The organism is Dyella sp. Tek66A03 (genome assembly GCF_052567735.1).
On the sequence record NZ_CP199584.1, the window covers coordinates 4,921,132 to 5,009,275 of the forward strand.

At 64.7% G+C, this 88,144-nt stretch carries 75 protein-coding genes, 2 pseudogenes and 1 riboswitch; of the genes and pseudogenes, 30 read left to right on the plus strand and 47 right to left on the minus strand.

The window, feature by feature from the left end; genetic code table 11:
* The first annotated feature begins 33 nt into the window (after positions 1 to 33).
* Positions 34 to 489, plus strand: a complete 456-nt coding sequence (gene dtd, locus ACT01B_RS21800; RefSeq protein ID WP_445145288.1) for a D-aminoacyl-tRNA deacylase — start codon at positions 34 to 36, stop codon at positions 487 to 489.
* A gap of 163 nt (positions 490 to 652) precedes the next feature.
* Positions 653 to 2,506 carry an RNA polymerase sigma factor RpoD gene (gene rpoD, locus ACT01B_RS21805; RefSeq protein WP_445145289.1) on the plus strand — a complete coding sequence of 618 codons (1,854 nt, stop codon included), beginning with the start codon at positions 653 to 655 and terminating at the stop codon, positions 2,504 to 2,506.
* 181 nt (positions 2,507 to 2,687) lie between these two features.
* Here the strand turns inward: rpoD and ACT01B_RS21810 are convergent, their stop codons facing one another.
* The 4 genes from ACT01B_RS21810 to ftrA all read right to left on the minus strand — a co-directional run bounded on the left by ACT01B_RS21810 (position 2,688) and on the right by ftrA (position 6,777).
* On the minus strand, positions 2,688 to 3,059 hold the full coding sequence (locus tag ACT01B_RS21810; RefSeq protein WP_445145290.1) for a SnoaL-like domain-containing protein: 372 nt from the start codon (positions 3,057 to 3,059) through the stop codon (positions 2,688 to 2,690).
* Positions 3,060 to 3,160: 101 nt separating this feature from the next.
* Entirely contained in the window at positions 3,161 to 4,765 is a 1,605-nt protein-coding gene (locus ACT01B_RS21815) for a S10 family peptidase (RefSeq protein WP_445145291.1), read from the minus strand.
* A gap of 133 nt (positions 4,766 to 4,898) precedes the next feature.
* Positions 4,899 to 5,750, minus strand: coding sequence for an EamA/RhaT family transporter (locus ACT01B_RS21820; RefSeq protein ID WP_445145292.1), 852 nt, complete (start codon positions 5,748 to 5,750; stop codon positions 4,899 to 4,901).
* 40 nt (positions 5,751 to 5,790) lie between these two features.
* A complete protein-coding gene (gene ftrA / locus ACT01B_RS21825; RefSeq protein WP_445145293.1) occupies positions 5,791 to 6,777 on the minus strand; it encodes a transcriptional regulator FtrA in 987 nt (328 codons plus the stop codon).
* 78 nt (positions 6,778 to 6,855) lie between these two features.
* Here ftrA and ACT01B_RS21830 point away from each other — a divergent pair, with 78 nt between their 5' ends.
* Positions 6,856 to 7,254 (plus strand): rhodanese-like domain-containing protein, encoded by a 399-nt coding sequence (locus ACT01B_RS21830; protein WP_445145294.1) that lies wholly within the window; start codon positions 6,856 to 6,858, stop codon positions 7,252 to 7,254.
* A 115-nt stretch (positions 7,255 to 7,369) separates the two neighbouring features.
* A complete protein-coding gene (locus ACT01B_RS21835) occupies positions 7,370 to 7,675 on the plus strand; it encodes a DUF1272 domain-containing protein (RefSeq protein WP_445145295.1) in 306 nt (101 codons plus the stop codon).
* A 128-nt stretch (positions 7,676 to 7,803) separates the two neighbouring features.
* On the opposite strand, the gene ACT01B_RS21840 is transcribed toward ACT01B_RS21835, so the two are convergent.
* The 4 genes from ACT01B_RS21840 to zwf all read right to left on the minus strand — a co-directional run bounded on the left by ACT01B_RS21840 (position 7,804) and on the right by zwf (position 12,708).
* Positions 7,804 to 8,451 (minus strand): bifunctional 4-hydroxy-2-oxoglutarate aldolase/2-dehydro-3-deoxy-phosphogluconate aldolase, encoded by a 648-nt coding sequence (locus ACT01B_RS21840; RefSeq protein ID WP_445145296.1) that lies wholly within the window; start codon positions 8,449 to 8,451, stop codon positions 7,804 to 7,806.
* A gap of 53 nt (positions 8,452 to 8,504) precedes the next feature.
* Positions 8,505 to 10,322 (minus strand): phosphogluconate dehydratase, encoded by a 1,818-nt coding sequence (gene edd, locus ACT01B_RS21845; protein ID WP_445145297.1) that lies wholly within the window; start codon positions 10,320 to 10,322, stop codon positions 8,505 to 8,507.
* A 70-nt stretch (positions 10,323 to 10,392) separates the two neighbouring features.
* A complete protein-coding gene (pgl, locus tag ACT01B_RS21850) occupies positions 10,393 to 11,106 on the minus strand; it encodes a 6-phosphogluconolactonase (RefSeq protein ID WP_445145298.1) in 714 nt (237 codons plus the stop codon).
* 135 nt (positions 11,107 to 11,241) lie between these two features.
* A complete protein-coding gene (gene zwf, locus ACT01B_RS21855; protein ID WP_445145299.1) occupies positions 11,242 to 12,708 on the minus strand; it encodes a glucose-6-phosphate dehydrogenase in 1,467 nt (488 codons plus the stop codon).
* 218 nt (positions 12,709 to 12,926) lie between these two features.
* Between zwf and ACT01B_RS21860 the strand changes: the two genes are divergently transcribed.
* The 4 genes from ACT01B_RS21860 (at position 12,927) to ACT01B_RS21875 (ending at position 22,859) form a co-directional block, all read left to right on the plus strand.
* Positions 12,927 to 13,679 (plus strand): GntR family transcriptional regulator, encoded by a 753-nt coding sequence (locus ACT01B_RS21860; RefSeq protein WP_266180157.1) that lies wholly within the window; start codon positions 12,927 to 12,929, stop codon positions 13,677 to 13,679.
* Positions 13,680 to 13,714: 35 nt separating this feature from the next.
* A riboswitch (cobalamin riboswitch) is annotated at positions 13,715 to 13,946 on the plus strand.
* Between the two features lie 128 nt (positions 13,947 to 14,074).
* Entirely contained in the window at positions 14,075 to 15,973 is a 1,899-nt protein-coding gene (gene btuB, locus ACT01B_RS21865) for a TonB-dependent vitamin B12 receptor (RefSeq protein ID WP_445145300.1), read from the plus strand.
* A 234-nt stretch (positions 15,974 to 16,207) separates the two neighbouring features.
* On the plus strand, positions 16,208 to 19,402 hold the full coding sequence (locus tag ACT01B_RS21870; protein ID WP_445145301.1) for an efflux RND transporter permease subunit: 3,195 nt from the start codon (positions 16,208 to 16,210) through the stop codon (positions 19,400 to 19,402).
* A 301-nt stretch (positions 19,403 to 19,703) separates the two neighbouring features.
* Positions 19,704 to 22,859, plus strand: coding sequence for an efflux RND transporter permease subunit (locus ACT01B_RS21875; RefSeq protein ID WP_445145302.1), 3,156 nt, complete (start codon positions 19,704 to 19,706; stop codon positions 22,857 to 22,859).
* Positions 22,860 to 22,941: 82 nt separating this feature from the next.
* On the opposite strand, the gene ACT01B_RS21880 is transcribed toward ACT01B_RS21875, so the two are convergent.
* From ACT01B_RS21880 to ACT01B_RS21905, 6 genes are all read right to left on the minus strand, one after another.
* On the minus strand, positions 22,942 to 23,415 hold the full coding sequence (locus tag ACT01B_RS21880) for a DUF3617 domain-containing protein (RefSeq protein WP_445145303.1): 474 nt from the start codon (positions 23,413 to 23,415) through the stop codon (positions 22,942 to 22,944).
* A 69-nt stretch (positions 23,416 to 23,484) separates the two neighbouring features.
* Entirely contained in the window at positions 23,485 to 25,527 is a 2,043-nt protein-coding gene (locus ACT01B_RS21885) for an alkaline phosphatase family protein (RefSeq protein ID WP_445145304.1), read from the minus strand.
* A gap of 222 nt (positions 25,528 to 25,749) precedes the next feature.
* The gene (locus ACT01B_RS21890) at positions 25,750 to 27,408 is read right to left on the minus strand and encodes a multicopper oxidase family protein (protein ID WP_445145305.1); all 1,659 of its coding nucleotides are present in this window, start codon (positions 27,406 to 27,408) and stop codon (positions 25,750 to 25,752) included.
* A gap of 107 nt (positions 27,409 to 27,515) precedes the next feature.
* On the minus strand, positions 27,516 to 28,805 hold the full coding sequence (locus tag ACT01B_RS21895; RefSeq protein ID WP_445145306.1) for an MFS transporter: 1,290 nt from the start codon (positions 28,803 to 28,805) through the stop codon (positions 27,516 to 27,518).
* A gap of 81 nt (positions 28,806 to 28,886) precedes the next feature.
* On the minus strand, positions 28,887 to 30,350 hold the full coding sequence (locus ACT01B_RS21900; RefSeq protein WP_445145307.1) for an MATE family efflux transporter: 1,464 nt from the start codon (positions 30,348 to 30,350) through the stop codon (positions 28,887 to 28,889).
* A 45-nt stretch (positions 30,351 to 30,395) separates the two neighbouring features.
* On the minus strand, positions 30,396 to 30,992 hold the full coding sequence (locus ACT01B_RS21905; RefSeq protein ID WP_445145308.1) for a DUF2239 family protein: 597 nt from the start codon (positions 30,990 to 30,992) through the stop codon (positions 30,396 to 30,398).
* A gap of 181 nt (positions 30,993 to 31,173) precedes the next feature.
* Here ACT01B_RS21905 and ACT01B_RS21910 point away from each other — a divergent pair, with 181 nt between their 5' ends.
* Positions 31,174 to 32,058 carry a bestrophin family protein gene (locus ACT01B_RS21910; RefSeq protein WP_445145309.1) on the plus strand — a complete coding sequence of 295 codons (885 nt, stop codon included), beginning with the start codon at positions 31,174 to 31,176 and terminating at the stop codon, positions 32,056 to 32,058.
* 72 nt (positions 32,059 to 32,130) lie between these two features.
* On the opposite strand, the gene ACT01B_RS21915 is transcribed toward ACT01B_RS21910, so the two are convergent.
* The 5 genes from ACT01B_RS21915 to ACT01B_RS21935 all read right to left on the minus strand — a co-directional run bounded on the left by ACT01B_RS21915 (position 32,131) and on the right by ACT01B_RS21935 (position 37,225).
* Complete coding sequence (locus ACT01B_RS21915; protein WP_445145310.1) at positions 32,131 to 33,654, minus strand: DHA2 family efflux MFS transporter permease subunit; 1,524 nt, start codon at positions 33,652 to 33,654, stop codon at positions 32,131 to 32,133.
* Positions 33,655 to 33,713: 59 nt separating this feature from the next.
* A complete protein-coding gene (locus tag ACT01B_RS21920; RefSeq protein ID WP_445145311.1) occupies positions 33,714 to 34,916 on the minus strand; it encodes an HlyD family secretion protein in 1,203 nt (400 codons plus the stop codon).
* Positions 34,917 to 34,928: 12 nt separating this feature from the next.
* Positions 34,929 to 36,398 (minus strand): efflux transporter outer membrane subunit, encoded by a 1,470-nt coding sequence (locus tag ACT01B_RS21925; RefSeq protein WP_445145312.1) that lies wholly within the window; start codon positions 36,396 to 36,398, stop codon positions 34,929 to 34,931.
* Between the two features lie 31 nt (positions 36,399 to 36,429).
* On the minus strand, positions 36,430 to 36,888 hold the full coding sequence (locus ACT01B_RS21930) for a MarR family winged helix-turn-helix transcriptional regulator (RefSeq protein WP_445145313.1): 459 nt from the start codon (positions 36,886 to 36,888) through the stop codon (positions 36,430 to 36,432).
* 88 nt (positions 36,889 to 36,976) lie between these two features.
* Positions 36,977 to 37,225 carry a hypothetical protein gene (locus ACT01B_RS21935; protein ID WP_445145314.1) on the minus strand — a complete coding sequence of 83 codons (249 nt, stop codon included), beginning with the start codon at positions 37,223 to 37,225 and terminating at the stop codon, positions 36,977 to 36,979.
* Between the two features lie 238 nt (positions 37,226 to 37,463).
* Here ACT01B_RS21935 and ACT01B_RS21940 point away from each other — a divergent pair, with 238 nt between their 5' ends.
* Positions 37,464 to 38,282, plus strand: coding sequence for an AraC family transcriptional regulator (locus ACT01B_RS21940; RefSeq protein WP_445145315.1), 819 nt, complete (start codon positions 37,464 to 37,466; stop codon positions 38,280 to 38,282).
* Between the two features lie 155 nt (positions 38,283 to 38,437).
* On the opposite strand, the gene ACT01B_RS21945 is transcribed toward ACT01B_RS21940, so the two are convergent.
* Complete coding sequence (locus tag ACT01B_RS21945; RefSeq protein WP_445145316.1) at positions 38,438 to 40,882, minus strand: prolyl oligopeptidase family serine peptidase; 2,445 nt, start codon at positions 40,880 to 40,882, stop codon at positions 38,438 to 38,440.
* A 220-nt stretch (positions 40,883 to 41,102) separates the two neighbouring features.
* On the opposite strand from ACT01B_RS21945, the gene ACT01B_RS21950 reads away from it, so the two are divergent.
* The 4 genes from ACT01B_RS21950 to hemC all read left to right on the plus strand — a co-directional run bounded on the left by ACT01B_RS21950 (position 41,103) and on the right by hemC (position 44,846).
* A complete protein-coding gene (locus ACT01B_RS21950) occupies positions 41,103 to 41,768 on the plus strand; it encodes an alpha/beta hydrolase (RefSeq protein ID WP_445145317.1) in 666 nt (221 codons plus the stop codon).
* A gap of 189 nt (positions 41,769 to 41,957) precedes the next feature.
* Positions 41,958 to 43,004 carry a sensor histidine kinase gene (locus tag ACT01B_RS21955; protein ID WP_445145318.1) on the plus strand — a complete coding sequence of 349 codons (1,047 nt, stop codon included), beginning with the start codon at positions 41,958 to 41,960 and terminating at the stop codon, positions 43,002 to 43,004.
* Between the two features lie 11 nt (positions 43,005 to 43,015).
* The gene (locus ACT01B_RS21960; RefSeq protein ID WP_445145319.1) at positions 43,016 to 43,720 is read left to right on the plus strand and encodes a LytR/AlgR family response regulator transcription factor; all 705 of its coding nucleotides are present in this window, start codon (positions 43,016 to 43,018) and stop codon (positions 43,718 to 43,720) included.
* Between the two features lie 208 nt (positions 43,721 to 43,928).
* Complete coding sequence (gene hemC, locus ACT01B_RS21965) at positions 43,929 to 44,846, plus strand: hydroxymethylbilane synthase (protein WP_445145320.1); 918 nt, start codon at positions 43,929 to 43,931, stop codon at positions 44,844 to 44,846.
* A gap of 187 nt (positions 44,847 to 45,033) precedes the next feature.
* Here the strand turns inward: hemC and ACT01B_RS21970 are convergent, their stop codons facing one another.
* Both ACT01B_RS21970 and ACT01B_RS21975 read right to left on the minus strand, forming a co-directional pair.
* On the minus strand, positions 45,034 to 45,861 hold the full coding sequence (locus tag ACT01B_RS21970) for a DUF481 domain-containing protein (protein ID WP_445145321.1): 828 nt from the start codon (positions 45,859 to 45,861) through the stop codon (positions 45,034 to 45,036).
* Positions 45,862 to 45,975: 114 nt separating this feature from the next.
* Positions 45,976 to 46,875, minus strand: a complete 900-nt coding sequence (locus tag ACT01B_RS21975) for a hypothetical protein (RefSeq protein WP_445145322.1) — start codon at positions 46,873 to 46,875, stop codon at positions 45,976 to 45,978.
* Between the two features lie 144 nt (positions 46,876 to 47,019).
* On the opposite strand from ACT01B_RS21975, the gene ACT01B_RS21980 reads away from it, so the two are divergent.
* Positions 47,020 to 48,003 carry a helix-turn-helix transcriptional regulator gene (locus tag ACT01B_RS21980; RefSeq protein WP_445145323.1) on the plus strand — a complete coding sequence of 328 codons (984 nt, stop codon included), beginning with the start codon at positions 47,020 to 47,022 and terminating at the stop codon, positions 48,001 to 48,003.
* An 85-nt stretch (positions 48,004 to 48,088) separates the two neighbouring features.
* Positions 48,089 to 49,048 (plus strand): patatin-like phospholipase family protein, encoded by a 960-nt coding sequence (locus ACT01B_RS21985; RefSeq protein ID WP_445145324.1) that lies wholly within the window; start codon positions 48,089 to 48,091, stop codon positions 49,046 to 49,048.
* Here ACT01B_RS21985 and ACT01B_RS21990 read toward each other — a convergent pair.
* The 10 genes from ACT01B_RS21990 to ACT01B_RS22035 form a co-directional block, all read right to left on the minus strand.
* Complete coding sequence (locus ACT01B_RS21990; RefSeq protein ID WP_445145325.1) at positions 49,026 to 49,394, minus strand: DUF488 domain-containing protein; 369 nt, start codon at positions 49,392 to 49,394, stop codon at positions 49,026 to 49,028. The two genes, ACT01B_RS21985 and ACT01B_RS21990, sit on opposite strands and share 23 nt — an antisense overlap.
* Before the next feature lie 172 nt (positions 49,395 to 49,566).
* Entirely contained in the window at positions 49,567 to 50,283 is a 717-nt protein-coding gene (locus tag ACT01B_RS21995) for a glycosyltransferase (protein ID WP_445145326.1), read from the minus strand.
* 163 nt (positions 50,284 to 50,446) lie between these two features.
* Positions 50,447 to 51,316, minus strand: coding sequence for a ParB/RepB/Spo0J family partition protein (locus ACT01B_RS22000; protein ID WP_445145327.1), 870 nt, complete (start codon positions 51,314 to 51,316; stop codon positions 50,447 to 50,449).
* A 2-nt stretch (positions 51,317 to 51,318) separates the two neighbouring features.
* Positions 51,319 to 52,188 carry a ParA family protein gene (locus ACT01B_RS22005; protein WP_445145328.1) on the minus strand — a complete coding sequence of 290 codons (870 nt, stop codon included), beginning with the start codon at positions 52,186 to 52,188 and terminating at the stop codon, positions 51,319 to 51,321.
* Between the two features lie 40 nt (positions 52,189 to 52,228).
* Entirely contained in the window at positions 52,229 to 52,864 is a 636-nt protein-coding gene (gene rsmG, locus ACT01B_RS22010; protein WP_445145329.1) for a 16S rRNA (guanine(527)-N(7))-methyltransferase RsmG, read from the minus strand.
* Between the two features lie 204 nt (positions 52,865 to 53,068).
* Positions 53,069 to 53,527, minus strand: a complete 459-nt coding sequence (locus ACT01B_RS22015; protein WP_445145330.1) for an SPFH domain-containing protein — start codon at positions 53,525 to 53,527, stop codon at positions 53,069 to 53,071.
* 380 nt (positions 53,528 to 53,907) lie between these two features.
* Positions 53,908 to 54,741 (minus strand): pirin family protein, encoded by an 834-nt coding sequence (locus ACT01B_RS22020; protein WP_445145331.1) that lies wholly within the window; start codon positions 54,739 to 54,741, stop codon positions 53,908 to 53,910.
* Positions 54,742 to 54,857: 116 nt separating this feature from the next.
* Positions 54,858 to 55,535, minus strand: coding sequence for a YecA/YgfB family protein (locus ACT01B_RS22025; RefSeq protein WP_445145332.1), 678 nt, complete (start codon positions 55,533 to 55,535; stop codon positions 54,858 to 54,860).
* A gap of 42 nt (positions 55,536 to 55,577) precedes the next feature.
* A complete protein-coding gene (xth, locus tag ACT01B_RS22030; protein WP_445145333.1) occupies positions 55,578 to 56,357 on the minus strand; it encodes an exodeoxyribonuclease III in 780 nt (259 codons plus the stop codon).
* 34 nt (positions 56,358 to 56,391) lie between these two features.
* A complete protein-coding gene (locus tag ACT01B_RS22035) occupies positions 56,392 to 58,434 on the minus strand; it encodes a M3 family metallopeptidase (RefSeq protein WP_445145334.1) in 2,043 nt (680 codons plus the stop codon).
* Positions 58,435 to 58,586: 152 nt separating this feature from the next.
* On the opposite strand from ACT01B_RS22035, the gene ACT01B_RS22040 reads away from it, so the two are divergent.
* Positions 58,587 to 60,314 carry a patatin-like phospholipase family protein gene (locus ACT01B_RS22040; RefSeq protein ID WP_445145335.1) on the plus strand — a complete coding sequence of 576 codons (1,728 nt, stop codon included), beginning with the start codon at positions 58,587 to 58,589 and terminating at the stop codon, positions 60,312 to 60,314.
* Positions 60,315 to 60,414: 100 nt separating this feature from the next.
* Positions 60,415 to 60,951 carry a gamma carbonic anhydrase family protein gene (locus ACT01B_RS22045; protein ID WP_445145336.1) on the plus strand — a complete coding sequence of 179 codons (537 nt, stop codon included), beginning with the start codon at positions 60,415 to 60,417 and terminating at the stop codon, positions 60,949 to 60,951.
* A gap of 106 nt (positions 60,952 to 61,057) precedes the next feature.
* Here ACT01B_RS22045 and ACT01B_RS22050 read toward each other — a convergent pair whose 3' ends face one another.
* The 4 genes from ACT01B_RS22050 to aroE all read right to left on the minus strand — a co-directional run bounded on the left by ACT01B_RS22050 (position 61,058) and on the right by aroE (position 65,770).
* Positions 61,058 to 61,597, minus strand: coding sequence for a hypothetical protein (locus tag ACT01B_RS22050; protein ID WP_445145337.1), 540 nt, complete (start codon positions 61,595 to 61,597; stop codon positions 61,058 to 61,060).
* Between the two features lie 202 nt (positions 61,598 to 61,799).
* Positions 61,800 to 62,831, minus strand: a complete 1,032-nt coding sequence (locus ACT01B_RS22055; protein WP_445145338.1) for an energy transducer TonB — start codon at positions 62,829 to 62,831, stop codon at positions 61,800 to 61,802.
* A 174-nt stretch (positions 62,832 to 63,005) separates the two neighbouring features.
* Positions 63,006 to 64,778, minus strand: coding sequence for a peptide-N4-asparagine amidase (locus ACT01B_RS22060; protein ID WP_445145339.1), 1,773 nt, complete (start codon positions 64,776 to 64,778; stop codon positions 63,006 to 63,008).
* A gap of 161 nt (positions 64,779 to 64,939) precedes the next feature.
* Positions 64,940 to 65,770 (minus strand): shikimate dehydrogenase, encoded by an 831-nt coding sequence (gene aroE / locus ACT01B_RS22065; protein WP_445145340.1) that lies wholly within the window; start codon positions 65,768 to 65,770, stop codon positions 64,940 to 64,942.
* 188 nt (positions 65,771 to 65,958) lie between these two features.
* Between aroE and ACT01B_RS22070 the strand changes: the two genes are divergently transcribed.
* The gene (locus tag ACT01B_RS22070) at positions 65,959 to 66,213 is read left to right on the plus strand and encodes a hypothetical protein (RefSeq protein ID WP_445145341.1); all 255 of its coding nucleotides are present in this window, start codon (positions 65,959 to 65,961) and stop codon (positions 66,211 to 66,213) included.
* A gap of 107 nt (positions 66,214 to 66,320) precedes the next feature.
* Here ACT01B_RS22070 and ACT01B_RS22075 read toward each other — a convergent pair whose 3' ends face one another.
* Positions 66,321 to 67,805 (minus strand): RimK family protein, encoded by a 1,485-nt coding sequence (locus ACT01B_RS22075; protein WP_445145342.1) that lies wholly within the window; start codon positions 67,803 to 67,805, stop codon positions 66,321 to 66,323.
* Positions 67,806 to 68,045: 240 nt separating this feature from the next.
* Here ACT01B_RS22075 and ACT01B_RS22080 point away from each other — a divergent pair, with 240 nt between their 5' ends.
* Complete coding sequence (locus ACT01B_RS22080; protein WP_445145343.1) at positions 68,046 to 68,519, plus strand: GNAT family N-acetyltransferase; 474 nt, start codon at positions 68,046 to 68,048, stop codon at positions 68,517 to 68,519.
* Positions 68,520 to 68,688: 169 nt separating this feature from the next.
* Here the strand turns inward: ACT01B_RS22080 and ACT01B_RS22085 are convergent, their stop codons facing one another.
* The gene (locus tag ACT01B_RS22085) at positions 68,689 to 69,372 is read right to left on the minus strand and encodes a hypothetical protein (protein WP_445145344.1); all 684 of its coding nucleotides are present in this window, start codon (positions 69,370 to 69,372) and stop codon (positions 68,689 to 68,691) included.
* Positions 69,373 to 69,524: 152 nt separating this feature from the next.
* Here ACT01B_RS22085 and lptM point away from each other — a divergent pair, with 152 nt between their 5' ends.
* The 7 genes from lptM (at position 69,525) to ACT01B_RS22120 (ending at position 75,238) form a co-directional block, all read left to right on the plus strand.
* Positions 69,525 to 69,896, plus strand: coding sequence for an LPS translocon maturation chaperone LptM (gene lptM / locus ACT01B_RS22090; protein ID WP_445145345.1), 372 nt, complete (start codon positions 69,525 to 69,527; stop codon positions 69,894 to 69,896).
* 22 nt (positions 69,897 to 69,918) lie between these two features.
* On the plus strand, positions 69,919 to 70,752 hold the full coding sequence (dapF, locus tag ACT01B_RS22095) for a diaminopimelate epimerase (protein ID WP_445145346.1): 834 nt from the start codon (positions 69,919 to 69,921) through the stop codon (positions 70,750 to 70,752).
* 91 nt (positions 70,753 to 70,843) lie between these two features.
* Positions 70,844 to 71,527 (plus strand): DUF484 family protein, encoded by a 684-nt coding sequence (locus ACT01B_RS22100; protein WP_445145347.1) that lies wholly within the window; start codon positions 70,844 to 70,846, stop codon positions 71,525 to 71,527.
* Between the two features lie 7 nt (positions 71,528 to 71,534).
* Positions 71,535 to 72,419 carry a tyrosine recombinase XerC gene (xerC, locus tag ACT01B_RS22105; RefSeq protein WP_445145348.1) on the plus strand — a complete coding sequence of 295 codons (885 nt, stop codon included), beginning with the start codon at positions 71,535 to 71,537 and terminating at the stop codon, positions 72,417 to 72,419.
* Positions 72,420 to 72,632: 213 nt separating this feature from the next.
* A complete protein-coding gene (gene hslV, locus ACT01B_RS22110) occupies positions 72,633 to 73,166 on the plus strand; it encodes an ATP-dependent protease subunit HslV (RefSeq protein WP_445145349.1) in 534 nt (177 codons plus the stop codon).
* 80 nt (positions 73,167 to 73,246) lie between these two features.
* Positions 73,247 to 74,587 carry an ATP-dependent protease ATPase subunit HslU gene (hslU, locus tag ACT01B_RS22115; RefSeq protein WP_445145350.1) on the plus strand — a complete coding sequence of 447 codons (1,341 nt, stop codon included), beginning with the start codon at positions 73,247 to 73,249 and terminating at the stop codon, positions 74,585 to 74,587.
* 36 nt (positions 74,588 to 74,623) lie between these two features.
* On the plus strand, positions 74,624 to 75,238 hold the full coding sequence (locus ACT01B_RS22120; RefSeq protein WP_445145351.1) for a hypothetical protein: 615 nt from the start codon (positions 74,624 to 74,626) through the stop codon (positions 75,236 to 75,238).
* Positions 75,239 to 75,339: 101 nt separating this feature from the next.
* Here ACT01B_RS22120 and ACT01B_RS22125 read toward each other — a convergent pair whose 3' ends face one another.
* The gene (locus ACT01B_RS22125) at positions 75,340 to 75,549 is read right to left on the minus strand and encodes a hypothetical protein (protein ID WP_445145352.1); all 210 of its coding nucleotides are present in this window, start codon (positions 75,547 to 75,549) and stop codon (positions 75,340 to 75,342) included.
* A gap of 109 nt (positions 75,550 to 75,658) precedes the next feature.
* Between ACT01B_RS22125 and ACT01B_RS22130 the strand changes: the two genes are divergently transcribed.
* Positions 75,659 to 76,579, plus strand: a complete 921-nt coding sequence (locus ACT01B_RS22130) for a LysR substrate-binding domain-containing protein (RefSeq protein ID WP_445145353.1) — start codon at positions 75,659 to 75,661, stop codon at positions 76,577 to 76,579.
* Between the two features lie 49 nt (positions 76,580 to 76,628).
* Here ACT01B_RS22130 and ACT01B_RS22135 read toward each other — a convergent pair whose 3' ends face one another.
* Together ACT01B_RS22135 and ACT01B_RS22140 are read right to left on the minus strand one after the other, a co-directional pair.
* Positions 76,629 to 78,893: an alpha/beta fold hydrolase gene (locus tag ACT01B_RS22135; protein WP_445145354.1), complete on the minus strand. Its 2,265-nt coding sequence runs from the start codon at positions 78,891 to 78,893 to the stop codon at positions 76,629 to 76,631.
* Between the two features lie 125 nt (positions 78,894 to 79,018).
* Positions 79,019 to 79,717: a glutathione binding-like protein gene (locus ACT01B_RS22140; RefSeq protein ID WP_445145355.1), complete on the minus strand. Its 699-nt coding sequence runs from the start codon at positions 79,715 to 79,717 to the stop codon at positions 79,019 to 79,021.
* A 145-nt stretch (positions 79,718 to 79,862) separates the two neighbouring features.
* On the opposite strand from ACT01B_RS22140, the gene ACT01B_RS22145 reads away from it, so the two are divergent.
* Positions 79,863 to 80,306, plus strand: a complete 444-nt coding sequence (locus ACT01B_RS22145; RefSeq protein WP_445145356.1) for a hypothetical protein — start codon at positions 79,863 to 79,865, stop codon at positions 80,304 to 80,306.
* Between the two features lie 146 nt (positions 80,307 to 80,452).
* Complete coding sequence (gene rbsK, locus ACT01B_RS22150; protein WP_445145357.1) at positions 80,453 to 81,346, plus strand: ribokinase; 894 nt, start codon at positions 80,453 to 80,455, stop codon at positions 81,344 to 81,346.
* A gap of 6 nt (positions 81,347 to 81,352) precedes the next feature.
* Here the strand turns inward: rbsK and ACT01B_RS22155 are convergent.
* From ACT01B_RS22155 to rpmH, 6 genes and pseudogenes are all read right to left on the minus strand, one after another.
* Positions 81,353 to 83,047 (minus strand): annotated as a pseudogene (locus ACT01B_RS22155) (DNA translocase FtsK); the annotation flags it as partial.
* A gap of 564 nt (positions 83,048 to 83,611) precedes the next feature.
* Positions 83,612 to 83,908: pseudogene (locus ACT01B_RS22160) on the minus strand (DNA translocase FtsK); the annotation flags it as partial.
* A gap of 124 nt (positions 83,909 to 84,032) precedes the next feature.
* Positions 84,033 to 85,382: a tRNA uridine-5-carboxymethylaminomethyl(34) synthesis GTPase MnmE gene (gene mnmE, locus ACT01B_RS22165; protein ID WP_445147547.1), complete on the minus strand. Its 1,350-nt coding sequence runs from the start codon at positions 85,380 to 85,382 to the stop codon at positions 84,033 to 84,035.
* A gap of 215 nt (positions 85,383 to 85,597) precedes the next feature.
* On the minus strand, positions 85,598 to 87,307 hold the full coding sequence (gene yidC, locus ACT01B_RS22170) for a membrane protein insertase YidC (RefSeq protein ID WP_445145358.1): 1,710 nt from the start codon (positions 87,305 to 87,307) through the stop codon (positions 85,598 to 85,600).
* Between the two features lie 61 nt (positions 87,308 to 87,368).
* Positions 87,369 to 87,767: a ribonuclease P protein component gene (gene rnpA, locus ACT01B_RS22175; protein WP_445145359.1), complete on the minus strand. Its 399-nt coding sequence runs from the start codon at positions 87,765 to 87,767 to the stop codon at positions 87,369 to 87,371.
* Between the two features lie 14 nt (positions 87,768 to 87,781).
* Positions 87,782 to 87,919 (minus strand): 50S ribosomal protein L34, encoded by a 138-nt coding sequence (gene rpmH, locus ACT01B_RS22180; protein WP_019464789.1) that lies wholly within the window; start codon positions 87,917 to 87,919, stop codon positions 87,782 to 87,784.
* Positions 87,920 to 88,144: the final 225 nt, after the last annotated feature.

Sequence of the window (88,144 nt, forward strand, 5' to 3'; positions counted from 1 at the left end):
TAGACTGATGCCATCGCCATCTGCTGACTCCACATGATCGCCCTGATCCAGCGCGTCCAGTCCGCCCGCGTCGATGTCGCCCATGCCGATGGAGAATTGGAAACCGTAGGAGCCATCGGGGCAGGCCTGCTCGCACTGGTGGCCGTGCAACCCGGCGACGACGAACCGCGCACCCGACGCATGCTGGAACGGCTGCTCGGCTATCGCGTGTTCGCCGACGAACTGGGCCGCATGAACCGCTCCCTGACCGACACCGACGGCGAATTGCTGCTGGTCAGCCAGTTCACCTTGGCCGCCGACACCCGTTCGGGCATGCGTCCCAGCTTCACCACGGCGGCCACGCCGGAGGATGGCCGGCGCTGGTTCGACCGTCTGGTGGCGATGGCGCAAGCGGCACACCCGAGGGTGGAAATCGGCCGTTTTGGCGCCCATATGGTGGTTCACCTGGTCAACGACGGGCCGGTGACGTTCTGGCTGGAGACGCCATGAGCAGCATCAGCGCGGCACACACCGCAACTTCGACAAAATCGCCGGAATATGCCTATTTGGCGCGATTTTTGCGTGTCGGTGTTCGCATGTTTTTTACTTGAAAACTGGTCAAAAAAGCATCACATGGGTATACTGATCGGTTCCTGCATACGCGGCGGTAGGTATGAATAGCAAAGCTCCCGAGCAACAATCGGAAATCAAGGCGCTCATTTCCAAGGGTTTGGAGCAGGGCTACCTGACCTACGCCGAGATTAACGATCACCTGCCCGACGACATCGTCGATCCGGAGCAGATCGAAGACATCATGGCGGTGCTGAAGGGCGTCGGCATTGAAGTGCACGATGCTGCACCGGATGCCGATCCGCTCTCGGACACCGCGCCGGGCACCGGTACCGACGACGAAGCCGCCGCCGAAGAAGCGGTCGCGCTGCTGTCGGCGGTGGACTCCGAAGTCGGCCGCACTACCGACCCCGTCCGCATGTATATGCGTGAGATGGGCACGGTCGAGCTGCTGACCCGCGAGGGCGAAATCGCCATCGCCAAGCGCATCGAGGAAGGCCTGGGCCAGGTGCAAACCGCGCTTGCCAGCTTCCCGCTGACCATCCAGCTGCTGCTGGAAGAGTACGACCAGCATCTGGACGGCAAGCGTCGCCTGAGCGAAATCCTGGCCGGCTTCGCCGACCTGGAAGAGGCTGCCGACGCGGCCCAGGCTGCCGCGGCCGAAGCGGAAGTCGACACCGACGTCGAAGCCGACGAGGAAGAAGACGAGAACGCCGAGGAAGAGGAAGCCGGCCCGACCGGTCCGGATCCGGAAGAGGTCAAGCGCCGCATGGAACTGCTGCGCGACTACTACGGCAAGTTCCAGAAGGCGGCCCCCAAGGCCACCGACATCACCGACAAGAAGATCGTCAAGCTGCGCGACCAGATGGCTGAGGAGTTCCTCAAGCTCAAGCTGCCGTCCGCGCTGATCGACGGCTTCGTGCGCAAGCTGCGCGAAGTGGTGAACGACATCCGTCACCACGAGCGCGTGCTGATGGACATCTTCGTCAAGCACGTGAAGATGCCCAAGGCCGAGTTTCTCAAGACCTTCCCGAGCAACGAGGGCAACCTCGAGTGGGCGGCCGAACTGGGTCGCAAGCGCCAGAAGTGGTCGCCGAACATCAAGGGCTTCAAGGATACGATCGACGCCGAGCAGGAAAAGCTCGCCTCGATCGAGCGCCAGCTGTTCCTGCCGCTGACCGACATCAAGGAAATCAACCGCACGATGTCGATCGGTGAGGCCAAGGCCCGCCGCGCGAAGAAGGAAATGGTCGAGGCCAACCTGCGCCTGGTCATCTCCATCGCCAAGAAGTACACCAACCGCGGCCTGCAGTTCCTCGACCTGATCCAGGAAGGCAATATCGGCCTGATGAAGGCGGTGGACAAGTTCGAATACCGTCGCGGCTACAAGTTCTCGACCTACGCCACGTGGTGGATCCGCCAGGCCATCACGCGCTCGATCGCCGACCAGGCACGCACCATCCGTATCCCGGTGCACATGATCGAGACGATCAACAAGTTGAATCGCATTTCCCGCCAGATGCTGCAGCAGTTCGGCCGTGAGCCGACGCCGGAAGAGCTGGCCAAGGAAATGGAGATGCCCGAGGACAAGATCCGCAAGGTGCTCAAGATCGCGAAGGAACCGATCTCGATGGAAACCCCGATCGGCGACGACGAGGATTCGCATCTGGGTGACTTCATCGAGGACACCAACGCCAGCTCGCCAGTCGAGTCGGCGACGGAAACGGGCCTGATGGAAACCGTGCGCGACGTGCTCGCCGGCCTGACCCCGCGCGAGGCCAAGGTGCTGCGCATGCGCTTCGGCATCGACATGAACACCGACCACACCCTCGAGGAAGTCGGCAAGCAGTTCGATGTCACCCGCGAGCGTATCCGCCAGATCGAGGCGAAGGCGCTGCGCAAGCTGCGTCATCCGAGCCGCTCGGAACAGCTGCGTTCGTTCCTGGATATCGACTGATCATTGTCGACTCGTGCAAGACAAGAGCCCCGCGGAAGCGGGGCTTTTTGCATCTATCGATCCGCCGCGCCCTTTTGTTGTGTAGGAGCGCACCCTGTGCGCGATCGCAGAGTCTCGGCGCCAGCGCTCCGTAGGGTATCGCGCACAGGGTGCGCTCCTACGTGGAAGGGGGCGACGTGGGTCAGCCCTGATCGAAGAAGAACTGCTCGTGCACGATCTTTTCGTCCTTGACGTGATACACGCAGATCTCGCTCATGCTGATGCGGCCATATTCCTTCATGGTGGCGTCCAGGGTCATGACGATGCTGAACCAGTTGCCGGCCACCAGGGGATCACTGACCTCGACGCCGTGCATCTCCGTCACGGCCTCCTGGAACCGTTTCCCTTTTTCCAGGATTGCGTCGAGGCCCTTGACGTTGCCCAGCGAGCCTTGCGCCGACGCCTCGGGCTCGATGCTCACCGCATCCTTCGCGTAAAGCTCGTGCTGCGCCTCTTCGAATCGGCCATGACGACAGAGTGCAATCAGCCGCTTGGCAACGGTTTCAGTGCTCATGCGTACATCTCCGGCGGGGGGAGCGCAGAGCGTAGCGCCGGCTTGTTCAGCCCCATGTGAAGGTGCGGCGGCGGCCCTGCTGCCGCCGCGCCTTCGGGGCGTCAATGCTTGCTGACGTTATCGGTTTCATCGATAAAGCGGGCCACATTGTCATGTAGCTGCTTCAGCGAATCCTCGTGTGCGTAGACCATGTGGCCGGACGGATACCAGGCGTACGAGATGTTTTTCTGCAGGTTCGCCGGAATCGGCATGTGATGCATTTCGTAGTCGGCCGCGAAGTAGGGCGTGGCCAGATCGTAGTAGCCGCCATTCAAGGACACGCGCAGGTTCGGGTTGGTCTTCATCGCCGTGGCCAGGTCGGGCATCACATTGGTCGACTGCTGCAGCGATTCCGTGCTGCCCGGCGCCTTGTGGGCGAACTCCCAGTGATCGACATCGGCGAACAGGCGGTAGGTCTGGCCGTCGCCGAACTTCAGCTGGCGGCGCACATAGTCGTTGAACGCCGCCACGTAGGCGGAACTGATGGCCGAGGACTGCGGGTCATACTCGGACGACTTGCTCAGCGGGTCGAGCGAGGGGCCGGAGAAGCGGGTATCGAGACGGCCGGTGGTGACATCGCCATCGCCCTGCAGCTCGTGCTCGAACATGCCGCCGTCGACACGCAGGTTGGCCTTCAGCAGATAGGCGACGGGCAGGCCCGTGTACTGGTGCAGCTTCTCGGCGACCGCCTGCTTGCGCGCGCCGTCCAGGCGCGTGCCGGCCATCAGCGCAGACGCGTAGTCGGTCAACGCGTACTGCTCCACCTCGTGCAGGAACGGCTCCAGCGCTGCCGGTTGCTGCGGCAGCTTGTGATGGTAGAACGCGGTGGCGGCGTAGGTAGGCAGACCCACCACATACGGCAGGTCCACGCCCGGATTGTTGGCGGCGCCGTCGATGTCGGTGTCGAAGCTGAGGATCTGCGAGAGCAGGACCACGCCGTTGAGATCGACGCTGTGCTCGTTTTCCAGGATGTTCGCCACGACCGCCGAACGGGTGGTGCCGTAGCTTTCGCCGAACAGGTACTTGGGCGAGTTCCAGCGGTTGTACTTGGACAGGAACTGGGTGATGAACTGGGCGAAGGCATGACCGTCGCCGTCGACGCCGTAGACCTGTTTCTTACGTTCTTTCATCAACTCTTCGCGCTTGCCCTTGTCCGCCTCGTCGGCGATCAGGCGGCTGAAACCCGCGCCCGGCGCGTCGATGAAGACCAGGTCGGAGGCATCGAGCAGGCTGTAGTCGTTGTTGACCAGGCCATACGGTGCCGCCGGGGTGTGCGAATCGTCGCTGGTCTTCACGCGCTTGGGACCGAACGCACCCATGTGCAACCACACCGTGGCCGAACCCGGACCGCCGTTGTAGATGAAGGTGATTGGCCGCTTGCCCGGCTCGGCGCCTTTCTTGAAGTACGCCGTGTAGAACATGCTGACCTGGGCCTCGGCTTCCTTGTCGCCGTTGCCGTGCAGCACCAGGGTGCCGGCCACCGCCTTGTAGTCGATGTTCTTGCCCTCGACCTTCACCGAACCGGAGGTTTCCGAGGTTTGCGGCTTGAGCAGCGCGGCGTCGGGCTTGTCCTCGGGTTTCTTGTCATTGTCGTTCTTGTCGGCCGCGTAGACACCCGAGCTGAGCATCAGCGCGGCGAGGGCGGCGGCGAGGGGGAGCTTGCGCATGTGTGAAACCCTTGGGAGGCGCGAGGCGCGCGAAAGCGCCCAGCTTAGGCACCGGTCGGCTCAACTTTCATACCCCAGAAGTCACCCCAGGCCCTCCTGTCCGGCTAGGGGCTGGGAAGGATCGTGCAGATGCTCAGGTCCGGGTGATCAAGCCGATGGCCAGCAAGGCCAAGATCAGGCCGAGGAAGTTCAGCCGGCTCAGGCGTTCCCGGAAGGCCAGCAAGCCCACCAGTGCGCCCAGCGCTACGACGCCGAGGTTCATGCTGGCAAAGACCAGGGCGGGGTGGTCGGACAAGGCCTGGTGGGCACGCACATAAAAAACGATGTTGCCGAAGTTGGCCAATCCCAGCAGGAAGCCGGCGATGGCGTCGCGCAAGGTAAGACGAACGCGCTCGTACCACCGGCGCCATAGCTGCAGGCCGAACGCCACTACCAGGGCCAACGCGAACATGGCCTGCAACGATGCGGCGAATGGCGTGCCGGCCTTCGCCACCAGCTTGAAGAGAATGTCGATGGCGCCAAAACCGGCAAACACCACCAGCGGCCACAGCCAGCCGCTGCCTTCGCCATCCCGACGCTCGGTACGCCAGACCATGCAGGCCAGTGCGAGCAGGCCGAGCGCGACGCCCGCGCCCCTGGACGCGCTCAGTGTTTCGCCAAAGAGCAGGAAGGCGGCCAGCAGCGAGATCATCAAGGACAGCCGTTGCGCGGCGTCCGTGCGCACGATGCCTGCGCTATTCACGGAGGCGGCCAGCGCCAGGAAGATCAATGGCAGCAGCAGTCCCAGCCCCACGAAGCCCAGCCACGGCGCCTGCGGGCTGAGCAGCACATCCAGCGAGGGGCGGAACACCAACGCGGTAAGCGCACTGGTCGTCAGGTAGTTACATGCGATGGCCTGACCGACATCGATCTGCAGGCGACGCGCCAGCTTGAGCAGCACGGATACCAGCACGCTGCAGATCACGCTCAGTAGCACGTAGATCATGGGTTGCCTTGGGAGAATGGGGAGGCCGATCCAGCGGGCGTCATTGGTGAGCGAAGCGCTCGCGGTAACGCGCCGGACTGAGCTTCAAGCTGCGCCGGAAGTGATGGCGTAGGGTATCTGCACTGCCGAATCCGCACACGTCGGCGACGCGTTCCACCGCCATGTTGCTGCCCTCCAGCAGTTCGCGTGCACGGCTCAGCCGCTCGTGGGTCAGCCACTGCTTGGGCGAGCACCCGGTGGCTTCCTCGAATCGCCGCAACAAGGTGCGCTCGCTCATGCGCGCCCGTTCGGCAAGCAAGGACAGCGGCAGCGGTTGCTCCAGATGGCGACGCATCCATTCCAGCAGCTTGCCCAAGGTCGCGCCTTGTTCTGGCAGCGGCGACTGGATGAACTGCGCCTGCCCGCCGTCCCGGTGCGCCGGCACCACGGCGCGGCGCGCCACCGCGTTGGCCATTTCGGGCCCGAAGTCCCGGCGAATCAGGTGCAGGGAGAGATCCAGCGCGGCCGCGCTGCCGGCGGAGGTGAGCAGGTCGCCTTCATCGACGTACAGCACTTCCGGTTCGATCTGGATGCGCGGGAAGCGTTCGGCCAGCGCTTGCACATAGCGCCAGTGCGTGGTGGCCCGGCGACCATCCAGCAGGCCGCTAGCGGCCAAGACGAAGACACCGGAACAGAACGACATCAGCCGCGCCCCGCGAGCATGCGCCTTGCGCAACGCGTCGAGCAGGGCGGCCGGTGGCGGCGCATCGACGCCGCGCCAGCCTGGGACGATCACCGTACCCGCTCGGGCGATGCCATCGAGACCACCTTCGGCCAGCACGTGCATACCGCCAGCGGCGCGCATCGGACCATCGTCTACCGCACAAAGACCGAAGCGATACCAATCGTCGAACTCCGGTCGCGGCAAGCCGAACATTTCCACCGCGATGCCGAACTCAAACGTGCACAGGCCGTCGTACACCAGCACGGCCACGTCCCGATTGGCGGGCCCGTTAGGGCGTCGGGGGCGCTTTGGCGGTTTCTTCATGATGAGTGGCATTCTTGCCAATGTCGGTCGCCGACACCAGTGCCGATACTGGCGCCGTCTTGCCACACGGAGCCCACCATGAGCAGTGTTGTACAACGTTTCCCCGCCGCCGCCAGCATCGATGCGCTGGCACACTTCCAGGCCCGCCTAGGTTACGAAACCGACTGCGCCGACGTGTTCTACGCGAGCAACCACGAGACCAAGGACTTTGTGTTGCTGGATGTGCGCACGCCCACGCTCTACGCCGCCGGCCATGTACCCGGCGCGATCAACCTGCCCACCCGCATGCTGAGCGAGCAGCGCCTGGCCGAATATCCTGCCGACACCTTGTTCGTGGTTTATTGCGCCGGGCCGCACTGCAATGGGGCCAACAAGGCCGCCGTCAAACTGGCACAGCTGGGACGTCCGGTGAAAGAGATGATCGGCGGGCTGACCGGCTGGCTCGATGAAGGGTTCGGGCTTGCCCGCGGGACCTGACATGCGCGGCGAGGTCGTGGTGCATGGCGCCTATGAGCCAGGTGGATAAGCGCATGAACCCTCTGGCCTTGGCAACCGGTGCCATCATGGCGTCACCTTCGAGCGGGGAAGTCTCATGCTGGAACTGCGCCCGACCTGCGAGCAGTGCAATCGAGCCCTGCCCCCTGCATCGACGGATGCCATGATTTGCTCGTTCGAATGCACGTTCTGTCGCGACTGCGTCGACCTGTTGCACAACGTTTGCCCGAACTGCGGCGGCGGCTTTACGGCGCGTCCGATCCGTCCCGCTCAAGACTGGCGTAATGGCAACACGCTGGATAAATATCCCGCGACCGGCAAGGTCACTTACAAACCGGTCGACCTTGCCGAACATGCAGTCTTGGCGAGGCGACTGGAAAACCTGCCGCCCGAACGCCGCTAATTAAAGTCTGGATAAATCGTCATCCCAGCGAAAGCTGGGATCCAGCGTCTTTGCGAGGTACCGAAGGCGCTGGATTCCAGCTTTCGCTGGAATGACGAGCAAAGATCTATTCAGACCTTCCTAGATGATTACGTGCCGCGCAGCGCCGCGGCCTCGCGCGCCAGCAGTTCGATACCGGCCCAATCGCCGCTGTCCAGCTTGTCTGCCGGAGTCAGCCACGAGCCGCCCACGCACAACACGTTCGGCAGCGCGAGGAAGTCCGGGGCGTTGGTCAGGCTGATACCGCCGGTCGGGCAGAAACGGATCTGCGGCAGCGGGCTGGCCCAGGCGCCCAGCAGCTTGTGACCACCGGCCGGCACGGCCGGGAAGAACTTCAGGTGGTAGTAGCCCCGCTCCAGCAAGGTCATCGCCTCGCCCGCCGTGGCGACGCCGGGCAGCAGCGGCAGGTCGCTATCGTCGGCGGCGTCGAGCAGGCCCGGCGACACGCCCGGCGACACCGCGAAGCGGGCGCCGGCCTTATGCGCCGCACGCAGGTCCTTCGCGCTCAATACCGTACCGACGCCGACGATCGCGCCTTCCACCTCTTCGGCAATCGCCCGGATCGCGTCCAGCGCGGCGGGCGTGCGCAGGGTCACCTCGATGGCGGGGACGCCACCGGCGACCAGCGCGCGTGCCATCGACACGGCGGCGCGGGCGTCATGGATGATGACCACCGGTACCACCGGCGCCAAGCGCAGGGTGGCTTCGATCTGCTTTTGCTTTTGTTCGATGCTCATGGCGTTCCGTGATGTCGAAGGACGTGTTCGATAGGCGGTTGAGGGGCTGGGCGTTACAGCACGCCGGCGCCGAGATCAGCCGTGGTGGCGGCCTGACGGAAGATGCCGAACAGCTCGCGCCCCATGCCGAATTCGTGGGCCGATAGATCGGCCGTCGCCGGCATGCGCGAAGCGAACTCGGCCGCTTCCACCAGCACATCCAGGCGCCCGTGCAGCGCGTCGAGGCGCACCATATCCCCGTCGCGAATACGCGCGATCGCGCCATCGGCCTTCGCCTCCGGCGTCACGTGGATGGCGGCCGGCACGCGGCCCGAAGCACCCGACATGCGGCCGTCCGTGAGTAGGGCAATGCGATGTCCGCGGTCCTGCAGCACGGCCAACGTGGGCGTCAGCTTGTGCAACTCCGGCATGCCGTTCGCCTGCGGTCCCTGGAAGCGCACCACGGCGATGAAATCGCGATTCAGCTCGCCGCGCTCGAACGCCTTGCGCACATCGTCCTGGTCGTGGAACACGATGGCGGGCGCCTCGATCACCAGGCGATCGTCAGGCACCGACGACACCTTGATCACCGCGCGTCCCAGGTTGCCGCTCAACATGCGCAGGCCGCCATCGGCGCGGAACGGTTCGGCGACACCGCGCAATACACCGCGATTGCCGCTCTCCTTGGAGACCGGCTTCCACGCCAGCCCGCCCTCGGCATCCAGCTGCGGCACTTGCGTATAGCCGTCCAGACCGGTGCCGAACACCGTGCGCACATCGCCGTGCAGCAAGCCTTGGCTTAATAGCTGGTCGATCAGGAAGGCCATGCCGCCCGCTTCGTGGAACTGGTTCACGTCGGCGTAGCCGTTCGGATACACGCGCGCCAGCAACGGAATCACCGACGACAGCCCATCGAAATCGTCCCAGCGCAGCTCGATCCCGGCGGCGCGTGCAATCGCCACCAGGTGCAGCAGGTGGTTGGTAGAACCGCCCGTCGCGTGCAGCCCGATCACGCCGTTGATGATGGCGCGCTCGTCGATGATATGACCCAAGGGAAGATGCGAAGAACCCGGCTCGCTGAGCTCGGCCACACGGTGCACGGCCTCGCGCGTCAGCGCATCGCGCAGCGGTGTATCCGGCGCCACAAAGCTGGCGCCCGGCAGGTGCAGGCCCATGATCTCCATCAGCATCTGGTTGGAGTTGGCCGTACCGTAGAACGTGCAGGTGCCCGCCGCGTGGTAGGCGGCGGCTTCCGCTTCGAGCAATTCCGCACGCGTCGCCTTGCCCTCGGCATAGGCCTGGCGCACTTTCGATTTCTCTTCATTGCTGATGCCGCTGGGCATCGGGCCGCTGGGAATGAACACGCCTGGCAGGTGGCCAAAGCTCAGCGCGCCGATCAGCAGGCCAGGCACGATCTTGTCGCAGATGCCAAGGTAGAGCACGGCATCGAACATGTCGTGCGACAGCGAGACGGCAGTCGCCATGGCAATCAGGTCGCGCGAGAACAGAGACAACTCCATGCCGGCGCGTCCCTGGGTAACGCCATCGCACATCGCAGGCACGCCGCCCGCCATCTGCGCGGTGATGCCGGCCTCGCGCGCGACCTGGCGGATCAGCTCCGGGTAGCGCTCGTACGGCTGATGGGCGGACAACATGTCGTTGTAGGAGTTGATAATGGCGAGATTGGGCGTGTGGCCTTCGCGCAAGCGTGCCTTGTCCGATCCCTCGCAGGCGGCGAAGCCATGCGCGAGATTGCCGCAGGAAAGCCGCTCGCGATGCGTACCGGAACCTTGTGCCGCATCGATGCGACGCAGGTAGGCGGCACGCGAGTCACGGCTGCGCTCGCGCAAACGCTCGGTGACTTCGGCAACAACGGGGTGAAGCACGTTCATGATCAAACTCCGGATAAGTCATGCGGCGCGCGCCATGGCGCGCCTGGTACTGATTGGTTCGGCCGATGCCTCAGGGGCACCAATACACGGCCACGGGTACGCGCTCCTGGGTCAGCACGGCGCGCACCGGAAAATTCGCGGCGGCGCCCAGGCCCAGGCGTGCATCGGCCAGCAACTGCTGCTTGGCCTCGCCCTCGATATGCAAGTAAAGCGCACGCGTGTCGAGCAGGGCCGATAGCGTGAACGTGATCCGCGGCTCGCCCGCGCCAGCCGCGCGCATGGGCAGCACATGCACGGGATTGTTCACATCCAGGGCTTCGGGAAGTCGGTCACCGCCGGGAAAGAACGAGGCGGTGTGCCCATCGTTGCCCATGCCGAGCACCACCACGTCGAACGGCAGCGACAAGCTGGCCATCCGCGCACGCACTGTGGCGAGGCCGGCTTCCGGCGTGGGCGCATCGGTATACAAGGGAACGAACTGCGCGGCAGAGGCGGCATGTTGCAGCAGCGTCGCCTTCAGCATGCCCGCGTTGGAGCGTTCGTCGCTCTCGGGCACCCAGCGCTCGTCGACGAGGGTGATCTGGACCTTCGCCCAGTCCAGCGACTCGCGCGACAGGCGCTCGAAGAAATGACGAGGCGTGCTGCCGCCGGATACCGCGAGCAGGGCGCTACCGCGCTCGGCGATACCTTCGCGCAGACGCTCGGCGACGCGTTCGGCCAGCGCAACGGCCAGGGCCTGGCAGTCGGTGAAACTATGCGTGGTGACATTCAGCATGGGAGGCATGACGTAGACCGGGGGGGGCTTCGCGGTGAACTCACGCCTGCGCCGCAATTCAAGCATGGCGGAGAGTCTAGGCAGGACCCCGCGACGCTCAGGTGAAACACGTTCGCGTCACGGTGGCTTTTATCGGTGAGTGGTTTACTCACTTTCCTCGTTCCAGGTGCGGCCATCGCGCTCGATCAGCGCCACCGCGGCGCTGGGCCCCCAGGTGCCGGATTGGTACGGACGTGGCGTCTCGCCGCTGTCCGCCCACGCGGCAAGAATGGGATCGGCCCACTGCCATGCCGCTTCCACTTCGTCGCGACGCATGAACAAGGTGGGGTTACCGCGCACCACGTCGAGCAACAAGCGCTCATACGCGTCGGGCTGCTGCACGCCGAACGCTTCGGCAAAACTCATGTCCAGCGGCACGTGACGCAGGCGCAAGCCACCTGGCCCCGGGTGCTTGATGGTGAGCCATAGCTTGATGTCTTCGTCCGGCTGCAGGCGCAGCACCAGGCGATTCTGCGCGAGCGCGCCGGCCGACGGATCGAAGATGGAATGCGGCACCGCCTTGAACACCACCGCGATTTCCGACACACGCTCGGGCAGGCGCTTGCCGGTGCGCAGGTAGAACGGCACGCCGGCCCAACGCCAGTTGGCGATCTCGGCCTTCAGCGCCACGAACGTCTCGGTATTGGATTTGCCACTGGCGAGCTCGTCGAGGTAACCCGGCACGCTCTGGCCTTCCGCCGCACCGGCGCGGTATTGGCCGCGTACGGTGAGCTGAGCGGCATTGCTCTCGTCGATCGGCTTGAGCGAACGCAGCACCTTGAGCTTTTCGTCGCGCACCGCATCCGGTTGCAGCGAGGAGGGCGGCTCCATCGCCACCATGCACAGCAGCTGCAGGATATGGTTCTGCACCATGTCACGCAGCGCACCGGCGCGATCGTAATACGCGCTGCGCTGGCCGACGCCCAAGGTCTCGGCCACGGTAATCTGCACGTGGTCGATGTGCTCGGCATTCCACAGCGGCTCGAACAGCGCATTGCCAAAGCGCAACGCGAGCAGGTTCTGCACCGTTTCCTTGCCGAGGTAATGATCGATGCGAAAGGTCTGCGATTCCTCGAACACGCGACCGACGGCGTCGTTGATCTGGTTGGCGCTGGCCAGGTCGCGGCCGATCGGCTTTTCCATCACCACCCGGGCGCGACCCTTGTTGAGGCCATAGGAACCGAGGCGGTTGCACAGATCGACGAACAATTCCGGCGAGGTGGAGAGATAGAACACGCGGATGTGTTCGGGCTGCTCGCCGATCAGCGCGGCGAATGCATCCCAACCGTCGTCCTTGCGCGCATCCAGCGAGCGGTAGGCCACCCGGGTCAGGAAGGCGTCGATCTTGGCCGCGTCGCCACCACCTTCCAGCAGCGCCTTGCGCAGCGAAGCACGGTAGCCATCATCGTCCAGGCCTTCGCGGGCAATGCCGACGATGCGGCTGGAGGCGGGGATCTGGCCATCGACGAAGCGGTGGTACAGGGCGGGCAGCAGCTTGCGTACGGCGAGGTCGCCGGTTCCGCCAAAAATCACCAGGTCGAACGGCTCGACCGGCAGGGGAGAAGCAGTCACTTCAGTCACCTCAAAGGCGATGCGGGGAGCGGGCACAGGGCGCTTGGCCCGTGCGGTGCCCCGGGATCGTACCAGTGACATACCAGGTAACACCAGTTCTCCGTGATGCCGTGTGAGCCCGCCTGGCGTAACGGTTCTTGTCGAAAATTGGTAACCCCGGAAAGTCCCGTCAAATCACCCGATTGCCAGACTGGTATGGTCATTGGTATCGTTCTCGCATGGAAACCGCCCTAGTCAATGAATACCGCCGCCTGAGCCGAGACCCGGCCACCAGCCAGCCGCTCGCCTACCTGCGCCTGCGCCGGGCGATCCGCAACGTGGTGGAACACCGCGATATCGAACCGGGCCAGGCCCTGCCCAGCGAACGCGACCTGTCGCGCTTGCTGGAGCTGTCGCGCGTCACGATCCGCAAGGCCATCGCCGGCCTGGTCGAGGAGGGCCTGCTGAACCAGCGCCACGGCGCCGGCACCTTCGTGGCCGAACGCATCATCAAGCCGATGTCACGGCTCACCAGCTTTACCGAAGACTTGCGTGCACGCGGCCTCAATCCGCGTTCGGAGTTCTTCGAGCGGGGCGTGGGCGAGGTGACGCCGGAAGAGTCGATGGCGCTGAACCTGTCGCCCGGCGTCCTGGTCGCGCGCCTGCACCGCGTGCGCTATGCCAAGGACGAACCACTGGCGATCGAACGCAGCGTGGTGCCCGCCAGTATCCTGCCCGACCCGATGGTGGTGCACGACTCGCTCTACCAGGTGCTGGAAACCCTGGGTTGCCGCCCGCGTCGCGCGCTGCAGCGGCTGCGCGCCGTCTCGCTCGGCGCCCAGCAGGCCCGCCTGCTGCACGTGCCGGTGGGTAGCGCTGGCTTGAACATCGAGCGACGCAGCTTTCTCGACGACGGCCGCGTGGTGGAATTCACCACCTCGTGGTACCGCGGCGATATCTACGACTTCGTGGCCGAGCTGCAGACGGACTGATCGCGGCCTTGGTTGCCGGAAGCGGGCCGTGACCCTAAAATTCCGTTTGTTCGGGTGTCCCGCGGCACGTTTTCGCGGGATGAAACGGGAAGCCGGTGCACGCTGCCAACGCAGCCATTCCGGCGCTGCCCCCGCAACGGTAAGCGAGTGATACGAACCTGAAGGCGACACGCCACTGTGCTCTGGCACGGGAAGGCGCCCGAAGGTGCATGCACCGATAGCATGCCACTCGCGAGCCCGGAGACCGGCCCGACACGTAACGGATGGCTCGCGGTGGGCGAGGCCGGACGTCGTGTCATGGCGCGTCTCGCCTGTCCGCCGTTCTGCTTTCCCCTGCGTGGCTGCCCGACCTTTCGTCGTCAGTGTCGCGCGGGTGCGCGGCCGCTAGGAACACCATGAAGAAGACCCTGCTGGCAGCTGCGCTGCTGTCGAGCACGATGGCCGCCCAGGCCGCCGATACGAACTCGCCTCAGTCGCTGTCCACCGTCATCGTCACGGCCACGCGCACGTCGATTACGACGGACGAGGCGCTGTCCTCGGTCACCGTGATCACCCGGGCGGATATCGAGCGCCTGCAGCCGGCCTCGGTGCATGACTTGCTGGTGGGCCTGCCCGGTGTGACCTTCAGCCAGGCCGGTGGCCTGGGCCAACAGAGTTCGCTGTTCCTGCGTGGCACCAATTCCACCCATGTGCTGGTGCTGATCGATGGCGTGCGCATCGGCGCGGTGGGTGCCGGCTTGCCGGCGTTCGAGCAGATTCCGGTCGACCAGATCGAGCGTATCGAGATCGTGCGCGGTCCGCGTTCGAGCCTGTACGGCGCCGATGCGATCGGTGGCGTGATCCAGATCTTCACCCGTCATGGCCAGAAGGACGGCCAGCTCGCGCCGTCGCTGAGCGTGTCGGCCGGCAGCCATAGCTACACGGACGGCCATGCCGGCCTCTCCGGCGGTGACTCGCACGCCTGGTTCAACTTAGGCCTCGGCGGCCAGTACACCAGCGGCATCCCGGCCTGCCGCGCCGGCGCGGCCGAGGCAGGCGCCGGCTGCTTTGTGGACCAGCCGGGCGACGATGCCTTCCGTAACTGGAACGGCATGGCCAACGGCGGTTATCGCTGGGACAACGGCACCGAACTCTCGGCGACCTGGCTGCGTAGCAAGAGCTTTGTCGAATACGCCGGCAGCCCCTTCAGCGGCAACCAGGCGGTCAACCAGCAGATCGTGTCCGGCGCGCGCCTGAGCTTCACGCCGCTCGATGCGTGGAAGGTCACGCTCAATGCCGGCCAGAGCAGGGATGATTCGTCGACCTTCTTCCAGGGTACTTACAACGACATCTTCGCGGGTACGCAGACGTATTCTCCGCGCACGCCCAGCGGCTATGCCGACTCGCGCCGCAACCAGGCGTCGTGGCAGAACGACATCACGCTGGATACCAACCAGCTGCTGACTGCCGGCGTGGACTACCAGCAGGAGCACATCGAGAGCGACACCGGCTACCTCGACAGCAGGCGCGAGGACACCGGCGTCTATGCGCAGTACATGGGCAGCTTCGGCCGCAACGAAGTGCAGTTGTCGGCGCGCCACGATCACAACAATCAGTTCGGCAATCACAACACCGGTGCGGTGGCCTGGGGCTACAGCTTCGATCATGACGTGCGCTTGTCGGCGAGCTATGGCACGGCTTTCCACGCACCGACTTTCAACGACATCTACTACCCCTACAACCTGGGCAATCCCAACCTCAAGCCGGAAAAGTCGCGCTCGGGCGAACTGGGCCTGAGCCAGAAGCAGGAAGTCTGGAACTGGGCGGTGAACGTCTACCAGACCACCATCACGGACCTGATCGCACTGGACAGCAACTTCGTGCCGCAGAACATCAGCCAGGCGCGCATCCGCGGCATCGAAGGCCAGCTGGGCGCGAACCTCGACGGTTGGCAGGTGCAGAGCTACCTCACCCTGCAACAGCCCAAGAGCACGGCGAGCCCGTATGACGGCAACCTGCTGCCGCGCCGCCCGGAACAGACGGCGCGCGTGGATGTGGATCGCCGTTTCGATGCGTTCGGCATCGGCGCCACCTTCTTTGCCTCGGGCAAGGCTTATGACGACCTGGCCAACCAGCATCGCCTCGGCGGCTACAGCACCACCGACCTGCGCGCGAGCTACACGTTCCTGCCCGACTGGCGCATCGAGGCCAAGCTGGCCAACGTGTTCGATCGCCATTACGAGACGGCTTATTACTTCAACCAGCCGGGCCGGACGTGGTTCCTGACGTTGCGGTATAGCCCGTCGACGCGTTGATCTGCTTTGCAGGCGCCTCACGGGGCGTCCGCTACTAGAACGACCGTCATCCCAGCGGCTCTCGACAGCCGACGGGCTGGTCAAGCTGGGATGACGATTTCTTTTCCCATCCCTTACGGCACATTCGCCGTCACACGATTGCGTGCATAAAGGCGACAGAGATCGCGCCATCGCCAAGCGCGTCCCGCAGGTCGGCGCGACAGGGGCGCGCCATCGTCAACGGACTGGATGCCCGTGAACCTTTTCGCGCCATTGATACGTCGCCCGATCGGCACTTCGCTGCTGGCGCTTGGCCTCGCCCTGGCGGGTCTGTGGGCCTACCTGTTGCTGGGCGTGGCGGCGCTGCCTTCGATCGAATTCCCCGGCATGGTGGTGTACACCGAGGTGCCGGGCGCCAACGCGCAGACCATGGCGTCGACCGTAGCCGCACCGTTGGAACGGCATCTTGGCCGTATCCCGGGCATCCGCGAGATGCACTCGGAAAGCAACGACGGCTCCACCTCGATCCGGATCTTGTTCAACTTCGGGCTCAGTACCGACAAGCTGGCGCGTGACGTGCAGGCGGCCATCAACGCGGCCCGGGTCGATCTGCCGTCGAGCATGACGGTGCCGCCGCGTTACTACAAATTCAACACGGCCAATATTCCCGTCCTGCTGCTCTCGCTCACCTCTGAGACGGTGCCGCCCGACAAGCTCTTCGACCTGGCCGATACCCTGATCAATCCGGCGCTCGCGCAGATTCCCGGCGTCGCCCAGGTGCGCGTTATCGGCGGACGACCACGCGCTGTGCGCGTGGAGCTCAATACCGCGGCGCTCGCTGCCAAGGGGCTTACCGCCAACGACGTCGCCAATGCCCTGCGCGCCGCCAATGTGACTTCGCCGCAAGGCACGCTGAGCGACGGTCGCACCCAGATGACGGTGACCGCCAACGATGCGCTGCACAACCCGGAGGAGTTCGCGAGCCTGCTGATCGCGATCAAGAACGGCGCGCCGGTGCGTCTGTCCGACGTCGCGCATGTAGTCAGTGGCCAGCAGGATGAGTACCAGGCGGCCTGGTTCAATAACCATCGCTCGGTGGCCATTCGCATCGCCAAGCGCCCCGAAGCGAATGCAGTGGCGACCGCCGATGCCGTGCGGGCCAAGCTGCCGCAAATGCGCGCATGGCTGCCCGCGGACTTGCAGATCACGCCGATCTTCGACCTCACCCAGACCACCAAGGCCGCCCTGCATGAAGTGATGGTGGCGCTGATGCTGAGCGTGGTGATGGTGGCGCTGGTGATGCTGGTCTTCCTGCGCCGCGTCGGTCCCATGCTGATAGCCATGTTGAGCGTACCGCTGTCGCTCGCGGGTGCCTTCGCGGTGATGTGGACCCTGGGCTATACGCTCAACACGCTGTCGCTGATCGCGCTGGTGCTGTGCATTGGCTTCGTGGTGGACGATGCGATCGTGGTGATCGAGAACGTCGTCCGTCATATGGAACAAGGTGCGCCGCCCTTGCAGGCGGCACTCGCCGGCATGAAGGAGATCGGCTTCACCGTGGTCTCGATTACCTTGTCGCTGATTGCCGTATTCGCACCGCTGTTGTTCGGCAACAACCAGTTCACCTTGCTGCTGCGCGAGTTCTCGGTGACGCTGACGGCCGCGGTGGTGATCTCGGCGATCGTCTCGCTGTCGGTTACACCGGCTCTGTGCGGGCGCTTTCTACCGGTAGAGGAGAGCGGCGCGCGCGTGCCGGGACGCCTGGAACGAACCATTGAGCGCTTCGACCTCGGCATGCAGCATATCTACGCACGCGCGCTGGACTGGGCTATGCGCCATCGCCGCCTGATGCGTTGGCAGCCGATCATCCTGCTGGCGCTGACCGTGGCGATGGCGATGGGCGTGGTGAAGCTGTTCGGCTTCAATTTCATGCCGCCGGAAGACATCGGCATGATCCAGGGCGATGTCCGCGCCGATGCGAATATTTCGCCCACCTTGATGGCCGAACGGGCCCAGCGCGCCTCGGCCATCATGAAGGCCGACCCCGCCGTGCTCGACGTCACCACCTTTCTTGGCAGCGACAACGCCGGCGGCGCCGTCGGCAACCAGGCCACCATGTTCGTCGACCTCAAGCCGCGCGGCAGCGGCCCCGGCCAGCGCTCCGAGCCGATCAAGGACATCATCGCGCGGCTGTCCAAGGCCTACGAGAAGTTGCCGGAGCTGCGCGTCTCACTGAACTCCATCGGTTTCTTCAACGACAACAACGACAGCAACCGCGGCAGCCAGAGCTTCGAGCTGATCAGCAGCAACAACACCGACCTGCAGCCATGGGCGCTGAAGGTGGGTCAGTTGATGCGCAAGCGGAAGGAATTCCACGACGTCACCACCGAATACGACAGTGTCGACAAGCAGCAGATGCTCAAGGTCGACCGCGCCGCAGCAAGCCGACTGCAGGTGAACATGGGCCTGATCGATTCGGCCCTATACAACGCGTTCGGCCAGAACCAGGTCTCGATCATCTATTCGGACATCAACCAGTATTGGGTGGTGCTGACCTCGTCGGCGGAACACTCGATCAACCTGTCCACCCTGCTCAACACCTATGTGCGTGGCCAGCAGGGCAATATGGTGCCGCTGTCGGCGGTGGCACGTATCGAGCCCAATGTCTCACCGTCGCTGGTGATTCACACCAACCAGTTGGAAGCGGCGCAGATCTACTACAACACCGAGCAGAACATGCCGCAGGACAAGGCCATGGCGCTGATTGAGCAGATCGTGGCCGATGCGCGCCTGCCCGCCGGCATCCAGATCAGCTATACCGGCGGCAACCAGCAGCTGCAGGAGACGCGCAGCAACGCCAACGTGCTGCTGATCGGCTCCATCCTCGCCATGTACATCGTGCTGGGCATCCTCTACGAGAGCCTGGGCCATCCGCTCACCATTCTGTCCACCTTGCCCGCGGCGGGTGCAGGCGCCTTCCTGGCGATGTTGGCGACCGGCATGTCGGTCTCGCTGATGGCGATCATCGCGATCCTGATGCTGATCGGCATCGTCAAGAAGAACGCGATCCTGATGGTCGACTTCGCCCTGGTCGCCCAGCGCGAACACGGGCTGTCGCCACCGGAGGCGATCCGCCAGGCCGCGCTGGTGCGCTTCCGCCCGATCACCATGACCACCCTGGTGGCGATGGGCGCGGCGCTGCCGCTGGCCATTGGGTTTGGCATCGGTTCGGAGATGCGCCAGCCGCTGGGCGTGGCCATCGTCGGCGGCCTGCTCGTCTCGCAGTTGCTGACACTGCTCAGTACGCCGGCCATTTATCTGTGGAATTACGACCGCAAGGAGCGCAAGGCGGCTCGGAAGGCGCGCCGTGAGGCGAAGCGGGCGTTGAAGGCGAAGACGGCGGCGGACGTGAACGCCTTTCCTTCCTCTCCCCTCCGGGGAGAGGACTGAGGTGAGGGGCGGGTGCTCGCGGGGGACTTTCCACGAAGCGCGCTCCGATGTCAGTTCCCCGCAAGATTGGCCCCTCACCCCAGCCCTCTCCCCGCAGGGGAGAGGGAGTAAATGCGCCCCTGCCTTTCGGCAGGGACGGACTTCAGGCACATTCGCGTGTCGTGTCAACGCAGGCATAAAGTGCAGCATGACTGCGTATTCTCTCTACGACGTGCGTGAACGCGCGCCTTCAACGCCCCGTGGCCGCCTCCCCCGGCAGTCTCGCGTGTGTGCGCAGCCTCTTACCGGTATGGAAACCTGAGTGAATATCTTCGCGCCACTGATTCGCCGCCCCGTGGGCACTTCGCTGATGGGTTTGGGCCTGTTGCTGGCAGGTCTGATTGCCTATGGCCTGTTGGGCGTGGCCGCGCTGCCGTCGCTGGAAGTCCCCGGCGTGTTCATCACCGCGTCGTTGCCGGGTGCCAGCGCCCAGACCATGGCCTCCACCGTGCTCGCCCCGTTGGAGCGACACCTGGGCCAGATTCCCGGCATCGAGGACATGTACGGCAACGCCACCGAGGGCAACGCCACCATCCAGGTCCGTTTCAACTTCGACCGCAGCGCGGACAAGGCCGCCCGTGATGTGCAGGCGGCGATCAACGCCGCCCAGGCCGACCTGCCGGTGATGCCCAGCCCACCGCAGTACTTCAAATTCGACACCTCGCAGATTCCGATCCTGCTGGTCTCGCTTACCTCCACCAGTCTGCCGCCCGACAAGCTCTACGACCTCACCGACACCTTGCTCAAGCCCGCCGTCTCGCAAATTCCCGGCGTGGCGCAGGTGCAGGTGTTCGGCGGCACGCCGCATGCGGTACGGGTGGAGCTGGACACCAATGCGCTGGCGGCCAAGGGGCTGACCGCCAACGATGTGCGCAATGCGCTGATCGCCGCGAACGTCACCTCACCGCAAGGTGTCCTTAGCGACGGCCGCACCCAGATGACGGTGACTGCTAACGACGGGCTCAGTGAACCGGGGGATTTTGCCAAGCTGCTTATCGCCCAGCGCAAGGGTGCGCCGGTGCGCCTGTCCGATGTGGCCAAGGTCAGCAGCGGCCAGCAGGACATTTACCAGGGTGCCTGGTTCAACGACCAGACCACCGTGGCCATGCAGATCAGCAAGCGCGCGGAGGCCAATGCCGTGGCCACCGTGGAGGAGATTCGCGCGCGCCTGCCCGAGTTCCGCCAGTGGATGCCGGCGGATGTACAGATCACGCCGATCTTCGACCTCACCCAGACCACCAAGTCGGCGCTGCACGAGGTGCAGGTCGCGCTGATGATCAGCGTCGTCATGGTGGTGCTGGTGATGCTGGTGTTCCTGCGCCGGCTGCGCCCGACCCTGATCGCCACGCTGAGCATTCCGCTGTCCCTGGCGGGCGCCTTCGTGGTCATGCTGGCGCTCGGTTACACGCTCAACACGCTGTCCCTGGTGGCCCTGGTGCTGTGCATCGGCTTCGTGGTCGACGATGCCATCGTGGTGATCGAGAACATCGTTCGCCACATGGAGCACGGCGAGGCGCCGCTGCCGGCAGCGCTGACCGGCGTGCGCGAAATCGGCTTCACCGTCATCTCGATCACGCTGTCGCTGGTCGCAGTATTCGCGCCGCTGCTGTTCGGCAACAACCTGATCATCATGCTGTTGCGCGAATTCTCGGTGACGCTGGCGGTGGCGGTGGTGATCTCCGCGCTCGTCTCGCTGACCCTGACGCCGGCGCTTTGCGCCTATTTCCTCAAGCAGGACGAACCGGGCGAACGCACGCAAGGCCGCATCGAGCTCGCGCTGGAGCGATTCGATCGCAGCCTGCATCGCATCTACGAGCGCTCGCTGGACTGGGCCATGCACCATCGCCGGCTGATGCGCTGGCAGCCCCTGCTCCTGCTGCTGCTCACCTTTGGCCTGGGCGCGGCGGTGGTGGCCACCGCGGGCGGCAACTTCATGCCGGAGGAAGACATCGGCATGATCCAGGGCGACATCCGCGCCGATGCCAATATTTCTCCCACCCTGATGGCCCAACGCGCGCAGCGCGCCGCTGCGGTGATGCGGGCCGACCCGGCCGTGCTCGACGTGCTCACGACGCTGGGCAGCAATGACGGCAACGGTGCCGTCGGCAATGCCGGCAGCATGTTCGTGGACCTCAAGCCGCGCGGCTACGGTCCGAACGACCGACATGACAGCGCGAAAGTCGTGATGGATCGCCTGTCCAAGCAATACGACGCGATGTCGGGCATCAAGGTCTCGCTGAGCCTGGTGCAATTCATTGGTGGCGGCGGCAGCGGCGACAAGGGCGGCCAGTACGAATTCCAGCTGATTGCGACCAACGGCGAAGACCTGCAGCCGTGGACGCTGAAGATGGTGCAGAAGCTGCGAAACACCAAGGAGTTTCGCGACGTCGGCAGCAACTTCGACCTGGTCGGCAAACAGCAGCTGATGAAGGTGGATCGTGAGGCGGCCAGCCATCTGCAGGTGAGCATGGGTGATGTCGATACGGCCCTGCTCAATTCGTTCGGCCAACGCCAGGTGTCGATCATCTATTCGGACATCAACCAGTACTGGGTGGTGCTCACGTCGGCTCAGGCCGCCTCGTTGAGCCCTGAGACGCTGCTCAATCTTCGTGTACGCAATGCGCAGGGCCTGATGGTTCCGCTATCCGCGCTGGCGCACATCGAGCCCAACATCAGCCCGATGCGCATCCGCCACCACAACCAGCTGCAGGCTTCCACCATCAACTACAACCTGGCCCCGAAGATCGCCCAGGACGTAGGCGTGAAGCTGGTGGAGAACACCGCCATCGCCGTGGGCTTGCCGGCCGGCGTGCATGTGGAATTCACCGGCCAGAACGAGCGACTGCAGAAGGCCAAGTCCAACGGCCTGGTGCTGCTGATCGCGTCGATCGTGGCCATGTACATCGTGCTGGGCATTCTCTACGAAAGCCTCGGCCATCCGCTCACCATCCTGTCCACCCTGCCGGCGGCCGGCGCGGGCGCCTTCCTGGCGATGCTGGTGACGCAGGTCCAGCTCACGCTGATGGCGATCATTGCGATCCTGATGCTGATCGGCATCGTGAAGAAGAACGCGATCCTGATGGTCGACTTTGCCCTGGTCGCCCAGCGCGAACGCGGCTTGTCGCCACCGGAGGCGATTCGCGAAGCGGCACTGGTGCGCTTCCGTCCGATCACCATGACCACCCTGGTCGCGATGGGTGCCGCGTTGCCGCTGGCGATTGGCTTTGGTGTGGGTTCCGAAATGCGTCAACCGCTCGGTGTTGCCATCGTCGGCGGCCTGCTGGTGTCGCAGTTACTGACCCTGCTCAGCACGCCGGCGATCTACCTGTGGAATTACGACCGCAAGATTCGCCAGGCCGCGCGCAGGGAACGGCGCGCTGCGAAGCGGGCGCTGAAGGCGCATCCGGCCGCAGGGTAAGGCTGGCGCTGGCGCGCGTCTGCTCCTTCTCCCTCCGGGCGACCCGAAGGTAGTCCCTGCGGGAGAGAGGGAGAAAAAAGATTCAGTCGTTCGCGCTGGTACACGCCGCGTAGCGCCGTCCTTCCACCTGGACAACATCATGCCCCTGCAGCTTCACGCTGGCGGTGTAATGCTCGGGCGAGTCGAAATCCACCCGGCCGTGGGCGGCGGCGGGTGACATGCCCGGGCAAGTCAACGTCCACGCCAGGGCCGTGCTACGGCGCAGTTCGCCACTGCGCTTGCACTGAACCGGGCCCGGCAGATCAGCAAACTCCAGCCACGGGTCGGGGCCTTCATCCACGCAATGCCATCGCGTCTGCTCCGAACCGGCGTGGCCGTGATCGAAGCTGCGCGTGGTGATCTTCCATAGTCCGGGCATGGCCTGAAAATCGCCTGGATCGGCGTGGCTGGCCGCGGCGGCAAGACTGAGCACGGCGAGCGATGCCAGCGCGACCATGCGCTCCATTGCGTTCCATTGCCGCCAGCTAAGAACCAGCCGATTGAGATACTGCTTCACGGTCGTGACTCCGTTGAACGAGAAGGATGCCCTGCCTGCTTGCGCAGGCAGGGCATGAACCGCGTGGACTTAGTCCTGCGTTTCCGCCGCAGCCATATGCGGCTGGGCATCACGATCGAAGTCGAACATGTTCATCAGGTTACCGATCGCCGGAGCGTTGAGCGGCACGTACGGGTTGCTCGGCCGCGCTACCGGGTTGGGCAGGTTGTCGCGGCTGCGGCCCGAGATCGTCTCGTGCAGGCCCCAGTTGGCTTCGACGAATTTGTCGAAGGAGACATGGTCGTAATACGTGTGCACCACGCGACCACCTTCCGAGTAACGCGAGATCACCAGCATCGGAATGCGCGAACCGTCGCCGAAGAAGTCGATTGGCTGCACATAACCGGAGTCGTAGTAGCCGCCGCCTTCATCGAAGGTCACCATGATGACGGTGTCTTCCCACACCTTCGGGTTGGCCTTCGCCATGTCCACGATCTTCTTCACATAGCCTTCGAAGAGTTCAAGCTTGGACGAGGCGGGATGGCCGTCCAGAATGCCATCCGGTTTGGCGATGGAGACCGCCGGCAGGGTGCCGTTCTGGATATCGTTGTAAAGATCGTTGATGTCCTGGTTGTTGGCGCGCAGCTTTGGATTGGTCATGACCTGGGTGGAGTACAGGAACGGGTCGCAGATGTTGCAGAACGTGCCCGCTTCGCCATTCTCCTTGCCGCCACCCCAACCTTCGCCGTAGTACTTCCAGCTCACGTGATGACGGCTAAGCAGCAGAGCGAGGTTGTCCTGCTGTGTCGGCGGAATGGTGAACTGCGTGGCACCCAGCGGGGCCGCCGTACCGTCACCCAGGTAGCCCGGGTTGTAGTTGTTCACCAGGTAGTAGGCGTTGCGCTTGCAGTCGGTGCCATGGAACGTGTGGTACGGCAGCGACTTGAGGTAGTTCGTCACGGCAGCGACGCCAGGCTGCGTGTCGTCCGCGCAATTCACATACGAACCGCCGCCGTAACCGTCCTGCACGTACCAGTTGTTGGTGCCAGGCTGCGCATCGGGATTCTCGATCTGGTTCGCCGGCGGCGTGATCGGATTACCGTTGCCGTCGGCGTAATAGATCAGGTCGCCGAAGCCGAGCATGATGTGGTTGGCGCCCGTGCCGCCCATCACCGACTGGTGGAAGTTGTCGCTAAGTGCGTAAGTGCGGGCGAGCTCGGCGAAGTAGGGCGCATCACCCTTGGCCATGTTGAGGAACTGCATGGCCGTCGAGCCTTCGCCCGTGGTCTGGTCGGTAAAGCCGGCAGGCTGAGTCTTGCCGTTGGTGCCCGCACCGATGCTGGTTTCCACCCACGGGAACAGGTCATTGCGGCAACCGCTGGGGTTCTTCGCCGTGGCCGCCTGCACATTGCAGTCGAGCTGCTGCCACATCTGGAAGAAGCGGTGCACCGGGCTGTTGGCGTAGTCGTCGTAGCTGATCGACGCATGCATATCGACCGGTGCGTTGGGCAGCTGGGTGGGGAAGCGTGTATCGACCACGTGGCTCGGCAGGCCAGTGCCGCCTTCGGCAAGTTCGATATAGGCGCTGGTCGGCAGGGCCGGCTCCAGCGCTTGTGCCTGCGCTGCGGACGCGAACGGTGCCTGGGTCGGCGCGCCGCCAGTATTCATCGGCGGCAGCAAGGTGTACGGACTGGTGTGGGTGGGAGCGAGGGAGAACGCGCCGGTGCTGGAAGCCTGCCATTGGCGCGCAGCGGCGACATTCGGGCCCGGCGTGCCATCCGCATTGACGATGCCTTCGGACAGCAGGTTATTCACACTCTGCCCGCTCGGCGGCGTGTAAGTGGCGAATACGTGATCGAAGGTACGGTTTTCGCCGATCAGCAGAATGACATGCTTGATCGGTGTGTTGGTGCGACCGCTGCGGTCTTCGCCATCACCGGGAGCATGCAATACGGTGACGCCTCCGGGTACACCGGAACGGTTGTTCACACCCGCCGCCGGAACCTGCCCGCGGAAAACCGCATCATGGTCAGGCGGGGTGGCGCTTTGTGCACTGACAATACCGGCAAGGCCGGCCGTGAGTGTGCCGATGACAAACGGCATGACCCGCTTGCGGACATACATCATGGACATGTCTGGATCTCCTGCAGATACCCTGTCGGGCTGCAATCGAGTAATCCCCCTGATTACAGCCTGTGTGCCGATCGCAACGTCGAACACCCAAGCCGTCGGCGAGTCTGGTCCGCCTAGATGACGATGCCTTGGCACTACTGCGACAGCGCAGCCGTCCAACATGACAGTGCTGCGACGGCGCATGAGCTTGCGCGCGCGCTCAAGAAAGTGCGCTCGTTTTCGTTAGGTCTTTGCGCTTGCGGGTAGCAGCTGGAAGGGCCGCATCATCTCGTTGTCTTCGTGCTCGAGCAGATGGCAGTGCCACACGTAGCGACCGGGTTCGCCTTCGAATCGCATGATGATGCGAGTGACCATGCCGGGGTCGGCGCGCACCGTATCTTTCCAGCCCATCTCGTGCGCCGGTGGTATTTGCGCGGGGCCGGTGTACTTGAGTGTCTTGTTCGCGTTCCATGCGAACAGATCAAACGGGCGTCGCTCGATCACCTGGAAGCGCACAAGATGCAGGTGAATCGGATGCACGTCGCCGGTGACGTTGAGCAGGCTCCAGGTCTCGACGCTGTCCTGTCGCGGATCCTCGGTGATGGGCGCGGACCAATGCTTGCCGCCCAGCATCATCATCATCGGGCGGCCGCCGGCATCGTCCTGCTCGCCGAGCGTGAGCAGCCGATCACGCACAGCGGTACTGGGATCGATACGATTCACCGCACGCAGTGTCGCCGGCAACGCGCCCGCATCTCGACGGCCGCGATCGCGCACGCGAAACTCCAGGATCGCTTCGGACTGATGGCGCAGCTGCAGCGTCTTGCCATCGAGTCCACTGAAATCGACCACGACGTCCGCGCGTTCGGCAGGATAGAGTTCGATGCGTTCGCGCGGCAGCGGCGCCGGCAGCAAGCCCTGGTCGCTCGCAATTTGCTGGAACGGCTGGCCCGACGATAGCGACAGGTTGAAGAAGCGTGTGTTGGCGGCGTTGACCAGTCGCAGTCGATAACGCCGCGGCTCGACCTCCGCAAACGGATAGAGCTTGCCGTTGCAGAGAATCGCGTTGCCGTTGCACTCGGAAACCCATGGCGCCGCGGGATCGTCGGACACGGGGTAGTAGAGCTGGCCATCTTTGGCGATCAGGCGGTCGCACAGGATCAGCGGTAAATCGCAATCTCCCGACGGCAAGCCAAGCGCCTGCTCTTCCGCGTCGCGGACGATGAAGGCGCCGAACAACCCGGCATAGATATTGAGCCGGGTGATGCCCATCGCGTGATCGTGATACCAAAGGGTGGCTGCATCCTGCGCGTTGGGATAGTGATAGACGGCCGAATGCCCAGGCGCGAACCAGTCTTCCGGATAGCCGTCGCTGCCTGCAGGGGCGCGGGCGCCGTGCACGTGTGCCACCGTGCGCACCTCCGGCTTGCTCCGCTCAGCGCCGTGAATGGTGTGATCGATCGGCAGGAAATGCCGCTCGGGCAACGAATTCACCCACTCGACCAGGATCGGCTCGTTGCGCATCGCTTCCAGCGTCGGCCCCGGAAATGCACCGCCATAACCCCATAGCGGCGTGGGCGGCAGGTCGCGATGCAGGCGCGCGCTGAAGGCGCGCATCTCCATGCGATACATCGGAAGTTTTTTGCCCGGGTAGGCCGGGTGCTCGCGCTGCCCCGTCGCTCGCGCCAACGGCGGTATCGGCAGCGGATCGACAAAACGCGCCAGCGTCACCGGATTGACCAGCGCTACCTTCGGCGCAGCCAGCTGCGGCATCGCCATACGAGGCATGCCAGCGTCCACCGATGCAGGGGCCGCCCAGGCCAGCAGGCCCAAGTCGGCAGCGGCCGCAACGCCGGCCATATCCGCCAGGCCACGCAGGAAACGACGACGCGTAAGACTCACGCGATCACGGCCATGTCGGGCCGGTGTGGGAAAGTTGCGGCTGCCATGGTATCACACGTTAAGAATGGCCCATGACAAGCGCGTGGCAGCCCAGCCCCGGCCCCGCTTCAGCCCACGGCTTCGTCTGGCTTGGGCGCGCCGATACTGCGTAGCGCAGCATTGGACAGGCAGCCCAGGGCAATGACCGTGAGCGCCAGTCCGGATCCGGCGAACAAGGCGGGCAGGCTGATGATCTTAAGCAGGGTACCGGCCAACGCGGCCGATACCGGCCCGAGGCCCATGAAGGTGAACATCAGGAGGCTCATGGTGCGGCCCATCATTTCGCGCGATACACGCTGCTGGATCCAGCTGATGATGGCGATCTGGGCGATCCCCGCCAACACGCCGGTGGCGGCCAGCAGGACCGCTCCGCTCCAGGTGCTGTGGACCCAGCCCAGCATCACCAGGCCCAAGCCGGCGACGCTGTCGATGCACAGCACCATCAGGCCAAGCCGACCGCGTATCAGGCGCGTGGCCAACTTCGAGAGAAACCCTCCCAGTACCATGCCGCCGCCATTGGCCGTCATCAGGATGCCCAGCGAGGCCGCGCCCAGGTCCAGTCGCGTGTCTGCCAGCACCGGCAGGCCCACCTGGATCGGGCCGCCGACGAAGACCGTGACAGCACCGATGTAGAGGATGAATGCACGCAACGGCACGTCGGCCCATACCTCGCGAACGCCCTCCGCCACGGCTGCCAGCACGCTGCCCTGGGTACGCCGGGGATGATCGTCCGTGTGCAGTCGGATCATCATGAGCGAGCCCAACGAGGCGAGGAAGCTCACCGCATCGATGCCGAAGGCGAGGCCCAGGCCATGGGCATCCGCCGGACCACGGGCAACCGCGGCATGCGCTCCCGAGCCGATCACGAGGCCAGCCAGCAGCGGTCCGACGAACACACTCAATTGGCGCATGCCCATGATCAGCGCGTTGGCCGAGGCGAGCTGGGTGGGTTCCATCAATTGCGGAAGGATCGACGAGGACGCCGGATACGCAAATGCTGTCGACAAGCCGATCCCCAGTGCAATCGCATAGACCATCGGCATGTTGATGCTGCCGCTCCACACCAGCAGCGCCAACAGGCTCACCAGCAAGGCATTGGCACCACGGGCAGCCAGCAGCACGCGCCGTGGCGACATGCGATCCACCACAGCGCCACCGATCAACATGAAGATCGCCCGCGGCAGCGCCATGGCCGCCAGCACCAGGCCCAGCGCCGCCGGGTCACCGGTGAGCTTGAGCACCAGCCATGGCAGCGCCACCAGCGTGAACTGGTCGCCCAGCGCCGATACGGTGCTGCCGCCAAAGAGCAGGCGAAAATTACGATTGGCCAGTACCGAGCCTTGGGTCGCGGTTTGCATCAACGTGTCCTTACGCGGCGTACCGAGGATGGTTCGCCTTGATGGTGGCTAAGTTGGGATGGCGAATACCGTCGTTATGCTTCAATCCACGGAAGCGGGTACACCCTGGCCGGTGGTCGGCGCTTGCTGGCCCGAGACGGCCGCCTGTTCATCGACAGTCTTGATCGGCGGCGTGAGCATGTGCGCGCGGCGCCAGCCACCCCAGCGGTAATAACCCATCGCCATCAGCATCGAGGCGAGCGAACCGAGCGGGAAACTCCACCAGATCGAGTCCGCACCGATACCAGGCGCCAGCAACAGCGCAAACGGCGGGCGGATCAGCCACATCGAGATGAACAGGATGACCAGGGGCGGCATCACCGCACCGGTGGAACGCACGACGCCGAACAGCACGAAGGTGACGCCAAAGAACATGAAGGACCACACCGCAATGCCATTCAGATGCTGCGCCAGCGCCAGCGCCTCGCCGTCGTTGGGCAGGAACAGGTTGAGCGCGGCATGGTTGAACAGGTAGATCAAGCCGATCAGCGCGCCACTGAGCAGGAAGTTGTACAGCACGCCCACCTTGGTGATGCGGCTTACGCGGTCCCACAACCTGGCGCCCACGTTTTGCGCCGCCATCGACGACACGGCCGCGCCGATCGCCATCGCCGGCATCTGCACATACGTCCACAACTGGGTCGCGGCACCGTAGGCGGCGGTGGTCTTCGAGCCATAGCCGTTGACCATGTGGATCATGATCATCGCCGAGGTCGAGATCACGATCATCTGCAGGCCCATCGGCAGACCCTTGAACACCAGCGCTCGCAGGATGGTCATATCGGGACGCAGGAAGCGCAGCTCGCCACGGGTCAGGCGCAGGAAGTGCTTGCGCGCATACAGCGTCCATAGCAGCGCGACGAGGGCAACGCTCTGCGCAATCAATGTCGACGTCGCCGAACCGGCGATGCCCATGCGTGGAAACGGCCCGACGCCGAAGATCAACATCGGGTTGAGCACGATATCCAGCAACACCGACAAGCCCATGAAGATGAAAGGCGTGCGTGAATCGCCGGCGCCGCGCAGCGTCATCATGAGGAAGCTGTAGAAATACATCGCAGGCACGGCGATGAAGATGATGCGCAGGTACGGTACGGCGAACGCCTGCGCGTCGACGGGTGTACCCAACACGCCAAGCATCCAGGGCGTGCCCGCATAACCGGCGATCGCCACCAGCACCGAGACCGCCACGAAGAAGGTCACGCCGGTGCCCACGACGCGCTTAGCCTCAAGCATGTTGCGCGCGCCCAGGCTCTGGCCGACCAGGATGGTGCAGGCCATGCTCAGGCCAAACACGGCACCGAGCAGCAGGAACAGGATCAGGTTGGCGTTGCTGACCGCCGTCAATGCCGCCTCGCCCAGGTAATGGCCGATCCACATGGCGTTGACCGAACCGTTCAGCGACTGCAGCACCGTGCTGCCCAGGATCGGCAACGCGAACATCAGCAACGTACGCGCGATCGGGCCTTCAGTGAGCAGGGGCTGCTTTGCGGCGACAGATGACATCAATGGGTTTTCCGCGAAGAGGGAAGGGGAAGGCAGGGAGCGCAGTCAGGCAGTCGTAGCGGTGTCCCACGTCGTCGCTGCCAGTCGGCGTACATGCTCGCGCACATCGGCGGGCCACGCATCTGTCCATTGAATGAAACTAGCGTGTTGCTTGCGCCAGAACGCGCGGGATGCCTCCTCATAACCGGGCAGGTCGCCCGCCAGGGCGAGCATGAAGCGATCCACCGATTCGCCCGCCAAGCGGGCGCGATCGCGGCCGTTGCCCGCGCGGCGCGCCTCGTCGACCAGCTTTCGCAGCACCGCCGATGCGCCACCGGGTTGGCCGGAAAGCCACTCCCAATGCCGCGGCAGCAGGGTGACCTCACGCGCCACCACACCGAGTTTCGGTCGGCCGGGACCGCGGTTGGTGGACTCGGCCGGCGCAGGCGTCGCAACCTGCAGGCGTGCCAGCACCTCATCGGGTGTGCCGCGAAAATCGATCTCGATCTGCCGGCTGCTGTGGTCGTCGAAGATCAGCACCGGACCCGCTGCGCCTGCGTCCAAGGCCTGTTTGACGGCCAGGGCGACATGGGCCAGTGCACCCGAGGCAATCTGTTCGTGGCCATGAAAAGCTACACAGCTACTGTCTTCGCTGGCGTGCATGAGTTTTATCCGGGTAGTAATGCTGGCGCATTTTGCCCGGATTAAAAGGCCGGCGTCAATCCACCGGAGCGGCGCCAACCCACCCATCCGGCGAGCATCCGGCTCCCGCGCTAAAGTGCGTGGCCTCCCTTGCGCCGCCTTAGCCATGGTCGTCCACCGGCCTTCCCGCCCGCTGCGGCTGATGCTGTTCACCCTGCGCGGTTCGATCGTGCCGGTCATCTGGAAGCGGGTGCTCGGCATGATGGCGTTGGCGGTGCTGGTCGTGCTGGTGGAACATCGTCTACCGCACACCGGCATCGAGCTCGGCGCGGTCCCGCTGACCTTGATGGGACTGACCCTGGCGATCTTCCTCGGCTTCCGCAATAGCGTGGCCTACGAGCGTTGGTGGGAAGCGCGCACCCTATGGGGTGAATTGCTGATCGTGCTGCGCAACCTGGCGCGCCAGACCATCAGCCTGCCCGATGACTTGCCGTACGAGGAGCAGCGTCTGCGCGTGCATCGGCTGATCGCCTATGCGCACGCTTTGCGCCACCTGCTCCGAGGCTCAGCGCCCGAGCAGGATCTGGCGCGCTGGTTGGCGCCGGCCGAGGTCGCCGCGCTACTGCAGTCACCTAATCCACCGAATGCCTTGCTGGGCCTGATTGGCGAAAGCTATGCACGGCTGCGCCGCGAGGGTCGACTCGACAGCATCCTGCTGGCCAGCATCGACGCGCAGTTGAGCCGCATGTCGTATGTGCTCGGCGGTTGCGAGCGCATCCACGGCACGCCGATTCCGTTCGCCTACATCCTGCTGCTGCATCGCACGGTGTACATGTACTGCCTGCTGCTGCCGTTCTGTCTGGTCGGTAGCGTGGGCTGGGCCACGCCGCTGATGGTAGGCGTACTCGCCTATACGTTTTTCGGCCTGGATGCGTTGGGCGACCAGATCGAAAGCCCGTTTGAGCGATTGCCGAACGATCTTGCCCTGGATGCCATGTGCCGCACGATCGAGATCAGCCTCGGCGCCTTGCTGGGCGAGCAGGATCTGCCCGAGCCACTGCAGCCGGTGGACGGCGTCTTGCTCTAGCGATGCTTCAGGCTTGGGACGCATCAACGACAACGGCCCTGAGGGCCGTTGTCGTTGATGCTGTCGCAAGGCTCAGTGCCCACCACCGGCCGCCCCGGCCTTCGCGGTGAACGGCGGCCGCGCCATCCAGATCACCACGATCAGGGCGAAGAATACCCAGCCCAGCAGATGGAACACCTCGTTGAACGAGATCTGGGAGGCCTGCTGCGTGATCATCTGCTCAAGCGTCGCATTGGCCGCCGGCCCGCTCACGCCTGCCGCTTGCAGCGCGGCCTGGGGCGACGAGTCGTACGGCGTGATGTGCTCGCTCAGGTGCGCGTGATGCACGATGGCGCGGCGATCCCACAGGAAGGTGGTGAGCGAAGCGGAGAAACTCGCACCCAACGTACGCAGGAAGGTTGCCAGGCCGCCACCCGATGGAATTTCGTTGGGTTTCAGATCCGACAACAGAATCGTCGTCACCGGCATGAAGAACAGCGCCACACCCAGGCCCTGCAGCAACTGCACGAGTGCTACGGTGTTGAAGTCGATCTGCAGAAAAAAATCGGAACGCAGGAAACAGGTGATACCCATCACCAGGAACGCGCACGACGCGAGCAGACGCATGTCGGTACGGTTGGCGTACTTGCCCACGATGAAGGTCAGCATCACCGGCAGGATGCCCAGCGGGGCCGCGGCGAAGCCGGCCCAGGTGGATGTGTAGCCCAGGTTGCGCTGCAACCACTGCGGCACCAGCAGACCGATGGCGAAAAACGCCGCATACGCCAGCACCAGCGCGATCGTTCCGATGCGGAAATTGCGATGGCGCAACAAGCGCAGGTTGACGATCGGATCCTCGTCGGTGAGTTCCCAGATCAGGAAGATCGCCAGCGCGATGGCCGAAACGATGCTGGTGATGATGATGAACGACGAGTTGAACCAGTCCTCGTCATTGCCCTTGTCCAGCACGATCTGCAGCGCGCCGACGCCAACAATCAGCGTGATCAGGCCCACATAGTCCATCTTCGGGCGCGAGGTGGTATCCACGCGTAGCTTCATCTGGTTCTTGACGACCATGCTGGCGAAAATGCCGATCGGCACGTTGACGAAGAAGATCCACGGCCACGAATAGTTGTCGGTAATCCAGCCGCCCAAAATCGGTCCGGCGATCGGCGCCACCACCGTCACCATCGCCAGCAACGCAAGCGCCATGCCGCGTTTCGCGGGTGGATAGATCGAAATCATCAGGCTCTGCGTGATCGGGTACATCGGACCCGCCACCGCACCCTGGATCGCGCGAAACAGGATCAGCATCGGCATGCTCTGCGCGAGGCCACATAGCAGCGACGCCAGCGAGAACAGCAACGTCGACCAGATGAACAGCCTCACCTCGCCGAAGCGACGGTTGAGAAAGCCGGTCAACGGCAGCGCAATGGCGGTGCTGACCGCGAAGGAGGTAATGACCCAGGTGCTCTGGTTGACGCTGACGCCGAGGTTGCCGGCGATCGTCGGCAGCGACACATTGGCGATGGTCGTGTCGAGCACCTGCATGAAGGTCGCCAACGACAGGCCGATCGTGGCCAGGGCCAGGTTGGGCGGACGAAATTCACTACTCATCGCACGGATAACCTTGGGTGAAGAAAGGGCGCCAGCCGAAGCCGGCACCGCCTGCTTGTTTACTGCTTGTCGTGGCTATCGCCAGCCGTGTTGGCATGGATGATCTCGGCGATCAGGCCATCGGCCTTGGCCAACTGCTGCTGGTACACATCGGTATTGAATGCAGGTTGCGTCGGCGCCTGCTTGGACAGCAGCGGGCCGCTCTGGTCGTGCATGTTCACGTCCACCTTGGTCGACAGGCCGATGCGCAGCGGATGCTGCTCCAGCTGCTTGGGATCGTCGAAGTACACGCGAACCGGCACGCGCTGCACGATCTTGATCCAGTTGCCGGTGGCGTTCTGCGCCGGCAGCAGCGCGAACGCGCTACCCGTGCCTACGCCCAAGCTCTCGACCTTGCCCTTGTAAGTCACCGCACCGCCGTAGACGTCGGAGCGGATCTCCACGGGCTGGCCGATACGCATGTTGGTGAGCTGCGTTTCCTTGAAGTTGGCGTCGATCCACACATCATGCAGCGGCACCACGGCCATCAGCGGCGCACCCGTCGCCACCCGCTGGCCCAACTGGACCGAGCGCTTGGCAACGTAGCCGTCCACGGGTGCCACGATCGAGGTACGCACGTCGTCGAGGAAAGCGGCGCGCAACTTGGCCGCGGCCGTCTGGACGTCCGGATGCGAGGCGACCACGGTGTCATCCACCAGCACCTTGTTGGTCTGGTACTGCTGCTGCGCGGCCGTAAGCGCGCTCTGCGCCGTGGTCAGCGTGTCCTGCGCGTGCGACAGTTCTTCCGCCGAAATGGCACCGGTCTTGGCCAGGTCACGGCGACGGTTGTAGTCGGCTAGCGCCTTGTCGACGGCAATCTTGCGCGCCGCCACATCGGCCTGGGCACCGGTCACATTGCTGTACAGGCCGCGCACCTTGCGCACCGTGCTGGCGAGGTTGGCCTTGGCCTGGGCTAGCGCTACCTCGGCATCGGCCGGATCGAGCTTGACCAGGATGTCGCCGGCATGGACCAGGTCGCCGTCATCGGCACCGATGGTCACCACGGAGCCGGGCACCTGCGGCGTGATCTGCACGATATTGCCGCTGACATAGGCGTCGTCGGTGCCTTCGTACCAGCGACCTTCGATGAAGTACCACACCGCCCAGGCAATGGCGGCGAGCACCAGGATCGCGCCGAGCAGGCGCAACAGGAAACCACGCCGGTTGTTCGGTGCTGGTACGGGGGCGGTGTTGTCGGCCGCGAGCGGGGTTTGGCTAGACATGGGGGATAGCCCTTAGAGCGAAGGTTCAGAAGAAGGACGGACGGCTACATCGGCTGTGCCAGCCTGGGGGCGGAAGCCGCCGCCGAGTGCCTGGATGAGCTGCACGGAAGACTCGACCTGCTGCGACTTGAGTGCGGCCATCTGCTGCTCGGCCACCAGCAACTGCTGGCGCACGATCAGAGCCTCGAGATAGCTGCCCACGCCCGCCTTGTAGCGCTGTTCTGACAGCTGCCAGGCCTGCGACGCGGCATCCACCGCACGCTGCTGCTCGGCCACCTGTTGCTGCGCGGACTGCACGGCGTCGTAATCGTCGGCCACTTCGTTCACAGCGGTGACCAGGGTCTGGTTGTACTGCGCCACCGCGAGGTCGTACTCGGCGTCCTTGCCGGCGAGGTTCGCGCGCAGGCGACCGCCATCGAAGATCGGCAGGCTCAGCGACGGACCGACAGTGAAGAAGCGCGCCGGCATCTGCAGCGCATTGGTACCGCCGGCGGCCACGAAGCCGGCCATCGCGCTGATGCTGATATCGGGCAGGAACTCGGTCTTGGCGACCTTGATCTCCTTGCCAGCCGCCTCGACGCGCCAGCGCGCAGCGACCAGGTCGGCACGATGACCCATCAGGTCCACCGGCAGCTCCGCAGGCACGGTCAGCGCGGCGGGTTCGAGCTGTTGCGGACGGGTAATGTCGAGGCCGCGATCCGGGCCCTTGCCCAACAGCACCGACAGCGAGGAGCGAGCGGCCCTGACGGCGCGGCTGGCGGCCGTCAGCTGCTGGTCGGCATTGGCGACTTCGGTATCGCTTTGCTTGAGCTGCAGCTGGCTGTCGACGCCGGCATCGACACGCTGCAGGGTGAGTTGATGCACGGAGTTGGCGCGATCCTGCACATCCTTGGCCACGTCCATCTGCGCAAACGCGTAGCCCAGCTGCACATAGGCGAGGGCGACATTGCTGGACAACTGGATGCGCGCGGCACGTGATTCCACTTCCGCGGCACGCTGCTGGCCGAGTGCGGCCTCCCACGCGGCACGCTTGCCACCCCACAGGTCGAGGCCCCAGCTGAAGCTGGCGCGTACGTCCTTGAACCAGGTGAAGTGGCCGCCGCCCAGTTCCGGCGGGAACGCCGTGGTGGGAAGACGCTGGCCAATCACATTGGCGCCGGCGTTGACGCTAGGACCGCGCTCGGCATCGGCGGCGCCGGCCTGGGCCTGCGCGTCGCGCGCACGGGCATCGGCCACGGCCAGGCTCGGATTGTCCTTCAGGGCTTCGGCGATCAGCGCGCTGAGCTGGGGATCGCCCAGGCCAGTCCACCAGTCGTCAGCGGGCCAGGCAGCGGGGGAGAGCGTGATGCCGGAAAGGCTGCGCGAACTCTTGAGGGAAGAGGGATCGGTCAACGAGCCTTCCGGATGCAGGCCACCGCTGCTGACGCAACCCGCCAGGGCGAGGGTGAGGCCGGTGGCTGCCGCAAGTAATTGCAGACGCATGGACTTGGCTTCCAAGAGGTAAACGGGGGAATCAGGTCTTGTTGCGGAGCGCTTTCAGTACGCGCCCCAGGTAGTCTTGAAGTTGCTGGCGTTCCGTCGGATTCAGCGCCGACTGGGCCGCTTCCAGCACGATGTCATTGCAGATGTTGGTTTGCCGCCACAGCACGTCGCCGGCTTCGGTCAGCTCGATACGCAGGGCGCGACGGTCCTGCGCGTGCGGAACCCGGCGCAGGTAACCCTTGCCCTCCAGCTGGTCCAGCTGGCGCGTCATCGCACCACCATCCAGCTCCACTGCGCGGGCCAGCTCACTGGCCGACATCGGGCCCAGCAAGGCCAGGCGTTTGAGTATCAGGAACTGGGTGAAGCGCAGGCCCACGCCGGATGCCTGCAGCTCCGCTTCCATCGTGCGGACCAGCTCGCTGCGGACCAGGCTGATCAGGATGCCGATGCTTTCCTGCGACGTCGCTTGCGAGGGGGCCGGGGGATTCATTGGCGTGCATTCTATTGCCCATAATATATTTGTCAAGGCAAATATATTTCAGGATGCCTTTGTCCAGGCAACAGTTACCACCCCGGTTTCAGCCGTGTCGGGCCCCCTCCAACTCGTCGCTCAACCAGGCGCGCAGCGCCGGGTCGCGCAGCTCGAACAGCTCGAACACGCCCAAGGCGCGCAGGACCGGCAGCAGTTCGAGCAGATGAGGTTCGATCGCTTTGCGCGCAGCCTCCGGCGTGCCCTGGTCCAGCATCTGGTGGGCGCAGGCAATAAAGGTTTCCACGGGCGCAGCGACACGTTCCAAGTCCAGCGTTTGCTCAGCGATCATCGACATAGGAATCTCCTACGGCATCGACTCGACGATGCCGAGTTCTGGATCAGGACGCAGTAGCTGCCTCGACCGTGACTACGGTGGGGAACTCAAGGCAACCGCTTTCTGGCGCGTCCGGCACCGCGAGCGGCGGCAGCGGTGGGATAGAGCGGCAGGGCGAGGCCGTACCGACCGAGGCATGTTAGGCAAGGCCGGTGATTCCTGTTAGCGTTATTTGGTCATTGTTTATCGAGAACCGGCCATGGACCCTCGTGCCAGACGCGAACAGCTATACCGGCTGATCGACCAGATCGATGGTCCCTCGGTCATTGCCTACTGGACCGAGGGCGAGGCGGCGAGCGAGTACGACCAGGGCACCCGCGAGTACGGCTGGCACAGTCATGTGCGCGGGCAGTTGTTCTGCGTCGAAAGCGGACTGGTGCACGTGCGCACGGAGCGCGGCTCATGGCTACTACCGCCGCACCGCGCCGGCTGGATGCCGCCCGGCGAGGAACACCTGATAAGCATCAGCGGACCGATGACCGGCTGGGGGGTGTTCGTCACACCGCCCGATTGCGGCTGTCTGCCAAGCGAACCCTGCGTGACGGGCGTGACCGAATTGATGCGGGCGCTGGTGCGCCGGGCCAGCTCATGGACCTGGGAAACCCAGCTGGACGAAAGTCAGGAGCGTCTGACCACCGTCCTGCTGGAGGAGATCTGCAGTACGCGGCCGGAACCACTGCATTTGCCGATGCCGATCGATCGACGCGCCGTGCGCATCGCGTTGGCCCTGCTGGAGCATCCGGAGGACAACCGCGGGCTGGCCGAATGGGCCTTATGGGCGGGCTTGTCGCCACGTAGCCTGAGCCGGCTGTTTCGCAGCGAAACGGCCTTGAGCTTCGCGCAATGGCGCCAGCTGGCGCGGTTGTCGCGTGGACTGGAGCGGCTCGCCGATGGCGAGCCGGTATCGGTGGTGGCCGATGCACTGGGCTATGCCAGCGTCAGCGCGTTTGTGGCGATGTTCCGTCGCAGTTTTGGGCAGCCGCCTGCACGCTACTTTGCGTCGCAGGCTCCCGCTTGAGCTTCCTCTCCCCGTTGGGGAGAGGAATGAGGTGAGGGGCGGGTGCTTGCGGAAAGGCTCATTATCATTAAGAGCCAGCTTAAAGCCTTGCCTAGTCGCAAGATTGACCCCTCACCCCAGCCCTCTCCCCGAAGGGGAGAGGGAGCAAGTCTTGCTCAGTTCGTCGCCGACGGCGTCGGCCGCAACCAGGTCTGGAACAACTCGTCGATACGGCGGTATTCGTCATGCCACGAGTCCGGATGCACGAAGCCGTGGCGCTCCATCGGATACAGCGAGAGCCAGAAGTTGTTCTTGTGCAGCTCGATGAAGCGCTGGTACATGCGGATGGAATCGCTGGCCAGTACGTTGTCGTCGATCAGGCCGTGCTGGATCAGCAACGCATCCTGCAGCTTGTCCGCGTATTCGATCGGCGAGCTGGTGGCGTAAGCCTCGGGATCGAGCTGCGGGTCGTTGAGGATGTTCGAGGTGTACTCGTGGTTGTAGGTCACCCAGTCGGTCACCGGACGCAGCGCCGCACCGGCCGCGAATTCACCCGGCGCGCGCAGCAGCGACATCAGCGTCATGAAGCCACCGTAGCTGCCGCCATACATGCCCACGCGCCGCGGGTCGACGCCCTGGTTCTTCACCAGCCAGGCCTTGCCGTCGAGCAGGTCTTCCAGTTCCGGATGGCCCATCTGGCGGTAGATGGCCGTGCGCCAGTCGCGGCCATAGCCGTCCGAGGCGCGGTAGTCCATGTCGAGCACCACGAAGCCCTGCTGCACCAGCAGGTTGTGGAACATCTGCTCGCGGAAATAGTTGGAGTACGACAGCGTGACGTTCTGCAGGTAGCCCGCGCCATGCACGAAGATCACCGCCGGACGGGACGCCGCCACCACCGGATCGGACGGACCGTAATACTTCGCCCAGACCGTGCCGGCAGCATGCGAGGACGGCACGCCGACGATCTGCGGCGCAATCCACGCATGCGCGGTGAATTCGGGCTTCATCGTGTTGGTGAGTTCACGCGCCGCGCCGCCAGCGGCATCCTGCACCGCCAGCTGCGCCAGTCGATACGGCGAGGAATGCAGCAGCGCCAGCTGACGGCCGTCGGGCGACAGCACGAAATCATTCATGCCCTGGAACTGCGTGACGCGGCTCAGTTCGCCGCCGCCGCTGGGCACGCGATAGACGTCATAGCTATACGGCGCAACCTGGTTGGTGCGCGTGTAGAACCACTGGCCATCGTCGCTGAGCAGCGGATGGCTGACCTCGAACTTGCCCGAGGTCAACGCCCTGGGCTTGCCGCCCAGGCTCTTGCTGTAGAGCTGCGAATAGCCGGTTTCCTCGCTGAGATACCACAGCGTGCGGCCATCCTTGAGCCAGCCGAAATCGTTGAAGTTCCAGTTGATCCAGGCGTTGTCGGTCAGGCGGTGCTGGTTGACCAGGGCGTGCCGGTCGAAATCGACGCTGGCGATCCAGCGGTCCTTGTTGTCGATCGCGCGCAGCTGGACGGCCACGTTCTGGCCGTCATCGCTCCACACGATGCCGCCGCCACCGCCATCCTCGGCGCTGGAAATAATGCGCACCGAGCGCTGGTCGGGCGCCTTCAACGCCTTCGCCTCGTCCGCCTTGCCGGCCTTCTCCAGCGCAGCGACGGTCTTGCTGCGGATGTCCTTGAGCGGATCGTCCTTGATGCCGGGCAGGCTGTCGGTCTTCAGTGGGTAGAACTTGGCGGCCTTCAGGTCGATCAGCAACAACGACTGCGGGGCGGCGGCGTTGCGACCGACATAGGTGCGCGTTTCCTGCTGCTCCGCGTAACCGGAATCGGTGACGTAGTGGGTGACTTCCGGCTCCTTGCCCTTCTTGAAGTCCTTGGGCTTGGTGACCACCAGCATCCAGCGGCCATCGGGCGACAGCTCGGTGTCCACCGGCTCGCCGCCTTCGCCCAGAAAGATCGGCTTGGGCGCGCGGCCCGGGTCGGCCGCGGCGAGCGCATCGTCGTTCGCGCGCTGGGCATCCTTGTCGGACTTGTTCTGGCGCAGCGCATTGAACAGGTCCAGCTGCTGCCGGCCCAGTGCGTCCGGTTGCTTGGCCTGCGGGTCGTCGACGAAGCGCAGCACGGCGGCCGGTGCGCTCACGCCGCCGGCGATGTCGTAGACGAACCAGTTGTTGCCCTGGCGGTATTGCAGGCTGCGATCGTCGCTGGAGAAGCGCGGCGAGGACTCCTCATCGGTGCTGCGCGTCACCTGCACACGGCGGCCACTGCCCACGTCGACCAGAAACACGTCGCCATGGCGCACGAAGGCGGCATGGCGATGGCTGCGGTCGAACACCGGCGCGCCATCGGCCTGCGCCACTGCCGCCGCATCAAGCTTCGTGCTCTGGCCGCTGGCCGGATCGACCCGATAGAGGTCGCGCACCTTGCTGCCGTCGCGCTTCAGCGAGTAGTAGAGGCTGCGCCCGTCCACGCTCCAATACGGAGACTCCACCGCCGCGCCGATCCAATCCGGATTGGCCATGATGGTTTCCAGATCGAGCTTTCCGCCGGTGGCGGATGGCGACAAGGCCGCCGCGGGCAGCGCGGCTAAGGCGGCAAGGCCGGCGAAGAGCATTCGACGCATGAGGCGCTCCACAGTCAAAACGCCTGAGCATAGCTAAGCCTCGTCGGCTGGCAAGCGCCGATGGTCCCGTTTCGCCATGACCACCCCGACGGTTAGTCTTATTGGTTAGCCGCCCCGCCAGCTCCGGTCGCCCGGTGCACGGGTCGAGCGTTCTGCTACATCAACCCGCCAGCCTCATTCGGCATCCTTCTCCCGATCGTCCCTGCCCCAGCGAAGTCCCATGGCCCTGCCCACCGTCGAAACCGAAACCGCCGCCCATCCCACCCACAGCGTGATCTGGCTGCATGGCCTGGGTGCCGACGGCAACGACTTCGCGCCCATCGTGCCGGAACTGGTATCGTCTGCCTGGCCGGCACTGCGCTTCGTGTTTCCGCACGCGCCGGTGCGGCCGGTGACCGTTAACGGCGGCATGCCGATGCGGGCCTGGTACGACATTGCCGGCGTGGATCTGGTCTCGCGCCAGGATGAAGCCGGCATGCGCGCGTCGATCGCCAGCGTCGAGACGCTGATCGCCCGCGAGAACGAGCGTGGCGTGCCTACCTCGCGCATCCTGCTCGCCGGCTTCTCGCAAGGCGGGGCCATCGCGCTGGCTGCGGGGCTTCGTCATGCCGACAGGCTCGCCGGCATCATGGCTCTGTCGACTTATCTGCCCTTGCACGAATCCTTCGAGACCGAACGCAACCCGGCCAACGCCCACACGCCGATCTTCTGGGGCCACGGCACGGCCGACCCGATCGTGCCGCTCACCCGCGGCGTCGCTTCGCGCGACCTGTTGCAATCGCTGGGCTACGCGGTGGCCTGGCACACCTATCCGATGCCGCATTCGGTGTGTGGAGAAGAGGTGCTCGATCTGCGCCAGTGGATGACGGCACGCCTGGCGGGCTGAGACCTTGATTGGCGACCACCTTCCTCGCTGTCACCTCCCTCACCGTCATCCTCCCTCACCGTCCTCCCAGCGGCTCTCAACAGCCGAAGGCTGGTCAAGCTCGGATGACGGTGAGGAGAGTCGCGAACGCCGCGGTGCCGGTGAGCAGCGTCGCGGAAGACTTCGCATGCATACGGCATACTCCGCCGCATGACGGCCCCTGCCACCAAGCCCGCCTCCGACAGTCGCCCCGAGCACCAGCTGCTGCCGGATTTCTGCAGCCCGCCGGTGATCTTCGCACTGCTCGTCGTCGCTGCGCTCACGGTCACGGTGATGTGGCTGGCACCCAACAACGGCCACGGCTGGCGCGGCTATAGCGTGGGCATGCTGTTCGCCAACTGGCTGGCGTTGGTGATCGGCGTGGCCTTGTGCAAGTTGCGGCCACTGTTGCAGCGCTTGCCGAGCCTGACGCCGTATGCCGGCGTGTGGTCGGTGATGGTGTTGATCGTGGCGGGCGGCAGTTCGCTGGTGCACTGGATGGACGCCGCCATGCAGATGGAACTGCTCAGCGACAGCACCGGCGATTTCGTGCTCAACAACACGCTGATCGCAGCCCTGCTCGGCGGCGCGCTGCTGCGCTACTTCTACGTGCTGACGCAGTGGCAGGTGCGTCTTGCCGCGGTCACGCGGGCCCAGGTCGCCGCCCTGCAGGCGCGCATTCGCCCGCATTTCCTGTTCAACAGCATGAATACGGTGGCGGCCCTGGTGCGCGTCGATCCGGCCGCCGCAGAACGCACCGTGGAGGATCTCTCGGAACTGTTCCGTGCCGCGCTCGGTGAGCACAGTACGCAGGACGGCACGCTGGGCGAAGAACTCACCCTGGTCGATCGCTACCTCGCCATCGAGCAGCTCCGGCTTGGCGACCGCCTGCATGTGCGGCGCGAACTGGACGAACTCCCGCACGCGTTTCCGCTGCCACGCATGCTGCTGCAACCGCTGGTCGAGAATGCGGTACGCCATGGTGTGCAGCCGCTACGCGAAGGGGGTGAAGTGATCCTGCGCGGATGGCGCGAGCGCGACAACATCATCATCGAGATCGACAACCCACGCGGTGGCGATCCCGCGCCGGGCGGGCACGGGCACGGACTGGACAACGTGCGCCAACGAGTGGCCTACCGCTACGGTCCCCGCGCGCACGTGCTGGCCAGCCCAATGGGCGACCGCTTCGTGGTGCGGCTGCAACTTCCGCAAGAATAGGGATCCTCTCTATGCGCGTACTGATCGTTGACGACGAACCGCTGGCGCGCGCCCGGCTCGCGGCCCTGCTGGGAGAGTGCGCCGGGGTCGAGATCGCCGGCAGCGTGAGTGACAGCGAGGCCGCACTCGCGGCGCTGGGCGACCTGCAGCCGGACGTCTTGTTGCTCGACATCAACATGCCAGGCATGAGCGGCACCGCGCTGGCCCAGCGGCTTGCCGGCCGGACGCGACCGCAGGTGGTGTTCTGCACGGCCTACGAAAGCCACGCCTTGCATGCATTCGACCTGGGTGCCGTCGATTATTTGCTCAAGCCGGTGCGCCTCGAGCGCCTCAACGAGGCCTTGCAACGCGCGCGACAGCGCCTGCTGCAAGCGCCACGCGAGGCGGTCAGCTATCTGCATGGACGCCTGGGTGGCGAACAGGTGCGCGTCGCACTCGACGACGTGATCTGCCTGCTGGCTGAGGAAAAGTACGTGGTGGTGCAGCATCGTGGCGGCCAGCTGCTGCTGGAAGAATCGCTGCGCCAGCTGGAAGAGGCCTACCCCGACCAGCTCATCCGTTTGCATCGCAACTGCCTGGTGCCATCCCAGCGCCTGATCGGCCTCAAGACGCTGTCCGATGGCCGCGTGCTGGCGCGGCTCAGCGGCACCGAACTCACTCCCGAAGTCAGCCGCCGAAACCTGCCGATCTTGCGCAAGCTGCTGCGCATGGGTTGAACCGAGCGCTGATCCAGGCGCCGGTTCAAGACGTTCGGGCGATCGACGAAACAGCTGGCGCCGGAGCCCGCCACGGGAGTCCCGGCCATGGTGCCCGTGCAGCGCCGCGACGATGCCTGACGCACTTCGGGTCTGCGTCCCCCATGCAATTGCGCCACAATGTCGGTACCCACTGACGCCGCGCGCGGCGCCTTTATTGAGACCCTACATGACCTTATCCATCCTGCGCATCGCCACCCGCAAGAGCGCGCTCGCACTTTGGCAAGCCGAGCACGTCGCCGCCGAACTGCGCGCTGCCCATCCCGGCCTACGGGTTGAATTGGTGCCGATGTCGACGCGGGGTGACGAGATCCTCGACAAACCGCTGGCCACCATCGGTGGCAAGGGCTTGTTCCTCAAGGAACTGGAAGTGGCCATGCTCGAAGGGCGCGCAGACCTCGCCGTGCATTCGCTCAAGGACGTCCCTGCCGAACTGGAGCCGGGCTTTAGCCTGCCCGCCATCCTGCCCCGCGCGGACGCCGCCGATGCCTTCGTGAGCAATGATTTCAGCGATCTCGCCGCACTGCCGCTCGGCGCCCATGTGGGCACGTCCTCGCTGCGACGCCAGGCGCAGTTGCGCGCCGTGCGACCCGACCTCAGCTTGCTGGATCTGCGCGGCAATGTTGGCACGCGTCTGGCCAAGCTCGATGCTGGCCACTACGAGGCGATCGTGCTGGCGTGCGCTGGCCTGGAGCGACTTGGTTTGGCGGCTCGCATCCGCAGCCGCCTCACCGCACCGGACTGGTTGCCGGCACCGGGACAGGCGGCCATCGCCATCGAAGCGCGCAACGATCAGCCTGATGTGCTGGAGCTGCTGGCTGTACTCGATGATGCCGACACGCGTCTGGCGGTGACCGCCGAGCGTGCCATGAATCACGCGCTGGGCGGCAGCTGCACCGTTCCTGTAGGTGCCTGGTGCACGCTGACCGAACGCGGCCTGCACCTGCGCGGCATGGTCGGCGACGTCAACAGCGGCCGCCTGTTGCTGGCCGAAGCGCAGGCCGATGGCGATCAGGCCATCACGCTGGGTCAGCAGGTTGCCGACGCCTTGTTCGCGCAAGGCGCAGACAAGCTGCTGGGCCACTGACCGGAACCACGCCCCCTGTGGTTGTAGGAGCGCACCCTGTGCGCGATCAGGGCTTCACGGCTACGTGGACTTTTCACTCGGGCCATCCTTGGCCCTCGCCCTGCGGGCAGCTCCCGCTGTGCAAAGCGGCAGTCCTGCCGCTTTGTCGCGCACAGGGTGCGCCCCTACAAAAGCGGGAACCAGCGTCTTAGAAGTTGTAGAGCAGGTTGGTGGTGAGCAGCGTATCGGTGTGCTTGGTGTCCTGCTGCACGTCGCTGTTGTAACGCACCTGGTAACCGAGCTTCAGCGCCATCTTCTTGGTCATGCTGACCGACATGCCGATGTCGTTCTGGTAGTACTTGTTCTGCGAGCCCGCTTCGATCAGCAGCGTATTCTCGAGTGCCGTGTTGTCGGTGAGGCGGTACTTGTAGTTGATCAGACCACGGCCCACGGCTTCACTCTGCGTGTCCTGCTGCTCGCGGGTGCTCGCGCCATTCACCGCCACGGTGAGATCGGCCGGGCGATAACGCTTGTAACCCGGACCGGCTTCGAACGACAGCTCGGTGCTTTCGGTCTTCAGCGCGATATAGCCGTAGCCGACCGAGATGATGCTCTGCCACAGGTTGGCGCCGAAATCGTCATGCTCGTAGCGGGTGGCGGTCACGATGTAGCTGCGCGGATCGAGCTTGAAGCCCACCGAGGCGCCGACGTCATAGCGATTGGCCGTGGTGGTGAGCTGGTGGGTCGTGTTGCCGTTGGCGTCCACGAACTGCACATCGGCTTTAGAACGCAGGCCGGTGAGGAAGAAATTGTTCTTCCACATGTCATTTTCCTGGTTCAGACCCAGCTTGGCGTTGATGTTTTCCGAGCGGGAGTTGCCGTAGGACGAGGCAAAGCCGAATTCGCCCGAGCCGCTCCAGCCGCCATTGTCGGCCGGATTGCTGGCGGAGGGATTGCTGGCGGCCGCATCGTCGGCCTGAGCGCCAAAACTTACCAGCGCGGCGAGCAAGGCGCCCGCCATCAAAGTCTTCTTCATGGGATTTATTCCATTTTCGTTAAATAAAAGCAGGCCGCCACCTTAACGGGGTGGATTGAACTGCCTGTGAACAAGTAGCCTCAAATCCGGCTAAAACGGCTTCAGATGGCCGTTTCAGCGGCTGGCGGGAATCGTCGGCAAGGCCCCATCATACAAACTCAGCTCACCGCATAGGCCAAGCGTACAGCTGACCGCGGCCACGGCCGACAACAATACGCGGCCTTCGTCGAAACTGGTCAGCAACAGCGCCACGGACGGCACGGCATAAGCCAGTACGGCGGCCAGATAGCGCCGCGGCTGCAGTTCCAGGCGTATGCGCGGGCCCGGAAACCGGGCCAGCAGGGTCTGCCAGCGCATGCCCTCGACCAGGCCGCGTAGCAGCCCCAACATCAGCAGGCCGACGATCCAGGGCAAGCTGCCGCCGAAAAGGCCACCACCGTCCTGGCCGGTCACGCATACCCACAACCACAGGCCGCCGCCATACGCGGCCGACACCACGCGGCTGAGCGGCAGTTGCGCATCGATGCGACTGTCCATCTGGGGGGCCCGCGCGGGAATGTCGCCTCGGGCCGTTAGGATCAAGGTCGCCAGACTGCACAACGCCAACGCGGCGCCCGCCAGGCGGGTAGCCCAAAAGGCGTTGTCGCCTCGCACGAGACCCGCGACCGCCAGCATGGGCAGAAACGTCGCCAGCGCGATCAGCGCCTCACGCGTCGGTCGCGGGCTTTCGACGATGCGCCAGCCGTGCCAGGTTGGCATCGCGCGTGCGCGCAGGCACGCCGCGATCAACCCGATGCCGATGAGTGAGCCGCCCAAAGCCAGCGCTACCAAGGCATCGCCGCGCGCGGGGCTATAGATGCCCACCGCCAGTACCAGCCCCAGCAGCATCCACAGCCCGTAGCCGCTAAAAGCAAGCACCTGCAGCAGCATGGCACCTAGGCGCAGGGGATGCGCAAGTATCGGACCGCCATCGCTGCTGATGGTGGACTGCTCCGTGTCGCCAGGTTGCTTCATGAGTTTTCTGTCTTCGCTATGTGAAGGACGCATCACGGGCGGACCACCCTTAGTGCGTTTTGTTCCATCTCCACCACATGGTGGACTTGCGACAATCGTCTAGGGTGCGCATGCTACGCAGAGGCTGCCGTCGAAAATCATTTCATGGATCGTTACGAGCGCATTCTGACCCTGCACCGATTGCTCAAGTCGGCGCACTATCCCGTGCCCCTGCCGCGTCTGATGGACGAGCTGGAGTGCTCGCGTGCCACGTTGTATCGCGACGTGGCGTTTCTGCGCGATGCACTGGGTGCGCCGATCGAAAGCGCCGGTGGCGAACACGCCGCGTTCCGCTACGCGATCGGTGAAGGCGAACGCTTCGAGCTGCCTGGCCTTTGGCTTACTTCCGACGAACTCGCTGCGCTGCTCGCACTCAACGAATTGATCGGACGCAGCGGACCCGGCGTGCTGGCCGGTGCGCTGGCGCCGTTCAAGGCACGCATCGAACATCTGCTTTCCGATCAGGGTAGCGGCAAGGCACTGCCGATCGAACGCATACGCGTGATCGCATGGGGCGAGCGCACGCTCGACCAACAGGTATTCCGCATCGTGGCCGGCGCCGTGCTTGAGCGCAAGCAACTGCGCTTCCGTTATCGCGCGCGCACCACCAATGCCGACAGCCATCGCACGGTGTCGCCACAACGGCTGACGCATTACCGCGACAACTGGTACCTGGATGTGTGGGATCACGACCGCGAAGCACTGCGCAGCTTTGCGGTGGATCGCATCGCCGAACCGCAGGCACTGGATCAAGCCGCGCGTGACGTGGCAGAGAACGAGCTCAATGACGCGCTCGCATCCAGCTACGGCATCTTCGCCGGCAAGCCGAAAGCCTGGGCGACGCTGCGCTTCTCCCAGCATGCCGCGCGCTGGGTTGCCGACGAACACTGGCATTCGCAACAGAAGGGCGAATGGCTGTCCGACGGTCGCTACGAGTTGCAGGTGCCTTATTCCAATTCCAAGGAACTGCTGATGGACGTGCTCAAGTACGGTCCGGATGCGGAAGTGGTCGCGCCGCTGTCGCTGCGCGAGGAGATGAAGATCCAATTGCAGCTGGCTCTCGGCGGCTACCAGCCTCCGCCGCGCTGAACGCAACGGCATCTTTGCGGAACGGCTTGCATTGGGACACGCCCGCGGTGAGGCTAGCGCTGACCGCCGCCACGCCGTACCTTCCATGAGTCCTAGCGACATCGCCCCATCCTCTGCCACGCCTGCGGAAAACAAGTCCACCCGCAAACCGACCGTCGCGCTGGCACTTGGTTCCGGCGGCGCCAAGGGATTGGCGCATATCGGCGCGATCCAGGAGATCGAAGCGCAAGGCTACGAAATCGTCGCCATCGCTGGCACCTCCATGGGCGCGCTGATCGGCGGCGTCTACGCCATGGGCAAGCTCGAGGTGTATAGCGACTGGGTTTGCTCGCTGGCCAAGCTGGATGTGCTGCGCCTGGTCGACTGGACGTTCTCCGGCGGCGGCCTGATCAAGGGCGAACGCATCATCGGCACGCTACGCCAACTGATCGGCGATGCCCGCATCGAAGAGCTGCCGCTGGCCTTTACCGCAGTTGCCACCGATCTGGACCGCGAGCGCGAGGTCTGGCTCACGCGAGGTTCGCTGTTCGATGCCATTCGTGCATCGATTGCCATTCCAACGGTGTTTCGTCCGCATACGCTGGAGGATCGGCGGCTGGTCGATGGGGGTCTGCTCAATCCCGTACCGGTGACGCCGCTCATCCGCGAAACCGCGGACTTCCTGTTTGCGGTCAGCATGGATGGCCCTCCCGAATTTTCCACGCCGGAAGAAATATCCGCCACCAAGACCGACGCTCCCGACAGCTATCGGGAGCGCGTCGGCGAGTTCCTCGGCAAATTGATTCCGCACGGTGCGGAGAAACCTCGCGAACCGGGCATGCTCGAGTTGCTGACGCAGTCGATGGACCTGATGCAGGCCAATCTCTCGCGGCTGCGCCTGGCCGCCTATGAGCCGGACCTGCTGATCCGCATGCCTCGCAACGTCGCTACCGTGTACGAGTTCTATCGCGCGCGCGAATTGATCGAACTGGGCCGCATGCAGGTGCGGCGGGCGCTCTCCCACTGGCAGCCGACACGTCGCCTCAATGGGGCCCGTGAGCCTTGAGCCACGCATCCAGATAGCACTTGAGCGCCACCGCGTTGTTGTGTTCCTCGTCGCGTGCGCCGAACAGCAAGGTGATGCGGTGTCGCGATGCCTGCGTCGCCAACGGCCGCCAATGCTCGGCGGCGGCATCGAGCTCGGTGGCATAGCGATGGCGGAATCCTTCCCAGCGCGCCGGATCGTGGCCGAACCATTTTCGCAGCGCGGGTGAGGGCGCCAACTCCTTGGTCCAGGCATCCAGCGCAGCGTCTTCCTTCTTCAGCCCACGCGGCCATAGGCGATCGACCAGCACGCGGTAGCCATCGTCCGCGGCGGCGGGTTCGTAGACGCGCTTAACGGCAAAACTCATGGGCGGGCGGCCTCCCCAAAGGGGGAATCATCAGCATACGCCGATGAAAGACACGTCATGAGATCGGTAGGGGCGATGTCGATGTAGGAGCGCACCCTGTGCGCGATCACGGTCTTGCCGCTACGTAGGTTTGTCGCGCACAGGGTGCGCTCCTACGGATAGAGCAGAGGGCCTAGATTTCTTCGACCTGGGTGACCTTGCCGCGGCGCATCAGCCAGGCGACGCCACGCAGGTCGGCAAGGCCGACCCAAAGACGATCGAGCATGCCGTACTTGGACGTGCCCGCCGTACGCGGACGGTGACCGACCGGCACGCTGTTGCTCTGGAAACCGGCGCGCTTGACCAGCGCCGGCAGGTAGCGGTGCATGTGATCGAAATAGGGCAGGCGCAGGAACACCTCGCGATCGAACAGCTTGAGGCCGCAACCAGTATCCGGCGTGGCGTCCTTGAGCATGCGCGAACGCACCGCATTGGCGATCTTGGAGGAGATGCGCTTGTTGAAGCTGTCGCGACGCGTGGTACGCCAGCCGGCGAACAGGCGCACGTTCTCCGGCGCGCCCTGACGCGCCGCCAGTAGCTTGGGGATGTCGGCGGGGTCGTTTTGGCCGTCGCCATCCAGCGTGGCGATCCACGGCGAACGCGCGGCGCGCACGCCATTCCACACCGCCGTGCTCTGGCCGCTACGGGTGAGGTGACGCACGATGCGCAGTTCCGGATAGCTGGGCTTTTCCGCCGCAAGCACGGCCACGCTGTCGTCACTGGAATCGTCGTCGACGTAGACGATCTCGAACTCGACCTTGCCACGCAGGGCGGCGGCGATTTCGGCGAGCAGCGGCGGGATGTTGTCGCGCTCGTTGAATACCGGCACGACGACGGACACTTGGGGCATGGTTGGGCCTTGTCTAAAACAATAAGGGCGCGCGGCGCCAGGGCGCCATTCTAGTGGGTTGGGGCAGCGGCGTCAGGAGAGGGCGCGCTATGTCGCCACCCTTCAAAGCCCGTCATCCCAGCGAAAGCTGGAATGACGGGATAAAGATCGGCCTCGCCGAGCCTCAGCGAATCTTGCCGAGAATGCCTTCCAGCTCGTCGTTGCTGTGATAGTGAATGACCAGCTTGCCGCGGCCACCACGGCCCTGCGCCAGTTCGACGCGGGTGGCGAAGCGCTCGGCCAGCTGGCGCTCCAGGTCGGCGATATTCGGGTCGCGCGACGGCGCATGCTTGGCCTTGCCCTTGGGCTCGGTCTGCGCGCGGCGGGCGGCTTCCTCAAGCTCGCGCACGCTCCAGCCGTTGCGCGCCGCTTCCAGCGCGAGCCCTTCGGCGAGGCTTTCGGGCAAGGTCAGCAGGCAACGGGCATGGCCCATCTCAAGCTTGCTTTCGTCGAGCAGCTTCTTGATGGAATGGGGCAGCTCGGTCAGGCGCAGCAGGTTGGACACGGCGGCGCGCGAGCGGCCCACGGCGTCGGCGGCCTGCTGGTGGGTGAGGTCGAAATCGTCGATCAGCCGCTTGAGCGCATCGGCTTCTTCCAGCGGGGTGAGGTCCTGGCGCTGGATGTTCTCGATCAGCGCCATCGCCGGTACCGCGACTTCCGGCACGTCCTTCACCAGCGCCGGCAGCTCGCTCAGCTGCGCACGTTGCGCGGCGCGCCAGCGGCGTTCGCCGGCGATCAGTTCATAGCTGTTCTTGCCAATGGCGCGAACCACCACCGGCTGGATCAGGCCCTGCGCGCGGATCGAGGCGGCCAGTTCGTCCAGCGCCTCGTCGTTCCAATGGCGGCGTGGCTGGTACTTGCCCGGCTGGATCTGCTGGATCGGCAACATACGCAGCTCGCCTTCCTGCTCGATCACCGACGGCAAACCTGCGCCGTCACCGCCAAGCAGCGCGTCGAGCCCACGTCCGAGCCCCCGTTTTTTCGCAGCGGACATGCTTACTCCTGATGGATGTCGACGATATCGTCGAGCGTCTCGTCGGTGTCGTCGTGCAGCGCTACCGCCACGACTCCGCCGGCATGCTCGTGCACCGCGGCGGCGACGTGCCCGCGTTCGCGGCGGATCATTTCACCGGCAAGGCCGATATAGGCAATCGCGCCACGCGAGCTGCGATCGTACAGGTGGATCGGCTGGCCGTGACTGGGCGCTTCGGCCAGGCGCACGTTGCGTGGAATGATCGAGCGCAACACCTTGTCGCCGAAGTGATGGGTAAGCTGCGCCGACACTTCGTTGCCGAGGTTGTTGCGCACGTCGTACATGGTGCGCAGCAGGCCTTCGATTTCCAGCGCCGGATTGAGTCGCTGACGCACCGCCTTCACCGTATCGAGCAGGCTGGACAGACCTTCCAGGGCGAAGTACTCGCACTGCACGGGAATCAGCAGGCCGTTCGCGGCGGTCAGCGCGTTGAGCGTGAGCAGGTGCAGCGAAGGTGGGCAGTCGATCAGGATGGTGTCGTAGCGATGGGCCACCTTGGCCAACTGCTCCTTGAGCCGGCTTTCGCGGGCGATCGCGTCCATCAATTTCAATTCGGCCGCGGTCAGGTCGCCATTGCCGGGCAGCAGGTCGTAATTCGCCTCGGTCCGCACGATCGCCTGTTCGATCGGCGCCTCGTCCAGGAGCACTTCGCAGCCGTTGGGCTTGGCCATGCGCTTGTCGACGCCCGACGCCATGGTGGCATTGCCCTGCGGGTCGAAATCGACCAGCAGCACCTTGCGCTTGGCGGCGGCGAGCGCGGCGGCGAGGTTGACGGCGGTGGTCGTCTTGCCGACGCCGCCCTTCTGGTTGGCGACAGCGATGATGCGGGCCATGGTGTCGTCGATACCGTGAACGAGTGAAATGGCGGTTAGATTAGCAGCCTGCCCGGCCGAGCACGACGAGATGCCGCTCGCCATCGAGACCCGGTACGCCCAGGGCATGCATGCCACGCACTTCGAAATCCGCCGGCACCCCGGGTATTTCGTCATCGGGACGCTTGCCTTTCATGGCCAGCCAGATGCCCTCCTTGGTCAAAAGGTGACCACCCCAGGCCAACATGTCGGCGAGGCTGGCAAAGGCGCGCGCGGTGATGCAGTCGAACTGGCCTTCCACCTCTTCCACGCGCGACTGCACGGCGCGCACGCCTTCGAGCTTCAGCGAGCGAATCGCCTCGCGCAGGAAACGGACCTTTTTGCCGTTGGAATCGACCAGCAGGATCTGTCGGCCTGGCGCCGCAATCGCCAGCGGGATGCCCGGCAGGCCTGGTCCCGTACCCAGGTCGGCCAGCGTCTCACCCCTTACGTACGGCAGGATCGCCAGCGAATCGAGCAGATGACGCGTGACCATCTCGGATGGCTCGCGCACGGCGGTGAGGTTGTAGGTGGCGTTCCAGCGCGCCAGCAGCTCCTGGTAGTCGAGCAGGCGCGCCACCGCATTCGCCGGCAGCTGCAGACCGAGCGCGGCGATACCGCGTTCCAGCTGGGTTTGCAGGTCGTGGCGGGAAGTCATGCGGCAGTACCTTGGGAGTGCGGAAGGGGCCGAAGTATCCGGGCACGGTGTCTCCGATGCCAGCGCGACGCCAACGACGGCAAAGAAAAACCCGCCGTAGCGGGTTTCAAGAAGTTCCCCTGTGGCGGTCGCTCTGGGGCAACGTCGCCAAGACCTGATCGGCGCCAGTGCCGATCAGGCCAACTTCGATCAGGCCAGCTTCAATCAGGCAAACTCCAACTCCACCCGCGTCACCATCATGCCGCGCTCGCGCAGCGCGCTGTTCATGGCTTGCTTGAGGCGCGAACCCAGGTCGCGACGGTCCGCGCTGTAAGCCTCTGGCTCCTGCCGCAGCGCCGCCAGGGCGCCCCCGCGAATCAGCTGATCCGCCTGCTCGATGACCGCATCGGCGCGCTCGGGCTCCAGCACCTGCCAATACACCGTGCCGCTCACACCATGCGCGTTCGGCAGCGGCTCCTGGAAGCGCAGCACCTGGCCACTGAGCTTGATCCGGTGCACGACGTGGTCGACCAGCGGCAGCGCCATATGCGTGCCTGGCTGCAACAGGCGATAGGGTTTGCCGCGCCGATAAAGGCTATGGACCTGGTCGGCCGGCACGCGCTTGAGCGACGACGCGAAGGTCGCGATCAAGGTGAGGACAACGAGCGTAATCAGGGCATTCATGGCATTAAATACAGCTAGTTATGTAAGGATTCTTCGCAAATAACTGTAGGTTGATAGTACAGCCACTTGCGCCCCCTAGTATTAATCTTAATTTAACGGCGGAACAAGATTTTTACAATCAGTTGTTTGGGCTAACTATTTGATTCTGTGAAGCCGGTGGCAACACGGATGGCATGCAACAACAGCGCCACCCGTGCTACCCCGCCGCCGGATTCCCCTACAACAGTGTCTTTAACGGCACTTCCCGGGTCGCACTTGAACGAAGCGAGAGGCGTGCCAAACGCCTTTGCCGGGGTCTATCCGATTTGGCCAGGGGCAGATACGAAGCGCCCCGGATTAACCGGGGCGCTCGTCAATCACATGGCGGTTGAATACCGCTTTCAGAACTTGCCCGCCCGAAAATCCGTGATGGCTTCGTGGATCTGCTCCGGCGTGTTCATCACGAACGGCCCGTAGCGGGTCACTGCCTCGTTGAGCGGCTTGCCGGCAACCAGCAGGACGCGGGTCGCCGTGTCGCGACCGGCAATGCGCAGCGTGCCATTGCGCGAAAGCACACCCAGCTCGCTGCGTGCCAACGGCTCGCCGCCCACCTCGGCGTCCTTGCCTTCGAACACGTAGGCAAAGCCGGCATGGCCTTCCGGCAACGGGATCTCGATGGCGGCACCTGGCTGCAAGGCGATATCCAGGTAGATCGGCTGGGTCACGATCTCGGCCACGGGGCCGGTCACGCCGCCGAACTCGCCTGCGATCACTTTGACTTCGACGCCATCGGCCGGATGCGCCACCGGAATGCGTTCGGGACCGATGTCCTGGTAGCGCGGCGCGATCATCTTGTCCTTCGCGGGCAGGTTCACCCACAGCTGGAAGCCCCACATCAGGCCGTCTTCCTGCACCGGCATTTCCGAATGCAGGATGCCGCGGCCGGCGGTCATCCACTGCACGCTGCCTGGCGTGAGGTCACCGCTGTTGCCGTGGTTGTCCTGATGCTTCATATGGCCGGCGAGCATGTAGGTCACGGTCTCGAAACCGCGATGCGGATGCTCGGGGAAGCCGGCGATGTAGTCGCCCGCCTGGTCGGAACGGAATTCGTCCAGCAGCAGGAACGGGTCGAGCATGTCCAGCCCCGGCTGACCGATGACGCGCTTGAGCTTGACGCCCGCGCCGTCCGACGTGTCGATGCCGCGAATGCGGCGGAGGATGCTGCGCTCAGTCATGGCTTGCTCCGGTGGAATGGTCTGCCACCCATGATGATGCCGACAGGGGTGGCGCCCAAGAGCCGAAGCCGGAACGGACTGTTTCGTCTGCAGCGAGAAAGGCGAGTCGTTCGGGCTTAATGCACCCAATGCCCGCTGCGCTGGCGCGGCGGTGTCACTTGCGGCTCTTCGCTCTCGTCCGGACGAACCGCCGCTTCCAGTTCGGCTTCGGTGGCGGGATGCTCGTGCCAGTACTGGTTCACCGCACTCAGCACGCCTGGCACCTGGGAGAGGCATTCGTCGTATTCGTCGTCGCTGAGTTTCTCGAACTCGGTGTCGGCATTGAGGATGCCTTCGTCCACTGCCAGCGCCATCACCGGACCGAGCAATTCCATCAGCTCCGGATCGTCGGCCAGGCGGGTTTCCCAAAGCCCTGCGCGCAGATCGATGCCGCGACTGAAGCCCTCGCACCAGCCTGCGGCGGACAGCACGGGACCGGCCTCGGTTTCCACTTCGCCCAGGATCGGCTCGTAGGCATCCACGTCGAGTTCGGCGCTGATCGAATCGTTGAGCTTGGCCAGCAGGGCCAACACGCGATTGCCCTCCTGCTCATCGGCGAATGGCTCGTGCAGCACTTCTGGCAACCACTCTTCCGGCAGCACCTGGATCGGGCCGACGGTCAACGCGGACAGCAGACCGTGCACGCCATCCAACAGCAATTCGCCTTCGCCGACATGGGCGCGCAGGTATTGGTCCAGTTCGTCGAGTTCGTTGTCGTCCAGCGAACTGGGCCATTCGGTCTTGGGTGTATTCATCGGCTGCCTGTGTGCAAACCGGTCGCGCGCGCGACCGAGATCTTAGATATCCAGATCCACCGTTACCGGCGTGTGATCGGACGGTCGTTCCCAACGTCGCGGTGTGCGGTCGATGGCTGCCGCCGTTGCCGCGGACTTCAGGGCGTCACCGATCAGGATCAGGTCGATACGCAAACCCATGTTGCGCCGGAACGCACCCTGACGGTAGTCCCACCAACTGAAGTGTTCACCAGCTGGTTCGAACAGCCGGAAGCTGTCGTGCAGGCCCAGTTCGGTGATGTGTTTCAGCGCCTCGCGCTCCGGCGGTGAGCACAGAATATCCTCGCCCCAGGCGACCGGGTCGTAGACGTCGCGGTCGTCTGGCGCGATGTTGAAATCGCCCAGCACCACCAGGTTCGGGTGCCGTTCGATCTCGCCCGCCAGGAACTCGCGCATTTTGGCTAGCCAGTCCAGCTTGTAGGCATATTTCTCATCACCTACCGCCTTGCCGTTGACCACATAAAGGTCGACCACACGCACGCCACCAATCGTCGCGGCGAGAATGCGCCGCTGCGGATCGTCCAGCTTCGGGATGTCGGTGACGACGTCCTCGAAATCGCCCTGCACATCGGCGCGGGCCAGCAAGGCCACGCCGTTATAGGTCTTCTGTCCGGAGAACACCGCGCGATACCCGGCCGCGGCGAGTTCGTCGACCGGGAACTTCGCATCTTCCAGCTTGGTTTCCTGCAAGGCCACGACATCCGGCTTCGCTTCGGCCAGCCACTCCGTCAGATGCGGCATGCGCACCTTGAGCGAATTCACGTTCCATGAGGCTATTTTCATGGGCGCATTGTAAGCGATGCCGTCATCGTCGCCGTCAGGCCAACCCGTGACTCTTCAGCAGCGCTTCCGGCTCCGGTGCGCGGCCGCGGAAGGCGATGAAGCTTTCCAGCGCGGGGCGGCTGGCGCCAACCGCGAGGACCTCGCGGCGGAAGCGATCGCCGGTAGCGCGATCGATCACGCCGTGTTCCTCAAATTCACCGAACGCGTCGGCGCTTAGCAGCTCAGCCCACAGATAACTGTAGTAACCGGCCGAGTAACCGCCAGCGAAGATGTGCGAGAACGCATGAGGAAAGCGCTGCCAGGCCGGCGGATGCAGCACGGCCACTTCGTGGCGGACTCGCTCCAGCACGGTCATGGTGCGCGCGCCCTGCGCGGGGTCGTATTCCAGATGCAGCAGGAAGTCGAACATGGCGAATTCGAGCTGGCGCACCAGGAACAGGCCCGCGTGGAAATGACGCGCGGCCAGCATGCGCTCGAACAAGCTGTCCGGCAGGCGCTCGCCGGTTTCGTAGTGGCGGGCGAACAGGTCCAGCGCCTCGCGGTTCCAGCCGAAGTTCTCCATGAACTGGCTGGGCAGTTCCACCGCGTCCCATTCCACGCCGTCGATACCGCCGATCGAGGGCAGCGCGATCTCGGTCAGCAGATGATGCAGGCCATGGCCGAATTCGTGGAACAAGGTGAGTACATCGTCGTGCGCCAGCAGGGCGGGGCGACCTTCGGTCGGCGGCGCGAAGTTGCAGGTGAGGAAGGCCACCGGCAGCTGTTCCTGCTCGCCATCCCTGAAGCGTGCGCGGCATACGTCCATCCACGCACCGCCACGCTTGCCGGTACGCGCATAGAGATCGACGTAGGCGCCAGCGAATACGCGGCCATCGGCGTCGCGTACGTCGTAGTAGCGCACCTCCGGATGCCACACATCGACGCCTTCGCGCTCGCTGAGCGAAATGCCATAGAGCCGGTGGGTGAGATCAAACAGGCCATCGATCACCGCCGGCAGCGGGAAGTACGGCTTCAGCTGTTCCTCGTCCAGGTCGTATTGCTGCTGGCGCAGTTTCTCTGACGCGTAACCCACATCCCAGGATTCGAGGTTGTCGAGTTTCAGTTCGTTGGTGGCGAACTCGCGCAGCTGGGTCAGTTCGGCGCGCGCAACCGGTTTGGCACGGGTGGCGAGGTCCTGCAGGAATTCCATCACCTGGGCCGGCGAGCCGGCCATCTTGGTCGCCAGTGATTCCTCGGCGGCATTGACGAAACCGAGCAGCTGGGCGGCTTCGTGGCGCAGCGCCAGAATGCGCTCGATGCGCTCGCTGTTATCGAACTTGCCCGCCTGCGGGCCCTGGTCGGAGGCGCGTGTCTGGTAGGCCCAGTAGACGCGCTCGCGCAGGCCACGGTTATCAGCATAGGTAAGCACGGCTTGCACACTGGGCTGCTTGAGCGTGACCAGGTAACCGTCCAGCTCGTGGTCCTTGGCGTACTGGCGCAGCACGGCGCAACCGGATTCGGGAATACCGGCGAGATCGCGCTCGTCGGTGATGTGCTCGTGCCAGGCGTCGGTGGCGTCGAGCACGGCGTTGGAAAATTCGGTGGAAAGCCGGCTCAGTTCGACGCCGATCTCGCGGTAGCGCGACCGCGCCGGTTCTTCCAGGGCCACGCCGGACAGATGGAAGTCTCGCAAGGCATGTTCCACCAGCGCGCGTTCGGGGCGCGGCAGGGTGGCGAAGTCCGCTGCATCGGCCAGCGCCTGCACGGCCTGGTAGAGGGCGCGGTTCTGGCCCAGTTCGATGGCGTGGTCGGTGAGCTGCTCCTCAGCCGGACCATAGACCTGGCGCAGCGCCTCACTGTCGGCGACCGAGTGCAGGTGACTGACCGGTGCCCAGGCGCGTGCCAGGCGTTGTTCCAATCGCTCCTGGGTGAGCATCACGCTGGCGAAGTCGTGCGGCGCGCCGGGCGCGGTCAACGCATCGATGCCGCTACGGTAGTCCGCCAGGATAGTGTCGATCGCTGGTGTCACGTGCTCGGGGCGGATCTGCGAAAACGCCGGCAAGGTGTCGTCGGCCAGCAGCGGATTGTCGTGTTCCATGGAATCTCCTCGGTTCTCCGCCCGGCTGCCTGGCGGCGGGCCGGCGGATGGCCGCCAGCGTGGCGAGCCACCTGGCCGAAATCAAGCTGCGTTGCCCTTAGGAACCCGCCGGCTCTCACGAATTGTCACAGGGCCCGCCGTACCATGCCCCCATGTCGAAGCCTGATTTTTCCGCCCTGCTGCGTCGTTGCGACGTGTTCGGGCATTTGGAGGATGAGGCGCTGGTCGCGCTGGCTCCCGAACTTCAGTGGTTTTCCCTGCCCGGCGGACGCGCGCTGTTTCGACAGGGCGACCCGGCGGACGCGCTGTATCTGGTGGTCAGCGGCAGCCTGGGCGTATTCGACAGCCCTACCGATCGGGTGCGCCTGGTAGCCGCGGGCGACAGCCTGGGAGAAATCGGCCTGATCACCGGCGAGAGCCGTCAGTACACCGTCCGCGCCTTGCGCGATTCGGAGCTGCTGCGGCTGGATCGCACGGCCTACGAAGCCCTCGCAAGCCGCTATCCACAGGCCATGTTGGGGGTGGCGCGGGTGGCCATCGCACGGCTGCAGGAGCGCATGCGGGGCGAGCAGGATCGCGGCACGCCGCGCACCTTCGCCTTGCTGCCGGTGAGTCCGGAGGTACCGGCACGCTCGCTGGCCATGCAGCTCGCCATGGAACTGGAGCATTGGGGTAGCTGCATCGTGATCGACGCCGAACACGGTGCCGGCCGCGGCAGCGACTGGTTCGCCGAGCGCGAAGCCCAGGCCCGTTTCGTCATCTATCTGGACACGACCGGCGATGTGCACTGGCGCCAGCGTTGCCTGCGCCAGGCCGACGTGTTGCTACTACCCGCGCTTGCCTCACAACCAGCACGCCCCTGGCCCGAGGCGATCCCCATGCATCCGTCGCGCGCCGGCCATCGCCCGCGCCATCTCATTCTGTTGCACGCGGGGCGCCAGCCCAGCCTCGGCTGCGCCCAGCGCTGGCGTGCCCCCTTCAGTGGTGAGCTGCAACACCATCATGTCGGCGGCCGGGCCGATATCGGACGGCTGGCGCGGCTTATCAGTGGTCACGCGCGTGGACTGGTGCTCGCTGGTGGTGGCGCGCGCGGCCTGGCCCACCTGGGCGCGCTGCGCGCGTTGCTCGAGGCCGGCCAAGGCTTCGATGCCGTGGGCGGCACCAGCATCGGCGCCATCATTGGCGCCGGCGTCGCCAGCGGCTGGGAACTGGACGCGATGGTTGAAACCTTCCGCCGCAGCTTCGTCGAGGGCCGCCCATTGTCGGATTGGACCCTGCCGATCATCGCGCTCACCCGCGGCCGCCGGGCGGCGGCGATGCTCCGGCGCGCGTTTGGCGCGCTGGATATCGAGGATCTCTCGCTGCCGTACTTCTGCGTCTCTACCTGCCTTTCCGGCGAGGGTATGGTGGTGCATCGACGCGGCCCGTTGTGGCTGTGGCTGCGCGCCTCCAGCGCCATACCCGGCGTGCTGCCACCGGTGCTGCATCACGGTCGTGTCTACGTCGATGGCGCACTGGTCGACAACCTGCCCACCGACGTCATGGCCGATGACGGCATCGCGCATATCACGGCAGTCGACATCCGCGCCGATATCTCCCTGCTCACCACCGCGGAAGAATTCGCCACGCCACCGTTATGGCGATTGCTGCTGAAACGCCAAGAGATCCAGCGGCCGGGCCTGGTTTCCACGCTGGTGCGGGCGGCCATGGTCAACAGCGAAGGGCCGAGCGAACATCGCCGCGCGCGCGCCGATCTACTGCTCACACCACCGCTGGAGCACGTCGGCATGCTGGACTGGAAGGACTGGCAGCGCGCGATCGAGTCCGGCTATCAGCACACGCTCAAGATGCTCGAGGCGCAGGCGCGGGAAAACCTGTAGGAGCGCACCCTGTGCGCAATCAACCAACGGAGCGGTGACGCCGTGATCGCGCACAGGGTGCGCTCCTACACACGAACCAACGAGGCGGTACCATAAGCGCATGGATTCTCTACGCAAATACAAGGGCATCTGGCCCACGCTGCACCACCGCGTGTATGTCGACCCGGCCGCTACGGTTATCGGCGCGGTCGATCTCGGCGACGATGTATCGATCTGGCCGGGTGCCGTGTTGCGCGGCGATGTGCACTTCATCCGCGTTGGCGCACGCAGCAACGTGCAGGACGGCGCCGTCATCCACGTCACCCACGATGGCCCGTATTCGCCGGGCGGCTTCCCCACCATCGTGGGCGAGGGCGTCACCATCGGACACGGCGCGGTGCTTCACGCCTGTACCATCGAGGACTACTGCCTGATCGGCATGCACGCCAGCGTGCTCGATGGCGCCACTGTCAAGAAGTACGGTTTCGTCGGAGCCGGCAGCTTGATACCGCCGGGCAAGGTGGTAGGCGAGCGCGAGCTATGGCTGGGCAATCCGGCCAAGTTCGTGCGTCTGCTCAGCGACCGGCAAATCGAACAGCTGCACTACTCGGCGGATAACTATGTCCGCTTGAAGGACGAATACCTCGCCGCCGGATGACGCCTCGTTGGTCGGTGTTGTAGGAGCGCGCCCTGTGCGCCATCAACCCACGGAGCAGTGACGCCGTGATCGCGCACAGGGTGCGCTCCTACACAACACCGACAGGTTACGGCGTCGCGCCGCTGGCAGCCGACTGCTGCGACTGGATAACGGCAGCGCGTGCCTCGTCCTGGCGGATCACGATCTGCCGCTGGGCATCCAGCTTGCCGCCGAGCAGCGAGAGGATGTAGTTGGTGCTGTCGAACTCTCGCAGCAGCGATAGCTCGCGCTGCGCCTCGTCAAGTTCGTTGTTGTTGATCGCGCGCTCCACATCAGCCGATGCCGTGGGAAACGAATCATGCAGCTCATCCAGCGCGGCCTTGTTGCTGGGGTCGAGCTGGAGCACGCTGAGATAGAACTCATAGGCATTGCTGCCTGCCGGAGCGACGAGACGATTCTCGCCTACGGCCGTCTTGGCCAGGTCAAGCAGGATGCCGACGCCACCATCGTCCTTGGCAGCGGACGTTTGGCCGTCCATGGAAACGGTGGCTGAGCCGCCCTTCGCACCGTGAAGGGACCAGAACGCAGCGCCCGCGAGTGCAAGCGCCACCACGATGGCGGCGGCGAGGGCACGCTGACGTGGTGCAAGAGTAGCGAAACGAGACATGACAGCCGCTTGTTGGGTCGAATCCGCACGCGGGAACGACTGCCCCTCAGGCGTCCCGGCGGAACTGTCACATTAACGGCGATTGATGTCAGCGATGTGACTTGCGCGAAATTGTCGGCGCTGCAATTGGACGTCCATCCAATGCGCAAGGACCCGCCGGCAGGTATCCATGGGCGGCGATCACGCCGCTGCCGGTCCCGCCTTAAAGGCGGAACTCGATGCGCTGCCGCAACTGGGAAGCCACTGCCTTGCCGTCCTGCATCCCGGGCGTGAAGGTCCATCGCGTCACGGCGCTCAGCGCGGCGCGATCGAATACGTGCTTGGGGTCGGCGTCGGCCACGCTGGCAGCGCCGACGGAGCCATCGGGCTGCACAGTGAAGATGACGTCCACCCAGCCCTGTTGGCGCGTGAGGCGTGCGTCGCGGGGGTAGAGCGGTTCGACGCGATGCGTAAGGGCGGGAGCAACCGTGCCTTGTGCGTCCGCCACGGCAACCACAGCTGGCGCGCGCGGTGCGGCGGCCTTCGGTGCGGCCTTGATCGGCGTGGATTCCACCTGCAGCTTTGCCAAGGCCTGCTCTGCAGCGGTAGGTCCGCTTGCAGGTTTGTCCAGCGACGGTGCCGGCGTTGGCGCCAGCGCGGCCACGGGTACGACCGGAGCGACCGCGCGGTTCGCCGTCGCGACGGTCGCAGCCGGCTGCACGCTTTTTTGGCTAGCCGGCACTGGCTGCGCCTGCTGTGACCGCTGAGCGACCGCGTCACGCTGCGCCTGCAGTTTGGCCTGCAATAACGTCAGCGTGTAGTTCTGCGGATCGGCCAGCGTCAGCAAGGCGATCTGCCGCTTCGACTCGGCATCATCGCCCTGGTCGATGGTCTGTTCGGCGGCCGTGGCGGCGAACGGAAAGATTTCGCGCAACGCATCCTGCGCAACTCGGTTGCCCGGCTCGCGCTTTAGCACGGCGAGATAGAGCTCGAAGGCATTGTTGCCTGCTGGCGACAGCAGACGCTGCTCGGCCATGGCCTGGCGCGCATGCTGCAGCAGCTCGGCCGTACCTGCTCCTGCACGGATGATGGGTCCCGCTGCCGCTACCACCACGGTCGAAGGCTCGTCGCTGTCGGCGCGGGATCTCAGCAAGTAGAAGATCACGCCAGCGGCGAGGGCCACGAGCACGATGACGATGAGCAGGGCGTAGCGGGCAACACCCTCGGTACGACGACGCAAGGAAGCGGATGGCATGGGCGGCGCCGAAGTGATTAGTGGGGGCCAGCGCACAAGCGCGCCGACGGGCGCGCCAGCTTAGTGAAATCTTGTTGCGGTGAGGTTGCCCGCCGTCAGCGAATGCGAACCGCATCACACAAAGCGATCGTCCCTGATCGCGATGCGTGTGCTATCACGGCGACTTGGCTGCGTTCAATGACCGGGCGAGAAGCTACTTTCCGGCGAACCATCGGGATGGGCGAACCATGACACGCGATTGCGATGATCCGGGCAGCCCTGTCCCGTGGTGTAGCTGGCGAGCGCGCCGGCCTGCGTGGTCAGCGACGTGCGATAGCAGCCGCCGAGCGAATCATGGAACGCGAAGGCCTGCGCACTCTGTTGCCCGCTATGCCCGGTCACGGCGCCGGCGGCGTTGATGGCCAAGGTATCGGCGCTATCCACCGCGTTGTCCACGTCGGCAGCATATAGCGGTATGCCGAACAGGCGGCTCTCGCCATGCTGGTGATAGCCCTGGTGCACCGTAGTGGCGGCGCTGATGTTGCCATCGCTGGCAACTTGCTGGTTGTAGTCGAGCGTGAACGGGTAGCTGACCCGTTCGCGCTGTTCTGTCGTGGGAACAGCGCCGATACGGTGCTGGCTGACGCTATCGGCCCAGGTGCGCTGAAACGTCTGCTGGCGATAGGTGCTGCTATTGATGGTGAAGCGCTGAACGTCGTCAAATCCCACCGTCTGCGTCACCGTGCTGGTTACCGCACCGTGTGATGTATGGGCAACGCCCTCGATCACGAACTTGCGCTCGATCCTGGTGGTGATATCGCCACTCACATCGCCATTGCTGGCCGTTGCCAGGGTACTGCCGATGGTCGGCGTCGGCGCCTGACCGACCAGGGTATTGCGCGTCATCGAGCCGGTGACCTGCTGCGCATGGGCGTCGCGATACACCAGTAAGGTCGCGGTGGCGGAGAAGTAACCGTTGGCACCGGCCACCTGCACCGCCACTTCGTGCGGGCTGCCATCACTGAGTTGTCCAGCGAACGGCGTTAGGTCGATGCGGTAAGGCATGAAGTTCAGCGTCTGCACCCCAGGTGTCGGCCGCCACAGGTACGGATCGATGCCGCCGGTATAGATCCACGGATACACCGGCGCGACGCCGGCGGCTTGCCCGTCGATGCTGATCTCCGCCTCGCGGAAGTTGCCGCCACCGCATTCCTGGGCCTGTGCGGCGTAGGCATTGGGCACACACGTGTACCAGAACTCGTCGCCGCTCTGGCTTTGCGTGAAGATATCCAGATAGGCGCGCTCCACGTTGCGCGGCAGCGTCAGCGTCCTGGCCAGCTTGTCGGTCGATGTGTTCAAGGTGGTCGTGCTGCCCACCGGATCGGCGCCGAGCGGATACACCGCGTCGGGCACCTCTGCTGCACGCGCCTGGGCGGTGGCAGGATAGAACAGCAGGCGCGCACTCCCGTGGATCACGCCGGTATATGTGCTGTCGACGACGTTGCCGATGATCGCCTGGCCCTGGCCGGCACTGCGCAGCAAGGCCGCGTAGTCGGTCAGATCGCGCTCCACGTGCCAGGCCGGCGACACCGTGGCGGAGGGCTCCTGCGTGGTGCCGAAATACAGGTTCACCCCGCCAAGCCACAGCGTGGCCGTGCGGTCGAACTGGCGACCCGCGGTCACGGAAAAATCGGCTTCGAGTACCACCTTGGCCCAGCTCCCGCTGCACGTGGCAGGTGGGGTATAGCTGTAGGGCCGGGTGTTGAAGTCGGTGAACGTCAGGTCGGTGAACAAGGTCACCACACAGGGCTGCCCCGGAGGGCGGGGCACAGTCGGATCGGCCACGACAACGTTGTTCGAGCCAACGACCGGATCAGCCTGGGCCGGCGCGACGAAGCCGCTGCCAGCAAGCGTGGCCAACAGTACGGCAACCGCCAGACGACGGCGGACAAAACCCTCAGGCACCATGACGTTCACTCCCCGCGATGTGCCCCCCCGCGCCGCGCACGCTAGCACGCGCCCCGGCGCGGCGTCTTCAGCACAGGGACGTCCAGCCGTCCGTCATTCCCCTAGCGCGTAGTTCTGTGAACAGGGTCGTGAAGAAAGCGTCAGGCAGCGCGCGTCCACGTTCAAGCGTATTGCTTGCGCAGTTCGGCGTAGACGGGATCGGTATCCGGGCGACGGCCATGCCACAGCTCGAACGTGTCGGCGGCGGTTTCCACCAGCATGCCGAGGCCATCGAAGGCGTAGCGCGCACCGGCGGTTCGCGCCCAGGCCAGGAAGCCCGTGGCCGCGTTGCCGTAGGAGAGGTCGTAGCAGAGTGCGCGATTGCCAACGATGGCGAAGGGCAAGTCGAGCGACTTGCCGAGTACGCCCGCCGAGGTGGCATGGACGATCATGTCGAACGCGCCCAGCCCGGCCAGGTCTTCCCAATAACGCGAGTGCGCGCGCGCCGGGTCGCCGATGGCGTCGGCCAGCGCATCGGCCGCTTGAGGCGAGCGGTTGACGATGGTCAGGGTTTCCACGCCGGCGTCGAGCAGTGCCCAGGCCACGCCCTGGGCGGCACCGCCCGCACCGAGCAGCAAGGCGGTATGACCGCGCAGGTCAACGCTGTGGCGCTCGGTGATGTCGCGCACCATGCCGGCGCCGTCGGTGTTGTGGGCGGCGATCCGGCCACCGGGCAGGGAAGTGAGCACATTGGCGCTACGCGCACGCTTGGCAGCCTCGCTGCGTTCATCCGCCATGGCAAAGGCAGCGGTCTTGTGCGGCAAGGTGACGTTGGCGCCACGGCCACCCTCAGCGAAGAACTCGCGCACCGCCGATTCGAAATCAATGGGCGCGGCATCGATGGTGAGATATCTCAGCTCCAGCCCGAACTGGCGCGCGAAGGCCTGATGGATCTGCGGCGACAGCGAATGGCTGATGGGGTGGCCAAACACCGCGAATTGTCCTGCATTCATGCGCACTCCTTAGACGTGCTTGGTTGACCGTCTGGCCATGCCCGGCTGGTCCGAGTGCTCCATTTTAGCGGGGATCAAGCGTCCTGGACGCTCGTCATGACCTCCGAGGCGGCCTCCAGCCAGCCATCGCAGGTTTTGAGATCGGGCCGGTGCAGAGTGCGTCCACCCGACACGAACGGACCACCGCCATGCGACCGAAGCTCGATACCGCCCATCATGAACGCCTGCTCGGCGGCGCCCTGCTGTGGTTGCTGGCCGGTGGCGCCTTGCTGGCGACCACCCTGGTGCCGGTACATACGCGGTCGCTGGGCTGGACCCCGGCTTTCTGGTTGATCGGCGCGCCATTGATCGTGCTGCTGGCGCTTGAACCGGCGCTGCCACGCCAGTTGCTGAGCGCGCTGCGCCGTCGTCGGCAGGCCCCTTCCCGGCTGATCTGGAACTAGGCCGCAGCGGCCCTCATCGAATTCACTTGGCAGTGGATCGCGGAAGCTACTCCGCGCAAAGTCACGGTGCGGCGGCGCAGGGAGGCGCCGCCGGATCGTCACTGCCCTCAGTCGGCAAGCCCCGCACGCTTACGCTCCATACGACGCAGGAACTCCTGCATGATGCGTGTATACAGTTCCTCGCCCAGATAGGCATCTTCCACACCGTGATCAATCGACGGATTGTCGTTCACTTCGATCACCACCGGCTTGCCACCCACGCGCTTGAGGTCCACGCCATAAAGGCCGTCGCCGACCGCCTGGGTGGCCTTGAGCGCAAGCTTGACCACGTCGGGCGGCGCATCCCGCACGGGAATCGTCTCCGATTCGCCCGATTTCGACGCGCCCTTCGCGCCATGGTTGTAGATCTGCCAGTGGCCGCGCGACATGTAGTACTTGCAGGCGTATAGCGCCTCGTTGTTGAGCACACCGATGCGCCAGTCGAACTCGGTGTAGACGAATTCCTGCGCCAGCAACAAGGCACTGTGCTGGAACAGTTCGGCGGTGGCCTTGCCCAGGGCTTGCTCGTTCTCCACCTTCACCACGCCGCGCGAGAAGGACCCGTCGGGAATCTTCAGCACCAGCGGATAGCCCAGTCTCGATGCCACTTCCTTCAAACCCTTGCTGTCGTCGCGATAGAGGATCTCCGTGCGCGGCACGGCGAGCTTGCGCGACACCATCAGGTCGTTGAGGAAGATCTTGTTGGTGCAGCGCAGGATCGAGGTCGGGTCGTCCATCACCACCATGCCTTCCTTCTCGGCGCGATGCGCGAAGCGGTAGGTATGGTTGTCGCTGGCCGTCGTTTCACGGATGAACAGGCCGTCGTATTCGGCCAGACGCTGATAGTCGTTCTTGCCGAACGGGTCGACTTCGATGCCCAGTTCCTTACCGGCGGCAATGAAGGACTTCAACGCCTTCTTGTTCGACGGTGGCATCTGCTCGGCCGGGTCCACCAGCATGGCGATGTCGTAACGGAACTGCTTGCGCGCCTTGGGCTTGCGCCACAACTTCTTGCTGAAGCGATCAAGTTCCTCGGCGAAAGCGTCTTCCTGCGCATCGATCAGGCTATGCAGGCCCACCGGCTTGATCGCACTGACCTGCCATACCCGATCGCGCTCGAACTCGATGCGCAGCAGCGGGCAGGGAAACATTTCGAACACCTGCCGCGCCAGGTCCTGCAATGCGGGGTAGGCCGTCTGGCCGAAATAGACCAGGATGCCGAAGTCGGTGGTGTCGCGGCCGCCGGCCGGCAGGAAATGGGTGAGCTTGGTGCTCAGGTCCTCGATATCCAGGCCGTAGAGCGATCGTCGGCGCAGGTCGTTCACCGTGCGCACGGAAGGCATCACGCGGTGCCCGCGGGCCTCGGCCAGCAAGGACACGTAGTAGCCCGTACCCAGGTACTTGTAGCTGCGACAGAGGTTGATGACGTGCGTGCGCTCGTCGTCGCCGCCGACCGGTTCGCGCAGGTAGTCCATCGCGGTAACGACGTCGACGGACGGATAGTAGGAACTCCAGTCGGAGGCCTTCTCGACGACAATGACTAGCCGGGTCATGACACCTCTGTCAGATGAAACGGAGGAGTGTCGTCACGCGGGGAGACGGGGCGGCACAGCGCAAGGCGCGCAGTGTGGCACAGGACTCGCGCCGCACAAGGTCTCCCACTGAAGCTGGCTTAAACGCTCCATAAGTCATGATTGCCGTGGGGGGACCCGGGGGCTAGAGTGCCGCGCTTGGTTTCCTCCGCCCGCGCCGCTCCGGTCCACGCCGGCGGTCCTCGACGAGAATCGCCCCTGATGACCCCAATGCCCGCGACCGCCGCCGTGCGCGTCCGCCGTGCCGAACTCTCCGATCTCGATGATCTCGTCGCGCTCGAGGAAACCAGCTTTGCCACCGACCGCCTGAGTCGGGCGCAGTATCGCCGCCATCTGGACAGCGAAACGGCCCAGGTACTGGTCGCCAGCGCCAATCACCGGCGTTTCCTGGGTACCGCGGTGGTGTTCTTCCGCAAGGGCACCCAGGTGGCGCGGCTCTATTCGATCGCCACCAGCACTACCGCGCGCGGCAAGGGCGTGGGCTCCGCCCTGCTGGACGCCGCCGAGCACGCCGCCAAGCGCCGCCGCTGTCATGCGCTGCGCCTGGAAGTGCGCGCCGATAACGATGCTGCCGTCCGGCTGTATGAGCGCCTTGGCTACCAGCGCATCGGCCATTACGAGCGCTATTACGGCGATGGGGCGGATGCGTGGCGGTATGAGAAAAAGCTGGGCTGAGCGCTTCGCTCCCTCTCCCCGCAGGGGAGAGGGTTGGGGTGAGGGGGCAATCTTGCGGTAGCGCTGGCTCAAAGCGGGTTCTTTTGAACCTTACCGCGAGCACCCACCCCTCACCTCGATCCTCTCTCAGGGACTACCTTCGGGTCGCCCGGAGGGGAGAGGAAGACCATCAAAAAGGCTGCGCGATGCGCTGCGCCGTGGCCTCATCCGGGCGCGCCACCAGGGCGCCGGTGCGCATCAGGCTGACGGTGTAATGGCCCTGGTCGACCAGCGGCAGGTATACGCCACTGCCGAACAACACATCCACATTAGGCACCCACTGCGGATACTGTTTGCGCAGGTCGAGCAGGTCGAAGCTGCCGGCTTCGCGAAAATCGGTCACGGTGCGCAGCGCGGTGGCCTCCTGCCCCGGGTCGTCGTAGCGGCCTGACAATCGATCGAGCCGGTAAAGCGGCGGCAAGCCGGCCAGCATGGCGGGCGACTTCCATTTCAAGACGATCGCTTCCACCCGCCACGCATCGCCGGCCACCTGCACCTGGCGGATGGCGCCATCGGGCCAGTGCAGGACCAGTGCCCAGCGCTGGGGAGACAGGATGCGGGCATCGATTTCCACCACCGGGGTTTCCTCCGATAGCAGGCGGTAGCCGCGCAGGGCGAAGCCGGTGCCTGTGAGCACCAGGGTGAGCGCGAACGCCACCAGCAACAAAACGGCCCGCCCGGCGGCGGCCAGGCGCCGCCTTCGATGCAGGCAATGACGCAGCGCCACCAGTTGCACCAGGGTAAACATCAAGGCGACACCTGCCAGCACCAGCAGGATCGTCGACGGCAGGCGTAACAGCGCTGTCCAATCCATCTTCTACTTCCCCAACCGCAAGCTTCGCGGCGACGGCCGCATGATAACGGTAGCCTGCCGGGGGACGATGCGTAAACGTACGTTCAAACGATTGGCTCGCCACGTTTTTGGGGCTTCCCTATACTGCGACGGTCCTTGCCGGAAACCATGCCATGCGCCCATCCCTCCTGCTGCTTCCGCTGTGCACCGCTTTTGTCCTGCTCGCCGGCTGCGGCAACAAGGGGCCGCTGTATATGCCGCCCAAGGCGACACCGGCTCCGGCGGCCGCTACCGTCCATCCCGCGGCAGCACCCGCTCCGGCAGCCGCCGGGACCGCCCCCGTGCACGGCTATGTCACGGACATGAAGGCGTTCGACGCCTTTATCGCCACCCATCCGACGCCGGCGCAGTTCCTGGCGACCTATCCGGACGTGCAGCTGGTGATGCCAGACACCATGACCACGATGGAAATGCGTACCAACAACAGCCGTTACTTCCCCGAGCAGGATGCGACCGGCCACATCGTCGGTGGCACTTTCCGGTGATGTCCGCGGCCCGCGTATCCTCATGAAACTGCGCTTTTCCAAGATGCACGGCATCGGCAATGACTTCGTCATGCTGGACTGCCGTGATCAGGCTTTTTCGCTGCGTGAGGCACAGATCCGCGCCATCGCCGATCGACGTACGGGTGTGGGTTTCGATCAGTTGATCAGCATCGAGCCGCCGCGCGACCCCTCATGCGCGTTCTACTACGGCATCTGGAATGCCGACGGTTCGCCCTCGGGCCAGTGCGGCAACGGCGTGCGCTGTGTGGCGGCGTGGCTGCATCGGGAGGGCGAACTGGCCATCGGCGACACCGTGCGGCTGGAAAGCCCCTCGGGTCCGGTGACGGTGCGCCTGAGCAACGCCCATGAAGTCACCGTGGACATGGGCGTGCCCTCGTTCGCACCGAGCGAGATTCCATTCCGCGCCGATCTCCAGGCCGATGGTTACGCCATCGAGGTGGGCGATGAAACGCTGATGATCGGCGCGGTCTCGCTGGGTAATCCGCATGCGGTCGCCCTGGTGCCGGACCTGCATGCGCCGGCGCTGTTCCGGCTAGGCCCGTTGCTGACCGCGCACGAGCGCTTCCCGGAAGCGGCCAACGCCGGCTTCGTCGAGGTGGTGGACCGCGGCCAGCTGCGCCTGCGCGTGCATGAACGCGGCAGCGGCTGGACCTTGGCCTGCGGCACCGGCGCCTGCGCGGCCGTGGCGGTCATGCGTCAGCGCGACGAAGTCGACGACCGCGTGCGTGTAGCCTTGCCTGGCGGCGAGCTGACCATCGAGTGGGCTGGCCCTGGCCAAACCCTGTGGATGACCGGGCCCGCCGCGTTTGTCTTCGAGGGCGAGTGGCTGGGTTGACGGATGGCACGTTGAAAGACGACGCCCCGCCATCGCACACTCCAGCCATCGTCGTATCGTTCCTGCCCCCTGGTTTAGAGGTAACCCGCGCATGTCAGACACCGCCCTCGCCGAGACCCTAGTCGCCAGCGACGTGGCGGCTTACCTGCGCCGACACCCGGAATTCCTTGCCGACTACCCCGATCTAGCCGCCCAGCTGACGTTGCCGCGCGAACAAGGCCCGGTGGCCTCGCTGGCGGTCTACCAGCTGCAGAGCCTGCGCGAGAAGAACGCCGAGCTGGAACGCCAACTGGCCGGCCTGATCGCCATCGCGGCGGAAAATGAGCGCCTGATGCAGCGCGTGCATGATCTCAACGTCGCCGTGCTGCGCGCCAATACGCCGGCCGTCGCCGCCCGCAGCGTGGTGGCGCGCCTGTCCGAAGACTTCAAGACCGATCAGGTACGCCTGCTGCTGTTCGGCGCGGTCGGACTGGCGCCGGCCACCTGGCTGATCAATATTCCCGGCGGGCGCACCGCCGTGCCGGAGTTTGCGGACTTCCTGTCCCATCACGAGCCGGTCGCCGGCCGCCTGTCGGCCGAGCGGCTGTACCGCCTGTTCGGCGATCAGGCGCCCGAGGTCCGCTCCACCGCCATCATGCCGCTGGGCGAGTTCGGCATCCTCGCCATCGGCAGTGCCGATCCGGATCACTTCCAGCCCGGCATGGGCACGCTGTTCCTGAAGATGATTGCGGCCACGGTCACGGCCGCGCTGCGTCGTTCTCAGGAAGGCATGTAAGCCCACCGTGTCCGCGCGCGCGCAGGTCGACGCCTGGCTCGCCCGCCTGGCGAGCGAGCGCCAGGCCTCCGCGCATACGGTGGATGGCTATCGTCGCGACTTGGCCAAGCTGCTGCGCTGGATGGAAGCGCAGGGCATCGATGCCTTCGACGCGCTCGAACCCAACCGCATGCGCAGCTTCGTCGCCGCCGAGCACCGTGGCGGCTTGGCGCCCAAGAGCCTGCAGCGGCTGTTGTCGTCCTGCCGCGGCCTGTTTCGCCAGTTGCACCGCGAAGGCCAGATGACGCACGACCCGGTGGCCGGCGTGCGTGGCCCCAAGGTCCATCGCAAATTGCCGCAAGTGCTCGATGTGGATGAGGCGACCAGCCTGATCGAAACCGTCGGTGATGGGGCGCTGACCTTGCGTGATCGCGCCATGCTCGAGCTGTTCTATTCCTCCGGGCTGCGCCTATCCGAACTTACTGGATTGCGCTGGATCGACCTCGATTTGCCGGCCGGCGAGGTGCGCGTGCTGGGCAAGGGCAACAAGACGCGCATCGTGCCGGTGGGGCGCCATGCCATTACCGCGCTAAGGGCGCTGGGCGAAGACGAAGGCACGACGCCGGAGAGCCCGGTGTTCCGGGGGCGTGGCGGCGCCCCGATCAATCCACGCACCGTGCAGCTGCGCATGAAGACGCTGGCCATGCAGCAAGGCATGGCCAAGCACGTGCATCCGCACTTGCTGCGCCATACCTTTGCCAGCCACATGCTGGAATCGTCAGGCGATTTGCGCGCCGTGCAGGAGCTGCTCGGGCACGCCGATATCGCCACCACGCAGATCTACACGCATCTGGATTTCCAGCACCTGGCCAAGGTGTACGACGCCGCGCATCCGCGCGCTAAGCGCAAGTGAGGCCATAAGCCTGCCCGGTTGTGGGCGCGGTTCTGGGGGAGCGGCTTTGTGGGAGCGGCTTTAGCCGCGATAGCCGGACACAAGATCGCGGCTAAAGCCGCTCCCACAAAGCCCAAAGCCGCACCTGCCGAGTGGCCCGCGCCGGGCCTGGCGGCTTGGATTCCGCCGGCACGGCCCCACCTCTGGCGGACTACTTTGTCTGCGGAGCCCTCCATGGAATCCTTTCACGCCACCACCATCATCTCGGTGCGTCGCCAGGGGCGCGTCGTGATCGGCGGCGACGGCCAGGTCACCCTCGGCAATACGGTGATGAAGGCCAACGCGCGCAAGATCCGCCGCCTGGGCAAGGGCGACGTGCTGGCGGGTTTTGCCGGTGCCACCGCCGACGCCTTCACCTTGTTCGAGTTGTTCGAGCAGAAACTGGACAAGCACGGCGGCAATCTCACCCGCTCCGCGGTGGAGTTGGCCAAGGAATGGCGCACCGACCGCCGCCTGGGCCGCCTCGAAGCCATGCTCGCCGTGGCCGACAAGGAAGCCTCGCTGCTGATCTCGGGTAACGGCGACGTACTGGAGCCAGAGCACGGCTTGATCGCCATCGGTTCCGGCGGTCCGTACGCGCAGTCGGCCGCCCTGGCGCTGATGGAGAGCACCGAGCTGAACGCCTTCGAGATCGTCGAGCGCGCGCTGAAGATCGCCGGCGATATCTGCATCTATACCAATCACAACACCACCATCGAGGAGCTGTAAGCGCTCGGCGCGGCAGCCATCCTCTTCGTCATACCGGATGCGCCGGAATGACGAGCCAAGACCACACCTCCGGTGACCTCATGTCCGAACTCACTCCCCGCGAAATCGTCAACGAACTCGACCGCTACATCATCGGCCAGCACGACGCCAAGCGCGCCGTGGCGATTGCGCTGCGCAACCGCTGGCGCCGCATGCAGCTGGAGCCGAACCTGCGCAACGAAGTAACGCCCAAGAACATCCTGATGATCGGACCCACCGGCGTGGGCAAGACCGAGATCGCACGCCGCCTGGCCAGCCTGGCCAATGCGCCGTTCGTGAAGGTTGAGGCGACCAAGTTCACCGAAGTGGGTTATGTGGGCAAGGATGTCGAGTCGATCGTGCGTGACCTGGCCGACGTCGCCTACAAGCTGACCCGCGAACAGGCGATCAAGCGCGTGCGCACGCAGGCGGAGGACCGTGCCGAGGACCGCATCCTCGACGCCCTGCTGCCGCGCCGGCAGACGCCGACCGACTGGTCGCATGACAGCACGCCGGCGAGCCAGGACCAAAGCGACACCCGCCAGAAGCTGCGCAAGCAGCTGCGCGAAGGTGCACTGGACGAGCGCGAGATCGAGCTGGATTTCGCCATGAACGTGGGCGTGGAGATCATGTCGCCCCCGGGCATGGAGGAGATGGGCCAGCAGCTACGCCAGATGTTCCAGAACCTGGGCGGCGCCAAGACCCAGCAGCGCAAGCTGGCGATCAAGCTGGCGCGCCCGCTGCTGATCGAAGAGGAAGCCTCCAAGCTGCTCAACGACGAGGAAGTGCGCGCCCAGGCGATGGAAGCGGCCGAGCAGAACGGCATCGTCTTCATCGACGAGATCGACAAGGTGGCGCAGCGTTCGGAGTGGGGTGGCGCGGGCGTCAGCCGCGAAGGCGTGCAACGCGACCTGCTGCCCCTGGTGGAAGGCTCCACGGTGTCGACCAAGTACGGCCCGATCAAGACCGACCACATGCTGTTCATCGCCTCCGGTGCGTTCTCGTTGGCCAAGCCGTCCGACCTGATTCCGGAGTTGCAGGGCCGCCTGCCGATCCGGGTGGAGTTGTCGGCGCTGTCGGTCAATGACTTCAAGCGCATCCTGCGCGAGCCGCAGAACGCCTTGACCACGCAATACATGGCCTTGCTGGGCACCGAGGGCGTCACGGTCAATTTCACCGACTCGGGCGTGGACCGCCTGGCCGAGGTGGCCTTCCAGGTCAACGAGCGCACCGAGAACATCGGCGCCCGCCGCCTGCACACCGTGATGGAACGGCTGTTGGAGAAGATCTCCTACGAAGCTGCGGACAAATCCGGCGAAAAATACGTGATTGACGCCGAATATGTCGATATCAATCTCGGTACCCTGGTCGAGGATGAGGACTTGAGCCGTTACATCCTGTAAACAAGGGGAAAGCCCCTAGCTGTTAAAATTGTGACCATGAGTAATGTGATCGAACTGAAAACCACCGGCCAGCGGGCCCAGCTGCGCGAAGCGCAGCAGAAGCATCAGCTGATCCGGTTATGGCGTACCGAGCTGGAACACGGCAGCTTTTGTGGTTACGTGGGCGGGGTCGGGCGCGAATTCTTCCTGCTGTGGGTCGTCGGCGACGGCATCACCTATGACGGCATGTATGTGATGCGCCATCGTGATGTCTCCGAGCTGGAGGCGCCGGACAAGCATGCCCCCTTCATGGAGAAGGCGCTGGCGGTGAAGCATCTGATGCCGCGCACGCCGCGCGGCTTCCCGCTGGACAATATTCGCGAGGTCATCCAGGCCGCCGCCGTGCAGGCGCCGGTGATCGGCGTGCACGTGGACAGTGAGGACGAGTCGGAGGTCTGTTACATCGGCCGCCTCGTCAGCGTCGAGGAAGACGGCTTCAACATGCAGGAAATCTCTCCCGATGCGGAATGGCTGCGCGAAGCGTCGTTCTTCTCCTGGGACGAGGTTTCCACCGTCAGCATCGAGGATGGCTATGCCACGTCCTTGCTGGCCGTGGCCGGCGCACCGCCGGCGCTGGAGCAAGGCGATTCGGGTGTGGGTCACGCCAACTGACCGACGTCCCGTTTCGTCATGCCTTGCATCCTCCTACTGCCGGCCCTCGTGGCCGGCAGTGTCGTTTCAGCCCGTGCGATGGTCGCGCGGCGTGAAGCGCATCAATCGATACGGAACAGTTCACCGGAAAAGCGACTGTCGATGTAATGGTCCAGACCGCTTACGTGGTGCTCGGAGCGACGCGGCTCGTCATGCACGCCGGGCGACGCTGCACCGGTTAGCGCGGTTGGCTGGGTCTTGATGTCGAAATAACGTGAAAGCGGCTTCTTTGCCGATGACTTGATCACGAAGGGTTGGATGAAGAGCAACATGGTCGTATGCCTCGAAGATCACCCGCTTGCTGGGCAAGGTCTACACTAGGCCAGGCAGAGCCTCGCAAAAAGCGAGATTTTTGCACCCCAGTATTGAGGAAGATTCAATATGGGCCGGCCACCGCTCATTGCCCTGCAAGGTTTCGTGATTGCCGCGCGCACCGGCAATCTCTCGCTCGCTGCCCAGCAAATGCATCTCACGGCCAGCGCGCTCAGTCATCAGATCCGCGGTCTCGAAGAGCGGCTGGGCAGGCGTGTCTTCATACGTGGACCGCGCGGTGTCGAACTGACGCCGGAAGGCGTGCGGTTGCTCGAGTCGGTAGGCCCGTCGTTCGAATCGATCGATCGAGCCATGCAGCAATTCAGCGCGCCACATGCGGATGTGCTGACGCTCAGCCTGATGCCGTCGGTGGCGTCGAGCTGGCTGCTGCCGCGCTTGCCGACGTTCGTCGCCCTGCATCCGCAGCTTCAGCTCAATCTGCAGTCCTGCGTGGAACTGGTCAATTTCGAGCGCGAGCCTGTGGATGCGGCGCTCCGCTTTGGTCCCGGCGAGTGGCCGGGTGTGCATGCCGAACATCTATTCGATGATTGGCTCACGCCGATCGCCAGTCCCGACCTCATCGCGCGACTTGGCCGGCCCACCCTGGAGACGTTGTCGGACTGGCCCCTGCTGCGCGATCCCGAAAATGTGTGGACGAAGTGGTTCCACACCTATGGCGGCAAGCCACCCGCACGCTACGTCGCCCACTTCGACGACACCGAGACGCTGCACCGGGCGGCAATCGAAGGCATGGGCATCGCACTCGGCCGTCTGACCATGGCGCGCCCACTCGTCGATGCGGGACAGCTGGTGTTGCTCAGCGCGCATCGGTTGCGCGCCCAGTTCGCGCACTACCTGGTCTATCCGCCACGCTCTGAGAAACATCCGGCCTTGCTCGCTTTTCGCGCGTGGCTGCTGGATGAAGCGCATCGATACACGCTTGCACCAGCGCTGGTGGCGGTGCGTGGGAAGAAGCGTCGAAGCGGCTGAAGCCGTGGTGCGCGTTCGCGCCCGTCGAACTAACGCCGGGCGCGAAACCTCAGGGTGATGTCGAGGCGGCCGCAGGCGTCGCCCGCGGGGCTGCCGGCGCGGCGCCTTTCACTTCATGCTGGAAGAAATTCTCGATCAGGTGATAGGCGTGGCTGCGCTGGCCCGGCAGGTTCAAGCCGTGCTTGGCGCCGGGGTAGGCCATGAACTGGAACTGCGTGCCGCGCTTCTGCATTTCCGCCATCAGCTTGGTGGAGTTGAGAAACAGCACGTTGTCGTCGGCCATGCCGTGCACCAGGTACAGCTTGGAGGTGAGGCCATCGAGCCAGGCCAGCGGCGAGCTGCGCGTGTAGCCCGAATCATTGTCCTGCGGACGACCCAGATAACGCTCGGTGTAGAACGTGTCGTAGAGCCGCCAGTCGGTGACCGGCGCCACCGCCACGCCGCCGGCCAGTTCGTCCGATGCCTTGGCCAGCATCATGGTGGTCATGTAGCCGCCGTAGCTCCAGCCGAACACGCCGATGCGCTTGGGGTCGACCCAGGGCTGCGACTTCAACCAGTGGATGCCGGCGAGCTGGTCTTCGACTTCGACCGCGCCCAGCTGCTGGTAGATAGCGTCCTCGAACTGGCGTCCGCGACGCGCCATGCCGCGGTTGTCCAGGGTGAACACCACGAAGCCCTGGTTGGCCATGTACTGGTTGAAGTAATCGCCCCAGGCATTGGTGACCAGCTGCGCGTGCGGACCGCCGTAGATCATGTTGAACACTGGGTACTTCTTCGACGGATCGAAGCCGGCCGGCTTGTACAGGCGGTAGTACAGCAGCTGCCCGTCGGCGGCCTTGATGGTGCCGAATTCCGGCTTGATCAGGCTGTCGCGGTACGGCCAGAACGGATGTTTCTCGTCGAGCTTGTTCGGCTCGATCCAGCTCACCAGGCTGCCGTCCGGCTTGTGCACGCTCACCTGGGGCGGCGTGTCGACGCTGGAGAACGTATCCAGATAGAACGACGCATTCGATGCAAACTCGGCCGTATGCGTACCGGCGCCCTGGCTGATGCGCACGGGCGCATCGGCGGTGCTGCCATCGAGCTTGAGCGCGTAGATATGACGTTCGGGCACGGCGTCGCGATTGGAACTGACGAAGACGGTGCCGGTGTGTTCGTTGACCGCCAGCACACCGTCGATCTGCCACTCGCCTTCGCTCACCGCGTGCTTGAGCTTGCCGTCGATGCCGTAGAGGTAGAGATGATGAAACCCGCTGCGCTCGCTGCCCCACAGGAACGACTTGCCGTCCTTGAGGAAGGTGAGGTCGCTGTTGAGGTTGATCCAGGTATCGCTGGTTTCGCTGAGCAGGGTGCGCTGGGCCAGCGTCTTCGCATCGACCAGGCGCAGGTCCAGGTGTTGCTGGTTGCGCGACATCCGTTGGTAGGCGAGGTGCTTGCCGTCCGGCAGCCAGTTCACCCGGGTGAGGTAGATGTCGTTGTCCTTGCCCAGGTCGATCCAGCGCGGCTGGCCGCCGCTCGGCGTGACCAGGCCCAGTTTCACTGCGACATTGGCTGCACCCGCGGCGGGATAGCGCTGGTCGACCACCTCGGTATGGTCGGCATAGAGCTCGGTGCGCCTGGTCACCGGCACCTTGGCTTCGTCGAAACGCTCGAACGCCATGGCCGAGTCATCCGGTGCCCACCAGTAGCCACGGCTGCGATCCATTTCTTCCTGCGCGACGAATTCCGCTTCGCCGTTGTGCACCGTGCCGCCGCCATCGTGGGTCAGCTGCTTCGCTTCGCCGCTGCTGAGGTCGATCACCCACAGGTTCTGCTCGCGCACGAAGGAGACATAGCGGCCCTTGGGCGAGAAGCGGGGATCGATCACGTTGTCGCCGGTATCGAGCAGGCGCGGTGCGGCATCGGGCGTGGCCAGCGAGTAGAGATAGAGCTTGCCGCCGATCGGAAACAGCAGCTGCTTGCCGTCCGGCGACCACTGGTAGCTCACGATGCCACGTAGCCCGGCAGTGCGTTCGCGCTCGCGGCGCGCCTTCTCCGCATCGGACAACTGTTCGCCGTTGGGCTCCAGCTTCTTCGAATCCACCAGCATCTGCGTGTGGTTGTCCTTGAGCTGGTAGGACCACAGGTCGAGCTGGTACTGGTCATCCGGACGCGGGCGCAGGAAGCTGACGCGACTGCCATCGGGCGAGATCTGCAGCCCGCGCGGCGCGGAGCCGGCCAGACTGCCGCCGTCAAAGATGCGTTCGATCGTGAGTTTTTCGGCCATGGTCGGCAGGGCCACCATCGTCAGGGCGGCAAAGAGGAGGGCACGCATGGGTACTTCCTGGGGCGGTGCGGCGTACGCAAGAACAAGCGGCGATTAGACCGCGTCGAGCCAGCCGATACCAGCTATTTCCCGTGAAAACCAGCGCTTTCGGCGTGAATGCGCGGCTTCAGGGCTCACCGCTGGGCGCCCTGGCCGAACAGGACCTTGCGGGCTTCCTCGTCCGTGGTCAGGTCGAAACGACCCTTGATCTCGTCGCCCAGTGCATAGGCGCGCTTGCTGGCGGGGCGCTCGCGGATGGCTTCAAACCAGGTCTTCAGCTGCGGAAAATCCTCCAGCATCATGCCCTGGTTCTCGTGCGGCACGATCCACGGATAAGCCGCCATATCGGCGATGGTGTAGTTCTGGCCGGCGATAAACGCGCGGCCTTCCAGACGCTTGTTCAGCACGCCGTAGAGGCGCCGCGTCTCGTTGACGTAGCGGTCGATGGCGTAGGGGATCTTCTCCGGCGCATAGCGATTGAAGTGGTGGTTCTGTCCCAGCATCGGGCCGAGGCCGCCCACCTGCCAGTACAGCCACTCCAGCACCTGGTAGCGGCCGCGCGTGTCGGCCGGCATAAAGCGTCCGGCCTTCTCGGCCAGGTACTGCAGGATGGCTCCCGACTCGAACACGCTGATCGGCTCGCCGCCGTCGGCCGGCTGGGTATCCACGATGGCCGGCATGCGGTTGTTCGGTGAAATGGCCAGGAACCCCGGCTCGAACTGTTCGCCCTTGCCTATGTTCACCGGCTTGATCGTGTAGGGCAGGCCGGATTCCTCGAGGAACAGGGTGATCTTGTGGCCGTTGGGGGTGGGCCAGTAGTACAACTCGATCATGTCGTTTCCTAAACGGCGGGCGATGCCTGGATGTTCGGGGCAGCCCGTGCGGATTCAAGCCAACGCCCTCGCCTGTGCACGGTACCGTCAACCCTTGCTGCCCAACCCGCGTTCCCGCGCTGGCATGCCCATAGGAGTTAAGCCCATGAACCGCCTCTCTCGTTTTGCCGCCTTGACCCTCGGCCTCGCCATCGCTGGCGCCGCCGGCGCCCAAGCCCAGGAAAGCAACAGTGCCACCGCCCCGGAGCACGCGATGCAGCAGCCCCAGGGCCGTCGGGCTCCCGATCCCCAGCAGCAGCTGCAACACCTGACCAAGCAGCTGCAGCTCAGCGCCGACCAGCAGGCCAAGATCGGCCCGATCCTGCAACAGCGTGATCAGCAGATCCAGGCCTTGCGTGCCGACAGCAGCCTTTCGCAGGCGGATCGTCGCGCCAAACTCATGTCGCTGGCCCAGGACAGCAGCAAGCAGATCGATGCCGTGCTGACCAATGCCCAACGCGACCAGATGAAGGCCATGCGGGAAAAGGCCATGGAGCACATGCAGGAGCGCCGCGGCCAGCACGTGCCGTCGTCGTCCAGCAGCAGCTAAGCATCTTCTCCCTCACCGTCATCCCAGCGGCTCTCAACAGCCGAAGGCTGGTCAAGCTGGGATGACGGACATGAGGCGTCGCATGCAACCCGCACGTCCCGTCCCGTTATGCTCATCGACTGTTTCAGACAGCGGATGGATGAGCTATGGCACGCGTCGTCGTGGTCGGCAGTATCAATATGGACCTGGTGACGCTGGCGCCGCGCTTTGCCGCACCAGGTGAGACCCTGCTCGGCGAACGATTTCTCACCGTGCACGGTGGCAAAGGGGCGAACCAGGCCGTGGCCGCAGCGCGGCTGGGTGCCGACGTGGCCTTGATTGGTGCGGTAGGCGATGACGCTTTCGGTATGCAGCTGCATGCCGGCCTCGCCCATGAGGGCATCTCGCTGGACCACGTCGCCCGTATCGCCGATTGCGGCAGCGGCACGGCGTCAATCACCGTGGCGGAAGGCGAAAACCACATCATCGTGGTACCCGCCGCCAACGCGCGGGTGACGCCAGCCCAGATCGAGCGAGCGCAAGCCACGCTCGCCAAGGCGGATGCCATCCTGGTGCAGATGGAAATTCCGCTCGAGGCGGTGGAAGCCACGTTGCGGCTCGGCCATCGACTCGGCAAACCGGTGATTCTCAACCCTGCCCCGGCGCAGCCACTGCCGATCGAATGGCTCAAGCTCGCGCGCTATCTCACACCGAACCAACATGAGCTGGCGATCCTGTTGAGTGCGGGCCCAGCAGAGGATTTCCTTACTCTGATGCAGCGCTCGCCGGCACCGGTCGTGCTCACTCGCGGCGCCGAAGGTGCGTGGTATCGCGATGGCGGCGAACCGGTACACCAGGAGGGTTTCCAGATCGACGTGGTCGACAGCACCGGCGCAGGCGATACCTTCAATGCGGCGTTAGCCGTATTTCTGCATGAAGGCCTGCCCATCGCCGTGCGCAAGGCCTGTGCCGCCGCTGCGCTATCCGTCTCCAAGCTCGGCGCGCAGGGCGGCATGCCGCGACTGGACGAATTCAATACCTGGCTTGCTCGCCAGGGTTGATTCGTTTTAGTCGGATGGACCCGGAGCGATCACTTCGCGCTGGCCGTTGATGCCCATCGACGAGACCAGTCCGGCCGCTTCCATCGCTTCGACCAGACGCGCGGCGCGGTTGTAGCCGATGCGGAACTGGCGCTGCACGAACGAGATCGAAGCGCGACGCGAACGCAGCACGAAGGCCGCCGCCTCGTCGTACAGCGGATCAAGCTCGGCATCGCCGCCTTCGTCGCCAAGAAGATCGCCTTGCGCTTCGCTCGGTGGGCCAGCGAGGATCTCGTCCTTGTAGTCGGGCTCGCCGTATTGCTTGAGATGCGCGACCACCCGATGCACTTCCTCGTCAGCGACGAAGGCGCCGTGGATGCGTTGGGGATAACCCGTGCCCGGCGGCAGGAACAACATGTCGCCCTGGCCTAACAGGCTTTCCGCACCCATCTGGTCGAGGATGGTGCGCGAGTCGATCTTTGATGACACCTGGAACGCAACGCGGGTGGGGATATTCGCCTTGATCAGGCCGGTGATCACGTCCACCGACGGCCGCTGCGTGGCCAGGATCAGATGGATGCCAGCAGCGCGCGCTTTCTGCGCGAGGCGCGCGATCAGTTCTTCGATCTTCTTGCCGGCGACCATCATCAGATCGGCCAGTTCGTCGATCACCACCACGATCATCGGCAAGGTATCGAGCAGCTCGGGCACTTCGGGGTGGGCCGGGAACGGATTCATCAACGGCCGGCCCGCCGCGCGCGCTTCGCGCACCTTTTGATTGAAGCCGGCCAGATTGCGCACGCGCAGATCCGACATCACGCGGTAGCGGTTCTCCATCTCCGCCACGCACCAGGCCAAGGCATTGGCGGCGAGCTTCATATCGGTCACCACCGGCGCCAACAAATGCGGAATCCCCTCGTAGACCGAGAGTTCCAACATCTTCGGGTCGATCATGATCATGCGCACGTCGTCGGGCGTGGCCTTGTACAGCAACGACAGGATCATCGCGTTCACCGCCACCGACTTGCCCGAGCCGGTGGTGCCGGCCACCAGCATATGCGGTGCGCGGGCGAGATCGGCCACCACCGGTTCGCCGGTGATGCCCTTGCCCATCGCCAAGGTCAACAGCGAATCGGCATCGCGGTACTCGGCCGAATCGAGGATTTCCGATAGCGCAATCATCTGGCGCTGCTCGTTCGGCAACTCCAGGCCCATGCAGGTCTTGCCGGGAATCGTCTCGACCACGCGTATCGACGTCCGTCCCAGACCGCGTGCCAGGTCCTTCATCAACGCGACAATTTGATTGCCGCGTACGCCGACGGCGGGCTCGACTTCGAAGCGGGTAATCACCGGACCGGCCGATGCGCCGACCACGGTCACCGGTACCTTGAATTCGCGCAGGCGCTGTTCGATCAGCTCGCCTGTTTCGGCAAGCTGCATCTCATCGACCGAGGTCGATTCGGCGGTTGCGGCGGCGAGCAAGGTCAACGGCGGCAACATCACCGCGGAGCGCGAACGGGAGGGCGTGGTAACAGGCGCTGTTACCGGCACCACGGCGGCTGCAACCTGGTCGTCGTTAGCGGCACGAAAACGGGGCGACGCGACGGGCAATGGGCTGACCGGTGGCGTGACCGGCACCCGCTCTGTCTCGATGTCCGGTTCGATACCGTCGTTCATCGGGTCAGCAAGAACCCTGTTTGCCTCAAGCTCATCTTGAGCGTGCAACACCGGCGTGATCGGCACGTCGTCGACAACAACCTCGGTAGGCATCGTTACGATGGGTTGTTCTTCGATGATCGGCGCCGCTTGCACCAAGGTGGCCCGGAGGGGCGCGGCGGCGACGGTCGCTGGCTTGCTGGCCATCACGGCCGATGGTGCGACCCGGACCGTTGGCACCGCTGGCGTCGGTGAAGAAAGTCTGGCGTTCCTGGGTAGCAGCCACGGCTTGCTGATGACGTTTTCGCGCACAGGGGTAGTGCGAGGACGCGAAACCGTCGTCGACAGCATGGGCGACACGGACGATACCGGCGCGGCCCGCTCGACCGCTGGCGGCGCAGCAGCGACAGCCGTGGTCCTGCGTGCGCCAACCTGCGCATGGCGGCGACTCGATGCCGCCGATCGATCGCCACGACGAACCGCTCCGCGTCGACGCTGGCGGCCGAAGCGCGCCGACAGCATCTCCGCGCCGCGACCCAGCAGCGCGGCGAGCAGTTCAACCGCCATGTTGATGCGCTTGAAAGCGGAGAGCCAGGGCATGCTCAGATACCAGGGCAGGGCAGCGGCCAAGGCGGCCAGCATCAACAGGCTGGTCAGCGACGTTCCCAGCAAACCGCCGAAACCATGGGCGAGTGCGCGGCATATCACGCCGCCCGCCGTCGCATCATCGGTGTAGCGATCGACGATCAAGCCTTCCAACGTCGCACTGGCGACCAGCACGAGCAGCGCGCCCAGCCATAAGCGAATGGTTCCCTCACCACCACCCGATGGTTTGCGACGAGCCAGCCGCGCCCGCGCGACGCGCCAGATCAGGGGGATCAGCCAGAGAGTGGACAGCCCGAAGCCGCCGAAGAAGAAGTTGAGCATGCCTGGGTTCGTTCAAACTGCACCTGCGAACTCGGCATGTTAGCGCCATCGCCTCAGGCACGTCAGCAGACTGGTCTGTAACGGGTTGTTATTCCGGACAAGAGTCGCGTTCTGCGAATGGCGACTATTTGCCGATGCAGAACGAACTGAAGATCGCGCCGAGCAGGTCGTCGCTGCTGTAGTTCCCGGTGATCTCGCCGAGGGCGTGCTGGGCCTGGCGCAACTCTTCGGCGGCCAGTTCGCCAGCGCGGGTCGTCTGCAGCACATGGTCGGCGCGATCGAGATGAAGAGCCACCTGCTCCAAGGCAAGTACGTGACGGCGGCGCGCGCTGAACGCTCCCTCGCCACTGCCTGCACCCGCCAGCTGCTTGAGGTGCTCACGCAACGCGTCGAGTCCCGCGCTGGTTTTCGCCGAGGCCCAGACCCAAATGGAATCGTTCCGCGTTTCGTAGCGCGGACTCGCGTGGTCCAAATCGATCTTGTTGATAAGCACGAGTCGCTCGACGCTGGCGGGCAGGTCGGTCAGCAGGGCGAGGTCGTGCTCTGCGTGTGCTGCGTCGGTAACCAGCAAGGCCACGTCGGCGCGTGCGAGTTCGCGGTGGGCGCGGCGTACGCCTTCACGTTCCACCGGATCATCGGTTTCCCGCAGGCCGGCGGTATCGGCCAGTTCGAGTGCAATGCCATCCAGGCTCAGCTGCTCGCGCAGTACATCGCGGGTGGTGCCGGCAATCTCCGTGACGATGGCGCGGTCGCTGCCGGCCAGTGCATTGAGCAGGCTGGATTTGCCGGCATTGGGACGGCCAATGATCGCCACGCGCAGGCCATCGTTGAGGCGTACACCGCGCTGAGCCTCGCGCAGCAGCTCGGCGAGCTGTGTGCGCAATCGCTGCACTTGCTCGTTGATCAACGGATCGGCGAGGAAGTCGATTTCTTCCTCGGGAAAATCAATCGCCGCCTCGATATGTACGCGCAAGGCGATCAGCGCTGCTTGCAACGCGTCTACCTTGCGCGAGAACACGCCTTCCATCGAACGCAACGCGGCGCGTGCACCTGCCTGCGAGCGCGCGGCAATCAGATCAGCGACGGCTTCGGCCTGCGCAAGATCCAGCTTGCCATTGAGAAACGCGCGTTCGGTGAATTCGCCGGCGCGCGCCAGCCGCGCACCCAGTGCACATACCCGTCGCAACAAGGCATCGAGCAACACCACGCTGCCGTGCCCCTGCAGTTCGAGCACATGCTCGCCGGTGTAAGAGGCGGGGGCGGGGAAGTACAGCAGCAATCCACGATCAATCAGCTCGTTGTCGCCATCGCGGAATGCGGCGAAGTGCGCGTAGCGCGGTTGCGGATCACGGCCGAGCAAGGTGCGGGCAATCGCTGGAGCGGTTGGACCGGACACACGCAATACACCGACACCAGCGGCTCCAGGAGCGCTGGCGATGGCGGCAATGGTGTCGGTCGTGGTCATGGCGTCCATTATGGCGGCTAGGCGATCGGACAACGAGACTCAACACGTTCCCTCACCGTCATCCAGCGACTCTCGCTCCTGCCATCTGCCACAAAGACACTGGATCCCAGCTTGACCAGCCTTCGGCTGTTGAGAGCCGCTGGGATGACGAGCGTGGTGAGAGAGCGTGGCCAGCAAAGAAAAAGGCCGCATCAGCGGCCTTTTTCTCCGAAGCCCGGCGACGCTCAGGCCGCCTTGGCTTTATCTTCCGCGCGGTCGACGCTGCGCGTGATGAACCACTGCTGGGTCAGGCTGGTGGCGCCGTTGACGACCCAGTACAGCACCAGGCCAGCCGGGAAGAAGAAGAACATCACGCCGAACAGCACGGGCATCACCTTCATCATCTTCTGCTGCGCCGGGTCCATGCCCGACGCCGCCGGCGACAGCCACTGGGTGGCCAGCATCACCAGCACGTACAGCACCGGCAGCACGAAGAACGGATCGGGCGCCGACAAGTCATGGATCCAGCCGAAGAACGGCGAGTGACGCAGCTCCACGCTTTCCATCAGCACGCGGTACAGGCCGAAGAACACCGGCATGGTGACCAACACGGGGAGGCAGCCCGACATCGGGTTGACCTTCTCCTTCTTGTACAGCTCCATCATGGCCTGCTGCATCTTCATCTTGTCGTCGCCGTAACGCTCCTTCAGAGCGTTCACGCGCGGCTGCAGCTTGCGCATCTTGGCGCCCGAGCGGAACTGTGCCGCCGTCAGCTTCCACAGCGCGGCCTTGAGGCCCAGCACCAGCAGGATGATGGCTACACCCCAGTTGCCGGTGAGCGCATGCAGCTCGGACAGCAGCCAGTGCAGCGGCTGTGCCACCACAGTGAGCCAGCCGTAGTTGGTAGTCAGGTCCAGACCCGGGGCCACCTGGTCCAGCGTGCCCTGCAACTTCGGACCGATATACATGCGCGAAGCGGTGGTGAGGCTCTGGCCGGGTGCCACGTTGAGCGAGGGACCCACCGCGCGGATCAGATAGATCGGCTGGGCCGTATCCGGGTTGATCACGCTGGTGCTGTAGGTGTTCGGGTCGTGCGCCGGCGGAATCCATGCGACGAAGAAGTAATGCTGCAACATCGCCGACCAGCCGCCGGTGATCACGCGGTTCAGCGGCTTCTTCAGGAAGTCGGAGAACGCGAGCGATTCGAACTTGTCCTCGGGGCTGAACCAGGCGGCACCGAAGAAGCTGTGCGAGGACGGGTTGCTAAGGTTCTGCCACCAGGTCGTCTGCTGCGTCGGCGCGGCGCGCTGCAGCTGCAGGTAGGCGTTGCCCTGCCAGGCCGTGCTGCCGCCGTTCTCGATCTTCTGATCCATGCCCACGACAAAGCTGCCGCGCTTGAGCGTATAGGTCTTGGTGACCTTGAGGCCGGCCGCGTCCTGCCAGGTGAGGTCGACCTTCAGTTCGTCCTGGCCCTGGGTCAACGCATAGCTGGTCTGCGCGGCCTGGAACACCGCGCGATGATCCGGCGCCTCGCCCTGGCTGCTGACCAGGCCGCTCTGCGACGCGAAGAAGTGCTCGCGCTCATCATTGAGCAGGCGCACGGGTGCCGGATCCGGATTGCGCCGGGTGCGCGGCTCTTCCGGGAAGGTCAGCAACTCCGAACGCACCACGCTGCCACCACGCGTATCGATGGTCAGGCGCAGCACATCGTTGGTCACGCTGATCAGCTGGGCCGACGCTTGGCTCACGCTGCCTGGGACGGCAGCAGGTGTCGTCGCGACAGCAGCAGCCGTGGCGCCCGGTACGCTGCTGTCGGCAATCGCCGGCGAGGCGGTCGTGGAAGACGCCGCGACAGCAGCCGGCGGCTGGGGTGCGTAATCCTTCTCCCAGGCCATAAACAGCATGTAGGCCACGGCCAGCAGGGCGAAGATGAGGAACGTACGCGTTTGATTCATCGCGGAGCAGATCCGGTAGATGCGGCGAGGCCGGGCCGCGGAGGACGAGAGGGATAAAAGGTCAACGCGCGATTGTGCCGGTCGTGTCGTCCGGCTTCAATGAGACCTCGGGCTTGAACGAACGCAGTTTTTTCCACAGCGCCTGCAGTTCGACCAGCAATTCCGGGCCGGGCAGGCCCGATGCCTGCTCGCGCGCCATCACCATGAGGTCGACGGGCGGAAGCTCAAGGCGGGCACGCCGGAAAGATTCGCGTACGAGGCGCTTGATGCGGTTGCGCTCCACCGCACGCTTGGACACGCGTTTGGAAATGGCCAGGCCCAGACGCGGCTGACCTAGCGTATTGACTTTATAGCGCACAGAAAAACAGCGGCCGCCGAAGCGGCCGCTGGCATGACGCAGAGCGGCAAAATCACCGGCGCGGCGGAGCCGCGCCTCGCGCGGCAGGCCGGCGGCACGCATGCTATGCGTACCGCTTACGGGATCAGGCGCTTGCGACCCTTGGCGCGACGCGCGTTCAGGATCTTGCGGCCGTCGGCCGTCGCCATGCGGGCGCGGAAGCCGTGGGTACGGGCGCGCTTGAGCTTGCTTGGCTGGAAGGTTCGCTTCGACATAGCTTCGTCCGAAGATAAAGTGATAAAAAGGTTGGAGATTATGCGGAGTATTGGCGCCCTCTGTCAAATCGACCCTAGGCGAGCTGGTATACGGGCTTGACCGAGGCCTATTGAATTCCTGTGGATATCCATGTGGATATCCGTGCCGACCGGGAGGGTTCGTGCTGCTAGAATCGCCGATCCACCCCGCGCGAAAGCGCTCCTTCCAGTGGTTGAAGACTATCC

Coding starts and splice junctions, on each gene's coding strand:
- rpmH (WP_019464789.1), bottom strand. CDS start 87,919: ATGTCGAAGCGAACCTTCCAGCCAAGCAAGCTCAAGCGCGCCCGTACC.
- ACT01B_RS21920 (WP_445145311.1), bottom strand. CDS start 34,916: ATGTCTAGCCAAACCCCGCTCGCGGCCGACAACACCGCCCCCGTACCA.
- ACT01B_RS21910 (WP_445145309.1), top strand. CDS start 31,174: ATGCTGTTCACCCTGCGCGGTTCGATCGTGCCGGTCATCTGGAAGCGG.
- edd (WP_445145297.1), bottom strand. CDS start 10,322: ATGAACGTGCTTCACCCCGTTGTTGCCGAAGTCACCGAGCGTTTGCGC.
- ACT01B_RS21990 (WP_445145325.1), bottom strand. CDS start 49,394: ATGAGTTTTGCCGTTAAGCGCGTCTACGAACCCGCCGCCGCGGACGAT.
- ACT01B_RS21985 (WP_445145324.1), top strand. CDS start 48,089: ATGAGTCCTAGCGACATCGCCCCATCCTCTGCCACGCCTGCGGAAAAC.
- xth (WP_445145333.1), bottom strand. CDS start 56,357: ATGAAAATAGCCTCATGGAACGTGAATTCGCTCAAGGTGCGCATGCCG.
- ACT01B_RS22005 (WP_445145328.1), bottom strand. CDS start 52,188: ATGGCCCGCATCATCGCTGTCGCCAACCAGAAGGGCGGCGTCGGCAAG.
- ACT01B_RS22140 (WP_445145355.1), bottom strand. CDS start 79,717: ATGATCGAGTTGTACTACTGGCCCACCCCCAACGGCCACAAGATCACC.
- ACT01B_RS22015 (WP_445145330.1), bottom strand. CDS start 53,527: ATGAATGCCCTGATTACGCTCGTTGTCCTCACCTTGATCGCGACCTTC.
- mnmE (WP_445147547.1), bottom strand. CDS start 85,382: ATGGACGCCATGACCACGACCGACACCATTGCCGCCATCGCCAGCGCT.
- ACT01B_RS22130 (WP_445145353.1), top strand. CDS start 75,659: ATGGGCCGGCCACCGCTCATTGCCCTGCAAGGTTTCGTGATTGCCGCG.
- ACT01B_RS21915 (WP_445145310.1), bottom strand. CDS start 33,654: ATGAGTAGTGAATTTCGTCCGCCCAACCTGGCCCTGGCCACGATCGGC.
- ACT01B_RS21950 (WP_445145317.1), top strand. CDS start 41,103: ATGGCCCTGCCCACCGTCGAAACCGAAACCGCCGCCCATCCCACCCAC.
- ACT01B_RS22020 (WP_445145331.1), bottom strand. CDS start 54,741: ATGACTGAGCGCAGCATCCTCCGCCGCATTCGCGGCATCGACACGTCG.
- ACT01B_RS22045 (WP_445145336.1), top strand. CDS start 60,415: ATGGATTCTCTACGCAAATACAAGGGCATCTGGCCCACGCTGCACCAC.
- ACT01B_RS21810 (WP_445145290.1), bottom strand. CDS start 3,059: ATGAGCACTGAAACCGTTGCCAAGCGGCTGATTGCACTCTGTCGTCAT.
- rpoD (WP_445145289.1), top strand. CDS start 653: ATGAATAGCAAAGCTCCCGAGCAACAATCGGAAATCAAGGCGCTCATT.
- ACT01B_RS21905 (WP_445145308.1), bottom strand. CDS start 30,992: ATGCACGCCAGCGAAGACAGTAGCTGTGTAGCTTTTCATGGCCACGAA.
- ACT01B_RS21960 (WP_445145319.1), top strand. CDS start 43,016: ATGCGCGTACTGATCGTTGACGACGAACCGCTGGCGCGCGCCCGGCTC.
- rsmG (WP_445145329.1), bottom strand. CDS start 52,864: ATGACTTCCCGCCACGACCTGCAAACCCAGCTGGAACGCGGTATCGCC.
- rbsK (WP_445145357.1), top strand. CDS start 80,453: ATGGCACGCGTCGTCGTGGTCGGCAGTATCAATATGGACCTGGTGACG.
- rnpA (WP_445145359.1), bottom strand. CDS start 87,767: ATGCGTGCCGCCGGCCTGCCGCGCGAGGCGCGGCTCCGCCGCGCCGGT.
- ftrA (WP_445145293.1), bottom strand. CDS start 6,777: ATGAAGAAACCGCCAAAGCGCCCCCGACGCCCTAACGGGCCCGCCAAT.
- ACT01B_RS21815 (WP_445145291.1), bottom strand. CDS start 4,765: ATGCGCAAGCTCCCCCTCGCCGCCGCCCTCGCCGCGCTGATGCTCAGC.
- ACT01B_RS22125 (WP_445145352.1), bottom strand. CDS start 75,549: ATGTTGCTCTTCATCCAACCCTTCGTGATCAAGTCATCGGCAAAGAAG.
- ACT01B_RS21820 (WP_445145292.1), bottom strand. CDS start 5,750: ATGATCTACGTGCTACTGAGCGTGATCTGCAGCGTGCTGGTATCCGTG.
- ACT01B_RS22000 (WP_445145327.1), bottom strand. CDS start 51,316: ATGTCCGCTGCGAAAAAACGGGGGCTCGGACGTGGGCTCGACGCGCTG.
- ACT01B_RS22075 (WP_445145342.1), bottom strand. CDS start 67,805: ATGACCCGGCTAGTCATTGTCGTCGAGAAGGCCTCCGACTGGAGTTCC.
- ACT01B_RS21970 (WP_445145321.1), bottom strand. CDS start 45,861: ATGAAGAAGACTTTGATGGCGGGCGCCTTGCTCGCCGCGCTGGTAAGT.
- ACT01B_RS22085 (WP_445145344.1), bottom strand. CDS start 69,372: ATGGATTGGACAGCGCTGTTACGCCTGCCGTCGACGATCCTGCTGGTG.
- ACT01B_RS21885 (WP_445145304.1), bottom strand. CDS start 25,527: ATGTCCATGATGTATGTCCGCAAGCGGGTCATGCCGTTTGTCATCGGC.
- ACT01B_RS21935 (WP_445145314.1), bottom strand. CDS start 37,225: ATGTCGATGATCGCTGAGCAAACGCTGGACTTGGAACGTGTCGCTGCG.
- hslV (WP_445145349.1), top strand. CDS start 72,633: ATGGAATCCTTTCACGCCACCACCATCATCTCGGTGCGTCGCCAGGGG.
- yidC (WP_445145358.1), bottom strand. CDS start 87,307: ATGAATCAAACGCGTACGTTCCTCATCTTCGCCCTGCTGGCCGTGGCC.
- lptM (WP_445145345.1), top strand. CDS start 69,525: ATGCGCCCATCCCTCCTGCTGCTTCCGCTGTGCACCGCTTTTGTCCTG.
- ACT01B_RS22080 (WP_445145343.1), top strand. CDS start 68,046: ATGACCCCAATGCCCGCGACCGCCGCCGTGCGCGTCCGCCGTGCCGAA.
- ACT01B_RS22145 (WP_445145356.1), top strand. CDS start 79,863: ATGAACCGCCTCTCTCGTTTTGCCGCCTTGACCCTCGGCCTCGCCATC.
- ACT01B_RS22070 (WP_445145341.1), top strand. CDS start 65,959: ATGCGACCGAAGCTCGATACCGCCCATCATGAACGCCTGCTCGGCGGC.
- dapF (WP_445145346.1), top strand. CDS start 69,919: ATGAAACTGCGCTTTTCCAAGATGCACGGCATCGGCAATGACTTCGTC.
- ACT01B_RS22055 (WP_445145338.1), bottom strand. CDS start 62,831: ATGCCATCCGCTTCCTTGCGTCGTCGTACCGAGGGTGTTGCCCGCTAC.
- ACT01B_RS21840 (WP_445145296.1), bottom strand. CDS start 8,451: ATGAGCATCGAACAAAAGCAAAAGCAGATCGAAGCCACCCTGCGCTTG.
- ACT01B_RS21945 (WP_445145316.1), bottom strand. CDS start 40,882: ATGCGTCGAATGCTCTTCGCCGGCCTTGCCGCCTTAGCCGCGCTGCCC.
- dtd (WP_445145288.1), top strand. CDS start 34: ATGATCGCCCTGATCCAGCGCGTCCAGTCCGCCCGCGTCGATGTCGCC.
- ACT01B_RS22060 (WP_445145339.1), bottom strand. CDS start 64,778: ATGGTGCCTGAGGGTTTTGTCCGCCGTCGTCTGGCGGTTGCCGTACTG.
- ACT01B_RS21940 (WP_445145315.1), top strand. CDS start 37,464: ATGGACCCTCGTGCCAGACGCGAACAGCTATACCGGCTGATCGACCAG.
- hemC (WP_445145320.1), top strand. CDS start 43,929: ATGACCTTATCCATCCTGCGCATCGCCACCCGCAAGAGCGCGCTCGCA.
- ACT01B_RS21955 (WP_445145318.1), top strand. CDS start 41,958: ATGACGGCCCCTGCCACCAAGCCCGCCTCCGACAGTCGCCCCGAGCAC.
- ACT01B_RS22040 (WP_445145335.1), top strand. CDS start 58,587: ATGTCGAAGCCTGATTTTTCCGCCCTGCTGCGTCGTTGCGACGTGTTC.
- hslU (WP_445145350.1), top strand. CDS start 73,247: ATGTCCGAACTCACTCCCCGCGAAATCGTCAACGAACTCGACCGCTAC.
- aroE (WP_445145340.1), bottom strand. CDS start 65,770: ATGAATGCAGGACAATTCGCGGTGTTTGGCCACCCCATCAGCCATTCG.
- ACT01B_RS21830 (WP_445145294.1), top strand. CDS start 6,856: ATGAGCAGTGTTGTACAACGTTTCCCCGCCGCCGCCAGCATCGATGCG.
- ACT01B_RS22025 (WP_445145332.1), bottom strand. CDS start 55,535: ATGAATACACCCAAGACCGAATGGCCCAGTTCGCTGGACGACAACGAA.
- ACT01B_RS22100 (WP_445145347.1), top strand. CDS start 70,844: ATGTCAGACACCGCCCTCGCCGAGACCCTAGTCGCCAGCGACGTGGCG.
- pgl (WP_445145298.1), bottom strand. CDS start 11,106: ATGCCTCCCATGCTGAATGTCACCACGCATAGTTTCACCGACTGCCAG.
- ACT01B_RS22050 (WP_445145337.1), bottom strand. CDS start 61,597: ATGTCTCGTTTCGCTACTCTTGCACCACGTCAGCGTGCCCTCGCCGCC.
- ACT01B_RS22035 (WP_445145334.1), bottom strand. CDS start 58,434: ATGGAACACGACAATCCGCTGCTGGCCGACGACACCTTGCCGGCGTTT.
- ACT01B_RS21995 (WP_445145326.1), bottom strand. CDS start 50,283: ATGCCCCAAGTGTCCGTCGTCGTGCCGGTATTCAACGAGCGCGACAAC.
- btuB (WP_445145300.1), top strand. CDS start 14,075: ATGAAGAAGACCCTGCTGGCAGCTGCGCTGCTGTCGAGCACGATGGCC.
- ACT01B_RS21930 (WP_445145313.1), bottom strand. CDS start 36,888: ATGAATCCCCCGGCCCCCTCGCAAGCGACGTCGCAGGAAAGCATCGGC.
- ACT01B_RS21925 (WP_445145312.1), bottom strand. CDS start 36,398: ATGCGTCTGCAATTACTTGCGGCAGCCACCGGCCTCACCCTCGCCCTG.
- ACT01B_RS22135 (WP_445145354.1), bottom strand. CDS start 78,893: ATGCGTGCCCTCCTCTTTGCCGCCCTGACGATGGTGGCCCTGCCGACC.
- ACT01B_RS21975 (WP_445145322.1), bottom strand. CDS start 46,875: ATGAAGCAACCTGGCGACACGGAGCAGTCCACCATCAGCAGCGATGGC.
- ACT01B_RS21980 (WP_445145323.1), top strand. CDS start 47,020: ATGGATCGTTACGAGCGCATTCTGACCCTGCACCGATTGCTCAAGTCG.
- ACT01B_RS21860 (WP_266180157.1), top strand. CDS start 12,927: ATGGAAACCGCCCTAGTCAATGAATACCGCCGCCTGAGCCGAGACCCG.
- ACT01B_RS21900 (WP_445145307.1), bottom strand. CDS start 30,350: ATGTCATCTGTCGCCGCAAAGCAGCCCCTGCTCACTGAAGGCCCGATC.
- ACT01B_RS21895 (WP_445145306.1), bottom strand. CDS start 28,805: ATGCAAACCGCGACCCAAGGCTCGGTACTGGCCAATCGTAATTTTCGC.
- ACT01B_RS22120 (WP_445145351.1), top strand. CDS start 74,624: ATGAGTAATGTGATCGAACTGAAAACCACCGGCCAGCGGGCCCAGCTG.
- ACT01B_RS21835 (WP_445145295.1), top strand. CDS start 7,370: ATGCTGGAACTGCGCCCGACCTGCGAGCAGTGCAATCGAGCCCTGCCC.